This is a genomic window from Lentilactobacillus parafarraginis DSM 18390 = JCM 14109 (assembly GCF_001435895.1).
GTDB classification, from domain to species: domain Bacteria; phylum Bacillota; class Bacilli; order Lactobacillales; family Lactobacillaceae; genus Lentilactobacillus; species Lentilactobacillus parafarraginis.
Map to the genome: position 1 here is coordinate 1 of NZ_AZFZ01000003.1, position 92,192 is coordinate 92,192.

The window sequence follows — 92,192 nt, forward strand, 5'->3', positions numbered from 1 at the left end:
AAGCTTGTTTTAAGACAGACCCTAATTGAATTATCGAACTCGTTTAATCAAAGAGATTGAAATCCCACCGATAATTTCCATTCCGATGGCGAAAATGAAGATTGCTTGATAACCAAATCCTTCAACAATTGCTGATGCAACCATGGCACCAAGCATTTGGCCAAGGGTGTTGGCCAGGTTAATCAGACCCAAATCTTTACCGGCAGTATCGGATGATGGCAAAACATCCATGTTGAGAGCGCCATCAACTGAGTTATACAAACCATTACCAAATGCGGCGATAACGGCGTAAACAAACATTGCCCAAGGTTCCTTAACAAACAGTGGGAACAAAGCGGCAAAGCCCAATGCAAAGGTCGCAATCACAACCGGAGCCTTAACCCGCTTCATCTTATCGGCAAGCGGCCCACCAACCAGGGCGAAGAACACCCCGATCACTAACATGATCATTGAAAAGACGGAAATTGACTTACCTGCGGCGCCGGTTCCCTGACCAATGTAGTCGGTGAAGATGAACAACAGGAAGGTGGTGACAATTGTTGAGCCAACAACCATGAAGAACTTACCACAAAGTGCCAGGTAGAAGTCCCGGGCATCGTGAGTTGGGAAGAAGAAGTACTTCATCAAGGTTTGCTTGTTAAACTTAACTTTTGGTTCATCCAGGTTACCCTTTTCTTGAATCAGTAATTCGTGAATCAACGCCAGGACAACCGTGCAGGCAGCCATGACGTAAATCCCAAACTTAACGTTCCCCAAGAACTGGGCGGCTAACAGGGCAAACCCTTGCTGGGCAATCGTAAAGCCAACTCCGTAAAAGGTGGAAACAGTTCCCCGCCATTTCGGGGCAACCCGGTCCGATATTTGCGGATAAATGGCTGCCGCAATGGCATTTTCGGCCGCGGCCGCGATAATCCATATGAAGATAATGGCCACAATTGATTTCACATTGGCGATGACCACCAGCGAAATCGCAATCGCGATGGTTCCTAAAACGATGTATGGCTTCCGTTTACCAAATCGTGAACGGGTGACGTCTGATAACGCCCCAAAGAGCAAGTTGGTAATTGCCCCGGTAATGGACGCAACCGTTGCTAAAATCCCAACCGCCCATACTTTATGAACCGGATCCAACTGGGCAAACAACTGGGGAATTAAAACACTCCGGGTTGATCCAATTGGTCCGTACCAACATAGCGGTGCCAGAAACATTGCTGACGACACCATCCAAGGCAATTTTGGCTGCTCTTCGTCCTTCACCCGCGCGTTGGTGACTTCACCGACGGCGGTTTTGACAGCCTCTTTGTCAAAATCATCTTTCTTTGCCATTCGACTTCCACTCCAATGTTTAAATAATTTGCTGATATTGGTAGCGGATTCAATTCATTGTGTCAGTTAACGTTGCTGGTACAGTGGTTGAACCTCTGCCAAATAATCGCCATTCTAATGAATCATTTCACGAAAAAATTGCAGTTAATTTTAAACACTGATTTAGTAAATTATCGTAAAAATGAACTGATTAGAATTTTAATATATCAGTTACTTAGAATTTATCACTTGGAGTAAGCGCTGTCAAATTAGAATCAATCACCGCAATAATCGTCATACGCGCTGATATATCAACGATTATTTACGTATTGGGGCATTAAACCGAAAAAAATATTTTTACTAAAGTTAGAAAAATATCGTATTCAAAGAGTTATCTTCCATGCGGCATGACGGCCGGAGCTTGTTGATGGATTCACTAAGTCGTTCATATTTATCAACTTTTTTCACGAAAAAAAGACCGAACACAAATGATGTGTCCAGTCTTCGATGATCGACCAATTATTTTTTGTTTAATGCTTCCCAAAGTCCAAGTAGGTAGGTAATCCCCAGGGCACGGTCGTACAGCCCATATCCTGGGCGACCGTCCTCACCCCAGATATTGCGACCATGATCCGGGCGAATATAGCCGTCATAATCAGTATCGTGGAGGGCCTTCATAATTTCGAACATGTCCAGGGATCCCTCAGTGGATGGGTGGGCAGATTCATGGAACTTATTTTTACCGACGTGCTTAATGTTACGAACGTGCATGAATGGCACCCGGTCCTTCGGCACAAATTCACGAATGATGGCCGGTAAATCGTTTTCCGGGTTTTCACCCAAGCTCCCAGTACAAATGGTAAAGCCATTGTAGCGTGATTCGTGAAGCTGTTCAATTCGCAGCATATCCTCCCGATTCTTAAAAATCCGGGGCAAACCAAATAATGGCTTCGGCGGATCATCCGGATGCATGGCCATTCTAACGTCGAATTTCTCACATACCGGAATAATTGCGTCCAGGAAGTACTTAAGATTTTCAACCAGCTTTTCTTCGCTGACATCCTTGTACGCCGCAAACAGCTCTTTTAAGGCAGCCAGTCGTTCTGGTTCCCATCCTGGCAGACTGAATCCGCGAGAGCCCGAATTCATTTCGGCCATCAAGGCTTCCGGATCCTTTGGCAGCTTACTTTCATCGTACATCATGGCGTTTGAGCCGTCTGCTAGTTGATGATGCAGGTCGGTTCGCAACCAGTCAAACACCGGCATAAAGTTGTAACAAATAACCTTAACGCCGGCCTTGGATAAGTTCTTGATTGTTTGAATGTAGTTTTCGATATATTTGTCACGGGTTGGTGCGCCAATCTTGATGTCATCGTGGATGTTAACGGACTCGATGACTTCAAGTTTAAGACCGGCATCCTCAACCTGCTTTTTTAACGCGTCAATTTTTTCCTGCGGCCATACCTCACCAACCGGAACATCGAACAGAGCGCCAACAACCTGCTTGGTTTGCGGAATCTGCCGGATTTGGGCGAGCGAGATTGGATCATCCTTTTCGCCGAACCAGCGAAACCCCATTTTAAGATTTGCCATAATTTCCTCCTGAGTTAGTCACCAAAAATTAATATTCTAGTATATTACTTACCAATAAATTACCACGCTTCGAAAACGCTGTCAAACATTATTTGACCTCGATATACTAGAATTTCATTGCACGTGATACAATAATACCAGTATACATACATTATATGAAGAAGATACGAGGGATATTCATGCAAAGCCTTAACGAAACAGCTTACGAAACAATTCTAAATGACATTTTACGATTAAAATTAACCCCTGGCGAACGCGTTCAGGACAAGAAACTAATCGAGCAGTTAAAAATCAGCCGGACCCCGGTGCGCGAAGCAATTCTTCGTCTAAAAAACGACGGTTTGATGGACACCGTTCCCCAAAGCGGCACCTATGTCACCAAAATCAGTTTAAAAAGTGCCTTGAATGCCCGCTTCGTTCGCCAAAGCGTTGAGCGCAGCGTCGTGGAACAGGCTTCCCAGAAAATGAACGATTTTGATATTCTCGACGCCCAAACCATCATTGAAAAGCAAAAAATAGCGGCTAAACAGCGCAACAGTCTGGATTTCTTTCATCTCGATGACGATTTTCATAAGAGTTTCTATGCAGCAACCGGTAAAACCGAGGTTTGGAACTGGCTGAAGGTTTTAACCCTTCAATTGGACCGCTACCGATTCCTCAGAATCCAAAAGACCGAAATGCCGTGGGAAGAATTGATTGAACAACACCAGGGCATTGTTGACGCGGTTAAGGCTCACGACCAGCAAGAGAGCGGCCAACGAGCTTACGACCATTTAAACCTGATGCTGGCCGAGAAGAACGTCTTGTTGGAAGAATTTCCGGATTATTTTGTGGATTGACAATTAGTTGCTCGTAGATTGGCCCCAGGCAGGTTGTGCTGTTTGGGGATTTTTTGTGAGTGGGATTATCTTACGCAAACGTGCTTCACGGCTCTGCCGCTAACATCTAAGGGCCGGCTGGCAAAAATCCAAAATCGGGATTTCCACCAGCCGGCCCTTAGATACCGCGACACCCGAGCCGTTCCGCNTTCCGCACTCTCTTCTAGTTGACATTCTAATATATTAATATACAATAAACTGTAAGCGGAATCACACTTTCGATTATAGGAGACGAACACAATGAAATTAACGTCCTTCGGTGAATTAATGCTCAGATTCAAGCCGGCAGCCTGCACCCGGATCATTCAAGCCACCTCTTTTGAGGCATCCTTTGGTGGGGCTGAAGCCAATGTCGCTACCTCGCTGACTTTGCTGGGCAACCAAACTGCCTACATTACCAAACTGCCAACGAATACGCTGGGAGAAGCCGCCATTTATAAATTGCGGGGTTATGGCATCGACACAACCCACATTTTACGGGGTGGCGAACGGATTGGCACCTACTACTTTGAAAAGGGCACCAGTGTCCGCGGTACCAACGTGATCTACGACCGGGCCCACAGCGCGTTTGCGACTTCGACCAGCGATGAGTACCAATGGTCGAAATTGTTAAGCGGCACCAACTACTTTTACGTTTCCGGGATTACCCCCGCTCTGTCCCCCGCCCTTCAGGAAGCCGTTTTAGACGCCGCCATTTACTGCTACAAGAGTGGGATTAAGGTCGTCTACGATGCCAACTATCGCGGCAAATTATGGTCGCCCAAAGAGGCCCAGCAATTCTCCAAGCAGCTAATGCCGTACGTCTCGATTGTGTTTGCGCACGATGAAGACTTTGAATCGTCATTTGGGATTCAAGCTTTCGACGGTGACATGACCAACGGGATTGCCCAAAAGACGCAGTTTAAAGCCGCCATGAAGCAGCTGAAAGCCGAATATCCCAACCTGGACACGATTGGGTCGGTACTCCGAAATATCTACTCAGTTGAAAACAGCCAGTGGTCAGCCATTCTTCTCCAGGATGATGACTTCTATGAAAGCCCAGTTTACGACGTTCACGTCTATGAAGGCGTCGGCGGCGGGGATGCGTTCGCGGCCGGGATCATGCACGGCTTCATGAATCACTTAACCCCCCAGCAAACCGTTGAATTTGGGATTGCCGCCAGTGTTACCAAACTCACCATTTCAGGCGACTTCAACCTGGCATACAAGGATGAAATTGCCGAACTGGCAAATAATCACGGTTCATCAGCAATGAATCGTTAACGAATGGCGCAGATCCATATCTAAAAACCACTGAACCCCCTCCCAATCAGATGGTATAATAGTAAAGATAATTATTCTGAACATCCATAGGGAGGTCCTTATTCGTGAAATTTTGGAAACCAATCGTTTTATCCGTCGCCGGATTATCATTGGGGCTGGCTGCAGCCAATCCTTCTCAATCCCAAGCAAGTGCCCGGTCAATTCCCACATCCCTTAGGGGTACTTGGACCGGCGTCTACAAAACGACCAATCATGGCTACCCGTTCACCATCAAAATCGTCAAATACACGCTGGCTCAAAATAACTATAAATACCATTTGAAAACGACAAAGAATGCCAAGGCAAGCAACACCTTTACTCTGAGTTCAAAACCTAATAAAAAGGGCTACTGGCGGTTTATCCTCACCAGCAGCAATGACAAAATGTATCTCAAACGGACCACTAAAAATGGCCGGGCAGCGCTAATCCGCTACTCATATGACGAGAATCACAAACCGGTTGTCCAGTATCTATACCATCATTAATGATTCCGCAGTCAAACCCAAAGTAAAATCCCACTCCAAACTGATTAAGCTCAGCTAGGAGCGGGATTTTTTTGGCCGCGTTTAAGGCCAAAGACTAACGCTTCAAATTTTCTTTTCGTTTCAGGTACTCACCTTCATCGATCTTACCAGCAGCGTACTGCTGATCCAAAATATCGGTCGCCGATGATTGATGACTGAATTTTCGATGACTGGAAAATGCCATATAAATCACCACTGCCAGGACAATAATCAGTCCAATTGTAATAAATGACATTCCGGATCCAAACCAGCCCGTCATGTGACCCCCGCCAAAGCCGGACCATCCCGAGTGACAACCCCATCCACGCATCATAAAAAACCATCCTTTCGCTTACCATTTCCTTTATAATACCCCCACCGGTATTTATTGGCAACCCGAGAACGGCAAAAAACCGTTAACCACTCGCCTTTTAAGCGGTGGCTAACGGCCTTGGCCATCAAAGTCATCAGTTATTCTAAATAAATTTTTCGGAGTTTACGTTGCTGACGCTTGGAAACATGCAGTCCGTGAACCAGGTAATTATCAATGGTTCCGAACTCCTTGTGAATCTCGTTGAACGCGGCCTTCAAATACGACCGGTCAACGCCGCCGTCAATTCTTGCGTGCGCCAATTCCGCCGGGGTTGCCCCCTCGGATCGCATTTCAGCGAGACGGGCTTCGTTATGAGCCCGTAAAAAATCATTTGACGCCGCATAATCATCAAAGATTGTGCTCAAGTCGACGCCCAAGACATACATAATCAAGGCGCCGCCAAGGCCGGTCCGGTCTTTACCAGAGGCACAGTGCCATAAAACCGCCTGACCATTAGCGTTCAGCAGTGCCAAGAACAGATCATGGTACGCTTCTCTGGCCCGGGTATTGCGAATGTATGACCGATAATGTTGGCGATTATTGTGATCGTTAATCACGTAGTGGAAACTCTCATCGGTATCAACGGAATCATTAATGTATGTGACACCGGGCATGCGAACATCCGGCTGGGCAGCGACTTCCTGCGGCCGCCGGAGATCAAAGTCAATGCCAACGTGATAAATTTTAGTCAGTTGTGTAATATCATTGGCCGTCAGGTGATTTAATCGAGCCGATCTCAGTAGCCGGTGCGCCTTAATCTGCCGGCCATCCTTGGTGATGAACCCGCCAAGGTCGCGGACGTTGAAGGCGCCTTCCAGTTTAATTTCATGTTCGGCTTCGGTTTTCGCCGGGGTGAGGGTTTTAATCGCTGAATCCGGGGTCTCAGCCGAAACCACCCCTGCTTGAAATGATGACCTTGATGAAACATATTCGCTTGGACTATTTTTCATGATGATCACGCTCCTTTTCAGTCTCACATTATCTAATGTAACACCTTTATTGTAGTGCGTTCAGTGATTTGTTTGGTGAAGATCCTGTAAAGGTTGCGTAAAAGTTTTCTGAAAATCCCCAGCGATTTATTTACATCTTGTGGCGCACCCGTAGCATGATCAGCAGCCACACAATTAAGGTGACCGAAATGATGATGACCAGTATCCAAGCATCCTGCATCTTAGAAAGCGGCAGCGCAACGTTCATGCCGTAAAACCCGGTGATGATCGTTGGCACCGCCATAGTCAGCGACCAAATTGTCAGAAATTTCATCGTGTCGTTCAGGTTATTATTGGCGATATTATTAAACGTGTGATCGATGCGATCCACCACCTGGGTTTCAATTTCCAACATCCGCTGAACCTGCTCAGCTTCAATTTGGACGTCCTCAAACAAGTCCCGTTTGTCCTGGTCAGCTCCCTGGCCAAAGTAAGTCTTGGGCAGCCGATTCAGCAAATTCAGGTTGATTTGAGTCGCCGATGACAGGAAGGTTAGCGTCTGTTGCAGGTGGGACAGGGCAATCAAATCGCCATTTTTCGCTTTCCGATTCAACATCTTATCCAAATGATTCCGTTTCTTGGAAACGTCTCTGGAAATGGGAATGTAACTATCCATCAAGGAAAAGAGGGCCTCCAAAATAAACGCGTCCACGGTATCCACTTCGGGGTTATCAGCGGCGTCCGCTAACGCGCGGTTCACCTCGCGAATGCCGCTTTCGTTAAATGTGAACAACGTCCCCTTATGCAGCAGAATGGCAAATGGCCTGGTAATGAATCGTAAGTCAGTGCGATCCAGCGCATATGGCGCCAGAAAGATAAACAGTTGGTCATCCTCATTAATATCGTGAACGTAGTTGGCACTTTCATCCTTATCAGTGACGTAGGTGACGATGTCTTCATCGATCCCATAGTCATTTTGCAGCTGGGTGCGTTCGGCCGGCGTCAGCCGTTCCGTCTCAATCCACTTAACACCCGCAATTTCTTTAGCTGGTCTAATCATTAGCCATAGTCCCCCGCAAATCGATTTTTTAGAAGTGATTAATTATATTCTACACGAAAGAAAGGGAGTTGCGACAATCTTTTGACTGGCGCGACTCCCTTTCTAATTTTCTCAATGAACTAGTTGTCCTTTTGAAACGGTTAGATCGATTTATAAAGTCTATCTTCAATATAAGAAAATCTATTTTATACAGCGATCTAAACGGGTTACAGAATTCCCAACGTTTGGGCAATGAGATAAACGTTCAAGCCGATCAGCACAACCGTGGCAATCCAGGCACTGTACTTAACCCAAGCCTTGTTCACAAATTCGCCCATCAGGCGCTTATCACTGGTGTATTTTACCAGCGGCACAATGGCAAATGGCAAGGCAACGCTCAGAAATACTTGTGAGAAGGTCAGCAGGTTTTCGATCTTAGCTTCATTTCCGTGGTAGTAGATGGCGAAAATAAGCACCGGCGTCACAGAAAGTAACCGGGTTAACAGGCGCTGAGCCCACATTGGCATTCTCAGGTGAATGAAGCCTTCCATGATGATTTGCCCTGACAGCGTTCCAGTAATGGTCGAACTTTGGCCGGATGATAATAATGCAACGGCGAACAGTATACTCAATACTGGGCTGGCAATCGCGCCAACAATACTTGAATTACTCAAGGCGTTAAACAAATCAACAAATCGGCCAACGGTGCTATGAGTGCCAAAGAACAGTGCGGCACCCAGAACCAGTAACAGCGAGTTGACGATAAAGGCAATCGTTAACTGGAGATTGGAATCAATGGTCGTAAACTTAATTGCCTTGGCAACCGCCTTTCGATCACTGCGATCAACTGCTCGGGTTTGGGAAATTGATGATCCCAGGTACAAATCATGGGGCATCACGGTAGCGCCGACAATTCCAAGTGCCAAATACAGCATCGACTTATTTGTCACGATGTGTGTGGTTGGCAGATAACCGGCAAACAACTGGCTCATTTGCGGTCCTGACAGGAACACCTCGTAGGAGAAGACGCCGAGAATCACCACCACTAATGTGGCAACGATGGCTTCAATCTTCCGAAAACCCAGTTTCATCAGTACCAGCAACAACAGCACATCCGCACTGGTAATCAGAATTCCAACCACCAACGGAATCTTGAACAGTAACTCCAGCGCAATTCCGGAACCAATAATTTCAGCAACGTCAGTGGCCATAATTGCAAGTTCAGTAATGATCCATAAACCAAACCCAACGCGCTTACTGGTATTCTCGCGGGTTAACTGAGCTAAATCCTTACCGGTTACAATGCCTAATCTGGCAGCCATGGATTGCAGCAGCATGGCAATCAAACTGGAAATTAACACCACTGACAGGAGACTGTACTTAAACTGGGCACCCCCGGCAATTGACGTGATCCAGTTACCAGGATCCATATAGCCGACGGCAATCAGCACCCCGGGCCCGGTATAGGTCATCAATGTCCGCCAGAATCCGGCGTTCTTCGGCACTTTAATACTGCCATTTACTTCATCGAGACTCTTATTACTCCCCTCGGTATTTTCGAAAAACTTATGCTTTGGTGCGACAACACTTTCACGCATGTAAAAGCCCTCTTTCATTGGTTTGAATTCGGGTTGGTTGTTTGAGTGAGCACTCAATCAATTCCCACTGATCATTATAGGCCCTTTAATCGATTCGTCAAGCATTTTCTGAAAATAGTAAAATGCCGCCACACAGGCATTCCTGAGCTAAAAGTTTGGGGCGCTTAATTTTTGGTTATTCTTTGTAAAAGAATGATTTAAGCGTATACTAATAAACGAAATAGTCATAAAGGCGGTGTTCTCAGTGTCGCAACAGGTTTCACTTAAACTTTTCTTAGATAATCATATTTTTGATGGCATGACTGATAAACAAATTAAGATTATGGTGGCAGCGATTCGAATATTTGCCGAAAAGGGCTATGCCAATACCAGCACCAAGGAAATTGCCAAGGCTGCCGACGTTGCTGAGGGCAATATTTTCAGCAAATTCGACAACAAGCGCGGGCTGCTCAATGCCATTGTCAACCCGGTAATCGCCACCCTGTTTCCAGAAACGCTGAGCCAATTCTCCGACGCAAAAATCGCCAACCATTCCACCAGGCTGCACGACTTTATTGGCGCAATGGTGGCTGACCGCATCAACTTCGTTACTGAAAATGCCGACGTGATGAAAATTTTCATCGCTGAGATGGCGTACAACCATCAACTTCGCGACGCATTCCGGCATCAATTTCAGACCACCACCGCCTTTTATACCGACGCCATCACCCGAAACCTCAATCTCCTGAAGGCCACCCAGCAGATGGTGGACTGGCGCAATCCCGAAATAATGCGGATGATCTGGTCGCTTGTCGGCGGCCTGATCATTAGTTACCTGTTTTTTAACCAACCCATCACCGACCACGACATTTCACACGCTGTCGATGGCCTCACAAAAGCGTTAAGTCGTTAATCACCAAAAGGAGCTGCAGACAAACCGGAATGATTTGTCTGCAGCTCCTTTTGGATCATCGCTTTGTTGATGATTGTTAACGGCGAGTGATTAGAACAGGCCGAACGTTTGAAGAATCAGATAGATATTCAATAAGATAAGGACGATCGTCGCGAACCAAGCGGCGTACTTCACCCAGGCGCGATTGGAAAATTCGCCCATAATTTCTTTGCTGCTGGTAAAGATCACGAGCGGCACGATCGCAAATGGCAGTGCGACACTTAAGAATACCTGCGAGAAAGTCAGCAAATTTTCAATTTTTGCTTCATTTCCGTGGTAGTAAATCGCAAAAATGATCACTGGGGTTACTGATAATAACCGGGTCAACAATCGTTGGGCCCACAGCGGCATATGAAGGTGAATGAACCCCTCCATGATAATTTGGCCGGAAAGCGTCCCGGTAATCGTCGAACTCTGGCCGGACGCCAACAGGGCAACGGCGAACAGCATGCTCAACAACGGGCTGGCAATGGATCCAACGATCTTCGAATTGCTTAACGCGTTAAACAGGTCAACGAACCGACCCAGTTCACTGTGAGTGCCAAAAAACAGGGCCGCTCCCAAAATCAGCAGCAGACTATTAACGACAAAGGCCAAGGTTAACTGAATGTTGGAATCGATGGTTGTAAATCGAATGGCTTTTTTCACGGCATTCCGATCCTGCCGGTTAATGGCCCGGGTTTGGGAAATCGAAGATCCCAGATACAGGTCATGGGGCATGACGGTCGCCCCCACGATCCCTAATGATAGGTAAAGCATTGATTTGTTGGTCAAAATATCACTGGACGGAAAGTATCCCTCTAAGACCTGGGTGACCTGCGGACCGGATAAAAAGACTTCGTAGGCGAACACGAACAAGATCACGGCCACCAGGGTTGCGACAATCGCTTCGATTTTTCGAAAGCCCAGCCGCATCAGCAGTAATAGAATCAAAACATCGGCACTGGTAATTAAAATACCAACGATGATGGGGATGTTAAACAGCAATCTGATGGCAATTGCCGATCCGATGATTTCTGCAATATCCGTGGCCATAATTGCCAATTCAGTAATGACCCACAGAAAAAATCCCACGCCCTTTGAGGTATGCTCCCGGGTTAATTGCGCAAGGTCCTTGCCGCTGACAATTCCCAAGCGGGCGGACATGGCCTGAAGAAGCATCGCAATTAAACTGGAGATCAAAATGACGGTGAGCAGCTTGTAGTTAAACTGGGCGCCCCCGGCAATTGACGTGATCCAGTTTCCGGGATCCATGTACCCAACGGCAATCAGAATGCCCGGGCCAGTGTAGGTAAACAGCGTTTTCCAGAAGCCGGCATGGTCCGGCACCGCGATGCTGCCATTTACCTCATCCAAGCTCTTACTGGCAGTTTCCTCAAATTCAAACATCTTTTTCTTTTCTGAATCATCTTTCATGAGTTAGCCTTCCCTTCATTGGGTTGAAATTCAGGCATTTTACTTGAATTTATCAACTAATTGCCAAAAGATATTATATACTAGTTATGTTTTTAGTCAATTAAAAGGTTGCCAAACTGGGAATAAAGCTAAAAATTGCCCCAATTTATGGCATACTAATGAGAAATTGGTCGGATTTTTACATTACATATATGGAATGTTTACACGTGACTGGATCACTGCCGATCGGTTGCCGAATCACTCATTGAGACCTTTTTAGCATTGCTCAGCAAGCCTGATCGGCGTTTTTCAGAACCCATTTATGAATAATTTGTGAGAACTAATTTAAGTGAATTTCGCGACCATTTGGAAATAATGACCTTTGTTCGCCAATTGTCATCAGCGTCATTCCGGCATTATTGGATAGCTGAATGGAAAACTTCGAAAAAGAAATTTGGACCATCAAAATCCGAACATTAAAATTGAAATCAATTATCATTTTCGCATTGAAGAATAAACGCAGACAGTATATAATAACCGCTATAAGGAATAACGAATTATGAGCATTTATTCCGATTTAATGTTCGTATTTTACAAGAATCCGTCTCGGGTGCCGGTAGGTTTTCCCTCAACATTCGCGTTGTCCCGGCCTCAACCCCGGCTGGAGGCCGCGCGGACATTATTGGTGGGCAAGCCAGTCATCACCGCATCAGATCATTTTCAGGCATTTACTTCAAAATTAAGCACGAGGTCGTTTCCGCGGCCTTAGCAAAAAGGGAGATAACAATGAAACGCAATAATAATGGCTTACTTTATGGTCCGGAAGATAAGGTTTCGTACTTCCAATCAGGTCTCTTAGGCCTCCAGCACGTCCTGGCAATGGACGTCTATGTACCGCCGCTAATCATCGCCGGATTGCTTTCCATGAGCGTCGTTCAGAAAACCGGGTTTCTGCAGGCCGCCTTTTTGGCCTGTGGGATTGGCACCATTCTTCAAACCAAATTTTTCATGAAGCTCCCGGTTTCTCAAGGCCCGTCGTTCGTCCCGATTGGCGCCGTTGCCGGCGTCTACCTCACCAACGGTGGTGCCAATGGGGGGATGGCCACCGTATTGGGATCGCTGCTCATCGGTGCCGTTTTATTGATTCTTCTCGGAATTTCAGGCATTTACCAAAAGATTATTAATACCTTAGTGCCGGCACTGGTCGGTGGCACCATCATCACCTGTGTGGGGTTGTCGTTGTTACCGTCGGCGTTAAACGATAACATTTTTAAAGCCAGCGGCAACGCAGCCCAAAACATTGAAATTGCGGCCATTACCGGGGCGGTCATGTTAATTGCGATTACCATTGGCCTCCGGGTTCCCCAGCTGCAGCGGCTCTTCCGGGTTAGTTCAATCATCATCGCCCTCATCGTTGGGACGATCGCCGCTTCGTTCATGGGCCGGTTCGACTGGTCATCAGTCAATAACGCGCCATGGTTCAGTTTACCCGGTTTCACCGCCTTTCACTATGGCTTTCACTTTTCATTACCCGCCATTTTGACATTCATCGTCATTTACATGGTTTTAACCACTGAAACAACCGGGACCTGGTTCGCCATGAGCGCGGTGGTTGGCGAAAAGATTTCTAAGAAGCAGTGGAACCGCGGGATCATTGGCGAAGGCTTAAGCTGCCTCTTCGCAGCAATTCTCGGTACCACGCCGATGACGGGGTATTCCACTAACGCCGGCGTCATTTCCATTACCGGGGTCGCCAGTCGCCGCGTGTTCGTCTCTGCCGGGATTTGGTTCATGGTCCTGGGATTCTTCGGCAAGTTATCCGCATTCCTGTCAGCGGTCCCCGCACCGGTCATTGGCGGTATCTTCTCAATCATCTGTGTCATTATCATGCTTAACGGTCTCAATGTTATCCGCTACCTCGACACAAATGAAAGTTCAATTTACATTTTGGGAATTCCGATTGTCCTGACAATGGCGGTCATCTTAGTGCCAAGTCACTTAGTTGCCAGCACCCCGCAGATCATTCAATACCTGTTAGGATCACCAATCACCATTGCGGCCATTAGCGCCATTATCTTGAATTTGGTAATGGGTGAACGGCCAGAGAAATCACCCAGTTCTGCAGCTGAAACGGTTACCACGAAAAAGCAAACATCGAAATTAGCCGAATCAAAATCATAAAATTAGTCACAAAAAAATCGTCGAGCTTCTGGTTCGACGATTTTTTTGCACCTAGCGACTTACAAATAAACAAAAAGAGACCGGTAATTGAAGGATGTTCCGATCTCATATTCTTTTTATTGAAGGATTTAATTCAGTTTCACTTTTTCAATTCAATTGCAACAGTACGATTGTTTGGCACTTTCATTGATAAACAACGACCACATTGATGTGATGCAATCGGTTGCCTATTCCCCTCTGTCAAGACAATTATACTAATCCCCCAATTAACAATCATTATAGCATTGTTAACCAAGTTGACAAGAGATTTTTAAAAGATTGATGTGACAACCGCACCACCAATGATTAGAACCAGCCCGGTTAGGGTAAAGACCATTTCGCGGCGACTTTTATTTTCGTGCATAACCAGCATCCCGCCCAGTGTCGAAATAACAACGGATACCTGGGAAACGATGAAGGCCGTGTTAACCCCATTATCACGAACTGAGAAAATGTACGAAACGGCGGCGATTGAGAAAATGAGCCCGCCAATCATATTCATCCAGCTCACCTTTTGCTTCACGGCATCAAACTGACCGCTAAATGCCAAGTAGATCAGGGCTGCTAACACCATGCCAATTGATTCCGGCAGAAAAATGGCAATCCCGGAACTTTCCAATCCCCGGGGAATTGAATTATAAATACAGTAGCCAATCGCGGTAAACAGCAACATGATGATGTTGCGAACCAGGGCCTGATGGTTATCCCGCTTGGATCCCTTATCAGTAATCGACGTCAAGTAAATGCCGACAATTAACAAGACAATGCCGCTTACGCCGGCAACTTTTTCGATGCCGGTCGACCATTCGCCAAAGATGAACACCCCAATCAAGGACGTCCCGATTAGCTGCATCCCGGTTGAAATTGGCATCGTGGTTGAAACGCCGATATTCTTATAACCAATGTATTGGCCGACCTGACCGACGACCCAAAAGGCACCCGCCAAGGCGGCAAACACAAAACTCTTTAAATCAATCGTGGGCCTGACAATCGCAAAAACTACTAAACTGGCCGCGAGCAGACCAACCGTGGTCCCGAAGATTTGATTACTTGGCCGCCCACCAATTTTAGCCACAACTGGTGGTAGAAGCCCCCAACCCAGTGCGGGTAACAATAACATTAATAAACTCAATTCAGACATCCTCTCTTAATGACATCAACTGCTATCGAAAAATTAATTTCTTATTACATAATAAAGGTCGACGCAGAGATTGTAAACGGATTCTTGAAAAGATTTTACACAATGTTAATTTTTTTGAATCAAGTATGAAAAAAACTCCCAATTAGCGGGAGTTTCATCAATCCTATAATTTTTGGCTTCGCGGCCGTAAGAGCACTTCGTTGATGGCAACGTTATCCGGCTGGTCAATTGCGTAAGCCACGGCGTTGGCAACGTCAGCCGCTGCCAGCCCATTTTCCTTCTCGTCCTTTTCAATCCGGGCCCTGGTCTGGGGATTAGTGATTGTGGAGAATAATTCGGTGTTCACGGCTCCCGGCGAAATCATGGTTGTCCGGATGTGATGAGCGACTTGCTCCTGACGCAGCCCGTCCATGATTGCTTGAATGGCGTACTTGGTCCCGGCGTAAACGGCGGTTCCCGGATGAACAATGTGACCGGCAACCGAATCAGTCGTGATCACGTGGCCCTGATTTTGGGCGATCATGATCGGCAGCACCGCGGCAATCCCGTACAGGACGCCCTTGATGTTAACGTCAATCATGCGTTCCCATTCATCAACCTTCAATTCAGAGAGTTCCGAAATTGGCATTAAACCGGCATTATTGTAGAGAACGTCCACCCGGCCAAATTGATTTTTAGCCAATTCAACCAACGAAGCGACACTCTGACGATCGGTGACGTCGGTTTTCTGATACAGTACCTGACCCGCCGGAAATTTCGTGGCGATGGCCTTCAATCGATCTTCTCGCCGCGCCCCGAGCACCAGTTTGGCGCCATCCTTAGCCAACACCTCCGCGGTTGCCTGACCAATCCCACTTGACGCGCCAGTGATGACGATAACCTTATCTTTAATTGTCATGGTGAAACCTCCTCGTATTATTAATCTGAATTTGTGAGAGAGAATGATGCAAGAAAACTTTTCTGAAACTGTTCCCGAGTCTTACACTGCTTGCCAAATTCATCGATCAAGCCGTGAAACTCCTGGGCATCCCGATCATCGAAGTTAGCCGGCAACTTTATCCGCCGCTTTAATTTGGCGTAGGTATCAATTCGTCGGTAACCTAAAAACGAAAAGAGATTTCGGGCATACTTATCAGCAATGAACGCCGGCTGATCGAAGACATAAACCAGCAGTGAATCAGCCGTCTCCTCGCCAACGCCGGGAAGGGCTAACAACGCCGAACGCAATTTGGGCCCATACTTGGCAGCCATTTTCGTAAAGTCATTGTGATCGACTGAAAACCAGTGAAGCACCGCCAGGAGACTCTTGGTTTTATTCACGTAAAAGCCACTGGGCCTGATAAGTTCCTGAACTTGTTGGGGCGTCAGCTGCAGAATCCGACTGGGATCCAGTCCCGTTTCACGGCGCAAATTGGTCAACGCCAAATCAACGTTGTTCCAGTTGGTATTTTGAACCAGGATGGCGCCAATCACAATTTCGATTTTGGAATCCGCGGGCCACCAATGTGAAGGCCCCATTTCAGCAAGCATTTTATGGTACAGCGGCATCGGGTTGATGAGTTGCATGCAATCACCTCACTTATAGTTTACCATTCCGGACTTCTCATTCTCAATGAGGAACTCGCTCATTCGAAACGCGACTGTCTCCCCGCGCCAAACAGAAAAACGGACGACCATTCCTCAATCAGGAATCATTGTCCGTTTACCGCAACTGGGTTCTCCCCGCTGCTCAAGCTGCTGGCAAAATTTTCAGCCAGCAACTTTGTTTAATTTTCAGATGGCTTTTCAACCAGCTTATGGGCGCGATTTGATCGCCAAGTCTGGTATTGCAGAAAGGCCCACGCCACAAAGCCAAAGAAGATTGGTCCAATAATTGTCCAGAACGCGGTCATGTAGTCATGGTCAAGAATCGGTGCCAGGGCGGTAAAGCCGATGCCGGCAACCAACACGAACAGAACCACCCCAACAATTGTGTCGGTTAATCGCCGATTGGTAAAGATTTCAAACGGTCGGTCAAGATCCTGCCGCCGCTTAAAGAACGGAAAGGCGCCAATCAGAAAGAGGTATGGGAACGACGTCGAGATATTACCCATATTGGTCAAAATCACGTAGAACTGTTGGGCACTTGATCCACCAAAGCTGACGAAGAAGATGATAACCACGACAACGGCAGCCTGAACCCACATTGCAAACGCGGGCATCCCCTGCTTGTTCAACTTGGTCATCCGTTTCGGCCAAAAGTGCGGATTTGATCCCATAATAAAGGATTTCAGCGGTGAATAAACCAGCACGAAGAACGATCCCAAGTACCCCAGGAACATGCCGAGGCCGGCGAACCGGGCAAATAGCGTCCCTAAAAAGGCACTGCCGGCTGCCGATAAGTTCAAGCCTTCTCCTAATGAGTAACCAAGGTTATTCATCAGCACATAGGTAATGTTTCCCAGGTTAACCTGGTCGTTTCCCAGAATTTTCTGCCAGTTAGTACTGATTCCCCAAAGAAAAATGGTGAGTGAGTATCCCAAGGTGATAATCAAAGCAGAAATCATCAATCCACGGGGGAAGGTCTTTTCCGGCTTGTCCATGTTATCGGTCACCCCACCCATTGACTCGGTACCGGCGTAAGCAAATACCGCGTAAACAATGAAGGAAACCAAAGCGACGGGTGACTGGAACTGGGCATTTGGCGACTGAACAAAGCTTGATAGCCCGTGAATCGGTTGGGCCATATGACCACCGTTTAAATAGAGAATGGTCAAACTGGCAACGGCAAAGATCACGTTCAGAGCGATCGAGAAAATACCGCCGATCGACGCAATCCGGGCAATCGAGTCCATGCCCCGGCCAGCAAACCACGTGATCACCAGGATCCAAAGAATGGCGAGGATTCCGATGACCTGATTTGAATTAAGGCCCAGAAACTGCCACGACTGGGTGCGATCGCCGCCAAACAGCGTGGTTGAAAAGGGAATCCAAACTTTTGAAGCGGTCGACGTCATCCAAATGATCCATGAAGACAGCCAAATGAATGTGCCGATAAAGGCCCACTTTTCACCAATCGATCCTGCCAGCCACGAATAGATCCCCCCATGGGCATCCTTAAAGGTTGACCCGTACTCGGCAAACATCAGTGAGCTGGGCAGAAGGAAGAAGACCGCTGCCAGCACGTACCAGATAATACTGGCATAACCCATCTGCTCGTAAGCAACGGTGGTGTTGGCAAACCCAAATATCGTTGAAATAATCATCAGGACAAGGCCGCTTGTCTTGATCTTGTTGTTTTTCATTTTTTAAGCACTCCAATTAATAAATATGTCATATTTTCCAAAAATAAAGTATAGACATTCATGGTAAAAAAATGCTGTGAGTCTGCTAACAAACAAATGGCAAGAATCCGGTAGACAATGAGAAGATTTCTTGCTTGAAGTCCTTTCCCCTTTAATTGGGACTTGTAAGGGCTTGCGGGTTTTTTCCGGCCCTAAACCCGCTTGAAATTCGCTTTCTTCTGCGCCTATAATATAGGAATTATTAGCAGTTATCTGCACTTACATATTTAATGGAGGAACCAATGGCTAACGATCAACAACATTCAGAATCCCAGAAATTCCATTTATCACAACGCCATCATATGACCATTCCCTGGGGAAGTTTTATTCAAAATGATAATGTCCCAGCTCGAAACGCCAGCTTGCGCGAACGGGCTTCAATCGTTGGGCGGATTGGCATTATCATGCTTTCCTGCGGTACCGGAGCGTGGCGGGTTCGCGACGCGATGGACACGGTCGCCAGAAAGCTCGAAGTGACCTGTTCGGCTGATATCGGTTTAATCTCGCTGGAATTTACCTGTTTCAGTAACGAACACAGTTACACCCAAGTGCTCAGCCTTCCCAATACCGGGGTAAATACCGACAAGCTCAACATTCTTGAGAATATGGTTAAAAACTTTGACGACGATTTTTCGTCACTAACCGTTCGCCAAATTCACAACATTATCGATGAGGTTCAACAGCGGCCCAAGCAATACACGCCAATTATGTTGGGCTTGGCAGCCGCTTTAGCCTGCAGCGCCTTTATTTTTCTGCTTGGCGGCGGGATTCCGGAAATGATCTGTTCGTTTCTGGGGGCCGGCATCGGTAACTGGGCCCGGGCCGTCATGGGCAAGCATTCCATGACCACGGTTGCCAGCATTGCTATCAGTGTCGCGCTGGCCTGTTTAACCTATATGTACACGTTTAAAATTTTTGAGTTTTATTTCCAAGTTCTTGCTCAGCACGAAGCCGGCTACATCGGCGCCATGCTGTTCGTGATCCCCGGCTTTCCGTTTATCACCAGCATGCTGGATATTTCCAAATTGGACATGCGCTCCGGATTGGAACGACTGGCTTACGCCATTATGATCACGCTGGTGGCCACTTTAGTGGGTTGGCTGGTCGCCCTGGTCTTTGATTTTCGGCCGGAAAACTTCCTACCGCTGGGCCTGTCGCCACTGGTCATCATGCTGCTGCGGCTGCCGGCGAGCTTCTGTGGGGTCTTCGGCTTCTCGGTGATGTTCAACAGTTCCCCTAAAATGGCGATGACTGCCGGCTTTATCGGCGCGCTGGCCAACACCCTGCGATTGGAACTGGTTGACCTGACAACCATGCCCCCAGCGGCGGCCGCCTTTTTCGGTGCCTTGCTGGCCGGCCTGATCGCTTCTCTGGTCAACCGCTATAATGGTTACCCGAGAATTTCGCTGACCGTCCCGTCGATTGTGATTATGGTCCCGGGGCTCTACATTTACCGGGCCGTTTACAGTATCGGCATCAATTCAATCGCTGTCGGCGCGCTGTGGCTGACAAAGGCCGCGTTGATCATTATGTTCCTGCCCCTGGGCCTTTTTGTTGCCCGGGCGCTGCTGGATAAAGAATGGCGGCATTTTGATTGATCAATCATCACTAATCGAATTGATAACAAAAAGTCTGGACAATTTGCCCAGACTTTTTTGCTAGTTTTAACAATGCAATCGATCAGTCGCTCATTTCAGCAATCTGCGCTTCAACCGCCAACATCTGCATCAATCCATTTGCACACTCAGCACCTTTATTGCCGGCCTTGCCCCCCGCACGGGCAAGTGCCTGCTCGGTGTTGTCGGTCGTCAGCACCCCAAACATAACCGGAACCGGGCCGTTTAACGTGAGGGCCGCCAAGCCGGTGGTTGCCGCCTGGCAGACGTAATCAAAGTGGGCTGTCTCACCGCGAATAACCGCGCCCAGAGCAATAATGCCGTCCACCTGCCCGGTATCACCCAGGAGCTTGACTTCTCGGGGAATCTCCATGGCCCCGGGGACGTGAACCACCGTGATGGCAGCATCGGCAATTCCTAATAGTGCCAACTGCGACACACAGCCTTCTAAGAGCCGGCTGGTGACCAACTCATTGAATTGCGCAACCACAATGCCAACCCGCTTGTGCTGACTGATTAACTGTCCTGTAAATTGATTCATTAATTTCCAACTTCTTTCAATAAATGATTAAGTTTCGTCTTCTTCGTCAATAGATAATTCTTATTTTCAGGGGTCAGGCCCACTTCGAGTGAAATTCGCTCGGTGGTTTGAATACCATATTCCGCTAACTGGTGAATCTTATCCGGGTTATTGGTCATCAGCCGCACCTGTGATACCCCCTTGCGCTTTAAAATGGCAGCCGCAATTTCGTAATTTCGATCGTCAATTGGCAATCCCAGGTGCTCATTGGCCTGAACCGTATCAAAGCCCTGCTCCTGAAGTGCGTAGGCCTTCAATTTATTTGCCAAGCCAATTCCCCGGCCTTCCTGCCGCAGGTAAAGGACGGCGCCGCGGCCATTTCTTTGAATTCGCCGCAAGGCTTCTTGAAGCTGAGGGCCGCAGTCACACCGTTTCGATCCGAGAATGTCACCGGTTAAACACTCGCTATGCAGCCGCGTTAGCAAGGGCGCATCCCCCGCCAAATTCCCCTTGGAAATCAGCAGCGTGGGCTCACTATCATCTCCCGTATCGAATGCTTCCAAGGTGAAGTCCCCATACCGGGTGGGCAAATTGACGGTCGTGATGCTCTTGATCTGTTGGGCATCCCGATAACGGCGGTAACCAATAATCTCGTCAATCGTCAGCAGCGTCATCTGATTACCTTCCGCGATGGCTTTCAAATCCTTTCGACGGGCCATCTTGCCGTTCTTTTTCAAGATTTCACAGATGTAGGCGACCGGTGACCCCCCAGCCAACCGAGCCAGATCCACCGCCGCTTCGGTGTGGCCCTGACGTTCGTAGACACCGTTCTTTCGGGCTATCAGTGGAAAGATGTGGCCAGGGTGATAGAAGTCATCCCAGGTGCTGGTGCCATTAGCCAACTGGTGAATGGTATCAGCCCGATCAAAGGCTGAAATCCCAGTCGACGCTGTTTTGGCGTCCAATGTGGTCGTAAACGCCGTCCCAAAAGCGTCGCTGGAATCCGGAATCATTGGTCCCAGGTTCAAGCGGTGGGCCACCTCGGCGCCCATTGGTACGCAAAGCAGCCCGCGGGCTTTGGTGACCATCTGATTGACATTTTTCGGACTCACCTTTTCTGCCAGCCCGATCATGTCGCCCTCAGCTTCCCGGTCGACCGAATCGGCGACAATAATCAACTTGCCGGCTTTTAATTCAGCCAACGCCGTTTCAACTTTTTTAATCGTCTGCTCATTCATAATTTGCCAATCCTTCCCGTGCCAAATTCACCACGTACTTACCCAAAATATCGGTTTCAACGTTCACCTGATCGCCAATGGCAACCTGCCCCAACGAGGTATGGGTCATCGTGTAGGGAATCAGAGCCACTTCAAATGTTGTTAGGGTCGTCGTCACGACCGTTAAACTAATCCCGTTGATGCCAATCGAGCCCTTTTCAACAATGTAGGGGTGGTACTTCTGATCGATCCGAAATGTTAATCGTTGTGAGTCATCGTCTGGGGTGCGTTCCAACAGGGTTGCGGTCGCGTCGACATGGCCGAGCAAGAAATGCCCATCCAGCCGATCAGAAGCCGCCAATGCCGGTTCGAGGTTGACTGAATCGCCAACCGTTAAGTTCTTGAAATTCGTTCGAAACATGGTTTCCGGCATCACATCAGCAGTGAAGCCCCCGGTTTCAAATGCTGAAATGGTGAGACAGACCCCGTTCACCGCCACGCTGTCGCCTAGTGAGAACGCGGGCTGCTGAATTAAGTTGGTTTGAATCATGAGTTTGGCCTGCTGATCCGCCATTTCAACGCGGGCAACCCGGCCCTGATCCTGAACAATTCCTGTAAACATTAGTCAGCCCTCCTTGTTGTCAGCTTAATATCATCACCAAGTGACTGAACGGTTGGCGTCGCAAAGTGAAGCATCTCAGCGTTGCCAGGGCCAATCACCGCCGGCAACCCAGTGCCGCCAATCATGAATGGCGAAATGTAAGCCACCAGCTTATCCACTAGTCCAGCCTTCACGAAGGCCGCCTGAACGTGACTGCCGCCCTCTACCAGCAACGACTGAATTCCCTGATCGCCCAACTGTTCAATGACGACTGCAGGTGTCCAATCCGGCTTTTCGATCACCTTCACAAATTCCGGTAGTGAAGCGGTTGGTCGGTGGCTAGTCAAGATCCACACTTGCGCCGGGCTTTGAAATAATTTGGCGGTTAAATCCAGGTGCCGGGCGTCCCGCATCAGAATGATCCGAATCGGCTGGGTCTTCGCATCAGCCTCCCTAATTGTCAATTGCGGATCGTCAACGTGGTAGGTCCGCTCGCCCACCAGAATTGCCTGATTCAGTCGGCGCAATTGCTGACTATCCTCCCAGGCTTGACTGCCGGATAACCGTGTCCGGGTATCGCCGGCCTGATTAATTTTGCCATCAAGCGACATTGCATACTTCAAGGTCACCATTGGCCGCTTCCGCCGGTAATAAAAGTTGTAAGCTTCGTTCACCATTTCGGTATTGTCCAGGTTATCAACGACCACCCCATTCTTGGTCAACCGGTCAATCCCGTTGCCACCAACAATCGGGTTGGGATCAGCCTGGCCAATCACGACCCGAGAAAAGCCCAGGGCCACCAGGCGATCAGCGCACGGCGGCGTCTTACCGTAGTGACTGCAAGGTTCCAACGTCACGTAAATGGTGGCGCCCTCAGCATCACTTGGGCTGTTCAGATGTGATATCGCATCGATTTCGGCATGCGGTTCGCCAAATCGATGGTGATAGCCGCGAGCCAAAATCTGGCCGTCCTTCACAATAACCGCGCCAACCCGGGGATTGGTCCAAGTCGCTCCCAACCCCTTCCAAGCTTCAGTAACTGCTAACTGCATATAATCTTGATCATTCAATCTCACTCACCCCACGAAAAAAGCCCCGCAACAATTGCGGGGCATTAATTAGATAAGCTAAATAAGATTTCACACGAGTCTTGAAGAACCAGCTGGTTGGTAATAACGGAAAAGCAACCCCTTAAGGCCAATTTCCGACTGTTCACCAAACCATCCCAGTTCTTACCGATGTTTTGAAATGCTTATTGTTTCTTCTCCCATCCAGACTTTACTGTCGGTCCCAGACTCACACTGGGTCAACCGCTTAACGCGGGTCACGGACTTCGATCTTACAATCGTCACCGTCGGTCGGGAATTGCACCCTGCCCCGAAGAAATCTATTCAGTTTTCAAAAATTATCATACATCATTGGTGCGCTGGTGACAATCATGAATCATCGATTAAATTGGATCTACTAACTGGATAACGGCTGAATCCCTTGGTGGGCCTAGTGAGAAGATCTTACAAAAAGTAATTAAAATTTTAAAGCTAAATGGAAGCGGTTGCTAAAAAATCTAAATTACCGACTACCTAAGTACACATCCATTCGATGATTAACTTCTTTAAATTTATCTGCGGGTAATATCAGTGATACCTCATCAATCTGCTCGTCCTCTATAGGAGTTTGGTCCCCCCGGTCTATCGAGGAAATCTGCATTTGATAAAGGGGAGACTTAAATTGAAATAACAAAGAATTAATGTAATTTATTAATCTTATCCCCTTTCCAAACGTTGCAGAACTAAATAAACCTTTTACAGTTATTGTCACAAACTCATCATTGCCATCAATTGAAAAACTATCTAATGAAATTGAGTTTCTGTCCATGTAATTATCAACCAATTGTCCGATATAACCAATTTTCTTCACCATAACGCCTCCATGCGTATATAATTGCCTACTAGCTTAAAGGGGTCATTAAATTGCTTCTCCTCAATTTTATCAATAACGTTATTTATGTCAATGCTATAAACAATTGTCCAAATAATTTTAAGTGATAGTAAACTAAGCACAACGGGTGCATATAACTTTCATAAGCATATGAAGCTTCTCATGATATGGATTATCACAAAGCAATTGCCCTCTCGCTCAACAATATTTGTAATGTCAAAAAATACCGGCCCTAAAAGCGGTCGGTATCAATATTAGTGACTATTATTTTTGAATCCCCGTAATCTTAAAACGGGTATCAGCCAAAGTTGCATTTAATTCATCAACCGTTGTGTTCCCTTCAAAGGTCGCTGTCTTGCTGGCGAGATCAACTTTCACGTTAGAAACCTTCTGGCTAAGGTGTTCTGTCACATGCTTGACACAGTTGTTACACCGCATGCCTTCAATCGTTACTTTTGGCATTTTTGTCCCTCTTTCAAGTTCAAGATTATTCAACTAACAGTTACAGTCCGCACCCATGCCAGCGGGTAAACAGTTACACTGAACCGTTTTCGGCGCCGTTTTGGCCTTCTCTGCCAAAATTTTCTGGAGATTAGCGATGTCATCTTGAGAAAGCTCCCGGGATTGGATCACATCGGCAATCGTACTGCCAGCCCGCATCGCACACATGTGGTCAAATAAATCAGTCGCTGCGGCCGCCATCGAATCCTGTTCACCAACCGCTGCCTGATATTCATAGGGCCGCTGGTCGCCATGCTGGGTCACCGCGTGCTTCTTAATGAGTCGGTGAAGTAAGGTTTTGGTCGTTGAATCCGACCAGCCCCGCGCCTGATTCATGGTGTCAATTAACTGCCGGCTGGTCACTTTGTTCAGCGTCCAAATTGCCCGCATGACTTCCCATTCAGAATCTGAAATTGTCACATCTTTTGCGTCGATCATGTTAAAGTTCCCCTTTAATTGCGTACAGCTATCAACTACTATATTTATTAGTTTACAGTTGTAGTCAGTCAAAAGCAAGGATTTTAACAAATTGACCACGGTATTCCTGCCGACCATTTACGAAGAGGCTCTCAGCAGCACAACTAAATTGTGGACTCAACCACCTTCGACGCATCATTTAACGTCTCAGTATCAAGACCATTTGTCTGCCTTGCCGCAATGACCCCGGCAACGATAACGGCCTAATTTCTACTTAATCTGTCCCTGGCCTGCCAGAATCTGATCAATTTCAGATAATTCATCGGGACTGAAATCCATGTGATCAAGGGCCTTCACGTTATCTAAAATTTGTTGCGGGCGACTAGCCCCGATCAAGACTGAGGCAATTTCGGGCTCGCGCAAATTCCAGGCGAGGGCCATTTCTGCCAGGGTCTGCCCCCGCTTCTTGGCCACTTCGTTCAGTTTCTTAACTGTCGAAAGCGTTTCGTCCACCTGCTTGGGGTGCAGGAATGGGCTAGTCGATTTAGCCGCCCGGGAATCGGCGGGAATCCCATTGAGATACTTGTCGGTGAGCAGGCCTTGCGCCAGAGAACTAAAACTCACGGCGGCCTTCCCTTCACGTTTCAAAACCGGAAACAGGTCCTGTTCAATATGACGATCAAACATGTTGTACCGCGGTTGATGAATCACAAACGGCGTGTGGAGGTCATTAAAAATTTTGGTAATTTCGGCCGTTTGCTTGCCAGAATAGTTGGAAATCCCAATGTAAAGTGCCTTCCCTTGGCGAACCAGCTGATCCAGGGCCATTGCGGTTTCTTCAAACGGCGTATCGGGATCCGGCCGATGCGAATAGAAAATATCGACGTAGTCCAGACCCATTCGTTTCAAACTCTGGTTAGCACTGGCAATAATGTTCTTCTTAGAACCCCACTCCCCATAAGGGCCGGGCCACATATAATACCCGGCCTTGCTGGCAATAATCATTTCATCCCGGTAAGGCTTCATATCCCCGGCCATAATCCGGCCGAAGTTGGCTTCGGCACTGCCGGCAACCGGACCGTAATTGTTGGCCAAATCAAAGTAAGTGATTCCACAGTCAAACGCCTGGTGAATAATGGCCTTTTGATTTTCAAATTCGTCAACGCTGCCAAAATTATGCCAGAGCCCTAAGCTCAAGGCAGATAATTTCAAGCCGCTCTTACCAACCCGCTTATAAACCATTTTATCGTATCGCTGCTCGTCTGCTTGATACATTTTACGACCTCCATTGCATTTTTCCTGTCATTCCATTACGATATTGATAAGCATACCACTTCAAGTTAACTTGAAGTAAAGAACGAGGAGAACACAAAATGCCAACTTACTCAATTAGTGACGTTTCAAAGCGGTATCACCTGCCACAAACAACGTTGCGGTACTACGAAGATCTCGGGTTACTCTATGACGTGCCCCGCCGCGGAAATCACCGGGTCTATAATGACGCGCACTTAGCCCGGCTGAGCGCAATTTGCTGCTTCAAAAATACCGGCATGACGCTGAGTGAACTGCAAACGCTTTTTAGCTACGATGAGCACAGTGCCGATCTGGATAAAATTATTGATCTGCTGGATCGCCACTGCCGTGAAGTGGATGAAAAGCTGCGGATTCTGGAACAAAATCATCGCCAGATCAAACGAAAGCGCCAATTTTACGAAGATATCCGCACAGCCAGAGAAACCCACCAGCCCCTGCCGAAGTGGGCCGATTACAAAATAACCGACTTCTGAATTGATTCACAGCCACCGATTTTTAGCAAGCTCCTAATTCAAAAACACCTAAACAAAACGAGATTCCGTTCGCATCAGCTGTCTAACGGGATCTCGTTTTTATTTGGATAACGCTTCTTAATATTCGATTTAATCGGCGTAAGTGACCTGATAACTAGGATCAAGAACCGTCACATCGGCATCTTTCAAGCCGACGACGGTCACCCGCTTGTCCTTAGTGACAAACACCGCGCCGTATAGATCAGAGCGGTCCGCTGCCCATCCCGGAACGGGCTGACCGGCAAAAAACAACCGGGCCGTTTCAATTTCACCATCAATTGAGGCTTTTGAGAAGATTGTCACGCCAGCCAAATTATTCTGACGGGGGTAACCGGTCTGTGGATCCAAAATGTGGTGATAGGACTTCCCGTTGGCTTCCAAATGGCGTTCATAAATGCCGCTGGTAACTGCCGAACACGGGCCAATTTTCACACTCAAAATGGCCTTGCCCCGTTCGGAAGACGGGGCCTGAACCCCAACGCGCCACTTACCATCGAGATGAGCCGGCGAATCACCGACTAAAAGCAGGTTGCCGCCCAAGTCAATCATCCCGGCGCGTTTTCCATAGGCCCGCCAGTAGTCAGCAATTCGATCGGCAATGTATCCCTTGGCAATTCCGCCAAGATCCAGTTCCATGCCAGCCCGTTTCAAAAAGATCGAAAGGTCGGCATCGTTAAAGTCCGCCTGCAGCGGATCAATTAACGCCAGCCGGTCGTGGATCTGGGAATCGGTGGGCACGTGCGCGTCTGTAAAGCCGATTTTCCACAGCTTCACCAACGGCCCAATCGTCGCGTTGAAACCAAAATTTTGCCGACTAAGTTGAATCGCCCGCTTCGTCAGCGAATAAGTGGCATCTGACACGGAAACCGCGTGGTCACCGGCGGCATCGTTAACCGCCATGACCTCTGAACCCTCCCGATTCACCGTCAATAAATTTTCATAGTAGGCCACCAGCCGATTGGATGCGTCAAGCTGGGAAGCCTTGGCGTCCCCAAACAACGTCAAATTGATCTGGGTCCCCAGACCATAGTAGTTCTTAGTTAACTTTTGCGCCGCAATTCCATTATTAATGATTATCAGTCCTCAATTAGTGTTCAGAAGCCCCAGTCGTCGCGTCTTGTTCGGACGTCGGCGCTTCCTGGGGTTGATCGCCTTCGGATTTGTCGTTATTTTCCGACTCGGTATCCTGATCAACTGCTTCGGAGGCACCGGTTTGCGCGTCAGTTTCTTCCGACGCCCCGGTAACCACGTCGGTGTTCAAATTGAGATACGCCTGGGTTGGCGACGTTTGGGCATCAACGCTTGTCTGTTTGCGAACAAAAATTGCAAACCGGGTGAAGTCCCGATCCAACTGATCCAACGCAGCTTGATCACGCAATGTCCCATTAGCGAATGCCTCATTTGCTTGCCTTAATGCAAACTGGCCACCGCCAAGGACGTTAGCGGAAAGCCCCACCGCGCTTAGAACCTGCTTCACGCTTGCTCTCGCAAACGCCGCCCCGGTATCATCAGCAGATACGCCAATCACCATCACCGGTTTATCTTCAAAAAGTTGGGGCATTCTGGAAAACCATTCCAAAACCGATTTTAACGCCGCCGGCATCCACTGAGCATACTCCGGCGTCGCAACAATCACGCCATCGGCTGCCGCAATTTGATGGGCCAACCCTGCCACTTCGGCAGGCATTTTGGCCGCCGTTTCATCGAACATCGGCATCCCGTGGATCGGGGCCACTTCGATAACTGCCTGATTCGCGTAACGCTTTTTCATCATTGCCAACAACGTTTGACTCGGTGACGCCTTTGACTGAGTTCCAACCATCGCAACTAATTTCACGATGCACCGCCTTTCATATTTAACACCTGTATGTGACTAATTATAACCCATGGTTAGCACCCACGAAATGGTGATTTCGACCTAATTGTCGCTAACCTTAATGCCCATGAGTTTTGCCGCGCATCACGTGATCGGCGTGGGCCAGCATTTCGTTTACCACGTCTAAAATATGCGGATCATCCAACCGGTAGTAATTGGCCTTGCCAACCCGATGGGCGCTGACCAGCTGGTGTTTGCGAAGCAGTGCCAAGTGGTGGGAAACGACCGACTGTTCCAGACCCAGTAAGGTTCCCAGTTCCCCCACGTTTAGCTCGCGCTGTTCAAGCACCTGCAGCATTTGGAGACGGGCGGGATTGCTGAGTAACTTGAAAATCCGTTCTGATTCCGCCAATCGCCGGTGGTTAATCAATTGGATGTCATTAATATCCGCTTCGGAATTGGCCCGCCCTGACAGCTGGGAATTCTCAGTCATCGCTGGTCACCCCTTCAAGGCCTTCACTGGCAATAAAGTAAACTAACACGAGGGCGGCAACCGAATCGGCCCACCACCAGTTGAACAGGAAGGTTAGCAGCGCGCCAACCAGCACGGTTGCGGCCATGTAGGCACAGGTGATGTTGCACATGCCATCTTCCACTAAGGCGTCAGAATGTAGTTGCTTGCCCAAGCGCCGTTTGCAAATCGTCAAAATTGGCATCAATATGACCGAGGCAATGGCAATCGCCATGCCGGAATAGCTGGTATCGGCCGCCTGATGGGAAAATAAATTAATCAATGAGATAACGGCGACGTAACCTGCCAATAACAGCAGAACCGCCCCAACAATTCGTGACGAACGCTTTTCGGCCAGGGCAATTTCTTCTGCTGAAGCCCCGGCCGCCTGTTTTCGTAATCGCCAAATTAACGTGCTGCCAGAGATAATTTCCAAAAAACTGTCCAGCCCAAAAGCGATTAACAAAATCGAACCGGCCTTCAGTCCCGATATGAACCCGACCAAAAATTCAAAGGCCATCCAGCCGGTCGAGAAATATTCGGTATGCAGGGCACGATCAACCAACGCCCGTTTTCCGATCTGATTTTCCATGTCATCCCATCCCCATTTAATATGTCGTCATGTTAATATGTCGTCATGTTCATATGTTGACTTTAACATGTGAACTGACCGCCGTCAATTTTAATGTGAATCCGACCCAATTCCATGCAAATGACCCCGCTGCCAAAAAGATAATCGCTTTGTTTTACTTTGGCAGGATTGCATGATAGGTTTATGTAAAGTGTCACAGGTTTACACGAATCGAGAGGAGCAGGCCCATGCAGAGCAAAATTTCAGAACAATACTTTCTATTAGCTGAAAACACCGGCAATCGCAGTGCCATTATGCGGGGAATCCGCCGCCGGGCTTACCTGACGGCCTGTATTTTATTTGATATGCAGCTGGGCCAACTCGTCAAATTCTCCAATAACTGCATTGAGGTGATTGCCCCACTGCCGCGGGAATACGCGTTCTTGAACCCGGTTGTTGACAGCATTGACGACCGGATTAGTAAGACGGCCAAGAACAGCCTGCGCCATTTAATTTTGAATCGGCAAATTAACCGCGCGGTATATGATGGCGTGGGCAAACGGCTCCTCGCCAAAAATCAGGTCACAAAAACCACCAGCCGCGGCCTACTCTTCAGTCACGATAAGTACGATCCCACTCCCGAGGCCCAGCAGCGGGTGATCCAACATATCCGCGAAACGTTTCTAAATCAGCAGCAGCCTTCCGCCGAAATTGTCGCCCTGGTCTCATCCCTTTCGAGGACCCGGATTCTCAAAGATTACTTCGATAAGTCGGAACTGGCAGCGATTAAAGAACAATTAGCCGTTTTCCGGGCTGATTCCGGATACAATGACTTCTTTAAATTTGCCAAATGGATTGACGAGTTCATCACCACGATCATTCTCGCGGCGTCAAGTCACGGTTAAATTCATTCATGATCGACAGCATATAAGAAAAAATCTCGCAAACCGAATTTCGGTTTCGCGAGATTTTTACGTTAAAACAACACTTCAGTATGCATGTAATAATCCTTACCGGCAATCAAATACCGCTCAGAAACTTCCACGGAATCCACGTACTGGGGATGGTCATCTTCGGGAATCATGGTAAGGGAATGTTCGCCGGTTCGGGTAATCGACAAACGATACTGGTCGTTACCGGTCTTGGCGACCCGGGTGAGCGGCGCGCCCTTAATCTTATTCTTGACGTAAAAATCAGTTGTCTTCCCGTTATCAACAGTCTTCCGAATTTTCGCGTACCCCTGGGGCTTCGGCGCGTATGCTTGGAAAACCGGGACCTTGGAATAGGACTCCAGATACCCATCGACGGTCACTTTAAAGCCGGTTCCCTTCGCCTTAACCTCATCGGTTGGCCAGCGCACCCCGCGCCACAGATTACCGTCGGCCAAATAGCTACCGGCTGATCGGGTGTCCGGATCGGCCACGTAGTAGTATCGCAGATAGATCGGCGAAGCAATCTTTTTAAAGTTGGCGGTTGTTGCCCATATGCCGGCCGTCATGTTCGGTTTGCGTTTAGATTGATAGAACGGCTTGCGCAAATGATAACTCATCGAATCCATATCAATTGTGATGAAGGGATGATGGGTCCGCTTGCTTTTGGAAACGCCGGCGACCTGCACAACGGTCCCCTTAGGAAGGGTAATCTTAATATTTTTATAGTAGGCGTTTTTAATGGTCATTTGCCGCTGGGTCTGCAAATAACTTCGCTGGGTCACCTTTAAATAGTGAGTCTTGGCCTGCACCGTTGCTTGGCTGCCAACCAAGCCCAATATGATCGTCATGATCCCAATTAATAATCGATTTATCTTCACGATTAGTCATCCCCCAAAAAACGGGCGTTCTCAATATGCATGTAAAATTGCGTCCCGCTGATTGTATACAGTTCATTCAATGCGACCTGGGAGGCGTTATCGGCGTCCGGAATGGCGGTTGCCGTGTCGCCATAAGTCCGATAAATTCGGAGTCGATAACGATTATCGCCCTTTTTCGCAACTTTAGTTAATGGCAGCTGATTAAAGGATTTCTTGAAATACAAATCCACATTTCTCCCGTGATGAACGGCTTTTTGGACCTTCATTGTCATGCTTGGTTTGGGGCTGATGACGTATTGATACGGCGACTGGTTAAAGTATTCCAAATAACCATCGGTGGTCACGGTAAAGCGCACGCCGATTTGCTGCTGATAATTAGCCGGCAGCGCACTGCCCTGCCATAAATTACCATCGGCAACGTAGGTCAACAGCTTATGTCCAGCCGTGCTGCGGGTGATGTTATAGTATGCCAAGTAAGTCGGTTTTTTTACCAGCTTAAAGTTTTTCCCATTGGCCTGAATCCACCGACTCACCTTACTGGTGTTTTGAGCATTGAGTAACGGCTTACGCACGCCATAGCGAAGACGATCCACATTGAGGGCAACGTACTTCTTCCCGTGATCGTGCTTAATGCCGGTAACCTGCACGGTCGTGTTCTTAGGAATCGTGAGCTTAAGCGTCCGCTTGCTGTTGTACGTCTTCAATTGTCGCTGGGTTGTCAAAAAACTATTTGTCACAACCTTTGCCGATACGGTGACACTGCCGCCGGCAACCCCCATCAGAACGGCAATTCCCAGCCAACTGATCATTTGTCGAAAATTTATCATAACGTCCCCCACTTTTGTAATGGTATTCACCGTTAATTTTACCCCATCGAGACTCATTGGGAGACGGATTTTGAAAAATAATTTTCCCTGATTAATCCCCTGCTGAAATTTGACCCGTCAAGGGAATTTGCCAATCCTTAATGGCGATAATTAAATCTTAACCACCATTTCAGCGTGACATTTTTCGTCAATAGATCCCAAAACTTCTGTAACCTTCTTGAAATCTTCACCGGTTATCATGGCACCACAAATTAAAAAATGAGGTGTTCCTTTGAAATTCAGCAAAATTATTTTAAGTCTCGCAGCTGCCGGTGCCATTATGGGCGGCGCTGCCACCACGGCCAGTGCCAATCCGGCAACCGGCAGCCAACCAACGTATTCCCAGCAGACCAGTTCATATGCCCAACCCAATCGTCAGGCCACTTATAGGAATCAGACGAACCAGGCAAATCAGCCGGCGACTCAGTCAACTGGAACAACCACCAGTGACTCGACCAGTCAGGCTAACGCCGTGGTCTCATTGGCCAAACAGCTGGCGACTCAAAACATCCCCTACGTTTGGGGCGGCGAATCACTCAGCGGCATGGATTGTTCGGGCCTGACCGACTACGTTTACCAAAAAGCAGCCGGTATCAGTCTTGGTCACTACACCGTCACGCAAGAAAGTCACGTTACCAAGAAAGCCTTTGCTGACGCGCAGCCTGGCGACCTGCTCTTCTGGGGCAGTCAGGGTGCCAGCTATCACGTTGCCATCTACATTGGCAATAACCAGTATGTTGCGGCTCCCCAACCAGGCCAAAACGTCGAAATTCAAACCATTAACAGCGCGTTTATGCCAAGCTTTGCCGGCCACGTAAACGGGTAATTCACCCAACCAACCTCCCAAATTCCGTAAAAAAGCCAGCTGCCAGTTCTAAACGATTCACTCATCGTTAGAATCTGAGCCAGCTGGCTTTTTTAGACGTGGGCATGTTGATCATAGGTAAATGGCAGCGAGACGCTAAAGCCACTGCTAACAGAATTAAGCGTCGCGGCACTCTTGGAACCGGCAAACGTCAGACGCACACTTTGCGGCTGAGCCGTTCCAGTAAACTTGTCAACCAAGACGTGGATCGTAAACGTATGCCGCGAATGGGCTGCCAGGTTTTCAGATTGGCCGTCATCAATCACTAATTCATCGGTTCCATCCAAAATGTTGCTGTTGGCAAGTTCGACTTGCTTTAAGCCACCAAACGTCACCGGGTTGGCAAAGTGATTGCTAACCGTATAGGAAACTTTTAGGTAAGTATAGGGATTGCTGACCTGAGCCAAGTTATAGTCACTGGCAGAATTTGACCGCTGCTCGGCGGTCTTCGGCGTATTTGAACAAATTTTGGCCCAGTTAATCGTGGTCGTCAATTTTTTCCGGTTAAAGGTTAAGTTCTGGCGCGTCGCAATTCCCCGAAGCTTAATTCGGCCATAGCGGGCACTGTCATAGTACTGCCCCACCCGATATAAGGGCGCGTGATCAATATCATTGGGGTCCTGCTGCTTGGTACTTACCCGTTTCTTATGATGAGACTTCTCACTAGCGGCCGTCGATGAAACACTGGCCGTCCCGCTGGCGGAATGATTAATCATCGGCGGCACAAAATACAGGGCAGCCAACAAAATAAGAATTGCCCCGCAGATCACCAGCCACCATCGATAAGTGCCCCGCCGATTTCGTGAAGAATGTTTGATGCTGATCCCTCCCTAATACATACTTGATAAGCCCAACTCGTTCACACAATGTTTTTATCATATCACGAAATTCCAAGGCGTTGCCGCCCCATTTTAAAAACCTCGCCGACCAAGAGTCGTTCATTGCCAGCGCGACCGGAGATATCCAACTATCCCGGCCTTGGCCCCGTCGATGATGAAGCGTTTCCACCCCCGTCTGGTCCAAACAGTGCTATTCTACAAGCAAACGATATCAGAAAGAAGGAACGAACATGGCAGAACAAGTAAACGGCGTCGCCCTTTACCACTCACTGTTTGGCACCGAAATTCATGATCCGCGAATTTTATTCGAGATGCTGACCGTCAACGTGTTTCAGCCAGGTTTAAACTGGCGGGTCGCTGCCAGTAAGATTCCGGTGTTTGACCGGGTCTTCAAACATTTCGACGTCGAAAAGATTGTCCAGCTCAATGAAGCGGATTTAGAAGCCCTTGAGGCGGATCCAGAAATGATTCGCAACCCAAGAAAGATCCGCGCCGTGGTTCAAAATGCCCGGGCAACCTTAAATCTGCAGCCAGAATTCAAAGACTTGGCCGAATATCTTTGGTCATTTAAACCCACGGACAATGTCGTTTCCGGAACGTTAAAGCAAGACTCCCACAGTCTGGGTGCTCAAGTTGCCAAAGACATGAAAAAACGCGGCTTCACCTTTGTCGGTCCCACAACCATGGAACTACTGCTTGTTGGCACCGGCATTCTCAACCATCACCCCGCCTAACTGAAATGAGGTTCTTATCATGGATCAAAAAATTGCGTTAATCGTCGGTCCCGGCCACGCCGGATTGGGGGAAGCCCTCGCAACCCGATTTGGTCACCGCGGATACACCATTGCCCTTCTGGGTCGCAAGCAGGCCCCCCTGGATGCCCTGGTCACAACGCTGGCCGCTGAACACATCAATGTGTTTGCGGTCACCGCTGACCTCGGCAACCAAAGCAGCCTGGCCGCGGCCATTAAAAGCGTGACCAGTCAGGGAACCCTTCAAGTGGTCATTTATACCGCGACTATGCGAACGAAAAATAAACCTTCAAGTCTGGATCAGGATGTTCTTACCGAAAGCCTGATCAGCAATCTTCTTGGTGCCGTAACTCTAACCCATTTGGCGCTCCCCTACGTCAAACAGGCTGGCGACGGGGTTCTGCTATATACCGGCAGCATTGTGGCTGCCAAGCCGGGCATCACTGATATTGAGCAGTCAATTGGCAAAGTGGGCCTGCGAAATTACGTGCTCGCCCTGAACAAAGAATTAGCCGGTTCTGGCGTCTTCGCAGGAATGGTTACAATCAACACCTATATTCGCAAGGGCCGGCCGGGTCACATGGATCCAATGGTCATTGCCAAGGCATTCGAAGATCTGGCAGTCGCCCGGAACAAGGCCGAAGTGGCTTATCATTAGCGATGGTCAACCAATTGGCCCAACAAAATAAAAATCGACGAATGCAGCCGGGAGAAATTCCGGGTTGCGTCCGTCGATTTTTAAATAACGTTAAAATGATTAATAATGGCTAAATATAATGCCCCGCGATGTCCTGATTTTCAAACGCCGGTTGAAACGGTCGCTGGTAGGCAGCTTCGTACGCGGCAATTTTTTGTTTTTCGTCAATTTGGCGCATCTTATCGGCTACTTCCCGCGGCGTGCCAGTTTGCTGATCGGGAAAGATTGGCGGTAATATATGAAATGTAAAATCAATTCCGTGGGGGTCATTCTTGGTCGGGGCGTCGACCATCGAAACAAAGCATGACACAATCGGCACGTTGAATTTAACCGCGTAATGATACGCCCCGCGCTCAGCCGGCCGCGGTTTGCGGTAATTAAACCACATCTCGCGCTCCGGATAAATTAAGATTGACTGCTGATGTGAAAGGGCCTGCTTCAAAAGGCCGGTAAAGTCGTGCCCCATGTACTGAATGCTGTCACTAATGGGGATGGTGTCCGCGTAGGTCATCAAGAACCCCAGCATGCCGCTCATTTTTAAGTTCGTCAGCTCAACGACAATCGCCAGATCAGGCTGCTTTAAGGCTGATCGAACTAAGAGGCTGTCAATGGGGCTAAAATGATTGCAGGTAATGATTGCCGGCCAACTGACATTGGCGAGGTTTTCAGTTCCCTTCACCTTCATATTGGCGGCGGCCATTTTCGCGGCAACGTTCATCATCGACCGTGCTTCAGCCCCGCGCCACTGGTACCGATGAGTTTGGCGCAGCGCGAGGTAGTTTTTTAGAACCGCGTGCTGCTGATCAAGGGTCAAAACCGGATCGTGAATTTCTACTTTATCATTCAATTGACCACGGTTGGCATTGGCTTCAATGTTGGCAATCACTTTGTCACGATCACCAAGTTTTACTGGTGTAAAAGTCATAGCGCAATTTTTACTCCTTGTTTTGAAATCGCCGCAAAGGTCACCGGCGTCTTGATAATATTCACTGCCAGCGCAATCAAATCTCGTTGATTTTTCTGATCACGTTCGGTTTCTTGGGGCGTCATCTGGGCAAGGTCGTGTTGAAGTTCTGAATAAAAGCTGGTCTGCTTGGCATATCGCCAGAAATAATCCTGCCGTGGCGCGTCGGCATATCGCCACGGCTTGGCAAACAGGTTGTAATGAATCAGCCGCGGCGTCACCGTTTTCGGGGTCGTGATCTGCACGTTCCACGACGAATCCAGGTAACAAATCCGTTTTCTGGCAATGGCGTTCATGTAATCCTGGTCCGGGGCCAAACTCTTGAAATGATAGCGATTAAGAAGATCAAGAAAATGATCGGCGAAGTGACAATCGCGCATTACCTTCAAGTTCATCAGCAGAACCCCCGAGTTAACGTACTTCTGGGAATCAATACCGACCGCCTGATTGGCGTAATCAATGGTTTCCGGGGTATGACCGATGAAGTAATCCGGAACCGCGCCAATCAAATTTTCCCCTAACGAAACGTCGTACAACTTCGCGATATCATCCAGAATCACCGTATCGGCGTCTAAATAGATGGCCTTATCCAAATCTGGAAACAGTTCGGCGATAAACAGGCGGAAATAAATCGTGAAGGTGAAGTAGTCGCTGCGCAATTTGTTACCGCGATCATCAATCGCCTGCTTTAACTGGGCGTTAATCGCCACGAAGCTGATGGTGACGTTGGCTTGCTGGTACGTTTTTAATAGGTCTTGATTTGCCGTATTCAAATTATCACAGAGGATAATCAGGTGGTACTGACGGGCTGGATCGGTGTGGGCTGTCAATGACTTTATCGCCACGGCTAGATACGCCGCGTAGTTATCATCGACCGCAAAGAACACTGGAACTTCTGATGATGGCATTTATATTTCCCCCTCTAACTTACTGCGATGCATCCGGCCGCCGCTGATACTTCGCGTACTGAACGTTGCTTTGGCGGCTGCGGACAACCATCGCTTGACGAACTTCATCGTGCAATTTTTCCTGGCGGACTTTTCTGGGCAGGGTCAAATCAGGATAGAACGGACCATCAAAGTAGATGATCATGCGTGGTTTGGCAAATCCCCTTCGCTGCTGATAAGTTGCCGTCATGGCGTAACTGGCCACGTTGGCCGAAACCGGATAGTGAAACGCGCCGTTTGGAAACGGCCGAATTCCGGTGTAGTACGGCCAAACGTGAGCCTCTGGATAAATAAAGACGCGTTGGTGCTGTTTGAGACGAACCGTCATCGCCCGTTGAAACTGAATCATCTGTGATAGTTTAGCCGGTAAAATCAGTGCGCCCCCCATCGTCAGCATTTTGCCAACGATTGGAATTCCCAAGTTTGCAGCTTCGGCGACGGTGTATGCTCGCCGTGGAAGTGCCGCCAACATTGGGATAAAGACGTCACCCAACGGTTGGGTGTGATTGGCAAAAATAAACGCGCCATTTTTCCCCTGGGTACGCAAACAGCGTTTATTGCGAAAGGTCACGTGTAAAAACAGGCGACAATAGATCGTCGCAAAGCCAATGCACAAGCCATACACAATCGTTGACACAAAGCGATAAATCCGGTTCGTATGTAACCAAATAAATCCCGGTGGAATTGAGGCTTCCTGATGCTTGGTAAAAATGACATCGTCGTCCCAATTCTGGTACTGATACGTTTTTCCCGGGCGCCCCATTCAGTCATCCCCCTCCAAAAACAAGTTCATCACGAACCCATTTTAATTGATAAGTCGTTCACATGCCAATAATGGGTTAATTTTATCATAGCTGCCCTTAAAATACCGCCATTTTCGGGAAATTGTTGTGCAATTGGAAACAGCTATGCTAGGATACTTAAGTTAACTCCTTTATTAAAAAATAATTATTCGGGGCCGTTGGTCATGCAAAAACATCAGGCAACAAAGTTTAATTTTAAATCATTTATCCAACTTATCAACCAAATTCATCCACGATATTGGCAGCTTATTTGCGGGTTCCTACTTGGCGTGCTGGCAACCGGGATGCAGTTAGCCGTGCCGATGTTCGCCAAAACCATTATCAATTCAATTGGCCATGCCATCAATCACGGGTTGGTGGCTGGCGTTATCGGGCTGTTTCTTGCCAGCACGCTAATCGGTGCGGCGTCCGGCAGTATTCTTGGCTTCTTTGGTGAAGACGTCGTCTACAAGCTCCGAACCCGGCTCTGGCAAAAAATCTTGAATTTACCAGTCACCTACTTTGACCAAACCAAGTCCGGAGAATTAACGTCCCGACTGGTCAATGACTCCACGCAGGTTAAGGAACTGCTGGCTAATTCCGTACCCCGGACCGCCACGTCAACGATCCAGTTGGTGGGGGCCCTCATTTTGATGCTCATCATGGACTGGCGGATGACGTTAATCATGTTTATCGCCGTCCCGCTGGTGCTTATCGGCCTCTTGCCAATCATCCGGGCATCCCATAAAATTGCTCGGGCTCGCCAAGACGCCCTGGCAGACTTAAACGGAAAGGCCGGCGAAATGTTAGGCGAGGTCCGGCTTGTCAAATCATCCACCGCCGAACCCCTGGAAAGAAAGGCCGGCAATACCCGGATGGCCCGCCTTTATCACATTGGGTTACGGGAAGCAGTTTACGATTCGATTGCCGGGCCGGTCATGGGAATGATCATGATGGCCATGGTGATTGGCGTGTTAGCCTACGGGGCTATTCGGGTTCGCCAAGGCGCCATTGATATTGGCACGTTATTTTCGTTTCTCATGTATCTGGTCCAGCTCATTGGGCCCTTCACGGTTCTCGGCCAGTTTATGACTGACGTGGCTAAGGCCAGCGGGTCAACAACCCGAATTCAGTCGTTGCTGCAGGTTAACGAGGAAGACCCGCACACCGGTATTGCCACCAATATATCCGGAAAGACGCTCAGAATGAACGCGGTGAGTTTTTCATACCAGCCAAACAAACCGATTCTTCACGATGTGTCGTTTGAAGCCGCCCCAAACTCGGTGATTGCCTTTGCCGGGCCGTCCGGTGGCGGGAAATCAACCATTTTCAGCCTACTCGAGCGCTTTTACGAACCGGACAGCGGATCAATCACAATTGGTGACACCCCCATTAGCTCCCTCAAGCTGGCCGATTGGCGCCGCCAAATTGGCCTGGTTGGGCAGGACGCCGCCATTATGTCGGGAACCATTCGGTATAATCTCACGTATGGTCTTTCCGACTCATTTTCCGATGACCAATTATGGACCGTCCTGGAGATGGCCTACGCGACCGATTTCGTGAAGGCCATGCCCCACCAACTCGATACCGAAGTCGGCGAACGCGGAATCAAAGTTTCCGGCGGCCAACGCCAACGGATCGCCATTGCCCGCGCATTTCTCCGGGACCCGAAAATCCTCATGCTGGATGAAGCCACCGCGAGTTTGGATTCCGAATCCGAAATGATGGTCCAGCGCGCCCTTGATAAATTGATGGTCAACCGAACCACTCTGGTGATTGCTCACCGGTTGAGCACGATTACCGACGCCAACGAGATTTACTTCATCGAAGACGGCCGGGTGAGTGGGCACGGTACTCACCAGCAATTGGTCGCGACCCATCCCCTGTACCGGGAATACGTTCAAAACCAACTTTCAACCGAAAAAAAGCCGGTCCCCCTTCAACCATAAAGGGCAACTGGATTGACGCTTCCCAATTTGGAAATCGTTAGTCAAGTTGCCCTTTTTAATTACTGATTTAATTTGCTAACCGTCGGCGAATTCGTTGCAACGGTCGAATGCGCATCCAATTCGTCGATAATGGTCTGATACTCCGCCAAAATATCGTCATAGATGTGCAGATGAAGTTTGGCGTGCATATCAGCAACGTCCCATGGTTTAACGGACACGGTATGAATGATCGGCCAAAATGACCAGCGGGTGGAAAAGTGTTGAAAAACCGTGTCGGCCTGCACATCCTGCTGCTCATTATATCGTTCAGGCGCCAATCGCTTATGATGGGCGAGTTTATTAACCGCCGACTGATCCGGCATAATCATTGGCCGCCGGCGGCAATAGTCGCGACAACGTTCAAACAAACCGCCTGACCGAATCGCCTTCAAATTCAGTAACAGAACCCCGGAGTTAACGTAGTCAAAAAGCTGCCATTCGTGGTGGAAAAACCACCGGCCGTAATGATCAAGCACGCCCACAAATTCGGTGTCCGCTAATGATTGGTGGTAGAAATCTTCAAACGGCTGCCGGCAAACGACGTCGGCATCCAGGTAGAGAATCCGATCAGAAAATTCCGGAATTAAGTCACTGTACAGCCGCAGCATACTATACGGCGTAAACAGCGTATTAACATTTGCCGTTGGTGGGTTGGCGTTAAATAAAGCCGTCATATCAATTTTAACCACCGAATGGGCTGGATTTTTGCGCTTGGCAACCCGATCCAGCAGCGCGGCATGCTCATCGGTTAGGGCGTGAAACTGCCGGTGACGATTTTGCAGCGCCCCGGTTAAAATAAAGATTCGTAATGGTTCTTGAGCATGCTTCGTGAGCGACAAGATTGAAATAATCAAGCCGTCAAGCATGTGATCGTCCCCACAATATAAAATGTCCAAGCCGTTTCACCCTTCCCCCAAACAGTCACTTCATTGAAAAGTGTGACATATTTGGTCATAAATGGCAACCAAAGCGCGAAAGAAACCAAGCCGCCAAAAAAACGGTTAGCTCCCAGAATATGGGAAGCTAACCGCCCGTTGACCACCATTTTTCTCGTTGGCTGAAAAATTAGTCCAACTTGGTCTTATTTGTCACGTTCAATTTATCATCAAAATCATAAACAACTGGTTCGCCGGTTGCCATTTCAAGATTCATGATATCTTCATCGGAAATGTTTTCGATGTATTTTGAAAGGGCCCGAAGTGAGTTACCGTGGGCGGCGATGATGACGTTCTTGCCGTCTAACAAGAGCGGAGCAATCTTGTCTTCCCAGTATGGCATTACCCGTCCCAAAGTGACCTTCAAGTTTTCACCGCCGGGAACAATGTGGGGATCCAAGTTGGCATAACGACGGTCATGAACAGCTGATCCTTCGTCATCAGCACTCAGAAGTGGTGGTAACACATCGTACGAACGACGCCAGATGTGAACCTGTTCGTCACCGTACTTTTCAGCGGCCTTCTTCTTGTTGTGGCCCTGCAATGCCCCGTAGTGACGCTCGTTCAAACGCCATGTTTTTTCTTCAGGAATCCATAGTTGATCTGAGTATTCCAAAGCGTAGTGAAGCGTTTTGATGGCCCGAGTCAGAACTGACGTGAACGCATAGTCAAACTGGATGCCGGCCTTCTTGATTAACTTACCAGCATTGATGGCTTGCTTAACGCCTTCCTCACTTAAATCAACATCTACCCAGCCCGTAAACTGGTTGGAAAGGTTCCATTCACTTTGACCATGACGAATTAAAACAAGTTTTGCCAATATCATTACCTCTTTCTATATCTCTATCAGATTGATTTTACACCAAATCAGAATAATTTTCAGTAGTATTCGTTAATAACAGGCGCCAATTATTTTTTGGGTGGCTCCTGAGGCGGCTGGATGGTTGGTACCGGCTCGTCGTGGCGCTTCACCCCGAGGATATCGAGGAAGAACGTGAAGATCGGTACCCCGCAGATCAGCCCCCAAATGCCGAGAAAATGTTCGCCAACCAGAAGCACGATAAACGTGTAGAAAATTGGCAGGTTGGTTCTTGACGACATGAATTTGGGGTTGAGTACGTAGGCTTCCAACGCGTGAACAACGATAATGGTGATGATTAAGTAAATCACGTCCCGAAAACCGCCAACCGAGTAGCCCACTAATGACAGCGGCACAAATGAAATGATGACCCCGGCTACCGGAATCAAGCTCAGGATGAAGACCATCAACGCCAATACGGCCAACTGCGGTAAATGCATCACAGCCACCACAATGGTTGTCAGAACGGTGTTTACCAGGGCGATAAAGAACTGGGCTTCAATGACAACCCCAAAGGTCGTAACAAACTTTTTGCCAAAGAAGTACAGATCCTGGAAGAACCAGGCAAAGTCGCTCTGAAGAAACAACCGCGAAAAATTATCCATGGACCGTTTTTCGATTGTGAAAAAGAAACTGAGAATCATCGACAGAAACAGCGTGACGCCCATTGTTCCAACGCCGGTAATGTATTTCCAAATTAGGGAAACCCCATTCTTCATCTGCGACATGACGTTACTCTGTTTGATGAGTTCATTGACCCACTGAAGGGTCGCGTCATCCGGCAAGTTCTGCGGATTCGAGTAGAAATCGACAATGTCCTTGGTGGAGCTGATGGCCTGATCGGCAATCTTGGGAATGTAAACCGTAATGGCCAGATATAACCCCAGCAATACCAGCAGATAAACCACGATCACAATCAGCCGTGACGGAATTTTAACCACGCGGCGAATCGCGTTGGTCAGCTTAACGACCAGCAAGCAAAAAATAAACGTCAGTAGAAACGTGCTCATCATACTGCGGACCAGAAACAGGACAATCACGATAAACGCAAGAACGGAAAACCGCCTCAACGGCACGTTGTTCACAAACCTTGTCCATGGAGACAAAAAACCACCACCCCTTCAAAATTCAACTCTCGTCGATAATGGTACACTACCGGACAGGCGTCTCACAAGCAATTTTAATAATTTTTACGTTCTGACAGTAAACGAAAAGAATTCCGGGAATTAATTTTCTCAGAATTCTTCGATCAATGACAAATGAATGCCGATTGTTAATACTTTTCCTTCACGTACTGGCCAACAGACTCGTTATTGTTATGGGCACCCTTGATGATATTCTTCACATCCTGGTCACTCATCGCGTTGGAATCGATGCCGGCCGCGCTAATCTCATGACGGGCAGTGTTTACTTGAGCTGCGGTAATTGACTGACCATCAATTTCGTTTTGCTTTGGGTTCACCGTATATTCGTTTGATCCCTTATAAGCGTCGGCAGCCTTCTGTTCGGATGACGTCAAACTTGCGCTGCTGCTTGGCGCAACGTTCGGTGTGTTTTGGGTACTGCTGTTAGAAGTTGAGGATTCAAAGTCACTGGAAGAACTGGTTGCCGCAGTCCCGTTCAAAGCGGCGTTATTCTTCGTTTGCAGCTGCTTGGCCTTGTTATAAATTGTCTTGTAGTAGGTCTGCTTAATGGCGGTATCTGACAAGATCTTGTCCAGCGTACTGTTTGACTGCGCGTAATTGCCCTCGCCGGTTTCGTTCAGGGCCTGACTGTAGAGCTTATTATACCGCTTGAGATTGCCTTGGATCGTCTTGACTAATTTAAGGCGATCATTTGCCCGGCCCTTCAAGGTTTCATTGCCATTTTTGGTGGCTACGACCGACTGGTAGCTATTCTTTGCCCCGGCAAATTGCCGTTGATTAAATAAATCATTGGCAGCCATAAAATTCTGCGTCTGACTCAGTAGCCGGGTCGCTTTTTCATCATTCGGCTTACGCTTCAGCGCGTTGGTATACGCAGTTTCAGCCGCAATATAGCGTTTATTCGAGATTTGAAGGCTCGCCCGGTCCATGGCATCCGAATATAATTTTTCATTTTGACTGTGACGGGCGTACGCGTAACCACCCACCGATGCCGCAATAACGATGGTGATCACTAACCAAATCCACTTTTTCAAATATAAGCCCTCCTCGGAATTCATTTCGTGTCATCATTATACCATTATCCAAGAAAGGACAAAAACCGTTTGGAAATCCAGGGGACTATTCCATGGGTGACAAGGCCCATTAAAATCCATTTCCAATGCCGGCTATCCGGTGGCCTACCCCATTCCAACCAAAAATAGACGCCCCGGAAATCAATCATCCGGGCCATCTACTTTCAATGATGCTTCTTAAATTTTAATAATACTTCGCAACTTGATACATTAACTCCATGAATTTCTTGGGCGCTAAATTATTCGTTAACGGCGTCTGGTTCGTAAATACCAGGGCCATGTGATAATTGCCGGTGGTTGCGTAATAGCCGGTATGAAAATCCGCGCCGCCAAACGACCCATTGTTATACTTGATGCCGCTTCGAGTGACGTAGAGGCCCCCTGAATAGACCGACCCATAACTGGTCATTTGTTGATACTGCTTGGCCGTCAAAATGGTGCCATTCTGAAGCCCCAATACAAATTTCGCGTAATCCGTCGGGGTGGTTAATAAGTTGCCGGCCCCCGGAATCGCTGACAGTCTGGCCAGCGAGATCCCATAGGGGTTCAAGTAATTCTGGGACCCCTTGGCATCATATCCTAACGCTAACGTTGCCTTGGTATTGGGCGTCTTGCTGCCAACAATGACCGTATTCGTCATCCCCAGTTTGTCCAAAATCCGGCTCTGGAGGTTCTGAGCGTACGACTGGCCAGTCACCTTCGAAATGATTCCGGCTAACAGGACATAATTGGCGTCACTGTAGTCAAAGTCGTTATCGTCAGTCGACCGGGCCCGTTGAACCATACTGTCATACGCCTGGTTCTCAGTCATTGCCTTTGACGGCGTGATATCGACGTTATCAAGTCCAGAGGTCATCGACAGCATCTGCTTGATGGTAATGTCGTCGCTATGATCAACTTTGGGATAATATTTATCAAGTGTCGTTGACGCCGATAGCTTTCCCGCGCTGATCAACTGCTGGATCATCGCGGCCGTCATTGATTTTTGCAGTGATGCCAGCGGGTACAGTACCGACCCGTCGCTCGCATTGGCAACCTTCTTATCGGCATTCGCATAGCCGTTGGTGACAACCACGGTCTTACTCCCGCCAGCTGGCGCCAATACGGCGGTCCCAATGGCATTGTTCTGCTGCATGGTCCCCTTGGCAACCTGAGACAAACTGGCCGATTTAATGCCATGAACGTTCATCCAGCCGATTGTTTTACTGAAATATCTCAACTGAGCGTAAGTTCCCGTTTTGGTGGTTTTTGTCTGCATTACGCGGACATAGTCGTTATTGTAACGACTGCCATTGTCATCGGGCGTTTTGGTGCTGCGGCTGGTGTAGTACGGGCCGTCGGTATACAGCGGATAACCCTTTGCCGTTGTCGATTGATTGACAATCTGGGCGTCATAATGCGTATTGCTGCTTTTAATAATCGGATTGTAACCGGCGGTCATGCCGTGCGCCACGAAGCCACCGGCAAGCAGCACCCCGATTAAAAAGGCCAGAATTGGATACCCTTTAAAAAAGTGTTTCATTCACGATCACCTGGAGTAGTAACCGTCATCGTCATTAAATAATTGTTCATTGTCCCATTCCCTTGCATAAAATCTTTGATCAATGTGATAGTGCGGTTTCTTAACCGATTTGGTCAGAAACGGTTTAATTGCCCGATCCATCTTCAACCAGCCCCGCCAGCCGGGATGAATCGTGTCACTCATAAAATACGGAATTCCGCCATCCTGACTGAGATCGTCAATATGGTTAAAGCCTTGCGAACGCAATTGATACTGAATTTTCTGATCAAATTGCCGCAACATCCGTGCGGAAAGCCCCGTGTATCGCTGCCACTTTTGGTTAACCGGCGGAATTATAAACAAGACCTTGGTGTGGTCCCTGGCAAACTGATTCAAAACCAACTCAAAGTCACCGTACTCCGGTGACTTCAAATAGCTTTGCCCCTGCTGGAAGTTGCCCAGCCGGGCCACGTGCTTCTTTAAGCGTTTGTTCCAAAATTGATTGTTAATCCCAAATGAGTTGGAAGTTGTCTGCTGCTGACCAATTTTGCCAGCCAATCGATTCAGATTATCATACTGATAACGCCTTGGCAACTGACGGGCCTCGCGCCTAATCTTCGCCGCGTTAGTCGACGGAATCCGAAAACGGGCGTAGATCTGGTCCTCATTGGTTAAAATCCGGTGACGAAAGCCGACGTATGCCCGCTGAAAAGCGGTTGGCTGAAGACCCGCCGCAATTCTGGCGAGGGCGGCGGCAATCACTTTATCGGAACTTCCCGATGGCATCTGCAGGAGCCGGTATGCGGCATACCGATCCATCTTCGTTCCGGTCTCAGATTCAATCCAGGTGGTTGTCTGAAGCGGTGAGTAGTAGAAAGAAAAGGCATTGGGATCCTCACCCTTTGGCGTGAACCATTGGGGCGAAATAAAGAAGACCGCCTTTCGATTCTTTAGCTGCGCGTTGACCGACTGCATGACAAAGAAGTGGGTCAACGACTGACTCCCCCGAGCTCCCAGTAGAAACGGCCGGTAAGAACGATGATACTTGGCCGCCAATACCGATGGGTGAAACGGATCAAACCGCGACCACTCTGATGATCCAAAAAAGCCAACGTAGTGGTCATCCATTGCGACCCGTTTAACCAGCCCACCTTTCAAAACCAGCGGCGATAACGAAGAAGCCGCATTGTTCTGGACTTCTGAACTGACATCATTGAACCGCGCCCACAGCGGCGATAGGAACACCACCAACATCAATAGGGCTGCCGCAAAGATCGGCCCAAAGATTTGAAAGAGGCGTTTTTTGATCATTGGGCATCTTCGACCTTCGCGATAATTTTGGCTGGCGTGTTCCACTCATTTCGGTCAAACTCAGAAACCGGCGCCGAAACGCCCAGTTGGTCCTGTAATTCAAGCAGCAGCTGGACGGTTCCCATGGAATCAAGCAGCGCGCTGTCGTAAAGATTTTCATCTAAGTTATCAGAAAAATCTTCCCCGGTTAAATCCTTTAAAATTCCCAAAACCTTACTTTTAACATCATCCATTATTCTCAACCCCCGTTTAAATTTCCGTTAACCGCCTAAAACGGCTTCGGTGCAAAAAACAACGTGTTCAAAAATCCTGAAAAAATCAAGAAACTGAAGCAGACCACGTTAAACGTGATGAAGATGGCCAGCGCTTCGGTTAACTTGTTGTGAGGAATGACCGCCTGATGCTTCTTCTTAAAGCGAAGCCAAGCGTCGTTAATCACCATCGCAAACCCATGATAGAGCCCGTAAGTAATGTAGAACCACGTTTCACCATGCCAGAATCCCATGATGAGCATGTTAATGACGTAGCACACGTTGGCCGTCGTTGTCCGGCTCTTAAAGATCTTATGTTTCATACAGAAGAACACCAACCGCATGAAAATATAGTCGCGGAACCAAAACGACAGGGTCATATGCCAACGATTCCAAAAGTCCTTAATGTTCTTCGACTTGAACGGCTGGTTAAAGTTCATCGGCGTTTTAATTCCCATGAGGTAACTAATGCCAACCGCGAATAAACTGTAACCGGCAAAATCGAAGAACAGATCCATGCTGTAAACGTACATATAGCCAACGATCGACCACGACAATCCGTGGGCCAGAATCGCCTGCATTTCAATTTGGGGCATTAAAATTGACCCAAAGAAGTACGCCAAAATAAATTTATAGACGAATCCCTGAAAGATGTAGCGAACACCCTTCTGCACCATATCCAAGTAGGCCGCCTGCTCGGGCACCTTCTGGTAATCGGCTAAGAATCGCCGGTACCGGTCAATTGGCCCCGATGAAATTGTTGGGAAGAACAGGAGAAACTGGCCAAACAGGACCGGGTGAAACGTCTTAATCATCCCATCGCGGGTTTCCATAATTGTCTGCACCACTTTGAATGTGATGTAGGAAATCCCGAGGAACCCAATAATCGACTGGCGGCCGCCTTCAACTGCCGGGGTAATCTTGACAATGACGAGGGGCACGATCGCCAGAATAACGGCGAGAACGAACACCCATCCCCGATTTGCCGATCCCTTTGGCTGACGATAATGTGAATACGCGGCAACCAAAAGGACCTGGTAGATCAGGTAACCAATCAAGGAAATCCCGGTTTTCCAGTTGGGCCCGCCAAACGTCAACACTAAAAATAGCAGTGAAATCAGTGTTTGGTAGCCCCGAAACCGGTGACCGTACAGCAAGCCAATCATCAATGGGATGAGTGCCAAGCCCAACCAGAGAAAGTAGGTCGGGTTGCCATAGGGAATGTACCATCTCATTTCGGATTGACCTCGTTAATAACCGCGCGAATGTCGACCTTCCCATTTCGACTCAGCGGTAATGATTTTCGGTACACAAACTTCTGTGGCAGCATGTACGCCATCATCGTTTGGGTTAAATTCTTTTTAATAGCGGCAGTCAATTCCAACTCGTTTTTAATGGTTTCGTCCTGGGGTACCACGTAGGCAATTAACATTGATACCGTGTGCTGGGCGTTGTACTTCGGAACCACCACCGCCTGCTTAACGTGGGCTTCCTGGCTGACCAGGCCGGCCACATCTTCAAGCTCGATTCGAAACCCGTTTAATTTTACCTGAAAATCGCTGCGGCCAAAGTACTCCAAGAGCCCATCCTCGCGCATCGCGACAATGTCACCGGTCCGGTAAGCGTTGTGACCCTTGACCTGATAAAACGCCTGGCGATTCTTTTCGGGGTTATTAATATAGCCCTTTGACACGCTGTTACCGTAGACAACCAGTTCTCCCTTTTGAGCACTTGGCAGCGGATTTCTTTGGTCGTCAACGACCTGGCCGTGAACGCCGGCCTTGAGATAGCCGATTGGTAACCGGTTAAAATCATCCAGAACCTGGTTGGTAATTTCAATCTGGGAGATTGCCACGGTCGCCTCAGTTGGCCCGTAGGTATTAAAAATGTGGGCGTCAGGGAACCGTTTCTTGAGCGTCGCTGCCGTTTTGTGTGTCAACTCCTCACCACAGAACAAAAAGTGCGTGAGCTGGGGATAATGGGCCTGATCAAACGTTGGTTCCAACAAGCAAATCGTGACAAACGATGGCGTTGACACCCAAACGTTAACGGCCAGGCTTGGCAGTGTCGTAAAGAGAACGATAAAGTTATCGGTGGTCTTTTTGGACAGCACGTGCAGTGTCCCACCGCTATACAGGGTTGGGTACAGGCTCATCACCGATAAATCAAAGGAATACGCCGGCTGCTGCAGCATTTGCAAGTCGGCTGGTAAATTAAAATCACTCCCCTTAATCCACTCAACAAAGCTCATCAGGTTGTTGTAACTAATCTCAACGCCCTTGGGCACACCGGTGGTTCCGGACGTGAAGATGATATAAAAGGTCTGATCGCCATGCACCGAGTGCGTGTTGTGATAGGTCACCTTCTCCAAACAAATGCGTTCCAGCTCTTCATTGGTAATCACTTCAACTCCCGGCAAGGTGATTGGTAATGGTGATACGGCAATCACGGCTGCCGGCTGAGCAATTTCATTGATCAATTTGAGCCGGTCACTTGGTGAATTGACATCCACCGGGATATACGGATGACCGGACTTAACTGCGCCAAGAAAGGCAACAATCATCTCAAACGACTTTTCACCAAAGACGATGATCGGCTGATTCAGCTTCAAGGCCATCGCGTCGATGTGTTCGGCCAGCGCACCAGAATCCGTTTTCAATTCCCGATAGGTGTTTTGCCGACCATTGTAATTATAGGAAATACGATCCCCGTTCGATTCCGCGTACGAATCGATCATTTCAATAAGATTTCTGCTCATAAAAAACTTCCCCTTAAAAGTCGTTATAGATAAATTTAGCTTGGTTGATGCCGCTGTAATCATACAAATAGAAAAGCACCATCATAATCGCGAAATATACCAGGGTGACGGTAATAAACCGAACTGTCGGCCGCTGGAAAAATCGCTGTAGCTTTGACAAAATGACCCCCTCCTCATCAATTTATGACTTGGCAACTTGGTTAAACAATGACTCGGCCAAGCGCTGAATCGTCGCCGCTGGGCGGTAATTGTTACTTAGTAGGACCACCCCGGAACGGCCGTTGTTGGTCATAAAGATTACGGATTCAAATCCGTAGCCAATTCCGTGGGAGCGAATCCCGTTTGAGAGGTTATACACGCCCCCGCCATAGGTTGAAACCGTTCCCGGCGTGTGTAGCGTTGTGACCGCCGCCTGGGGAACAATTTTTCCAAGAAGAATCGCCCGTTCAGTCCGGTACAGATCAGCTGTTGACATATATACCTGCCCGGTTCCCAGCTCGTTATACATCGCGGTTCGCTGTTCGCGGAACCGTTTGCCATAGGTCTGCCGAACTTGATTGGCGCTGAGATATCGGTAGCCAAGCGTTCGGTTAGGCCGCCTGCCCCAGTGCTGAACGAAGCCGGTGGATTGTAATCCCAGCGGCTTGACAAACGTCTGATCAAAATAGCGGCCGTATGACTCATGGGTTAGTTTGGCAATGATGCCGGCCAATAAAACATAGTTCACCGGCTGATAGGACCACTGCCCAAGCTGAGAAGCCCGGCTGGTCAAATGCTGAACGTCATAGTGAACCACGCTGTGCTCATTAAACACGGCGCTTGGGCCAAGCTCAGCCATCGATAATCCCGAATCCATATCCAACAGATTCCGAATCCGGATGTTTCGAGCGTTGGGAATTGCCGCGTAAAATCTGGAAAGGCGTGTCTTGAGGCTCAACTTCCCAGCCATAATGAGTTTCATGACCATCGCTGCCGTGAGCGATTTTTGAATCGACAGGATTTGATATTCAGACGCCGGTGTGTTCTTTTTAGCAGCTTCATAGTCGGCATAGCCAAATCCCTTCCGGTAAACGACCCGGTTATTTCGGACCACCAGGGCACTGCCGACAAAATGACCAGCCTTTAAATACGCCGTAATGTTGGCATTCTCCCGATTTTTGGGCGGCCGTTTTGACTGAGCCGCCCGCTGAGTTTGCCGATCGTCAGAACTGAGTGCCGAGGACTTCAATTTAGGCTGCCGCCGCTGTTGGGTTTGTTTTGAAATCGCCCGTTGCGGTTGATTGCTATGGGCCGCAATCAACCACCAGCTCAGCCCGCCGACAATGATTAACCCAATTGCCACCAGCCCCCATATCAGTCTTGACCTGTTGTGCCTCACCATTATCACCCCCCTCACCATTGAGGCCCATTAACTAATTTGGTCACCCAACCCAGTTTAAAAATGCCCGTCATGGTGAATTTTGTTGACTGCTTTTATTATCCGCTTGAGATTGTGAATCTCAATCAGGACCCGTAAATTCAGAGCCTGCTTATCAAAACCTTTAGGGTCTTTGAAATTTGTTAATGGATTGTTGCATAAACCAGCCTATTTTAAAAGCGAATGATAATGAATTAATGATACTTGGCATGATTGGTATGCGTGACAATTCCTGATCACGGACAGAAAAAAGCTCGGTCACCCACATCAAATTATCAATATAAGGGACTGAGCAATAACTTAACTATTCATTTGTAAATCATTAAGCCATTTTGCCGGCAGTTAATCCTGAAGCAAGTACCCATCCCTGGCCCTTAACGTTCAAAAATGTCTGGGACTTTTGGGTCTTGGTTGCGGCTGTCTTAATTGATTGGGTGACATAATAGGTTGTTGAAGCCTTCAGTTTGCCCTTTGCGGTAAAGGTCACGTTACTGCTGTCAGCAGCAATCAGCGCTTTATAAACCGTTGGGGCAGTCTTAGTGGTGTGATAGGCTTTGGCGGTTTTAAAGAACGATGCCCCGTTCTTGGCGATGGTATAGGTCATACCTTTGGTTGTCTTAGCTGGTTTTGCGGTTGTAGTTGGTTTAGTGGCTGCAGAAGCAGCTAACGGGGTTGCAAAAGCCAGTGGTAAAGCAAGTGAAATTACAGTCATCAATGTCGTCATCTTTTTCATAAAGAGGACCTCCTTAATTTGATGACCAAATTATATTCTGTTACAGGATTATTTCAACGAAAGTGATAATCAATTATCGAGTCTTAAGAGTTCCTTAATAAAGCGGTTGCAAATACCGATATATCACTGGGTTGGTGGCTTTTGAGCATATTAAAAATAGGCTGTTAATTCGTTTCAATTATTACAAAAAGATTACATAGTTTACTTTCAGCATTATTTTCAGTCATTTCCAGTAGTCACTATTTATCATTCCGGTTTTTCCTTTCGCATTCGAAAGAATGATAGTAGAATGGGTTCATCAGCCGTGAAGCGCGGATTTTCGCGCGGCGTTCACACAACCGAAAGGAGTCAAACCATGGCAAACGATTCAGAAGATTTTATTAAGCAGCATATGTTTGGAAATCCTCAGCTCAAGCCTGATGAAAAGCGGGCTTTTCTGGGCAACTTTCGTGAAAGAGTCGCGATTGCCCTGACCATTTCCCAGCTCCAAAATCCGCGGACCAAGGAAATGGTCACCAAAATTTTTGACCAGTATCCAGAATACCGGGCTTATATGAATGGAAAAATGCCCCAATCACTGATCGACGACTACATGGGACTGGCAATTGATCACCGTTATCAATACACCATCTTGGTTCAAAACGGTCTTCGAGTCGATCAGCCTACCGGACCAAATGATTTTGGGCTGGTCGTCGCCGATCCAAAAAAGAAGATTACCAAACGAATTTTGTTGTAGAATTAATTTTATCAATGACAAAAAATGACTGGCCGACAACTTCAAAAAGTTATCAGCCAGTCATTTTTATATTTAAACCAAATTTACGGGATAAATACCAATCGGTGATCACCATAATCATCCCATCTTTCAGCGATTTCGCTGAGCGGAAAGGCGGTTACGGGAACGGCAATTTTGCCATCGGTAATCATTTTTAAGAAGGCCGGCATGTCGTCAGCCAAATTAGCTGCGGTGAATGACCCGAAGCCGCTGCCGATTAGGTGGAAGTCGATGCTTCTAAATAGGCTGCCCTTTAACGGCGAGCTTTGGCCGGCCATTGATCCAATCTGGACCCAGGTTAAGCTGTGTTGGGGATCCTGCCGTTGGGCAATCATGTCTTCAATCATGGTGGCGGCAATATCTCCCCACAAATAGTCCAAAACAACGTCAACGTCGCCGACCTTGGCCAAATCGGCTTTCAATTGGTCATCGTTGTCGGTTAACTTGATGGTCGATGACACGCCAAATTGGGTCAGTTTCGCCAGTTTCTCGGGATTTCGCCCCACCCCGATCACTTCAGCGGCGCCGAAACTAACGCTGATGGGGATGGCCAGCTGCCCTGAGGCCCCGGTCGCCCCCAACACTAAGACACGTTTTCCGCGGATCTTATCCTCACCCAAACGATCCTTAATTGCCATAAACGACGACATTGCCGGGTTGGCCGTGGCGGCAACAATCGCCGGATCAGCCGCATTATCAATCGGAAACAGGGCCCGGCGGTTAACAACCGCTTTTTCTGCTAAGGTGCCATAAACGTTACTACCGCTGTTGAAATAGACATGCTCGCCATCCGCCGTTTCCCCAACCGCGTCAACGCCGGGAACGATCGGCAAGGTGCTGGTTGCTGAATAATGGGTGCCGTTTGCCCTCGCCCGAGCGAGTTGACTGACTGCTGCGGCTAAGACGTGGACTTCAACTTCGCCGTCTTTGACTTCGGGATCGGGAAACTCGCCGTATTCGGGTCCCCGGTTAAAATCATTAATAATTGCTGCTTTCATTGGAATACTCCTTAATTGTAATTTGAATGGACCGGTTGAAAGGGTTCTTTCAACGTGGTTTTTATAATGAGTGAATCCAGGGAAATTTGCAACGATATTGACGTTTGACTTTGGTGCCCGATTCCGGCGACCAAAAGAGACTGTCGGCCAAGAAGCGGCTTTCTGGCCCATGATTCAGCTAGGTAGTAGTCGGATAAAAAAGAAGCCGGAACAAAATTTTTGGTTTTGTCCCGGCCGCTCAACGTTTCTTCCTGGCAGCCGGCATTCAAAAAGCCCACCAGTGCCAGTATGTTTATGTAACAGTCACGGCCTTAGCAACACAGTGACCGGGATTGCTTTTTTTATGAATAAGTGTTGCTCCTGGCTTGTCGATTGGACAGGTATCTAAACGGCCTTCACAAAAACATCGCCAGTAGAAATACCGCCAGCAGCCCCAGAATCACGGAGATTGCCATTGACCGCGTCCAGTAAGCAACCCCAATGACGATAATGGCCGCGATCATATCCGGGATTTGACTCAGGGTGACCGTGTAGCCCGGGGTAATAAAAATATCCTTGACAACCAGTGCGGTAAACAGTGAAATCGGCACGTAGCGCATCCATTCATTGAACCAGTCCGGAATTTTACGCGTACGGAAAAACATTAGGGGAATCAGTCGTGGCGCAAAAGCCACGCAGAAGCACCCTAAAACCAGCCAAACATGTTGTGTCGTTGTCCATTCCATAAAGCTCTACTCCTAGCTACTCGTCATCGACGTCTTCTTCAGGCGTTCCTGCAGGGTTCTTCATTGTTCTTAACCACCCGCTCTTAGGATGATGCTTGCGGATCGCGGCTTCAATCGCGAAGCCGATGAACGAAGCACACAGGGTGGAAATAACCAATCCCAGCGTTGATTTGGTCAGTACCATGAAAAAGGCGGCCAGAAATCCCGAGAGAATACAGATCAGAATGATCAGCCCATTTTTCAGCTGCATGACAATCATGTACAGGAACAGGGCGGTTAATGCAAAGTGAACAATGGTTAAATCAATGTTGATGGCACTGCCGATTAAGCTGCCAATCAAATTACTAATCGTCCAGAAGATCAATGTCGTGTGCTCAACATGGAGCGCTTCTTTCGGTGTAAATTTTTTATCAGTGGAAAATTTTAAATAGTTCAGTGCATAGTTTTCGTCATTCATGGAAGCAGCGAATAACATCGTGAATCCGAGCGATTGATGATGCAGATATTTGGAAAGGCTTGACCCTAACAGGGCGTACCGCAATTCCAAGAAAAACATCATTAACAAAACCGACAGCATCGGTGCGTTCGTCGCCAAGAGTGACGCAATCAAAAATTGGGCCCCGCCGGAAAACACCATGACGGACACCATCAAAGTGGTCCAAACGTTAAACCCGGAAGCATTCAATAAAATCCCGCACGCCAAACCAATTGGTATGTAACTTAGGTCAACCGGTAAAGAAGCATCCAATATCCGTTTCCAATAAGGGACGTCTTCATCCGACCTTGCTGCGTATTTACCCAAAAGGACTCCTCCATCTAAATAAACGTAATCCCGAAATTAACCTGAAAATGATGATTTGTGTAAAAATAATGTAAACACAATTCAAATTCAATTATATGAGAAATGAGTCAATTAATAAACACTTTTCGATGAATTGATCATCAAAAAAGTCGTGTAAGCGCTCTCCATATTAATACAAAGGGATTCGCTTTTTGAATCGATTTACTTGTCACTAAATTCACGGTTTTGGAAAATGTATTCAGGTATTTCATGAAGTGATGATCGTAAACCAGATTGGCAGTGGCGACCTGCTTGCCCTTCTTTTCCGGAGCCGTAATCTTTTTGGGCTGCTTGACGTACTTGCCCTTAATTTGCTGGCGGGTCACCCCCTTGGGGACCCATACCCAGGTAGTCTTTTGATTAACCAAACGGGTCGTCTGCTGTTTGCCATCAGGAACGCGTCCCTCACTTGCCCCGGCAATCCGACTCTGCTTGGCAATTTTGATGGGGGTCTGCTTGCTTAGAACCGTTGTCAGCAGTTTCTTTGTTTGAATAAATCTGGCTGGGTCAGTGGCACTATTATTTCTGGCCCCCAAAATAACGGTCACCACCCGGTGGCCGCGATACGTTGCCGAACCGGCAAAGCACGCGCCGGCTTCATCGGAAGTGCCGGTTTTTAGGCCGGTTACCCGGGCGCCCTTAATTCCTAAATTGGTCCCCAACAGTTGGTTGTGCCCCGGATAGGTTTTCCCAGCAAAGGTCATCTGGGAACGGGACGTTACTTTTGTTACCGCTGGAAACGATGATTCAAGGCGACTGGCAAGCAGCGCCACATCCTTGGCAGATAATAAATTTTCAGCGTTTGCGGCCACGTGTTTTAGCGCCAATGACCCGGTTAATTTATTGGTCAGGCCAGCGGCGTTGTAAAATTTGGCGTCCTTAATCCCCAAATGTTTCGCGGTCGCCGTCATTTTGTTGGCGAAGCGCTGGGGACTTGCTGCCACTTTCTGCCCCAAGGCAATCGCCGCGGCGTTGGCCGAAACGACCAGTGCGGCGTTGACTAAGGCGCGTATCGAATACGAATGACCAGCCTTCAACGGCACGTTGGTCAGCCCGGAAGCGGTGCTCAATTTAGCCACGGCCGGCGAGATTTTGACCCGATCATCCCAGTGAAGCTTTCCAGATTGAATTTGCTGATGCACGATGTACACGGTCATCAGTTTTGAAATCGAGGCGATGGCCATCGGTTGATGAACATTCTTTTCGTAAAGAATCTGGCCGGTATCAGCATCGACCATAATTGCGGCTTTGGCGTAAATTGCGGGTTGACTGGTTGCCACCGTTGCCGCGTAAGCACTGCTCGAAAGGCTGATGGGCAACACAAAAAGCCCCACCATGAGTAGGAACAGCTTGAACTTAAATTTCATTAATTGTGACACCTTTCTATCTAGCAATTTGAGGTTCCTGATCCTGCTTGGGCCGGGATAACTTATCGCCGTACTTGAATGGGAGGTGAATGGCAAACGTGGTGAGCTTATCATCCGACGTCACGGCAATGTAGCCGCCGTGCAAGTCAATAATACTCTGAGCGATTGCCAAGCCAAGCCCTGAGCCGCCAGTGTCCTTATTTCTCGACTCCTCAACCCGATAAAAGCGCTCAAAAATCTGATTAAGCGACTTCTTTGGGATCTTGGGACCGTCATTTGAAACGTGAATCACCGCTTCGCCAGGGCGGCCCGTCTTGCAGGCAAGATAAATGTGGTGGCCGCCCTTGCCGTATTTAATCGCGTTGGAAATCAAGTTGTTAAACACGCGCCCCAACTTTTCGGCATCGGCTTCAATGTGCATCGGCTTGTCAGTTCCCTGAGCCGAAATTTGCAGGCCGCTCTTCTTGGCTTCCAATTCAAAGCTGGCAACCAGCTGCTCCATCATTTGGCTCAAATCAATCCGATTGATGGAGAGCGACGTTCCGGTTTGCTTGACCTTGGTGTATTCAAACAGGTTGTCCACCAGTGACTTCATCTGCTTGGCCTTCAGATACGCGATTTCGGTGTATTTCAGCAGATCAGCCTCACTCTTATACTGCTTATCCTGAATCAGGCCGAGGTAGCCCAAAATCGACGTCAGCGGCGTTCGCAAATCGTGACTGACATTGGTAATCAATTCATCTTTGGAATTCTCGATTGCCCGTTCCTCATCCATTGATTTAATAACACTTTCTACCAGGGCGTTGATACTTTCAACCACCGACTGGGTGTTCCCCTTGAACTTGAAGCCGATTCGATGATCCAAGTGACCATTAGCAATGTAGTGAAGTTCACTGATGATGTGGCGCAGCTGCATCTGGTGGTATCGGCGAATCAAGCGCCAATAAACCACCGCGGCATCAAATATCAGCATCAGCGCGATGAAAATATTTTCCCAGCTCCACAGGTGGTAGTGGTCGGGGCCAATGACAATCGATTTCTTAATGATGAAGATCCCGTCCCGCAAGCCAGGGTTTGTCAGGATCGACTCGTTAATCAAAATGATGATCGATAGGTTCAGCATCAGCAGCAGCACCACCGTCACAATGCCTTCCAAAAAGAGTTCAGTTTTTTCACGACCGGTTAATTTCAAACTTCAACCATCCTGTTCTTTGTTCGTATCTTAGTGGGATTCAATCTTATACCCCACGCCCCAAACGGTCTGAATGACCTTTTCACCGTTCGTGGCTTCTTCAATTTTATCCCGCAAGTGGCTCACGTGAACCATGACCGTCTTTGCCGAGACAATGCTCTCCTGGCGCCAAACCCGTTCAAAAATTTCATCTGCTGAAAAGACCCGATTGGGGTGACTGGCCAACAGGTAGAGAATCCCAAATTCAAGGGCCGTCAACTGGATCGGCGTTCCAGTAATTGTTTTAACTTCGTGGGAATCCTTATTGATGGTGAGCGGCCCGATATCCAACACATCTGGCGTATCATCGGTCACATGCTCCTCAGTCCGGCGCAGCAGTGACTTGACCCGGGCCATGACTTCCAAGGGATTGAATGGCTTGGTGACGTAATCGTCGGCGCCGCTGATGAGCCCCTGAATTTTATCCATATCCTCGGTCTTTGCCGACAAAATAATGATTGGAATCTGGGAATCCTTACGAACTTCCTTGATCACTTCAATGCCGCTCATCCCGGGCATCATGATATCCAGAATCATCAGCCCAATGTCGGTTTCGGTCCGCAGTTTGGTCAGGGCCTCGTCGCCACTATAGGCCGACACTGGTTCGTAACCTTCATTTCGAATATAGATTTCAAGTAACTGAGCAATTTCCTTATCGTCATCAACAACTAAAATTTTCATAAATTCATCAACCTCATCATTATTAAGAGTTTGTAAATAATTATAAAATTCGGTGGTTCACCATTGATTCTACACTATTTCGTTAAAACGACAACTGACCCGAAATAGAACTTAAGCGAAACTTTGGAAACCACCGTTGTCAGCCCTGCTCCGCGGTGTTTCCGGCAATCACTTATGGACATTGTCGTCTTAAATCGATACTATTATCTATTAAATACAATATTAGACGGAGTTGATAACGTGACACCCACCTTTACATACGCCGATCATGCGGATTTACCGCGGATCGTTGCCATCTATAACCAAACCATCGCCAGCCGACTGGTAACCGCCGATCTCGAACCGGTGACCGTCTCCTCAAGAGAAGCGTGGTTTGCCGCCTTTGATCCTCACAAACGGCCGATTTGGAAAATGATGCTCAACAGCCAAATTGCCGGCTGGGTTAGTTTGGAAAACTTTTATGGGCGCCCAGCCTACCAGCGGACCGCCGAATTAAGCATCTACATTAGTCAGGAGTTTCGTCATCATGGCTTGGGCCAGCAAGCATTGGCCTTCGTTGCAACTCAGCTTCGACAGCTGGGAATCGAAAACATCGTCTGCTTTATTTTTCACCATAACAACCCCAGCCTGGGATTATTTAAGAAAAACCACTTTGAGGTTTGGGGTCACTTACCAAACGTCGCCGTTCTCGATGGTCAGCACCGGGATTTGGATATTCTGGGGCGGCACTATTTCGATTTGTAAAACCAATTCAAAAAAGCGTGGGATTCAAGACAAGTGTCAGCTCGATAAGCTCATCCTTGTTTTGAATCCCACACTTTTATTTTAAAACTCGTTAGATCAAGATCCCTTCACAATGATCAACCTCGTGCTGAATGATTTGCGCGATCCAGTCGGAAAACGGCTGTTCATGGGATTCAAAATTCTGATCCTGATAGCGGACCGTAATTTGTTTGTACCGGGTCGTTTGCCGCTCACCGCTCAATGACAAACATCCTTCGCGGGTTGAATACGGTTCCCGTTTCGAAACAATTTCCGGGTTAATCAGGGCCACCGGCAGCATGCCCATCGAAACGACGATGATCCGTTTGTTAACCCCGATCATGTTAGCGGCCATGCCAACGCACACCTGCGAGTTGGCCTTCAGTGTATCCAGTAAATCGATCACCGTTTGTCGATCCTGCGGGGTGGCAGGCACCGCTTTTTGGCTTAGTGTCGCGGGATCATGGTTAATTGATTTAATCATTCCAAACTCCTAATGACAATTTCTTGGTTTTAACAACGCCTAATTATCGCACAGATTCCTTTTCTTCGGCAACCAGCTCCTCTTGAAGCTGAGCTAACCGCGGCGTCATATAAACCGGGTATTCGTCCGGATTGACCAGCCGCTGGGTGGCTGCCGGAATTTCTTGGAGCATTTGCTTACTGTACTTTTGAATGTCGAAAACTCCGGGCAGGTCGGCCTGAACGGTGGTCCCGTCCATGACGGCTTCCTGTAAGGGTTTGGCATCATACTGATCAATGGACTGGTGGCGTTCGGTGGCAATCGGGTTAGCCTTGACAACGTCCATTGGGTGATCCAGCACCTCATCGCTGAGGGCAATGATGTCGGCAAACGCTTCGTGGGTGTTGGCGCGGTACAACCGATAAACCTGCTTCAGGCCAGGTAAAGTCAGCTTTTCGCGACTTGCACTAACCTTGATCTTGGGAATCACATCCCCATGTTGAATGATCGCAGCCAGCTTATAAACCCCACTGAGAACGGGTGACGTTGAGCTGGTAATCAATTTTTCACCAACCCCAAAGTTATCCAACGGGGCGCCCTCATTTAACAGCGACTGAATGACGTGTTCATCCAACGCATTCGAAGCGGTAATCTTCGCGTCTTGGAAACCGGCGGCGTCTAATAGCTTGCGGGCCCCTTTTGCCAGCTGAGAAATGTCACCAGAATCAATTCGAATCCCCACCGGCTTATGACCGGCTTCTTTTAACTCAGTGAACACCTTAATAGCATTCGGAACCCCTGACTTCAACACGTCGTAAGTATCGACCAGCAGGGACGCGTTGTCGGGGTATACTTCAGCCCATTTCCGAAAGGCCGTCAGCTCATCAGGAAAGGCTTCGATCCAAGCGTGGGCCATGGTGCCGGCAGCTGGAATACCGAATTTTTGAGCAGCTAACACGTTGGACGTGCTGGCGCAACCGCCAATGACGGCGGCCCGGGCACCAAACGTCGCGCTGCTGGGGCCCTGAGCCCGCCGAGCCCCAAATTCCATAATTGGCTTGTCACCGGCCGCAAACGTAATCCGGCGAGCCTTCGTGGCAATAAGTGACTGGTGATTCATGATGTTCAGTAACAACGTTTCAAATAACTGGGTCTGCAGCAGCGGCCCCTGAATGGTCAAAAGCGGCTCCCTGGCAAAAACCGGGGTCCCTTCCGGAATCGCCGTGACCTTACAGTCAAACTGAAAGTGAGCCAAGTAATCCAAAAAGTTTTCTTTAAATAACTTCAAGCTTCGCAAATAAGCCACGTCGGCTTTTGTGAAGTGAAAATCCTTTAATGATTCAACCACCTGCTGGAGACCCGCGCAAATCACAAAGCTGCCATTATCCGGAACTTTCCGGAAGAAAATATCAAACACACCCTGTTCGTCAGTAATCGTTTGGCGGTAGCCATTGGCCATTGAAAATTCATACAAATCGGTTAACATCGATAAATTATCCATGATAAATGCCCTCTCAATTTCATTTAAATAAAAGTACTAATCACTTTTATCCAATTATAAATAAAAGTCGCCTCAACTTTTATTCTACGTTAACGCGCCTTGACGAAAATTTCAACCCAAAGGATCCACTAACCGGTACAATCTGGCAGGGCGACCCGGACGTTTTGCCGAACTGGTCCCAACATCCTTAAAAAGTTTACTGTGGCTCTTCTTGAAATTCGAGTTATCAATGCCTTGAACCGGCGTTTTCAGAAATGGCGAATACACCAGCCGGGCATCCTTCAGAGTAAATTCAGGTCCCAAAACCAGTAAAATGTTTGGCTGATAATCAAGTTTATTTTTAATTCGGTCACAGGCAACCTTCAAAATCCACTCGTGATCATAGGCAAGATGGGCCTTGCTGGCACCGACTGCCGCGAGTTTTTCGTAGTACGCCGATTCGGTTTTGCTAAGGGCGGTTGAAAATGTCAGGTCGCCATCTGAAAACCAGTAGCTCTCCTGATCATAGCCCATGCTAAACCAGCGGGCATCCGAGGCCCCGTATCCAGGCGTCAGGGTTGGTTTATCGGGTAAAAAAGTCATGTAGGCAAGTGACAGCGTTCGATCCTTCGGCGTCCGTAAGCGGTTCGTAAACGTCGCCAGCTGCTCAGTATGGCTATCTGACAAGGCCATTCCGATCTTTTCCTTTACGAGTCGTAAAGCGGCCTCATCAGCACTTTCATCGGCGCGCATAAACGTTTCCGGAAGTGCCCAGTATCCGTTATACGGATCGGTATTGCGCTTCACCAGTAAGATGTTCACTTTGCTGGTAACCTGATCAAAGCTCCAGATAATGTTCGTAATATTGATATACGGTTGCTCTAAGATTGCATTTGCGTCCACCCAAACGCCTCCTTCCAAAATGGTTGATTAACGGCGTTAAAACGTTAACCTTTATATCCTTAATCATAAGCTATTTTCAACCAGCAGAAAACACTAAACTGTCACTTTACTAAAATTCTTCATTTTCTGTGCATTTCGTTGCTATTTAAGCCAGCCCATCATAAAATGAAAGTGAAATTAAGAAACCCCTTACAAACGGGATCGCTTAATTCGCCTCATCCACTTACCAACACTATAATTGGCACTGCTCCCAGCTTATTCAGGAAGTGGTTCCAATGATTAAAAAAGCCCTTATTTTTTCAATTTATTTAGCCGTTTTAACAGCGTTATTCACATTATTGTCGCTCACGGCTTTGGCTGCACCGATGACGCCTCACGGGACGGCCCGTTTCGAAACGCCCACGGCAACCGTTAATATCACCAATAACTCCCGAAATTATCAGACTGTCTGGCGCGACGCAATTCGCGCCTGGAATCGGACCGGGGCGTTTTCCTTCGTGCTGTCAAAACAATCAGATGCCCAAATCACCGCGCAATCCAACCCATCAATTGGTGCCAGTTATACGGGATTTACCGTTATTCACGTTAACAATCAGGACTTGATCAATCAAGTCACATCAACCCTAAATCCAACGGTCATGGCAACCTTTGGCTATCGGCCTTCCCAGGAAGTGAACGTCGCTGAGCATGAGCTGGGACACGCAATGGGGTTATCCCACAGTCCCAACAAGGATAGCGTCATGTACGCGGCCAACCGCTTTGTCAGTATTCAACCGGCAGACGTTGCCGGCGTTCAAAATCTTTATGCAACCCAAGCGCCAGTCAGTAATGGGACGCTGAGTGCCGTCAGACTTCGTGGAACACCGGTTATCAGGCCCCACCATTCGGGTTCAAATGATTGATGCCATTAAAAAAAGTTTCAACCCATTTTCACGCGGGCTGAAACCTTTTTTGGGTTTTCAGCTTTCTTTAATCAGTCCCCTTCTTCAAAAGTTTGCCAACCACGGGTAACTGACCAAGTTCGCCAGTTTTGTCTGCCGGTACCACCACCAGGTTCGCCGGCGACTTCGCCAGATCGGTAAAGGCGTTGATCGACTGGTTTTGAAAATATTTATCATCCGCTGAGGACAATCCCGCCTGAACCGTATCGATTCGGTACCGCTCGGCATCGGCCCGGGTTCTGGTCGCTTCAGCTTCCGCCTTGGCAGTTGCTTTAAGGGCGTCATTTTTGGCCTTGGTCGTCAACTCAATTGATTTGGCCTCCCCCTCGGCTTTAGCAATGGCGGCAACCCGCTCCCGATCGGCGGTTAGTTGCTTGTCCATGGCTTCCTGAATGGCGGTTGAGGGGGTCAAAACGTCGATATTAATCCGATCAACGTTAATCCCGTAGGTGTTGGTCAGGTCGCCAATCGCGATTGCCAGTTCCTGGTTAATCTTAGCGGTTGATCCCAGAGCTTCATTTAAATCCATTCGACCAATGATATCCCGCAGATGGCCCCGAACCAACTGGGCCATGGATTCCACCGAATCCGTGTTTTCGTACTGATATTTCACCGCATCGGTGACGTGATAGTTCAGCGTTAAACTCGCCGAAACGTCGGCATTATCCTTGGTAATAATCGAGTAGTTCGGCAGGGCCTTAGGTTCCATTGCCAAACTAACATTGCGGATTTTTTGAATAAACGGAATGTAGAAATGAAATCCTGAAGTCACGCTCCGTCGGTACTTGCCAAATGTTTCAACGAGTCCCTGATTATTTTGAGGGACAATTTTAATTCCGAGCATATATCATCACTCCTTAATTTTTCGTAACGTTAGGATGTTGCCATTTGCTTCAATCACCGTGTATTGTGCCCGCTTATCCACCTTGGTATTGTCATCGATGAGGTAACGGTAATAGATCCCCGCCACCGAGACCAGCCCGCTATCGATATAAATATCCTTTCCCGGGATAACCTGACCAATAAATTGGCGGTGTTCAAAGTTCGAATCACTTTCTGCATCCGTTAAAATCCCGACAATGTAGGCATTGACACTCCGATTCTTCTCAGCAGCATCAGCAGCGATCTTTTCGTAGAGCTCATGGTCCAATCGCAACAGGAATCGCTTCTCCGCCATTAGCTCACCACCCTTTCAAATCAGCGCTAGCAGAAACCGATCACTAAATGATATCATCACGATATCATCTTCCCTTTGGAAATACAATTTAAATATCAGGTGACAATTGGAGGCGTTCTTGTTTTTTTGAAAAAATTAAAAAGCCCGGGAAAGCATTCCCAGACTCGTGTGATTAAGGCGATTGTAACGGTTCACCCGGTGATCCCGAGCAACGCGTTAACAATAATTATTTGGTTTTAAAGACCTAACTTTCAACTTGGTAATTAGGGGCTTCTTTTGTAATGATGATATCGTGAGGATGTGATTCACGGAGGCCGGCATTTGAAATTTCAACAAACTGGGCGTTCTCACTCAGGTCCTTCACGGTTGCTGAACCGGTGTAACCCATTCCGGAACGCAGGCCGCCAACCATCTGGAACACGATGTCATTGATGCTGCCCTTGTATTCGAGCTCGCCTTCGATGCCTTCAGGAACCAATTTATTGGCTTCGTTAACGCCGCCTTGGAAGTAACGATCTGATGAGCCGTGTTGCTGACTCATTGCCGCAACGCTTCCCATTCCACGGTATGACTTATACTTCTTACCATTCTGTTCAAAGACGTCGCCAGGGGCTTCGGCAGTGCCGGCAAGCATGCTACCGAGCATAACGGCGGTGCCGCCAGCGGCCAAAGCCTTGACAATGTCACCTGAATACTGGATCCCGCCATCAGCAATGATTGGCTTGCCCCACTTGTGAGCAACTTCCGCAGCGTCGTAAACGGCGGTCAATTGAGGAACGCCAACGCCGGCAACAACTCGGGTGGTACAAATCGAACCGGGGCCGATACCAACTTTCACAACATCGACACCGGCTTGGAACAATGCTTCTGTGCCAGCGCCAGTCGCAACGTTACCAGCGATCAGCGTGGTGTTGGGATAGTGGTCACGGATCTGAGCAACTTTTCTAAGAACGCCGGCAGAGTGGCCGTGTGCCGTATCAATCACAATGGCGTCAGCACCGGCGTCTAGCAGGGCGGTTGCCCGATCAAACGTGTCGGAGGAAACCCCAACCGCTGCGGCAACGATCAACGCATCGTTTTCATCAACAGCGGCTTTCGGCGTGTCAGCGGTCTTTTTAACGGCCTTCACTTTCGCAACTTCAGCCGCCTGAGCTTCAATGCTGAGGTTCTTATGAATAACCCCTAAACCACCGAGCTTTGCCAGCGCAATTGCCATCTTGGATTCGGTGACCGTATCCATTCCAGCACTCAGAAAAGGAACATTTAACTTCAAGTTATCTGCTAATTGAACCGATAAATCCACATCGTTCGGCAATACATCACTTGCTGCGGGTACCAATAGCACGTCATCAAATGTATAACCCTTTTTTCCGAACTTTTTATCCCAACTAACCATCTATCTCGCTCCTCCTAAAAATTGTTTGCCTACTAACTTATCACGCCAGTGCGTTAAAATCAACGTCTCTCAATCATTTCTAATCCGGTTCTCATCTCATATCCGAATTAACTGACATCGATAGGTTAAAAATTGTATTTATTATACCCGAACTTTCGACAAAATAAAAGGGAAAAGAAGGATTTATTACGAATAAACCAAATTGTTCGGGTTTTGCCACCCGTTAATGTTCGGGTTTTGCATAATCGGGTTTAAAAAATAACCGCCGACTACGAAACAATCGTTCGTAATCGGCGGTCATCATTTGCTTAATTAGAATAAACCACCGGTAATCTGGAAATTGCGCTTGACGAAATACGCCGCCACAACGCCAATAACTCCCAAGCCAATGTAAACATACGGATTAAGAATTGGATTAATAACGGCAGGAATCATCCCTGCGAAGAAGAAGATTGCCATCCACACGATGAAGAATCCAATCATCATGATAATTCGAATCCAAAGGGGGTATTTGTGCTTAACGCCCGGTTGAATCAACATGGTCATCAGTGGAATCCCGAGACCAGCAACCGCTGCGCTCAAGATAATCCCAGTGATCCCCATCATTCCCCGGGTTCCAGTCTTCGTAAAGAAGAAGGTAATCCCGTATAAGAACGTAAAGATCACAAAGAACAGCAGGGCATTATAGGCCGCATTGGGCCAATAATCCCGACGGGCATCCGGTTTTGGCTTCGGTGGATTCAAGATGGATTGAACCTTCTGATCCACTGTCCCCCACATATTACGGGCCGTTTTCCCAGTTTTTTGGCCGGCCAGCAGCTCAGAAACCATCTCATGCTCACGGTCAGCTTGCTGTTGCGGGGTCAATTTTGTCTTGGCAATTTCCTGGTGAAACTTAAACATATACTCAGCATTCCGCTTGGTTAAGCCGATGTTGTCAAACTGCGAGTGAACAATCTTGGTTGTTCGGTCACGGTCCTGATGAACATTGGCATTCCGCTGGCGGGCAGTCTGATTTTGCTTTGTTTCGTCGTTACTACTCACTGGCATCACTTCCTAATTGTTTTATTGAATTGTTATCAGTTAATTAAACGTTGAACCTAAATTCAACGATGTCGCCATCCTGCATGACATAGTCCTTACCTTCAAGCCGTAATTTACCGGCATCCTTAACGGCGGCTGGTGTCTTGAGCTTATCAAGGTCGTCAAAGGCCATGACTTCAGCGCGAATGAATCCCCGCTCAAAGTCAGAGTGAATGATTCCGGCCGCTTGAGGGGCCTTTGTTCCCTTCTTAAACGTCCAGGCACGGGTTTCCTTACCGCCCGCAGTGAAGAAGGTTTCGAGCCCCAATAGCTTGTAAGAGGCCCGGATAAGCCGGTTTAAGCCAGGCTCGCTGACCCCTTCAGCTTCAAGAAATTCAGCCTTTTCAGCGTCATCAAGTTCCGCAATTTCCTCTTCAGGTTCAGCCGCAACGCCAATCGCTTCAGCGCCTTCCTTAGCAGCATACTCCTGAATTTGCGGAAAGTACTTGGAATGTTCAGGGTCGGCCATATCATCTTCGGCAATGTTGGCAACGTAGAGAACCGGTTTGCTGGTCAGCAGAAAGAGCCCCTTCACAATCTTTTGCTCATCTTCGTCAAAGTCAATGGACCGGGCAGACCCGCCGTTTTCAAGCACCGGCTTAATCTTTTCAAGGACGGCCAATTCAGCCTTGGCTTCCTTATCGTTACCCTTGGCAGCGCGTTGAACCTTGCCCAGGCGTTTGTTGACGGCGTCCAGATCGGCAATCCCGAGTTCCAAGTTAATGGTTTCAATATCGTCTAGGGGGTCCACCTTGCCGGAAACCGTGGTGATGTTGTCATCATCAAAGGCCCGGACCACGTGCACAATCGCGTCAACCTGACGGATATTTTCCAAGAATTTGTTGCCAAGGCCTTCACCTTTGCTAGCGCCCTTAACAATCCCGGCAATATCAGTAAATTCAAAGGTGGTTGGCACAACTTTTTTGGCTGGAATCAACTCCTGGATCCGGTCCAAACGCTTATCAGGCACTTCAACCATCCCAACGTTGGGATCGATTGTTGCGAACGGGTAATTGGCCATCTCCGCACCGGCTTTGGTAATCGCATTAAATAATGTTGATTTACCAACGTTGGGCAACCCAACAATTCCTGCAGTTAGTGACATAACAAAACAACTCTTCTTTCTGGTCTAGTTTTCAGTATTTTCTGATTTTTGGAGAATCTTTTTTAACTTATGATCAAATTCACGCCGGGGCATCATCACAATATGTCCACAGCCGGTACACTGAATTTTAATATCAGCACCCATCCGAATAATCTCCCAGCGGTTGGTGCCACATGGATGGGGCTTTTTCATTTCAACAAGGTCATGAAGATCATACATAGGAACCATCCTTCCTCATCGGGCAACCCCGAATGAAAACCGGCAGGTCATCTGCCAACTATCCCTAATCTAAATTAACATCCAACATTTCTAAGATTCGGTTCAAGTCCTCAGTTGAAGCGTAGGCAATCTCAATCTTGCCCTTGCCCTTCTTCCGTGACGGGTTGGTAATCGAAACCGGCGTGCCGAATTTCTCCTGTAGCTGGCCCTCTGAAGCTCTGACAAACGGCGACTTTCGCTGGACGCGTTTTTTCTTGGCGCCGTTCTTGCCGTTAATCTTCGCGGCGGCCTGTTCCAACTGGCGCACGGTCATCGATTCGGCAACCGACTTTTTGGCGAGCTTGATGAGTTCCTGCTTGTTGTTAACCGAAAGCAGGGTTCTGGCTTGGCCCATGGATAACTTATTATCCTCAAGCATCTCCTTGACCTCGGACGGCAGTCCCAGAATCCGGAGATAGTTGGCAATGTATGGCCGACTTTTACCCAGTCGACTTGCCACCTGGGCCTGAGTTAGATCCAGACGGGTCATCAGCATATTGTATGCCTCAGCCTCTTCAAGCGTCGTCAAATCCTCACGCTGCAAGTTTTCCAACACGGCGATTTCCATCATTTGCTCTTCGTTGACATCCCGAATAATCGCCGGGATCATCTTCTGCTGGGCAATTTTGGAAGCGCGCAAGCGGCGTTCGCCAGTCAGCAATTCATAAGAATTCACCGCTGGATCGGGCTGCCGGACAATAATTGGCTGGAAAACGCCGGAGTTTTTAATTGAGAGTGCCAAGTCTTCCAGCGCTTTTTGATCAAACCGGTGACGGGGCTGGTAAGGATTGGGCTTGATTTCACTAACCTTAATATCAACGACGTCTTCTTTGCTCGTATCGACAGTATTGTCCTGAAAAAGGGCTTCAATCCCCTTTCCAAGACCGGTTGGTTTCTTTTTATTCGCCATGGTTTGCCAGCACCTCCTTCGCCAGTTTCATATACTTATCAGCCCCCTTGGACTTTGGATCATAATCCATGATCGGCAGCCCATAGCTGGGGGCCTCCGATAACCGAACGTTTCGGGGGATGACCGTGTCATACACTTCATCCTTAAAGTACTTACGGACTTCCTGATTGACCTGAACACCCAGATTTGTCCGGGCATCAAACATGGTCAACAGGACGCCTTCAATTTTGAGATCCGGATTAAAGTGCTTGCGGACGAGTTGTATCGTGTTCAGCAGCTGACTTAACCCTTCCAGCGCGTAATACTCACTTTGCACGGGAATCAAAATCGAATCACTGGCAGTGAAGGCATTGATGGTAATCAAGCCGAGTGATGGCGGACAATCGATCAGCACATAGTCGTACTGATCTTTTACCTTATCCAGGGCAGCCTTAAGCCGGGTCTCCCGGGCCATCTGCGGGGTCAGTTCGATTTCGGCTCCGGACAGCTGAATGGTTGCCGGAACAATATCCAAGCCCTCATGCGCAGTGGGCTGAATGGCTTCTGCCATGGGTTCCTCGTTGACCAAAACATCATAGATATCCTTTTTTATATCGGCCTTCGAAATCCCCACGCCGCTGGTTGCATTTCCCTGAGCATCGGCATCAACCAACAGAATCTTCTGGCCCAGTGACGCCATTCCTGCCCCCAGATTAACAGAGGTCGTCGTTTTACCAACGCCGCCCTTCTGGTTTGCAAGCGCAATCACGTATGACATCGTCATCCCTCCTTCTTAATGCGTCTTCCCCAGTGGTTCTCGATTGGGTGTTCCCGGCTTTCGAGGGTACTTCTTCGGGGTTGCTGTTACTTTATTAATCACAATAATGTGCCGGGTTTCATTTAAAATTGGCAGTGAAAAGGCATCATCGGCACTCACTTGACCGCCAAGGGTCTTGATTGCGGCCTGAGCGTCGTTCAATTCATCTTCAGCCTTAACCGCCTTCAACGCGATCATGATCCCGCCAACTTTGACGAGCGGCAAACAAAGTTCACTCAAAACCGCTAACCTGGCCACCGCGCGGGCAGTGACAACGTCAAAGGCTTCGCGACTTGCTGATCGCTTAGCGCCAAATTCTTCAGCTCGGGCGTGCACCAATGTCACGTCTGATAGCTGCAGTTTGGCAACCAATTCCTTCAAGAAATTAATGCGCTTATTCAACGAGTCCACAATTGTGACCTTCAACTGCGGAAACAGAATCTTCAGTGGGATTGACGGAAAACCAGCGCCAGCACCAACATCACAGAGTGTTAGCGGTTGCTCGCGAATCTGTGAAACAAAGAAGGCTGGCGTGATCGAATCATAAAAATGTTTCAAATAAACTTCCGATTTTTCGGTAATCGTCGTTAAATTAACGTGTTCATTTATGGCCACTAACAGCGCAAAATAGGCCTCAAATTGGTCGATTTGCGCATCGGTTACTTGAATGTTGTGTTCAGAAAGGGCCTCGATAAATTGTTCAATAGTCATTAAATAACGTCTCCTGATGTGTGAAACATTTCTGTTTCACGTCTTATTCTACTTTACCCTAAAATCGTTGATATGACAAGGGTTGAAATCAAACCGTCACAAAGCCACTGCTTCATTATAATATTTATTAACGGCCGATTCGAGCAAAAAAGAGCGTGGGATACAAAGCGGTTAGCTTCCGGCCGTATAAGTGGATGATCCATGAGAGGCCGGAGCAAAATTTTTGGTTTTGTCCCGGCCTCTCATGGATCATCATTTATCTCAAGAATCACTTATCGATCATTCCGGTGAAAAAGACACCGGGGTCACATCTTCGTGCCCAAATTGGCGCACGTGTTCCTTAATAATTTCAACCACCACTGAAGCGACGTTAACCATCGCCTCAGTCGTAATGTATTCGTAAGGGCCGTGAAAATTATCCCCGCCATTAAACAAATTGGGGGTCGGAATGCCCATTGCCGTGATCATATTGCCATCGGTACCGCCGCGAAACGGAACTACCTTGGGGACCATATTTAATCGCTTATAGGTGTCCAGCACCAAATTCATGACGTATGGATGCTGCTGGATCACGTCGCCAATATTTTGGTACTGTTCATCGATCTTCATGGCAATCCGCGGTGAATCGAACTGCTTATTGAGTCTGGCAACCGTATTTTCAAGTAAGCGCTCCTTCACGTGGAACCGGGAACGATCAAAGTCCCGAATGATGATCGTGAGGTGCGCCTTGGAAATGTCGCCGTTAAAATCCGTCACAAGAAAGAATCCCTGGTGCCCCCGACTCTTTTCGGGCACCTCGTTTTTTGGTAACGCGGCAACAATTTCACTCGCCACGCCGACCGCGTTGACCATCAAGCCATACGCATCGCCGGGGTGAACGGCAGTCCCGGTAATATCGATTTCGGCTTGGGACGCGTTAAAGGTTTCCGGTTCAATTTGGCCCGGCTGACCGTTATCCATCGTATAAGCAAATTTCGCGCCAAACGCCTTTGCGGGAAACCGTTTAGCCCCGCGGCCAATCTCCTCGTCCGGGCCAAATGCCACCTCAATCGGACTGTGTTCGACGTCCGGATGGGTCACAAAGAACTTGAGTGCACCCATGATTGCCGCGATGCCGGCTTTATCATCGGCACCCAACAGTGTGTTGCCATCGGTCGTGATCAAACGCTGGCCAATCGCCTTTTTTAAATTGGGAAACTGAGTGGGACTCAGCACCAGATTCTTCTTCCGGTTCAACACAATGTCAGCGCCGTCATAGTTGGCGTGAATTTGCGGCTGGACATTATCGGCATTGTAGTCAGCCGTATCCAAATGGGCAATGAAGCCCATCGGCGCTAATTCTTTGTCGGAATTACTGGCAAGTTCACCAAGCGCATACCCACTGTCTAAATCGTAAGTCGCCTCAACGCCCATCTTCTTCAGGTCGTCAACAATCGTTCGCCCAAGTTCCACCTGCCCCGGGGTGGTCGGAACGGTTGGACTCTTAGGATCTGATCTGGTATTAACTTTTGCGTACTTAATAAAGAGAGATTCAATTAAATCCTGATCTAACTCGTTCAACTGCCTCACCTAACCTTATCAAATTGGCCTCTCTGGTTTGTCTGTGTCTTATCATAAGAGGTTAGTGATGAATTGTAAACAAGGGACTCATGGCCACCGGTCAGTTGTCATTTAAAAGAGAATGGAATGCGGTTGGTTTCCAGAGCCCGGCAAGGAAGCTGATCTGGGTCGCCCGGTTTGATATTGTCGTATGCCAACAAGCCAAAAAAGGTTGAGACAATCGACACGTTGTCTCAACCCGCGGTCGTTTCCACAACCGGTAATTTGAAGGGCTAGGGCTGCAAAATTGAGGCAACCTCATCCAGGAACCACTTATTGAAGGCCGCCGCATCAATATCGACACAGACATCCGCGTTGGTCTTGCCGTTATGGTAAGCGCCCCGAATATCGCCAACCGTTTCACCAATTGCCGGCCCATCGGTAATCACGTCAATCCACATTGGGCGGGTCGTAATTGCTTCGGGATGCAGCAGATAGAAAATGGTGTTCACATCATGCATCGCAATCCCCTGAGCACTGTTATCACCATCGTGAATGATAATGTCGTGCAGCATCCTACCGGTTTCGTTGATCGTCGGCAGTTTTTGAAGGGATTCCGGCGTCAGTAACGCCTTCATGGTGATATCCAAGCCGACCATGGTAATCGGCAGCCCGGATTGATACATCACCTTAGCCGCATCGGGATCCGTGAAAACGTTGAACTCCGCGGCACTGGTCATGTTGCCCATGCCAAGGGACCCGCCCATGGCAACGATTCGGTCAATGTGATCTTTGACTTCTGGGTATTCACTGAACAATAGCGCAATGTTGGTGTACGACCCGGTCGGCACCAGCGTGATTTTCTCATCACTGGCCAAAATAGTGTCTCGAAGCGCTTCAACCGCGGTTTTAGTCAGTGGTTTGCCCAAATCTTCAGGAAAGTCATAACCCGGCATCCCGGATTCACCATGAATGCGGGCGGCATCCTCAAATTCCTTAATGAGTGGCTGCTGGGCACCCGCAGCAACCGGGACGTCCTTATTAAAAAAGCGAACAATCTTTAATGCGTTTTTAGTCGTCTTGTCAACGGTGACGTTACCGGCGACGCTGGTAATTAACTTCAAATCAATCTGCGGGTCGTTGAGGGCCATCGTTAACGCCGCGGCATCATCAATTCCCGGATCAGTATCCATCACAATTTTAATCGTCATGTTGATTCTCCTTTATGTTTTCAAAGTCTAAAGTAACGCCGAAAGGACCAAGTCGCCCAAAAACAACCCGCCTAACACATAGGTTGCCGTCGTCAACTCTCGCGCCCTTCCCGCCGCAATTTTCAGAATGGGATACGCCACAAATCCGAATGCCAAGCCAGTCGAAATACTGGTGGTAAACGGAATCAAAACAACAATTAAAAATGCGGGAAACCAATCCGAAAAGTCATACATATTAATTTTACTTAACTGATTCATCATCAACGCCCCGGTAATGATGATCACGGGGGCAATCGCTGCCTGGGGAACGAATGATATCAGTGGAATAAAGAATAGCGAAACGCCGAACATCAATCCCGCCACAATAGCGGTGATTCCGGTTCGCCCACCGCTTTCAATTGCTGACGCACTTTCCGCGGCAGCAACCGTGGGACTGGTTCCTAACAGTCCGGAGAGAAAGCTGGTGATGGCACTCGCCTGAAACGCCTTTTTGAACTTGTTGGGATTCGGCATAATGCCTTCCAACAGGCCCATTGATTCAAACACTAAGATCATGGTCATGGAAAAAACGGCGAGAATAAACGACACACTGAGAATATGGTCAAAGTTTCCCTTTGCCAGAATCTGCTGGTACTTGGTGATATCCCCAATCCCAACTGATGGCGAAGCCTGATCCTTGATCCCAAACAGAATTCCAATCACCGAAGTGACCAAAATACCGATAAAGAAGCCGCCGGTCACGTTGCGCATGAACAGAAACAGCGTCAGCAACAACCCAAACAGGGCCAATAGCGTTGCCGGCTGGGTCAGATCGCCCAGGGCCAAAATTGAACTTTTCCCGGCCTGAATCAGCTGAGCCTTTTCTAACCCAATTTCAACCAGAAACAGCCCAATCCCCGCGGTGATACCGGCCTTTAACGTTTCCGGAATGCCGGCAGCTAGAATCTGGCTAAGCTTGGTAAAGGCAATCACCACGTAGATCGCGCTGGCCACCATTGAGATGGCCAGGGCTTCCTGCCACGACAATCCCATTGCGACGACCACCGTGTAAGTGAAGAAGGCGTTGACCCCCATTCCTGGGGTGAGAATAACCGGGGCGTTTGCCCAAAAGCCCATCAGTAAACAGCCAATAAGCGATGCAATGATGGTGGCGAATACGCTCAAGCTGGTCGGAATCCCCGCGTCTTTTAAAATTAACGGGTTGACGATGATAATATAGGAAATCGCGAAGAATCCGGTAATTCCCGCAATCAGTTCCCGTTTGATTAAATCCTTATCGCGAAAAGCCTCACGAAGCCGTAGCTTATTGGCTACGGCTTCCGCTCTTTGTCTCTTATCCAAAAAATAACCTAGCTTTCAAATCAGTCGATTATTACCAGACAAACAGGCCAACAATTCCGGCGGACATTAACGATACCAGGATCCCGGAAAGCAGCATGATGCCAACGTTTTTACTGATCAAATCATTCTTTTTCTTATCAACTAAGCCCTTGAAGGCCCCGATAATCATCCCGGTCGTTGAGAAGTTCGCAAATGACGTGATGAAGACCGTCAACTGGGCCTGATAGTGCGCTGGGAAAATACTGAGATTGTGGATCGTCCCGGCAATCTTACCCATAACAACGAATTCATTGGTAACCAGCTTCATTCCCATGAATTGCGCAAATTGGAACGCGTGGCTGACATCCAACCCCATCAACCATGCAAATGGGAACATGATAATTCCGAGAATGTGCTCAAGGGATAACCATGGATTGAATAATGCCAAAATTTTGTCAATCAAAGCAGCCAAAGCAACGAATGCGATAACGTTGGCGGCAATGATTAAAATCAGCCGGCCAGCACCGAGAATTGAATCACCCAGAAATGAGAAGTACGGTTCTCTCTTACCTTCAGCGGAGACTTCCCCCTCTTCAACGGCAACGGCTTCTTCGGCGGCGGTACTGCTGCCACCCATTTTAGCGATCGTGTCTTCTTCAGGCGTAACGGTAACCGGGTTTAGAATACTCGTAATAATCAGCGCGTTTAAAACGTTCAGGGGAACCGCCGTTAGAACGTATTGCCCGGGAACCATTTGCGTATAAGCACCGATAATTGAAGCGGTGACACATGACATGGACATCAAAGCCAACGTTAAGTTTCGCTTGGCGTTCATTTGCTTTAATTGAAGTGATGAAACGGCAAGGGCTTCAGTATTGCCAAGAAACATCATTTCAACGGCAAAGAACGATTCAAACTTGGGCGCGCCGGTGATAAATGACAGCCCGCGACCAACCCATTTGATGATCCAGGGCAAAACCCCAATATAGGTTAACGTGTCAAACAACGGCACGATCATCAGGATTGGCAGCAGCGCACTGGTGACGAAGTTCATCGACTTCGCAGTTCCGCCAAATTGTGGTGTGACCCAGTTAGGCAGAGCAAAATTAATTCCCTGGTAGGCAACCTGAACCAGCCAGTTGAACCCATCAGCGGCTGCTTTAACAGCATCCCGGCCCCAGCTAAAGCTGGTTAATACCCAGGCCAGCACCAAATTAATTACCAGAACAACCCCAACTGAACGCCAGTTGATATTTTTTCTGTCCTTGGAAAATAGCAGCGCAATCCCCAGGTACACGACCACCCCAAGGATGTTGACTAATAAATATGTTAACTGCATATACGGAAATCCTCTTTTCTGTAGTTTTAAACGGTGGTGCAGTTATAAATCGACAGCAATAATGACAAAAACGGTTAAAAAAATAACGGTCCCCCTTATTCACAGCATTTGGTTTTTAAAGATTGAACCCAAGAATAATTGCGAACCGGATTTTATCCCAGTTCCCCTAGAAAGCTCTGGCCGACGGATTCGGTGGAATAATCCAGCGAAAAGACGTCGGCAATCGTGGCCCCAATGTCTGCGATTGAGTGCCGAATCCCCAATGATTGCCCGTCCTGATTGGTTGGGGTGTAGGCAATTAACGGCAAGTACTCTCTGGTCGGTGAAACAGCCAGCGTCATATCGTTGGCAAAACTTGCTGTGACGATCAAAAGATCCGTCTGGTGCATCTCGTTAATTGTCTGGGCAATCTGCTGGTCGACTTCCCGGAGGTCCTCCAAATACGCTTCCCGATCCCCATTTTCAGCGTCCTGGCGCAGATTTTGAAGGGCAATGTAAATAAACCCCTTAACCGGTAGATTAACCTCATGGTGAAGGGTTTGAAAGGCCAGGTTGTCGCGATTCACGGCCACAATGTCCGCCAGATTTTGATTAGCAATGTAGCTCTGGTAATTGGTGATCATAATGGATTGCGCGTAGTCATCGCTGAACTTAACAATCGGGTCGATGACGCTGGTTACGCGGGTCCCATCCTGGTAGTCGAGCATCTCGCGAGTGCCGCTTTCAGGATCGTTTCCCATCCCCTGAAGGTGGATTTTACCGTAAAATCCCAGCGGGTGGTCAACTGGCGGCAACCCATTAATTGGATGACCAAAGCGAATGTTGCCCAACCCTAAGCGCCCAAGTGTTGGCAGCTTTAAAATCCCCTTGACTTCAGCGGCAACGTGGCCAATGGTATCCGCCCCGACCGCATTAAAGTCCTTGGCATCACTGGCCTCGCCAATTCCTAATGAAGCAATATCCATTAATATGACACGTTGAAAGTTCATGTAAAGTCTCCTCTTTTAACGTCAAGTTAAGGTTCTCACTTGGCCCTATCATTAAGAATACCCAATATGGTCAGTCGTGTAAATAAGTATGCTAACGGATTTTAAATTGGTAATACCTTTTACTACACAGAATGCGCTTTCATTATAGCAAAAACCCTTTACTCTGACAACATTGTTAATCAATTGCCGTCCTCGCCCTTTTGAAGCCAAAAAAATAAGCCCCAGGTTTGCTATGCGTTTCAACCTGAGTGCTTATTTTTTGGAAGGGATGTAACGGGTTAATACCCACTTTTGTAAAAATCTAATATCTTATCGCCTCAATACTAACTTTCTAAATTGATCTGACTGTCGCAAACATGAATCGTCTTTTATAATTTTAACTTTTGATATATTTGCCGCACGATCAATTCTAATGAACCATGAAACTTCAGTTACTTGAAAACTTTGGATCATTCGTGCTATAAATCAACTTGATGTCCCATCAATTTGACTATTATCGGATTCATCGATCCACTACAAGCGACCTCTGTACATAACCCTATTCAATTATTTCAATAGGTATTAATAGTAGATCTTACAATCCATTCGATATGATTTAACAACTAATTTTTCAAACACTTAATCACCTGAAATTAATATTGTCATCCGAGCCTGCAATCACTTCTGCTACTAAATCACTAACTACATGCCTGGAGTAATCATCCACAACTTCAAATTACAAACATTTGAAAATATTTTGCATTCCCAACGATTTCTCGCTGGTGGAAGAACATTCAAAGTAGGTCTTAAACCCTTGATGCTTCGAACTTTCTTTCCCTTCCTTGACTATATAATACCATATCTGGAAGCGTTTGCAAGGGGAAAGTCTCCTTTTTAACAAAAGTTGTTGAACCCACTGATATCAAGGGATTCCGCCTGTGTTTTGGGAAAAGTAAAAACGAGAATCAGCCATTACTAGCCAATTCCCGTTATTAGTATTCATAAACTATCTAAAAATGAATCGAAGCGGATCAAAAACAATGAACGACAGCGCAACAATTCCAACGATTGACAAGGTGATAATCACTGGCAAGGTTTCGACAACGCCATTGACGTCATGATCAGAGTACTTCACGTTGGAAACCGGGGTCGTAATGGTGACCTTCTTCCCCTTAGACGTGGTAAACTTACCCGGATTATTCCGCTTGCTTAATGCCTGCTTGTAAAAAATGTTGCTATAGGTATCAAAACTGACTAGTTTAGTCGTATTTTTCTTTGGACTGTCGGCGTCACTCTTTGACACCCGATTTGCAAATGAATTATGGGCAATTGCATTCGCAGCTTTAGGCTGTTCAATCGCCGTCTGGTTGGCGGCCTGCCCAATTACACCAGTACTTGACTGCTGGTTACCAGCTGACTGGCCATTTGCGGTTGCATTCGTAGCAATCCCCGCCGGATCAGACTGACTGCTGCTTGAAGCTGCGGTACCGGAAACGTCCGGCTTAGTATTATCTAAACCGCCGCCCGGAACGACCCGATTAATAATCGATTTAACGACCTTATCGGCATCAGTCCCCGCACCAGCAGAGCCCTTATCACCCAAACCAAGCATTGGCTCAGAAGATGGGGTGCTGGAGCTGGCAGTGTCGGTAGCTGAACTGCTACTTGAGTTGACATTATTATCATCGGCATTTCCGTAAGTAGTCGTCGTTCCCCCACTGGCGCTTGAACTACTTGAATCGGAACTACTGTTGGCATCAGCTGCCGGATCAACGCTATTCCACGAAGGAACGGCGGCCTTGTCTGAATTACTTGATGACGATTGAGATGAACTCTCCAACGACCATTGATTACTTTCCCCAGTATGTAAAGAACTGTTATCAATGGTGCTTGCGGAAGAAGAACTGGCGCTTGTCGTCTGCGTCGAAACGGGCGTCTGCACATTGGTCGAACTTGAATCAGCTTTGGCATTACCCCCAACGCCGAAGCTAAAGAAAGCCAATATGATAGATGACGCCATTACTGACCATCTATATTTGAATTTCCAATTCATGTTGATTCCCCCCGACCTTAAAATAGTCGTACCATACATGTAACATGATAAATTATTTAGCAACCTTTTTCAAGGGGGTTACCCTTTTTTGGTAAGTTATCAGTATTTCACGGGCGTGTAAATCATTCGTAACATAGGGGTGGTATTCTTATAAACGTTAACAATATTTTGAGGAGATTGCCATAATGATAAAATTAAGATACATGACCATCGCAATTGCGACGTTAATGGGGATGTCCGCATCGACGATGGTAACTTCAGCGGCTGCCAAATCAACCACCCCAACGGCAACCGCAACATCAAGCAGTAATAAGGCTTCAAGTTCCAAGAAAACGACGAAGACCGCTAACCCCATTCCGGCAGCGACGCTTGTTAAAAGCACGACAGTCGATGAAGAACTGCCTTACCACATCGAAAAGGGCTATGTCTACACGACGTCCGGGCTCAACAAACAGGCCGGTTCAGCCAAAGACTTTGCCAAGGTCACCTGGTATACTGAGAAAAAAGCTGTCATCGACCGGACCGCTCAGGGAAGCGGGAACTCCGTTTGGTACTACGTTAAGAGCGGCAGCGGGCAACAAGCCGGCTGGATCTGGCAGGGAAACCTCGAACCCATTTCGGAAGGAAATTTTGATATTGCCATGAAAAACAGCGATTATTTTAAGGGCAAAAAGGTCATCTCTCTCGGCGATTCAATCACCAAAGGCTATGACGGTTACGAAACCCTGGATAATATGGGCTATCCAACCTGGTTAAGCCGCTACTTAAACACCAGCGTCACAAATGCCGGGTATAACGGCGCTTTTCTATGCGATGGTGGTGAAGAAGAAACCGACGGTGATATGACGCCGACCGTCAACAGCCACAACTTCAAGAACTACGACGTCGCCACCATTTCATATGGAACCAACGATTACGGCCACGTGTCCAACTCCCTTGCAGATATCGAGACAACGCTCAGACAGAATATCAAAAAAATGAAGTCTGACAACAAAAATTTGATTATCTACGGCATCTTGCCAATTACCAGATATGACGCCGATTCCAATTCGGACAACGTTATTGGTAAGGGCGGCTTCACGATGAATGACCTGCGGGATGCTGAAGCGGCCGTTTATAAATCATATAACATTCCCGTATTGGACTGGCGGAACGATTCAACCCAGTTAATCACTGACGCCAATCACAAATATCGGCTTTACGATGAGCGCCTTCACCCAACGGCAAAGACTTACCAATTGATGGGCCGTGAAATTGCCAAGTTCATGATTGATAACTACCCGAAAGACAAGATCAAATCAACTAAGAAGACCACTTCTTCCAAGAAAACAACGACAACAGCTAAAACAACTGCCAAGAAAGTCTCAACGACAAACACAACCAAATAGTTTGAAATGCTGAACAGTCAGTCACCCCATCACGGTGATTGACTGTTTTTTTTGCGCAAAAAACGACCCAGCCCCGAAAGACTGAATCGTTTATCTGATGAATCTTTAGTTAGACATTATCCAAACAAATTTCCGAAGAGATTACTCCAAAGTGAATTCGAACTGGATGAAGCAGCAGCGGAAGCAGTATTGGCAGTGGTGTTGGTTCCACTTGCACTCGTGCTGCCGTCGACTAAGCTTGAAACGGTACTTGTGCTGCTTGCAAATGTCTTGGCATTGAAAGCACTGGATTGATCACTATCAGCACCAGCTGTCGTGAAGACGCCATCAAGATTATTCTTAACGGCATCTTTGCGGATAACGTTTGACGCCGTTGCGGTATATGGAATAACTACTTGGCTACCCATCTTAATGCTGTCACCATTGGCAGACTTAATGTCCGCCGCCGTTGTTGTTAGTTTAACAACCCGATAATTAATGATGCCGCCAAAGAGGAAGTTACCAACCGCGTCGATTCCACCGCTAATCACATTTCCGAGACCGCTCAAGATTGAGCTAAAGGCATCGGAACCGGCTAGGATGTTCGATAACTGGCTCATGGTATCGCTACTTGAACCAGAAGTCGTCCCGAACAGTCCGGAAACGCTTGGGGTTCCAGTGCTTGAGGCGGTCAAAATGGCTTGATGCTGCCAACTAATGAGATTGGTCATCGGATCCGTATAAGTCAGGTAATAAATCGTATCCATATTGGCGCCCGAAACAGCATTCATTACATCTTGCGCAGTAAACGTAGTCCGTTGACCATTATTGCTGCTGGTGTAACTACTCTTAGCTAACTTGGCAATTAACGTATTCAATTGAACACCCTGTGGTGACGTGTAGGCATTCTTGCCAACCGGATCACCAGGCAGGCCATTGTATTGCCGACTGTCAGCCTTGGTCGTGTACGTTGCGGCGGTGTCAAACAAGTTGGCGTTCGCAGAGGCAGCGTTCACGATGAATTTAACCGTGCCACCATATTGCGCAGCGGTCAACGCATTGTTGTTTGTCGTTGCGTTTGCGGTGCTTGCAGCAGGTGCTGAATAGCCGTACGGTGACACTTTGGCGAACCGGCACAAACCCAATGTCAATGTCTAGAAAGCTTTTTTTGACAAGGTGCGGTAGAAATCCGTGTCCTTGGTACTGCGCGTCATCCATGTGAAGCGTTGGAACGTAGAACAGCACCCCGGATGGCGTTGACGCTGGCCCAGCCTTGGGATCACTGGGATCATGGGCCGGGCCTAAACGGCGCTCGAATTCCTGAACGCGGGAAAGAATTCCGGCAGCGATGTCGGCCAAATCGTCAGGTAAGTTCGAAAATTGATGGTTTGAAAAAGATTGCGACATACAGACTCCTTACTGATGGCCCGCCACCCCTTGGGAGAGGCACCCGGCCATCAACTCAAATGCAAATCATTCCTTCAAGTATAATCTGAATGCCTGGGGAACACAATCAATCTTTCTCGTTTACCGTTATTCGGCGGGCTTTGTGACAACGACGTTCACGCTGACGGATTCCACCTGGTTGCCCTTCTGGACGACTTCCACGACGGGCGTTAAGTTCGCCTTCACGTTGGCCTGATCGATATAGGTGGTTTGCCCATTTCCAAGGACCCGCTTAATTTTTGCCGGGTCCATCCCCTTGTCGATTTTGTCAAAGTAAGGGTACCGGGTTGGATAAAATACCTTCACGGCTAATTTCGCCAAGGTGGCTTTCCACCCAGAATATCCAGAATTAGTCATATCAACATCGAAATGACAGGCTGCTGGATTTGCTGGTTCCGGAACTTCCAATGATTTGGGATCCAGCTTCAATTCGACTTTCACGTCCGTTAAGCCATTATCATCTCGAGTTGTCGTGACCGAAATGTCAAATTTGATGGTCAGTGGCAGCTCTTCAATGAACTGTTCAACATTGATACTCAATTGCTTGCCATCTCCCAGCAAGCTTTTCACGGTTTCATCACTCATTGGTGACATGATGACCAAGGATCCCAAGTAGTTTAATTTGTAATACAAATTGGCAGCTGTCTGAATTTGATTTTTCAACTCATCATTCACCAGCATCCCCAAAATGCCACCATCCAGGCCCGACACCACCGCCTTTGGATTCAACCACTTCACCTGCGTATACGGCACTAATTTCACAATCGAACTGGCGGTCGGGCTGACCACAACCACGTAGTTTCGCCCACCTTCAGCCGTAAACCGCTTGCCGTGACCCAACTTCTGAGAAATGGTCGCTAACGCCATTGACTGATCATATTGGAAGGGCTCGACCAAGTCCTTAATCACGTTGTCCTTGTATGCCTTTTGAACCTTTGAAATAATCCCCTTATCGGTCTCCTGAGTCATCCCCGTACGATACACCTGCGCATCGGTGTGGCTGAATTTTCCGGAATAGTTAATCGACCCTCCCGGTGCGCCAGGGTTCTCGGGACTTGGGGTTACCGGATCCGGTTGGCCCGGCGTTGGCGTTTCTGATCCCGGCTGTTGCGACACCCCATCATCGCCAGCTTTCGGGGTGACGGCGCCACTATAGATCCAGCCGTTAATGGCCGGGTGCTGGGCACTGGCAACGTAGTAGTAAACTTTATCGCCCTTCTCGCGTTCGACAACACTCTTTACGTGAAGGTCGTCCAAGGCATACGGGATGGTCGTGGTAATCACTTTGGATGGTTTATAAGTCGTTCCCACCGGTGCTTGCCAGGTGACGTGCGTCGTTCCGGGATTGGCAAATTGATACGTCCTCGTCGCTTCGGCAGTTGTTCGGGTCAGTTCATGATACGTTTTAGCTTCATGCAGCCCGCCGCCAAACCGATTCACCTTCGTTCCGCCATAGACCCAACCGCGATGTTTACCGTCAAATGTCACCACCTTATAGTAAACTTTCTTGTGGTTGGTGCGGGCAACGCGGTAAGCTCGCAAATAGTGATCCGCATCCTCCGAACGATCCATTTTCTTCATGGTCTTCTTTGACAACACCACCCGTTCACCCTTTAAGACGCTGGGTTTCGTATACAGTCCAGCTTTACCGTTCGGTTCGACGTTTCGCTTGCTGGCTTTCAACTTCAACGCGGTTTGCGACACAATTTTTTCAGGGGCCTTCGCATTGGCCGTAGCTGAATGCCCCATCAAAATGCCACCACCAAGAGCGGCGGCCACCAGTGACGTGAGCATCAAGCGTTTCGATAGTTGTTGGTTCATGATGTTTCCCTCCATTATTCTTATTAATACCATAAGGATATCCGATAGATATGCTCTCAGTAAGAATAATGTATGATCTTTTTTATGAAATCATAATTTTAATGTAATACTGGTGTTAATCGTTTCCACTGGCATCATAAAAAGGGCTTCGAACAAGCACACCCCGTGCCGTTCAAAGCCCTTTTCGATCCAGCGAACCGTTACTTCATAATAAACTCAATTCCCTTAACATCCGCCAAAGCCACAAACTGGTTCTGACTCATGACGTTGGTAAAAGTGAGTTGGTGATCCTTAATGCCCGTTATGTATCCGACTAGGTCGCCAAGGCCCACCTGGCGCTGTGGATAACCGTCAAGCACCAGTCTGACCATTTGCCCATGCTGCATCGCCTGAGTTGCCGTCTTGATAATCGTTGTCCCGATTGTATGATTCACGATAAATTCCCCCTGACAGATTACTATTATACGAACGAGCGTTCAGGAAGACAAGGGGAAAAATTCTTATTTTCCACTCATAAATTGGCAACCCTCGATGACAATTAGGGTTACGAAATTCAGGTTATTTTTCAGCGTGCCGGAATGCAAAATCTTGCTTGACAAACCAGTTTGGATCCCAACCACGAATCAGTTGGAAAGGTAAAGCGGTTCAACATTTGGAATAAAACGCCCGCCTAACAAGATGATGACACTTTGGTAACACCCATTGTGAATGATATGAAAACATGGTAATTTAAAGAGTATCAGGAGAAACTATTTTCATCCCTAACACTGACAGCCGCATCCAAAGCAGTTGCCCGAACGATCAATCAAGGAGCATTGATAATTCAAAATGACTAAATATCTGACACTAGCTGTGGCAAGCCTCTTTTTCAGCGTTGGCTTTTTGACCACCGGCGTTTTCGCCGCTAAAATTACCACCGTTTCAACCAGCGGTCTCACCGTGGGTAAACATAAAACCAAGGCCTTTCATGGCTACCGAATCGAAGCTAAAAACTACGTCCATTACAATACCGAATATCAAGTCCGCCAGCACGCCACGTTATCCAAATACCGGCCAACCCAAAAATCCAAGGTCATCTACAAGTACGGCACGAAGATTGTTCCAACCCGTCATCCCTGGATCTGGCATCACGGCAAGAACGACAATCTGATTACACTTTTCAAATATTCTAAGGGCAAGTGGCATTCGGTGACGGATTAAAGCTTCATCTTAATCCGCACAATTTACCGCCGAAAAACGGCCTTCTCAGCAATGGGAAGGTCGTTTTTTAGGCATCATTTTTAACAATATGTTCTCTAAAATAGCGTCGCAGACATTCCGGATCAATCACGTCACTTTGCGGCGTGACCTGCCAGGGCTTTTCGGCCTTGGTTTGCGTCACAAGTGCCGTCGCTTTCATCACCCCAAATGTTTCTTGAACTTCAAAGGCAACCCGAAGCAGGCGGTCGTCAGAATTAACCTCGCGATAGTTCATCTCGTCGATTGGAGTGACGTTATGGGTTAACACCCGTTGGCCGCGAAAATGCTGATGGACAACCGCGACTGCCGGCCCGTATTGCCAGGCGAGAATGTCGTTCACAAACGCCTTCTTACCGTATAGCGCCAAGTAGGTGCCCTGAACGTAATAGAGCAGCGCCATCACCTTCATTTGGGTTAATTTTTCGGCATCAGGTTCTCGCTGTTCGCGGTCCCGATTGACCACGATGAACCAGCTCACGAGTTTTAAAACGACAATCATTATTTTCTCCTGTTATTGATGATAATAGCCAATCGGTCGATTTAGCGGTGGCTGAACGTCGCGATTGTTCGCTTTGAAGTGGTGGGTAAACCAGGCCAATTGATCGGCGCTAATGGTTACGATTGGATTTGTGATCACCAACCATTCAACGCCTTCGGTCAATGGTGGCGTGGTAATGGATCCTAAGTAGTGAAAACCAGTTGGGGCTTGAGTGAGCCACTCAGAAACTGGCAGCGGGATCTCGACGGAAGTGGTCTGCTTCTGCCGGTAACGATCAAAAATGGCCTGCAGCGTTGGGTCCGCGTTTCCAATTGAGACCAATAAGGCAACCACCACTAACTGACCAATCGCGTTTTGATGCACCAAATGAATTTCAAATGGGCTAGTCGTCCCATCAACCACGTGCTCTGCCGGCGCGTGAAAATGGACCTGAACGAACGAAAATGGGCGGTTAAAGATCGTCGCTTCCCCGGTTCCGGCCACGCGGATCGTTGTTTCGTCATCGATTTCTGTTTTTAATTGATAATTTGCATCTGCTTGAAACGCCAGCGGTTTTGAAACCGCCACGGCATTCGTCGTGTTTAACGCAAGCGGTGACTGTTGCTTTCCCCAGCCATTAGTCCACGCCTGCTGATTTGAATAATTAAGCATAAGGTCGCTTCCTCGTTTTTAACTAATCATATGGCTGACAACGGTGTCATTGCAAGGGCTAGTTTAACTTTGCCGGGATAACGATCCGGCGAATTGATCGGTCGGCCCCGCTAAGCCAATCAAGCATCACTTCAGCGGCGCTTCCGCCCATTAAATAGGGATTTTGGGAAATAAGCTTCAATCGCGGCTCCAATCGGCGGGCGTAGTCGGTATCCGCAAAGCCGGTTGCGGTCACCCGATCGCCATCAATAACTCCTTCAAAAACCAACTCGGGAATAAATTCCAAGAACCACCGTTCCTTCAAGCAAAAGATCAGGGTTCTCCCATCACTGTCGTTCACTAATTTCGTCAATTGTCGAGCCACCGCATTATGGTTCGTCGCGGTCTCCGAGATCTCAACGACGGTCACCTTTTTGAATTCAGCCGTAATTCCCCGGTAACGTTCCTCACGTGTCCGGGCTTCCTTAATCGCTGAGGTAAGCACAATGACCCGGTCAATTCCCGCTTCGGCGAAATGTTGACTGACCGACCGGGCAATCTGATAATTATTGGTAATAATTTGCGGCCAGGGGCTGTTGTCGATCTCCCGGTCAACGGTGACAATCGGCATCGATCGCCGTAACGCTTCGGAAATGGTCTGCGGGTTGTTACCCGGCTGAATAATCAAGCCGTCAAACAGCTGACTGCCAATCGTCCCGAGTAATTTTTTCTCCCGTTCATCATCTGAATCGGCGTCAAAAAGCACCCCAATGTAGCCCTTACTTTCAAGAATTGAACTGATGCCCTTAAAAAGTTCCGTCGAAAAATAATCATCAATATTGGACACAATTACCGCGATCATTTTACTGGTGTTGGTCTTCATTTGTCTGGCCACCGAATTGGGCACATAATTCAGCTTCTCGACGGCGTCGTGCACTCGCTGCGCCGTTTTTTGGGACATGCGGTCCAATTCACCGTTCAAATAACGAGAAATCGTGGCGACCGAAACCCCCGCCAATGCCGCAACGTCCTTAATGTTGGCTGTTTTTTTATTGTTGGCCATTTTATCACCATCTCAGTTAGTTTCTGATCCGTTCTATCTCGGTTAATTTTACCATTCTAAAAGGCCCAACAACAAGCGATTGCAGCTGCTGGGCCGGTTAGAAATCTGAAATTTTATCCTTGTTCATTGGCCACTCAAACGTTAAACCACTATTCCATATTTGAATGGGTCTGCTTGGCGGCCTCGTTGGACACGTTATCCCGCCGGCTTAACATCAGGCACAGCACGTCTAAAGTGATATGAACGCTTTGGTCAAATAACGTGCTCAGCAGCTGGATTGACTGAACGCCATCACCAGCCTTGGTTGCCCCGGGAACAACAATCGTCGCGTCACCCAATTTTCCCAACGGAGAATCTGGCCGGCTCGTGACCGCGACAATCTGAACGCCGTCCGCCTTCGCCTTCTCAGTCAATTCCAAGATACTGGCGGTTTTCCCGGATCCCGATACGGCAACGAGAACGTCGCCCGCCTGGACAGAAGGAGTGATGGTCTCACCAATCGCGTAAACCGTGTAGCCAATGTGCATCAGCCGCATCGCAAAGCCCTTGGCCATCAATCCGGAGCGCCCGGCGCCCAGAACAAAAATCCGCTTGTCCTTCTGGATAATTGTTTCCGCATCCTGAAGCTGATGTTCATCAATCAACCCCATGACTTCGTTAACTTCCTGCATGACCTGTTTAACTAAACTCATTTAATGACCTCCATAAATTTTTTCGCTGCGGCAACGGGATCGGCAGTTTTAATAATCTTACTTCCCACAATCACCGACTCAGCAATCCCCTGCTTTGCCAATCGCTTCGCCGTTGGCAGATCAATCCCGCCCGCAACCGAAATGCGTTTGACGTCCGGAAACCGCTCGTGAAAATCGGCCACCGTTGCCACGGCATCAAAGCCGGCCACCGCATCGTGAGAATGGTGAATCCCATAGATGGCATCCGTGAACCCGGAAATTTGGGCGATCTTGTCGGTCCCCGTCTCCATCAAGTCAATGAAGAGGTCGCCGCCGCGGTCCTGGGCCACCTTATGAACGCCGGCCAGGGTATCCGCACCGGCAGCGCCCATGACCGTTAGGATGTCAGCTCGAGCATCAAATCCCTTTTCGAATTCGTAAGGGCCTTCGTCAAACGTCTTCAAATCCAGCAGTAGTTCAGCGTGCTTGAATGCTGGTCGATGGTGGCCAATTTCAATCAACCCGTAATCCTTCACAATCGATGTTCCAAACTCAACAATATCGACGTATGAATCCAACTTTTCCGCCAAGTTCACCGCATAGCCTAGTGAAACCCGGTCGATTGCAACTTGTAATTTCATAATTGGTCAACCACTCCTTCTTTTTCATAAAACGCCCTTAGTCCCGCCTGATCCGGATAGCCATCATTGTCACCGTATGTCTGAACCTGAAGCGCGCCAACGGCATTGCCTCGCGTCACAGCGGCTTTCAATGACTTCCCTTCCAGCAACGCGGTAATAACTCCCAACGCAAAGCCATCGCCCGCGCCGACCGTATCAATCACCCGGTCCACCTTAAAGCCCGGCACGGTGTACTGATCACCCGCATCCGTCTTCACAAATGCTCCGGCAGCGCCCGTCTTAACGATAACCGTATGGGTATGGGCCCCTTTTAGATAAAAATCGGCAATCTTTTCCGGATCATCGCTGCCCATCAAAATTTTTCCCTCTTCAACTCCGGGCAAAACAATGTCGGCATATCCGGCTAGATCATTGACCGTCTTAATCATTTTGGCGCGGCTTGCCCATAGTGCTGGGCGCAAGTTGGGATCAAAGGTCATCGGAATATGATGATCAATGAGGCGGTCCAGCAGGGTTCGAAACGTTTCTTCGGCGACGTCGGATATTGCCGGGAAGATGCCGGACATGTGGGCCATTTTAACTTCGGATAAATCGACCTGCTCAATGACCTCTTTGGTGAGGTGGGCGGCCGCTGATCCCTTACGGTAATTATAGGTTTCCGGATCCCCGGTTGTCACCAGCTGCTTCAATTGATGGCCGGTCCAATAATCAGGATCCTTGGAGATGTACTTCGCCCCAACGTGATGACTCAAAATGGTTTTAATCACGTAGTCCCCAAACGGCTCGGCCCCAACTCTTGAAATGTACTGGGTTGAATGCCCCAACCGGGTTGCGCCAATCGCAACGTTCAGTTCGGCCCCACCCATAATTTTCGTGAACTCGGTTGCGTCAGTGATTGACACGTCGGGTTGTTTGGATGCAAAAGTCACAATTGGTTCGCCAATGGTTATTAATTCACTCATTTGATATCCCTCACTTTAAATTTATTTGCCAAAGAAATAGTAAACCAAAACTTCATTAATAATTGAGACCACCCACATCACGGCCACGCCATTTTTCAAAAACGATTTGGATTCAACCTTCATATATTCCAATCCCCAGACATTCCAAGACTGGGTTAGGTCGGTTGAAACGGCCATGATTGATGGTACGTAGAGCAGCGGCAGTAGAAACGCGTCGTTAAATAGTCCGGTTCCGGAAAGCACAGCGGCAGTCGCGGCCCCGGCTCCCCAAACGTGAAGGGGTCCTCTAAACAGTGCCAGCGGCGCCAAAATGCCAAGGGCAACCGCCAAGATCAAATGATCATGCGGCAGGATTGCCGCGAATAGCGGCCGAAAACGCCCGGCGTCCATCTGGGCGGCCCCACTGAACATAATGAGGGCCATTAAGAACATGATTAACCCGGCAATGTCGCTGATTGACTGCTGAACGGTTTTATTGAGAAAGGTCACAAAGTTCTGATAACCCTTTAATTTACCGGTTAACAGCATGGCGAGTAGCGTTGCCAAAGTCAGCGCCGGAATGGCATCCCAGCCAAACAGCATGTTCATCAGCACCGGGATGACCGGCACAACGAAGGCAATTTTGGGCACCTTGACCACTTTATCATTCTTGACCTCAGCGCCAATCGTGTCTAAGTTTTGTTGCGCTCTGGTTGGGTCAATTCGTTTTCGGTTCAAGAACAGGAAGATTATAACAGCCACTAGTTGAACCGCCATTGCGACCCAGCCGAAGACCAGGTACTTGCCGCCATACACGGCGTGGGGAAAGAACGCTTTGATTTGATTGTACAGGACCACGTTGAGATACATCGGCGCCCCGATAGCCATTGAAAATGCCGACAACGCAACGTCGCGAGGGATTCCCACCGACAGCATGATTGGCAGCAAAATAACGCCAATGGCAATCACCGAACCGACCCCGTAGGCACTCACAAAGATGAACGCCGTGACCAGCAAGACCAGCACGCCTGCCATCAACGGATGCTTCTTGCCCACTTTGTTGGTTTCCTCGGAGATTGCCGGGGCGATGCCACTATCCACCAACACGCGGCCAAACCAGGAACCAAAAACAATGTAGATGATCGTTGGCCCGTAATTAAGGGCGGGTTCCGCGAAGACCTTTTGAATGACCTGATCGGCGGGAACCATGCCAACAACCGACCAGACAATTGCCATAACGAAGAACCCAATCATTAAGTTGCCGCCCTTAATGACGTACACAATGAAGGCCGCGAAGGTGACCAGTAATAAAATGGCACTAATTGTTGAAAGCATGTTATCCCTCCATTCTCGCTCGCAGCAAATTCATCTGGGCCTTAATCTGAGAATCAGAGCTCATCGGAAATTCAAGGGCGATCGGAACCCGAGTGGGAAGATTGTCTAAAATTTCTTCCCAGTTATAAATGCCGGTGTTCAAATCGGCGGATGTCACCAGCGTGCCGTGATCGTCGATTGTGTTTTTCAAATGAATGTAGCGGGTATATGGCGCCAATTCTCTGGCACTCTGGCGCGCATCATTGTGAGTGAACGCCCAGTTCCCCAAATCGTAAACATAGCCAAGCTGGGTTAAGCCGGCCTGGTGGGCGCTGCTCAAAAATCGCTTAATTGGGGCAACGTTGCCGGAAACGGCAGTTTGGTCATTTTCGACGTTTAACTCGATCGTCTCAAGCGGCAGCCCCTCAAAAGCATCACGCAAATCTCCCCGGAAGTGATCAAAGTGTCCGGTATTGAACTTGATCTTGGAAACCCCCATGACCATCGCCTCTTGAAAATACTGCTCAAGCTTGGGATTCCGCTCCCCAGATGCAAGAAACACATCGTCGGGAACACTGTAGTTGACAATCAGGCCCTGCTTTTTCGCCCGCCGGCCCACTTCAGGCATCTCCATTGCCGGGTCCTTAAAATATTCCCGGCGCACTTCGATCCCGTCAGCTCCAAGTGACGCGACCCGGTCAACCAGCTCAGCCTGCCCAGTTCCCGTCTTTACCGCGGTTTCAAAAATCCATGTGTTCAAAATCAAAGTCATGATGGTTTCCTCCATTACTATTCGTTGAGATATGTCGCTACTTCATTAACCACTGAGCCATCCAAATTTAAATGTGTTACCCAGCGCGGCGCCCGAAACACGCATCGCTAAGCAGAACTCAATTTGCCGTAGCGCCCTGATCAAACAGATTCAAGCAAGGTCGTTATTTAGAAGCTGTCCAAGATCTATGATTTTTGA

Annotated in this window: 95 protein-coding genes and 1 riboswitch; of the genes, 17 read left to right on the forward strand and 78 right to left on the reverse strand. The window is 48.2% G+C overall.

The annotated features are described in order from the left end of the window. Window positions 1–30 precede the first annotated feature (30 nt). Both FD47_RS01070 and uxuA read right to left on the reverse strand, forming a co-directional pair. On the reverse strand, window positions 31–1,326 hold the full coding sequence (locus FD47_RS01070) for an MFS transporter (RefSeq protein ID WP_054732466.1): 1,296 nt from the start codon (window positions 1,324–1,326) through the stop codon (window positions 31–33). Between the two features lie 498 nt (window positions 1,327–1,824). Beyond that, window positions 1,825–2,898, reverse strand: a complete 1,074-nt coding sequence (gene uxuA, locus FD47_RS01075) for a mannonate dehydratase (protein WP_056979939.1) — start codon at window positions 2,896–2,898, stop codon at window positions 1,825–1,827. A gap of 179 nt (window positions 2,899–3,077) precedes the next feature. On the opposite strand from uxuA, the gene FD47_RS01080 reads away from it, so the two are divergent. From FD47_RS01080 to FD47_RS01090, 3 genes are all read left to right on the forward strand, one after another. Then, window positions 3,078–3,737 carry a GntR family transcriptional regulator gene (locus tag FD47_RS01080; protein ID WP_040537927.1) on the forward strand — a complete coding sequence of 220 codons (660 nt, stop codon included), beginning with the start codon at window positions 3,078–3,080 and terminating at the stop codon, window positions 3,735–3,737. 279 nt (window positions 3,738–4,016) lie between these two features. Next, complete coding sequence (locus FD47_RS01085; protein WP_054732462.1) at window positions 4,017–5,039, forward strand: sugar kinase; 1,023 nt, start codon at window positions 4,017–4,019, stop codon at window positions 5,037–5,039. 104 nt (window positions 5,040–5,143) lie between these two features. After that, complete coding sequence (locus FD47_RS01090) at window positions 5,144–5,563, forward strand: hypothetical protein (RefSeq protein ID WP_054732459.1); 420 nt, start codon at window positions 5,144–5,146, stop codon at window positions 5,561–5,563. 94 nt (window positions 5,564–5,657) lie between these two features. On the opposite strand, the gene FD47_RS01095 is transcribed toward FD47_RS01090, so the two are convergent. The 4 genes from FD47_RS01095 to FD47_RS01110 all read right to left on the reverse strand — a co-directional run bounded on the left by FD47_RS01095 (window position 5,658) and on the right by FD47_RS01110 (window position 9,520). Next, complete coding sequence (locus FD47_RS01095; protein ID WP_040537938.1) at window positions 5,658–5,915, reverse strand: SHOCT domain-containing protein; 258 nt, start codon at window positions 5,913–5,915, stop codon at window positions 5,658–5,660. Between the two features lie 137 nt (window positions 5,916–6,052). After that, entirely contained in the window at window positions 6,053–6,904 is an 852-nt protein-coding gene (locus tag FD47_RS01100) for a tyrosine-protein phosphatase (RefSeq protein ID WP_054732457.1), read from the reverse strand. Window positions 6,905–7,034: 130 nt separating this feature from the next. Then, window positions 7,035–7,943 (reverse strand): magnesium transporter CorA family protein, encoded by a 909-nt coding sequence (locus tag FD47_RS01105; RefSeq protein WP_054732455.1) that lies wholly within the window; start codon window positions 7,941–7,943, stop codon window positions 7,035–7,037. A gap of 206 nt (window positions 7,944–8,149) precedes the next feature. After that, window positions 8,150–9,520 carry an Nramp family divalent metal transporter gene (locus FD47_RS01110; protein WP_056979940.1) on the reverse strand — a complete coding sequence of 457 codons (1,371 nt, stop codon included), beginning with the start codon at window positions 9,518–9,520 and terminating at the stop codon, window positions 8,150–8,152. A 244-nt stretch (window positions 9,521–9,764) separates the two neighbouring features. Between FD47_RS01110 and FD47_RS01115 the strand changes: the two genes are divergently transcribed. Beyond that, on the forward strand, window positions 9,765–10,412 hold the full coding sequence (locus FD47_RS01115; RefSeq protein ID WP_138467567.1) for a TetR/AcrR family transcriptional regulator: 648 nt from the start codon (window positions 9,765–9,767) through the stop codon (window positions 10,410–10,412). A gap of 90 nt (window positions 10,413–10,502) precedes the next feature. Here FD47_RS01115 and FD47_RS01120 read toward each other — a convergent pair whose 3' ends face one another. Continuing rightward, on the reverse strand, window positions 10,503–11,867 hold the full coding sequence (locus FD47_RS01120; protein ID WP_008213978.1) for an Nramp family divalent metal transporter: 1,365 nt from the start codon (window positions 11,865–11,867) through the stop codon (window positions 10,503–10,505). Window positions 11,868–12,632: 765 nt separating this feature from the next. Here FD47_RS01120 and FD47_RS01130 point away from each other — a divergent pair. Next, complete coding sequence (locus FD47_RS01130; RefSeq protein WP_054732449.1) at window positions 12,633–14,027, forward strand: uracil-xanthine permease family protein; 1,395 nt, start codon at window positions 12,633–12,635, stop codon at window positions 14,025–14,027. 310 nt (window positions 14,028–14,337) lie between these two features. On the opposite strand, the gene FD47_RS01135 is transcribed toward FD47_RS01130, so the two are convergent. The 4 genes from FD47_RS01135 to yjeM form a co-directional block, all read right to left on the reverse strand. After that, complete coding sequence (locus FD47_RS01135) at window positions 14,338–15,198, reverse strand: GRP family sugar transporter (protein ID WP_404820080.1); 861 nt, start codon at window positions 15,196–15,198, stop codon at window positions 14,338–14,340. A 172-nt stretch (window positions 15,199–15,370) separates the two neighbouring features. Next, on the reverse strand, window positions 15,371–16,105 hold the full coding sequence (locus tag FD47_RS01140) for an SDR family oxidoreductase (RefSeq protein ID WP_054732444.1): 735 nt from the start codon (window positions 16,103–16,105) through the stop codon (window positions 15,371–15,373). Window positions 16,106–16,125: 20 nt separating this feature from the next. Continuing rightward, window positions 16,126–16,773: an endonuclease III domain-containing protein gene (locus tag FD47_RS01145; RefSeq protein ID WP_054732443.1), complete on the reverse strand. Its 648-nt coding sequence runs from the start codon at window positions 16,771–16,773 to the stop codon at window positions 16,126–16,128. Between the two features lie 200 nt (window positions 16,774–16,973). Beyond that, entirely contained in the window at window positions 16,974–18,491 is a 1,518-nt protein-coding gene (gene yjeM / locus FD47_RS01150) for a glutamate/gamma-aminobutyrate family transporter YjeM (protein WP_056979942.1), read from the reverse strand. 281 nt (window positions 18,492–18,772) lie between these two features. Here yjeM and FD47_RS01155 point away from each other — a divergent pair, with 281 nt between their 5' ends. Beyond that, window positions 18,773–20,128 (forward strand): threonine/serine exporter family protein, encoded by a 1,356-nt coding sequence (locus FD47_RS01155; protein WP_056979943.1) that lies wholly within the window; start codon window positions 18,773–18,775, stop codon window positions 20,126–20,128. Window positions 20,129–20,210: 82 nt separating this feature from the next. On the opposite strand, the gene ribH is transcribed toward FD47_RS01155, so the two are convergent. The 8 genes from ribH to FD47_RS01195 all read right to left on the reverse strand — a co-directional run bounded on the left by ribH (window position 20,211) and on the right by FD47_RS01195 (window position 26,615). Continuing rightward, window positions 20,211–20,687, reverse strand: a complete 477-nt coding sequence (gene ribH, locus FD47_RS01160) for a 6,7-dimethyl-8-ribityllumazine synthase (RefSeq protein WP_054732441.1) — start codon at window positions 20,685–20,687, stop codon at window positions 20,211–20,213. After that, window positions 20,687–21,904 carry a bifunctional 3,4-dihydroxy-2-butanone-4-phosphate synthase/GTP cyclohydrolase II gene (locus FD47_RS01165; RefSeq protein ID WP_054732438.1) on the reverse strand — a complete coding sequence of 406 codons (1,218 nt, stop codon included), beginning with the start codon at window positions 21,902–21,904 and terminating at the stop codon, window positions 20,687–20,689. Before FD47_RS01165 ends, ribH begins: the two co-directional genes overlap by 1 nt. After that, on the reverse strand, window positions 21,897–22,505 hold the full coding sequence (locus FD47_RS01170) for a riboflavin synthase (protein ID WP_054732435.1): 609 nt from the start codon (window positions 22,503–22,505) through the stop codon (window positions 21,897–21,899). The genes FD47_RS01165 and FD47_RS01170 overlap by 8 nt, the downstream gene beginning before the upstream one ends. Further along, window positions 22,505–23,554 (reverse strand): bifunctional diaminohydroxyphosphoribosylaminopyrimidine deaminase/5-amino-6-(5-phosphoribosylamino)uracil reductase RibD, encoded by a 1,050-nt coding sequence (gene ribD, locus FD47_RS01175; RefSeq protein WP_138467571.1) that lies wholly within the window; start codon window positions 23,552–23,554, stop codon window positions 22,505–22,507. Before ribD ends, FD47_RS01170 begins: the two co-directional genes overlap by 1 nt. Before the next feature lie 185 nt (window positions 23,555–23,739). Next, window positions 23,740–23,873, reverse strand: a riboswitch (FMN riboswitch). 180 nt (window positions 23,874–24,053) lie between these two features. Then, window positions 24,054–24,401, reverse strand: a complete 348-nt coding sequence (locus FD47_RS01180; RefSeq protein WP_054732432.1) for a hypothetical protein — start codon at window positions 24,399–24,401, stop codon at window positions 24,054–24,056. Window positions 24,402–24,686: 285 nt separating this feature from the next. Continuing rightward, window positions 24,687–24,884: a heavy-metal-associated domain-containing protein gene (locus tag FD47_RS01185; RefSeq protein ID WP_054732429.1), complete on the reverse strand. Its 198-nt coding sequence runs from the start codon at window positions 24,882–24,884 to the stop codon at window positions 24,687–24,689. A gap of 33 nt (window positions 24,885–24,917) precedes the next feature. Continuing rightward, window positions 24,918–25,361, reverse strand: a complete 444-nt coding sequence (locus tag FD47_RS01190; protein WP_056979945.1) for a CopY/TcrY family copper transport repressor — start codon at window positions 25,359–25,361, stop codon at window positions 24,918–24,920. A gap of 249 nt (window positions 25,362–25,610) precedes the next feature. Next, window positions 25,611–26,615 (reverse strand): aldo/keto reductase, encoded by a 1,005-nt coding sequence (locus FD47_RS01195; RefSeq protein ID WP_056979946.1) that lies wholly within the window; start codon window positions 26,613–26,615, stop codon window positions 25,611–25,613. 98 nt (window positions 26,616–26,713) lie between these two features. Here FD47_RS01195 and FD47_RS01200 point away from each other — a divergent pair, with 98 nt between their 5' ends. Further along, entirely contained in the window at window positions 26,714–27,127 is a 414-nt protein-coding gene (locus tag FD47_RS01200) for a MerR family transcriptional regulator (RefSeq protein ID WP_040537930.1), read from the forward strand. A gap of 129 nt (window positions 27,128–27,256) precedes the next feature. Here FD47_RS01200 and FD47_RS01205 read toward each other — a convergent pair whose 3' ends face one another. From FD47_RS01205 to FD47_RS01220, 4 genes are all read right to left on the reverse strand, one after another. Beyond that, entirely contained in the window at window positions 27,257–28,189 is a 933-nt protein-coding gene (locus FD47_RS01205) for an FAD:protein FMN transferase (protein WP_225425044.1), read from the reverse strand. A 64-nt stretch (window positions 28,190–28,253) separates the two neighbouring features. Further along, window positions 28,254–29,003: an NADPH-dependent FMN reductase gene (locus tag FD47_RS01210; protein WP_054732424.1), complete on the reverse strand. Its 750-nt coding sequence runs from the start codon at window positions 29,001–29,003 to the stop codon at window positions 28,254–28,256. A 97-nt stretch (window positions 29,004–29,100) separates the two neighbouring features. Then, window positions 29,101–29,475, reverse strand: coding sequence for an ArsR/SmtB family transcription factor (locus tag FD47_RS01215; protein WP_054732421.1), 375 nt, complete (start codon window positions 29,473–29,475; stop codon window positions 29,101–29,103). Next, window positions 29,468–30,085: a cation efflux transmembrane domain-containing protein gene (locus tag FD47_RS01220; RefSeq protein ID WP_054732418.1), complete on the reverse strand. Its 618-nt coding sequence runs from the start codon at window positions 30,083–30,085 to the stop codon at window positions 29,468–29,470. Before FD47_RS01220 ends, FD47_RS01215 begins: the two co-directional genes overlap by 8 nt. Window positions 30,086–30,312: 227 nt before the next feature. Here FD47_RS01220 and FD47_RS01225 point away from each other — a divergent pair, with 227 nt between their 5' ends. Further along, window positions 30,313–30,969: a GPP34 family phosphoprotein gene (locus FD47_RS01225; protein ID WP_054732415.1), complete on the forward strand. Its 657-nt coding sequence runs from the start codon at window positions 30,313–30,315 to the stop codon at window positions 30,967–30,969. Between the two features lie 71 nt (window positions 30,970–31,040). Here FD47_RS01225 and FD47_RS01230 read toward each other — a convergent pair whose 3' ends face one another. After that, window positions 31,041–31,874 carry a hypothetical protein gene (locus FD47_RS01230; RefSeq protein ID WP_054732412.1) on the reverse strand — a complete coding sequence of 278 codons (834 nt, stop codon included), beginning with the start codon at window positions 31,872–31,874 and terminating at the stop codon, window positions 31,041–31,043. A gap of 2 nt (window positions 31,875–31,876) precedes the next feature. Next, window positions 31,877–32,701 carry a hypothetical protein gene (locus tag FD47_RS01235; protein WP_082402575.1) on the reverse strand — a complete coding sequence of 275 codons (825 nt, stop codon included), beginning with the start codon at window positions 32,699–32,701 and terminating at the stop codon, window positions 31,877–31,879. Between the two features lie 271 nt (window positions 32,702–32,972). On the opposite strand from FD47_RS01235, the gene FD47_RS01240 reads away from it, so the two are divergent. Further along, complete coding sequence (locus tag FD47_RS01240; protein WP_054732409.1) at window positions 32,973–33,566, forward strand: C40 family peptidase; 594 nt, start codon at window positions 32,973–32,975, stop codon at window positions 33,564–33,566. A 92-nt stretch (window positions 33,567–33,658) separates the two neighbouring features. Here FD47_RS01240 and FD47_RS01245 read toward each other — a convergent pair whose 3' ends face one another. Together FD47_RS01245 and FD47_RS15795 are read right to left on the reverse strand one after the other, a co-directional pair. After that, complete coding sequence (locus FD47_RS01245; protein ID WP_054732469.1) at window positions 33,659–34,321, reverse strand: hypothetical protein; 663 nt, start codon at window positions 34,319–34,321, stop codon at window positions 33,659–33,661. Then, entirely contained in the window at window positions 34,314–34,628 is a 315-nt protein-coding gene (locus FD47_RS15795) for a hypothetical protein (protein ID WP_156404139.1), read from the reverse strand. Before FD47_RS15795 ends, FD47_RS01245 begins: the two co-directional genes overlap by 8 nt. 46 nt (window positions 34,629–34,674) lie before the next feature. Here FD47_RS15795 and FD47_RS01250 point away from each other — a divergent pair, with 46 nt between their 5' ends. Continuing rightward, window positions 34,675–35,178 (forward strand): DNA-3-methyladenine glycosylase I, encoded by a 504-nt coding sequence (locus tag FD47_RS01250; RefSeq protein WP_008214040.1) that lies wholly within the window; start codon window positions 34,675–34,677, stop codon window positions 35,176–35,178. A gap of 19 nt (window positions 35,179–35,197) precedes the next feature. Continuing rightward, complete coding sequence (locus FD47_RS01255; protein ID WP_054732405.1) at window positions 35,198–35,854, forward strand: SDR family NAD(P)-dependent oxidoreductase; 657 nt, start codon at window positions 35,198–35,200, stop codon at window positions 35,852–35,854. Between the two features lie 109 nt (window positions 35,855–35,963). On the opposite strand, the gene FD47_RS01260 is transcribed toward FD47_RS01255, so the two are convergent. Genes FD47_RS01260 through FD47_RS01270 form a run of 3 tightly spaced genes read right to left on the reverse strand, consistent with a single transcriptional unit; the run spans window position 35,964 to window position 38,567 of the window. Beyond that, entirely contained in the window at window positions 35,964–36,818 is an 855-nt protein-coding gene (locus FD47_RS01260) for a lysophospholipid acyltransferase family protein (RefSeq protein ID WP_054732403.1), read from the reverse strand. Beyond that, window positions 36,815–37,765, reverse strand: coding sequence for a glycosyltransferase family 8 protein (locus FD47_RS01265; protein WP_056979947.1), 951 nt, complete (start codon window positions 37,763–37,765; stop codon window positions 36,815–36,817). Before FD47_RS01265 ends, FD47_RS01260 begins: the two co-directional genes overlap by 4 nt. A gap of 19 nt (window positions 37,766–37,784) precedes the next feature. Continuing rightward, window positions 37,785–38,567 carry a lysophospholipid acyltransferase family protein gene (locus tag FD47_RS01270; protein ID WP_054732401.1) on the reverse strand — a complete coding sequence of 261 codons (783 nt, stop codon included), beginning with the start codon at window positions 38,565–38,567 and terminating at the stop codon, window positions 37,785–37,787. 204 nt (window positions 38,568–38,771) lie between these two features. Between FD47_RS01270 and FD47_RS01275 the strand changes: the two genes are divergently transcribed. Beyond that, window positions 38,772–40,535, forward strand: coding sequence for an ABC transporter ATP-binding protein (locus tag FD47_RS01275; RefSeq protein ID WP_056979948.1), 1,764 nt, complete (start codon window positions 38,772–38,774; stop codon window positions 40,533–40,535). A 59-nt stretch (window positions 40,536–40,594) separates the two neighbouring features. Here the strand turns inward: FD47_RS01275 and FD47_RS01280 are convergent, their stop codons facing one another. The 12 genes from FD47_RS01280 to FD47_RS01335 form a co-directional block, all read right to left on the reverse strand. Next, window positions 40,595–41,470 (reverse strand): glycosyltransferase, encoded by an 876-nt coding sequence (locus FD47_RS01280; RefSeq protein WP_082402574.1) that lies wholly within the window; start codon window positions 41,468–41,470, stop codon window positions 40,595–40,597. A 169-nt stretch (window positions 41,471–41,639) separates the two neighbouring features. Further along, window positions 41,640–42,329: a 2,3-diphosphoglycerate-dependent phosphoglycerate mutase gene (locus FD47_RS01285; protein WP_054732393.1), complete on the reverse strand. Its 690-nt coding sequence runs from the start codon at window positions 42,327–42,329 to the stop codon at window positions 41,640–41,642. 89 nt (window positions 42,330–42,418) lie between these two features. Then, window positions 42,419–43,474, reverse strand: a complete 1,056-nt coding sequence (locus FD47_RS01290; protein WP_054732390.1) for an AI-2E family transporter — start codon at window positions 43,472–43,474, stop codon at window positions 42,419–42,421. Between the two features lie 167 nt (window positions 43,475–43,641). Further along, a complete protein-coding gene (locus tag FD47_RS01295; protein WP_056979949.1) occupies window positions 43,642–44,547 on the reverse strand; it encodes a hypothetical protein in 906 nt (301 codons plus the stop codon). 223 nt (window positions 44,548–44,770) lie between these two features. Further along, window positions 44,771–46,108 carry a serine hydrolase domain-containing protein gene (locus FD47_RS01300; protein WP_056979950.1) on the reverse strand — a complete coding sequence of 446 codons (1,338 nt, stop codon included), beginning with the start codon at window positions 46,106–46,108 and terminating at the stop codon, window positions 44,771–44,773. Window positions 46,109–46,114: 6 nt separating this feature from the next. Beyond that, window positions 46,115–47,398 (reverse strand): D-alanyl-lipoteichoic acid biosynthesis protein DltD, encoded by a 1,284-nt coding sequence (gene dltD / locus FD47_RS01305; protein WP_054732389.1) that lies wholly within the window; start codon window positions 47,396–47,398, stop codon window positions 46,115–46,117. Further along, complete coding sequence (gene dltC / locus FD47_RS01310) at window positions 47,395–47,631, reverse strand: D-alanine--poly(phosphoribitol) ligase subunit DltC (RefSeq protein ID WP_054732386.1); 237 nt, start codon at window positions 47,629–47,631, stop codon at window positions 47,395–47,397. Before dltC ends, dltD begins: the two co-directional genes overlap by 4 nt. 35 nt (window positions 47,632–47,666) lie before the next feature. Continuing rightward, on the reverse strand, window positions 47,667–48,884 hold the full coding sequence (gene dltB, locus FD47_RS01315; RefSeq protein ID WP_008211002.1) for a D-alanyl-lipoteichoic acid biosynthesis protein DltB: 1,218 nt from the start codon (window positions 48,882–48,884) through the stop codon (window positions 47,667–47,669). Continuing rightward, window positions 48,881–50,407: a D-alanine--poly(phosphoribitol) ligase subunit DltA gene (gene dltA / locus FD47_RS01320; RefSeq protein ID WP_054732383.1), complete on the reverse strand. Its 1,527-nt coding sequence runs from the start codon at window positions 50,405–50,407 to the stop codon at window positions 48,881–48,883. The genes dltB and dltA overlap by 4 nt, the downstream gene beginning before the upstream one ends. Window positions 50,408–50,420: 13 nt before the next feature. Continuing rightward, a complete protein-coding gene (locus tag FD47_RS01325; RefSeq protein ID WP_008210998.1) occupies window positions 50,421–50,567 on the reverse strand; it encodes a teichoic acid D-Ala incorporation-associated protein DltX in 147 nt (48 codons plus the stop codon). 21 nt (window positions 50,568–50,588) lie between these two features. After that, window positions 50,589–51,749: a serine hydrolase domain-containing protein gene (locus tag FD47_RS01330; protein WP_225425043.1), complete on the reverse strand. Its 1,161-nt coding sequence runs from the start codon at window positions 51,747–51,749 to the stop codon at window positions 50,589–50,591. 397 nt (window positions 51,750–52,146) lie between these two features. Beyond that, a complete protein-coding gene (locus FD47_RS01335; RefSeq protein WP_008210993.1) occupies window positions 52,147–52,557 on the reverse strand; it encodes a hypothetical protein in 411 nt (136 codons plus the stop codon). Between the two features lie 355 nt (window positions 52,558–52,912). Between FD47_RS01335 and FD47_RS01340 the strand changes: the two genes are divergently transcribed. Then, window positions 52,913–53,293, forward strand: a complete 381-nt coding sequence (locus FD47_RS01340) for a DUF1694 domain-containing protein (protein WP_008210991.1) — start codon at window positions 52,913–52,915, stop codon at window positions 53,291–53,293. A gap of 83 nt (window positions 53,294–53,376) precedes the next feature. Here FD47_RS01340 and FD47_RS01345 read toward each other — a convergent pair whose 3' ends face one another. From FD47_RS01345 to croR, 6 genes are all read right to left on the reverse strand, one after another. After that, entirely contained in the window at window positions 53,377–54,330 is a 954-nt protein-coding gene (locus FD47_RS01345) for a quinone oxidoreductase family protein (RefSeq protein WP_054732379.1), read from the reverse strand. A 395-nt stretch (window positions 54,331–54,725) separates the two neighbouring features. Next, window positions 54,726–55,055 carry an AzlD domain-containing protein gene (locus tag FD47_RS01355; protein ID WP_008210987.1) on the reverse strand — a complete coding sequence of 110 codons (330 nt, stop codon included), beginning with the start codon at window positions 55,053–55,055 and terminating at the stop codon, window positions 54,726–54,728. A 16-nt stretch (window positions 55,056–55,071) separates the two neighbouring features. Beyond that, window positions 55,072–55,857, reverse strand: a complete 786-nt coding sequence (locus tag FD47_RS01360; protein ID WP_008210985.1) for an AzlC family ABC transporter permease — start codon at window positions 55,855–55,857, stop codon at window positions 55,072–55,074. 140 nt (window positions 55,858–55,997) lie between these two features. Then, window positions 55,998–57,263 (reverse strand): D-alanyl-D-alanine carboxypeptidase family protein, encoded by a 1,266-nt coding sequence (locus FD47_RS01365; protein WP_056979951.1) that lies wholly within the window; start codon window positions 57,261–57,263, stop codon window positions 55,998–56,000. Window positions 57,264–57,279: 16 nt separating this feature from the next. Then, window positions 57,280–58,455 (reverse strand): sensor histidine kinase, encoded by a 1,176-nt coding sequence (locus FD47_RS01370; protein WP_054732375.1) that lies wholly within the window; start codon window positions 58,453–58,455, stop codon window positions 57,280–57,282. Window positions 58,456–58,485: 30 nt separating this feature from the next. Continuing rightward, window positions 58,486–59,175 carry a response regulator transcription factor CroR gene (croR, locus tag FD47_RS01375; protein ID WP_008210982.1) on the reverse strand — a complete coding sequence of 230 codons (690 nt, stop codon included), beginning with the start codon at window positions 59,173–59,175 and terminating at the stop codon, window positions 58,486–58,488. Window positions 59,176–59,415: 240 nt separating this feature from the next. Between croR and FD47_RS01380 the strand changes: the two genes are divergently transcribed. Then, window positions 59,416–59,919 carry a GNAT family N-acetyltransferase gene (locus FD47_RS01380; protein ID WP_056979952.1) on the forward strand — a complete coding sequence of 168 codons (504 nt, stop codon included), beginning with the start codon at window positions 59,416–59,418 and terminating at the stop codon, window positions 59,917–59,919. Between the two features lie 91 nt (window positions 59,920–60,010). Here FD47_RS01380 and FD47_RS01385 read toward each other — a convergent pair whose 3' ends face one another. The 3 genes from FD47_RS01385 to FD47_RS01395 all read right to left on the reverse strand — a co-directional run bounded on the left by FD47_RS01385 (window position 60,011) and on the right by FD47_RS01395 (window position 62,783). Beyond that, window positions 60,011–60,421, reverse strand: coding sequence for a peptide deformylase (locus FD47_RS01385; protein ID WP_054732371.1), 411 nt, complete (start codon window positions 60,419–60,421; stop codon window positions 60,011–60,013). Window positions 60,422–60,464: 43 nt separating this feature from the next. Continuing rightward, the gene (locus FD47_RS01390) at window positions 60,465–61,901 is read right to left on the reverse strand and encodes a nicotinate phosphoribosyltransferase (protein WP_056979953.1); all 1,437 of its coding nucleotides are present in this window, start codon (window positions 61,899–61,901) and stop codon (window positions 60,465–60,467) included. 111 nt (window positions 61,902–62,012) lie between these two features. Continuing rightward, window positions 62,013–62,783, reverse strand: a complete 771-nt coding sequence (locus FD47_RS01395) for an NUDIX hydrolase (protein WP_138466996.1) — start codon at window positions 62,781–62,783, stop codon at window positions 62,013–62,015. Window positions 62,784–63,058: 275 nt separating this feature from the next. On the opposite strand from FD47_RS01395, the gene FD47_RS14945 reads away from it, so the two are divergent. Continuing rightward, window positions 63,059–63,685, forward strand: a complete 627-nt coding sequence (locus tag FD47_RS14945; RefSeq protein ID WP_082620136.1) for a matrixin family metalloprotease — start codon at window positions 63,059–63,061, stop codon at window positions 63,683–63,685. 67 nt (window positions 63,686–63,752) lie between these two features. Here the strand turns inward: FD47_RS14945 and FD47_RS01410 are convergent, their stop codons facing one another. The 15 genes from FD47_RS01410 to FD47_RS01480 all read right to left on the reverse strand — a co-directional run bounded on the left by FD47_RS01410 (window position 63,753) and on the right by FD47_RS01480 (window position 79,557). Continuing rightward, window positions 63,753–64,568 (reverse strand): SPFH domain-containing protein, encoded by an 816-nt coding sequence (locus FD47_RS01410; RefSeq protein ID WP_008210970.1) that lies wholly within the window; start codon window positions 64,566–64,568, stop codon window positions 63,753–63,755. A 6-nt stretch (window positions 64,569–64,574) separates the two neighbouring features. Beyond that, window positions 64,575–64,901 (reverse strand): type II toxin-antitoxin system antitoxin, encoded by a 327-nt coding sequence (locus FD47_RS01415; RefSeq protein ID WP_008210968.1) that lies wholly within the window; start codon window positions 64,899–64,901, stop codon window positions 64,575–64,577. Between the two features lie 244 nt (window positions 64,902–65,145). Next, the gene (gene guaB, locus FD47_RS01420) at window positions 65,146–66,297 is read right to left on the reverse strand and encodes an IMP dehydrogenase (protein WP_008210966.1); all 1,152 of its coding nucleotides are present in this window, start codon (window positions 66,295–66,297) and stop codon (window positions 65,146–65,148) included. Between the two features lie 312 nt (window positions 66,298–66,609). Next, window positions 66,610–67,347: a DUF1129 domain-containing protein gene (locus tag FD47_RS01425; RefSeq protein ID WP_054732362.1), complete on the reverse strand. Its 738-nt coding sequence runs from the start codon at window positions 67,345–67,347 to the stop codon at window positions 66,610–66,612. A gap of 37 nt (window positions 67,348–67,384) precedes the next feature. Beyond that, a complete protein-coding gene (gene ychF, locus FD47_RS01430; protein ID WP_008210963.1) occupies window positions 67,385–68,485 on the reverse strand; it encodes a redox-regulated ATPase YchF in 1,101 nt (366 codons plus the stop codon). A gap of 24 nt (window positions 68,486–68,509) precedes the next feature. After that, a complete protein-coding gene (locus tag FD47_RS01435; protein WP_040537533.1) occupies window positions 68,510–68,704 on the reverse strand; it encodes a DUF951 domain-containing protein in 195 nt (64 codons plus the stop codon). A 64-nt stretch (window positions 68,705–68,768) separates the two neighbouring features. Beyond that, the gene (locus tag FD47_RS01440; RefSeq protein ID WP_056979954.1) at window positions 68,769–69,653 is read right to left on the reverse strand and encodes a ParB/RepB/Spo0J family partition protein; all 885 of its coding nucleotides are present in this window, start codon (window positions 69,651–69,653) and stop codon (window positions 68,769–68,771) included. Further along, window positions 69,643–70,410, reverse strand: a complete 768-nt coding sequence (locus FD47_RS01445; protein WP_056979955.1) for a ParA family protein — start codon at window positions 70,408–70,410, stop codon at window positions 69,643–69,645. The genes FD47_RS01440 and FD47_RS01445 overlap by 11 nt, the downstream gene beginning before the upstream one ends. A 15-nt stretch (window positions 70,411–70,425) precedes the next feature. Next, on the reverse strand, window positions 70,426–71,160 hold the full coding sequence (gene rsmG, locus FD47_RS01450) for a 16S rRNA (guanine(527)-N(7))-methyltransferase RsmG (RefSeq protein WP_054732360.1): 735 nt from the start codon (window positions 71,158–71,160) through the stop codon (window positions 70,426–70,428). A gap of 279 nt (window positions 71,161–71,439) precedes the next feature. After that, complete coding sequence (pepT, locus tag FD47_RS01455; protein ID WP_056979956.1) at window positions 71,440–72,729, reverse strand: peptidase T; 1,290 nt, start codon at window positions 72,727–72,729, stop codon at window positions 71,440–71,442. A 263-nt stretch (window positions 72,730–72,992) separates the two neighbouring features. Next, window positions 72,993–73,910: a ribonucleoside hydrolase RihC gene (gene rihC / locus FD47_RS01460; RefSeq protein WP_054732357.1), complete on the reverse strand. Its 918-nt coding sequence runs from the start codon at window positions 73,908–73,910 to the stop codon at window positions 72,993–72,995. Window positions 73,911–73,937: 27 nt separating this feature from the next. Continuing rightward, window positions 73,938–75,251: an NCS2 family permease gene (locus FD47_RS01465; protein WP_054732354.1), complete on the reverse strand. Its 1,314-nt coding sequence runs from the start codon at window positions 75,249–75,251 to the stop codon at window positions 73,938–73,940. 31 nt (window positions 75,252–75,282) lie between these two features. Then, on the reverse strand, window positions 75,283–76,569 hold the full coding sequence (locus FD47_RS01470) for a NupC/NupG family nucleoside CNT transporter (protein WP_008210951.1): 1,287 nt from the start codon (window positions 76,567–76,569) through the stop codon (window positions 75,283–75,285). Between the two features lie 152 nt (window positions 76,570–76,721). Continuing rightward, the gene (locus tag FD47_RS01475; RefSeq protein ID WP_054732351.1) at window positions 76,722–77,558 is read right to left on the reverse strand and encodes an alkaline phosphatase family protein; all 837 of its coding nucleotides are present in this window, start codon (window positions 77,556–77,558) and stop codon (window positions 76,722–76,724) included. 985 nt (window positions 77,559–78,543) lie between these two features. Then, on the reverse strand, window positions 78,544–79,557 hold the full coding sequence (locus tag FD47_RS01480; protein WP_235806040.1) for a hypothetical protein: 1,014 nt from the start codon (window positions 79,555–79,557) through the stop codon (window positions 78,544–78,546). Between the two features lie 218 nt (window positions 79,558–79,775). Here FD47_RS01480 and FD47_RS01485 point away from each other — a divergent pair, with 218 nt between their 5' ends. Next, window positions 79,776–80,978 (forward strand): SGNH/GDSL hydrolase family protein, encoded by a 1,203-nt coding sequence (locus FD47_RS01485; RefSeq protein ID WP_054732348.1) that lies wholly within the window; start codon window positions 79,776–79,778, stop codon window positions 80,976–80,978. Between the two features lie 116 nt (window positions 80,979–81,094). Here the strand turns inward: FD47_RS01485 and FD47_RS01490 are convergent, their stop codons facing one another. The 4 genes from FD47_RS01490 to FD47_RS01505 form a co-directional block, all read right to left on the reverse strand. After that, a complete protein-coding gene (locus FD47_RS01490) occupies window positions 81,095–82,012 on the reverse strand; it encodes a hypothetical protein (RefSeq protein ID WP_156404140.1) in 918 nt (305 codons plus the stop codon). Continuing rightward, window positions 81,981–82,364 carry a hypothetical protein gene (locus tag FD47_RS01495; protein WP_054732342.1) on the reverse strand — a complete coding sequence of 128 codons (384 nt, stop codon included), beginning with the start codon at window positions 82,362–82,364 and terminating at the stop codon, window positions 81,981–81,983. The genes FD47_RS01490 and FD47_RS01495 overlap by 32 nt, the downstream gene beginning before the upstream one ends. Before the next feature lie 126 nt (window positions 82,365–82,490). Then, window positions 82,491–84,224: a hypothetical protein gene (locus FD47_RS01500; RefSeq protein ID WP_056979958.1), complete on the reverse strand. Its 1,734-nt coding sequence runs from the start codon at window positions 84,222–84,224 to the stop codon at window positions 82,491–82,493. A gap of 200 nt (window positions 84,225–84,424) precedes the next feature. Then, entirely contained in the window at window positions 84,425–84,658 is a 234-nt protein-coding gene (locus FD47_RS01505) for a hypothetical protein (protein WP_054732333.1), read from the reverse strand. A 394-nt stretch (window positions 84,659–85,052) separates the two neighbouring features. Here FD47_RS01505 and FD47_RS01510 point away from each other — a divergent pair, with 394 nt between their 5' ends. Next, window positions 85,053–85,424 carry a hypothetical protein gene (locus tag FD47_RS01510; protein ID WP_054732329.1) on the forward strand — a complete coding sequence of 124 codons (372 nt, stop codon included), beginning with the start codon at window positions 85,053–85,055 and terminating at the stop codon, window positions 85,422–85,424. Between the two features lie 67 nt (window positions 85,425–85,491). Here the strand turns inward: FD47_RS01510 and FD47_RS01515 are convergent, their stop codons facing one another. The 8 genes from FD47_RS01515 to FD47_RS01550 all read right to left on the reverse strand — a co-directional run bounded on the left by FD47_RS01515 (window position 85,492) and on the right by FD47_RS01550 (window position 91,994). After that, complete coding sequence (locus FD47_RS01515) at window positions 85,492–85,962, reverse strand: Panacea domain-containing protein (RefSeq protein WP_054732327.1); 471 nt, start codon at window positions 85,960–85,962, stop codon at window positions 85,492–85,494. Between the two features lie 12 nt (window positions 85,963–85,974). Then, on the reverse strand, window positions 85,975–86,613 hold the full coding sequence (locus FD47_RS01520; protein WP_056979959.1) for a carbonic anhydrase family protein: 639 nt from the start codon (window positions 86,611–86,613) through the stop codon (window positions 85,975–85,977). 58 nt (window positions 86,614–86,671) lie between these two features. Next, window positions 86,672–87,655: a LacI family DNA-binding transcriptional regulator gene (locus FD47_RS01525; protein WP_054732324.1), complete on the reverse strand. Its 984-nt coding sequence runs from the start codon at window positions 87,653–87,655 to the stop codon at window positions 86,672–86,674. A 149-nt stretch (window positions 87,656–87,804) separates the two neighbouring features. Beyond that, window positions 87,805–88,347 (reverse strand): 6-phospho-3-hexuloisomerase, encoded by a 543-nt coding sequence (hxlB, locus tag FD47_RS01530; RefSeq protein ID WP_054732321.1) that lies wholly within the window; start codon window positions 88,345–88,347, stop codon window positions 87,805–87,807. Then, window positions 88,344–88,967 carry an orotidine 5'-phosphate decarboxylase / HUMPS family protein gene (locus tag FD47_RS01535; RefSeq protein ID WP_054732318.1) on the reverse strand — a complete coding sequence of 208 codons (624 nt, stop codon included), beginning with the start codon at window positions 88,965–88,967 and terminating at the stop codon, window positions 88,344–88,346. Before FD47_RS01535 ends, hxlB begins: the two co-directional genes overlap by 4 nt. After that, window positions 88,964–89,929, reverse strand: a complete 966-nt coding sequence (locus FD47_RS01540; protein ID WP_054732315.1) for a sugar kinase — start codon at window positions 89,927–89,929, stop codon at window positions 88,964–88,966. Before FD47_RS01540 ends, FD47_RS01535 begins: the two co-directional genes overlap by 4 nt. Window positions 89,930–89,950: 21 nt before the next feature. Beyond that, entirely contained in the window at window positions 89,951–91,243 is a 1,293-nt protein-coding gene (locus FD47_RS01545) for a hypothetical protein (protein ID WP_056979960.1), read from the reverse strand. A gap of 1 nt (window position 91,244) precedes the next feature. Next, on the reverse strand, window positions 91,245–91,994 hold the full coding sequence (locus FD47_RS01550; RefSeq protein WP_054732312.1) for a sugar phosphate isomerase/epimerase family protein: 750 nt from the start codon (window positions 91,992–91,994) through the stop codon (window positions 91,245–91,247). Window positions 91,995–92,192 lie beyond the last annotated feature (198 nt).

Coding starts and splice junctions, on each gene's coding strand:
- FD47_RS01070 (WP_054732466.1), bottom strand. CDS start 1,326: ATGGCAAAGAAAGATGATTTTGACAAAGAGGCTGTCAAAACCGCCGTC.
- uxuA (WP_056979939.1), bottom strand. CDS start 2,898: ATGGCAAATCTTAAAATGGGGTTTCGCTGGTTCGGCGAAAAGGATGAT.
- FD47_RS01080 (WP_040537927.1), top strand. CDS start 3,078: ATGCAAAGCCTTAACGAAACAGCTTACGAAACAATTCTAAATGACATT.
- FD47_RS01085 (WP_054732462.1), top strand. CDS start 4,017: ATGAAATTAACGTCCTTCGGTGAATTAATGCTCAGATTCAAGCCGGCA.
- FD47_RS01095 (WP_040537938.1), bottom strand. CDS start 5,915: ATGATGCGTGGATGGGGTTGTCACTCGGGATGGTCCGGCTTTGGCGGG.
- FD47_RS01100 (WP_054732457.1), bottom strand. CDS start 6,904: ATGAAAAATAGTCCAAGCGAATATGTTTCATCAAGGTCATCATTTCAA.
- FD47_RS01105 (WP_054732455.1), bottom strand. CDS start 7,943: ATGATTAGACCAGCTAAAGAAATTGCGGGTGTTAAGTGGATTGAGACG.
- FD47_RS01110 (WP_056979940.1), bottom strand. CDS start 9,520: ATGCGTGAAAGTGTTGTCGCACCAAAGCATAAGTTTTTCGAAAATACC.
- FD47_RS01120 (WP_008213978.1), bottom strand. CDS start 11,867: ATGAAAGATGATTCAGAAAAGAAAAAGATGTTTGAATTTGAGGAAACT.
- FD47_RS01130 (WP_054732449.1), top strand. CDS start 12,633: ATGAAACGCAATAATAATGGCTTACTTTATGGTCCGGAAGATAAGGTT.
- FD47_RS01140 (WP_054732444.1), bottom strand. CDS start 16,105: ATGACAATTAAAGATAAGGTTATCGTCATCACTGGCGCGTCAAGTGGG.
- FD47_RS01145 (WP_054732443.1), bottom strand. CDS start 16,773: ATGCAACTCATCAACCCGATGCCGCTGTACCATAAAATGCTTGCTGAA.
- yjeM (WP_056979942.1), bottom strand. CDS start 18,491: ATGAAAAACAACAAGATCAAGACAAGCGGCCTTGTCCTGATGATTATT.
- FD47_RS01155 (WP_056979943.1), top strand. CDS start 18,773: ATGGCTAACGATCAACAACATTCAGAATCCCAGAAATTCCATTTATCA.
- ribH (WP_054732441.1), bottom strand. CDS start 20,687: ATGAATCAATTTACAGGACAGTTAATCAGTCAGCACAAGCGGGTTGGC.
- FD47_RS01165 (WP_054732438.1), bottom strand. CDS start 21,904: ATGAATGAGCAGACGATTAAAAAAGTTGAAACGGCGTTGGCTGAATTA.
- FD47_RS01170 (WP_054732435.1), bottom strand. CDS start 22,505: ATGTTTACAGGAATTGTTCAGGATCAGGGCCGGGTTGCCCGCGTTGAA.
- FD47_RS01185 (WP_054732429.1), bottom strand. CDS start 24,884: ATGCCAAAAGTAACGATTGAAGGCATGCGGTGTAACAACTGTGTCAAG.
- FD47_RS01190 (WP_056979945.1), bottom strand. CDS start 25,361: ATGATCGACGCAAAAGATGTGACAATTTCAGATTCTGAATGGGAAGTC.
- FD47_RS01195 (WP_056979946.1), bottom strand. CDS start 26,615: ATGTATCAAGCAGACGAGCAGCGATACGATAAAATGGTTTATAAGCGG.
- FD47_RS01200 (WP_040537930.1), top strand. CDS start 26,714: ATGCCAACTTACTCAATTAGTGACGTTTCAAAGCGGTATCACCTGCCA.
- FD47_RS01215 (WP_054732421.1), bottom strand. CDS start 29,475: ATGACTGAGAATTCCCAGCTGTCAGGGCGGGCCAATTCCGAAGCGGAT.
- FD47_RS01220 (WP_054732418.1), bottom strand. CDS start 30,085: ATGGAAAATCAGATCGGAAAACGGGCGTTGGTTGATCGTGCCCTGCAT.
- FD47_RS01225 (WP_054732415.1), top strand. CDS start 30,313: ATGCAGAGCAAAATTTCAGAACAATACTTTCTATTAGCTGAAAACACC.
- FD47_RS01235 (WP_082402575.1), bottom strand. CDS start 32,701: ATGATAAATTTTCGACAAATGATCAGTTGGCTGGGAATTGCCGTTCTG.
- FD47_RS01245 (WP_054732469.1), bottom strand. CDS start 34,321: ATGATTAATCATTCCGCCAGCGGGACGGCCAGTGTTTCATCGACGGCC.
- FD47_RS01250 (WP_008214040.1), top strand. CDS start 34,675: ATGGCAGAACAAGTAAACGGCGTCGCCCTTTACCACTCACTGTTTGGC.
- FD47_RS01255 (WP_054732405.1), top strand. CDS start 35,198: ATGGATCAAAAAATTGCGTTAATCGTCGGTCCCGGCCACGCCGGATTG.
- FD47_RS01260 (WP_054732403.1), bottom strand. CDS start 36,818: ATGACTTTTACACCAGTAAAACTTGGTGATCGTGACAAAGTGATTGCC.
- FD47_RS01265 (WP_056979947.1), bottom strand. CDS start 37,765: ATGCCATCATCAGAAGTTCCAGTGTTCTTTGCGGTCGATGATAACTAC.
- FD47_RS01270 (WP_054732401.1), bottom strand. CDS start 38,567: ATGGGGCGCCCGGGAAAAACGTATCAGTACCAGAATTGGGACGACGAT.
- FD47_RS01275 (WP_056979948.1), top strand. CDS start 38,772: ATGCAAAAACATCAGGCAACAAAGTTTAATTTTAAATCATTTATCCAA.
- FD47_RS01300 (WP_056979950.1), bottom strand. CDS start 46,108: ATGAAACACTTTTTTAAAGGGTATCCAATTCTGGCCTTTTTAATCGGG.
- dltD (WP_054732389.1), bottom strand. CDS start 47,398: ATGATCAAAAAACGCCTCTTTCAAATCTTTGGGCCGATCTTTGCGGCA.
- dltC (WP_054732386.1), bottom strand. CDS start 47,631: ATGGATGATGTTAAAAGTAAGGTTTTGGGAATTTTAAAGGATTTAACC.
- dltB (WP_008211002.1), bottom strand. CDS start 48,884: ATGAGATGGTACATTCCCTATGGCAACCCGACCTACTTTCTCTGGTTG.
- dltA (WP_054732383.1), bottom strand. CDS start 50,407: ATGAGCAGAAATCTTATTGAAATGATCGATTCGTACGCGGAATCGAAC.
- FD47_RS01335 (WP_008210993.1), bottom strand. CDS start 52,557: ATGAAAAAGATGACGACATTGATGACTGTAATTTCACTTGCTTTACCA.
- FD47_RS01340 (WP_008210991.1), top strand. CDS start 52,913: ATGGCAAACGATTCAGAAGATTTTATTAAGCAGCATATGTTTGGAAAT.
- FD47_RS01345 (WP_054732379.1), bottom strand. CDS start 54,330: ATGAAAGCAGCAATTATTAATGATTTTAACCGGGGACCCGAATACGGC.
- FD47_RS01355 (WP_008210987.1), bottom strand. CDS start 55,055: ATGGAATGGACAACGACACAACATGTTTGGCTGGTTTTAGGGTGCTTC.
- FD47_RS01365 (WP_056979951.1), bottom strand. CDS start 57,263: ATGAAATTTAAGTTCAAGCTGTTCCTACTCATGGTGGGGCTTTTTGTG.
- croR (WP_008210982.1), bottom strand. CDS start 59,175: ATGAAAATTTTAGTTGTTGATGACGATAAGGAAATTGCTCAGTTACTT.
- FD47_RS01385 (WP_054732371.1), bottom strand. CDS start 60,421: ATGATTAAATCAATTAACCATGATCCCGCGACACTAAGCCAAAAAGCG.
- FD47_RS01390 (WP_056979953.1), bottom strand. CDS start 61,901: ATGGATAATTTATCGATGTTAACCGATTTGTATGAATTTTCAATGGCC.
- FD47_RS14945 (WP_082620136.1), top strand. CDS start 63,059: ATGATTAAAAAAGCCCTTATTTTTTCAATTTATTTAGCCGTTTTAACA.
- FD47_RS01410 (WP_008210970.1), bottom strand. CDS start 64,568: ATGCTCGGAATTAAAATTGTCCCTCAAAATAATCAGGGACTCGTTGAA.
- FD47_RS01415 (WP_008210968.1), bottom strand. CDS start 64,901: ATGGCGGAGAAGCGATTCCTGTTGCGATTGGACCATGAGCTCTACGAA.
- guaB (WP_008210966.1), bottom strand. CDS start 66,297: ATGGTTAGTTGGGATAAAAAGTTCGGAAAAAAGGGTTATACATTTGAT.
- FD47_RS01425 (WP_054732362.1), bottom strand. CDS start 67,347: ATGCCAGTGAGTAGTAACGACGAAACAAAGCAAAATCAGACTGCCCGC.
- ychF (WP_008210963.1), bottom strand. CDS start 68,485: ATGTCACTAACTGCAGGAATTGTTGGGTTGCCCAACGTTGGTAAATCA.
- FD47_RS01435 (WP_040537533.1), bottom strand. CDS start 68,704: ATGTATGATCTTCATGACCTTGTTGAAATGAAAAAGCCCCATCCATGT.
- FD47_RS01440 (WP_056979954.1), bottom strand. CDS start 69,653: ATGGCGAATAAAAAGAAACCAACCGGTCTTGGAAAGGGGATTGAAGCC.
- FD47_RS01445 (WP_056979955.1), bottom strand. CDS start 70,410: ATGTCATACGTGATTGCGCTTGCAAACCAGAAGGGCGGCGTTGGTAAA.
- rsmG (WP_054732360.1), bottom strand. CDS start 71,160: ATGACTATTGAACAATTTATCGAGGCCCTTTCTGAACACAACATTCAA.
- rihC (WP_054732357.1), bottom strand. CDS start 73,910: ATGACGATTAAAATTGTGATGGATACTGATCCGGGAATTGATGATGCC.
- FD47_RS01470 (WP_008210951.1), bottom strand. CDS start 76,569: ATGCAGTTAACATATTTATTAGTCAACATCCTTGGGGTGGTCGTGTAC.
- FD47_RS01475 (WP_054732351.1), bottom strand. CDS start 77,558: ATGAACTTTCAACGTGTCATATTAATGGATATTGCTTCATTAGGAATT.
- FD47_RS01480 (WP_235806040.1), bottom strand. CDS start 79,557: ATGGCGTCATCTATCATATTGGCTTTCTTTAGCTTCGGCGTTGGGGGT.
- FD47_RS01485 (WP_054732348.1), top strand. CDS start 79,776: ATGATAAAATTAAGATACATGACCATCGCAATTGCGACGTTAATGGGG.
- FD47_RS01495 (WP_054732342.1), bottom strand. CDS start 82,364: ATGTCGCAATCTTTTTCAAACCATCAATTTTCGAACTTACCTGACGAT.
- FD47_RS01500 (WP_056979958.1), bottom strand. CDS start 84,224: ATGAACCAACAACTATCGAAACGCTTGATGCTCACGTCACTGGTGGCC.
- FD47_RS01510 (WP_054732329.1), top strand. CDS start 85,053: ATGACTAAATATCTGACACTAGCTGTGGCAAGCCTCTTTTTCAGCGTT.
- FD47_RS01515 (WP_054732327.1), bottom strand. CDS start 85,962: ATGATTGTCGTTTTAAAACTCGTGAGCTGGTTCATCGTGGTCAATCGG.
- FD47_RS01520 (WP_056979959.1), bottom strand. CDS start 86,613: ATGCTTAATTATTCAAATCAGCAGGCGTGGACTAATGGCTGGGGAAAG.
- FD47_RS01525 (WP_054732324.1), bottom strand. CDS start 87,655: ATGGCCAACAATAAAAAAACAGCCAACATTAAGGACGTTGCGGCATTG.
- hxlB (WP_054732321.1), bottom strand. CDS start 88,347: ATGAGTTTAGTTAAACAGGTCATGCAGGAAGTTAACGAAGTCATGGGG.
- FD47_RS01535 (WP_054732318.1), bottom strand. CDS start 88,967: ATGAAATTACAAGTTGCAATCGACCGGGTTTCACTAGGCTATGCGGTG.
- FD47_RS01540 (WP_054732315.1), bottom strand. CDS start 89,929: ATGAGTGAATTAATAACCATTGGCGAACCAATTGTGACTTTTGCATCC.
- FD47_RS01545 (WP_056979960.1), bottom strand. CDS start 91,243: ATGCTTTCAACAATTAGTGCCATTTTATTACTGGTCACCTTCGCGGCC.
- FD47_RS01550 (WP_054732312.1), bottom strand. CDS start 91,994: ATGACTTTGATTTTGAACACATGGATTTTTGAAACCGCGGTAAAGACG.